The organism is Planctomyces sp. SH-PL14 (assembly GCF_001610835.1).
In the GTDB taxonomy this organism is placed as follows: Bacteria; Planctomycetota; Planctomycetia; order Planctomycetales; family Planctomycetaceae; genus Planctomyces_A.
The window spans coordinates 4,933,575-5,048,917 of sequence record NZ_CP011270.1; the positions used below are offsets into that span (position 1 = coordinate 4,933,575).

Below are 115,343 nucleotides of genomic sequence, written 5' to 3' on the forward strand. Positions count from 1 at the left end.
GGTCTCGAGGAGTGCTGGATCTCGGCCCGCACCGGCGAGGCGGAGCTGCTGCTCGTGATGCCGGAGTCGTCGCCGTCGCCGGGAGAAGCCGGCTGATCCGCCGGGCATCCGGAGGGGGCCGCCAACCTCTCGATTTGGTCAGGATTTCCTCGGAAATTCGTTGGATTTTGTCGAGTCGACCCCATTGATTGGCGGTCCCCGCGAATCCTCGCCGATGAAGTGGCTGAAACGCGGTCGCCCGGCTACCATCGACCCGGTTGCACGCGCCGATTTCTTACGGACACCCCATGCCCGACACGCTGACGATTCAAGACAACCGGACCGGCAAGACCTACGAGATTCCGATCGTCGACGGCACGATCCGCTCCACCGATCTGAAGCAGATCAAGACCGGTGCGGACGACTTCGGGCTGATGGCCTACGACCCGGCGTTCCTCAACACCGCGTCGACCCGCTCCGCCATCACCGACATCGACGGCGACAAGGGGATCCTCCGCTACCGCGGCTACCCGATCGAACAGCTCGCCGAGCACAGCACCTACCTTGAGGTTGCCTACCTCCTCCTGCACGGCGACCTCCCCAACGAGTCCCAGCTCCAGGAGTGGGAAACCTCGATCTCGCAGCACACCGTGGTGCACGAGAACGTCAAGCAGCTCATGGAGGGCTTCCGCTACGACGCACATCCCATGGGGATGTTCATCAGCACCGTCGCGGCGATGTCGACGTTCTATCCGGACGCCAAGAACGTCCGCGATCCCGAATGCCGGATGAAGCAGATCCACCGGCTGATCGCCAAGGCCCCCACGATCGCCGCCTTCTCGTACCGGCACTGCCAGGGCCGCCCGTACAACTACCCGCACAACCGCCTGGGCTACACCGCCAACTTCCTGGCGATGATGTTCAAGATGACCGACAACCCGTACGAGCCGCACCAGGTGCTCGCCCGGGCCCTCGACATCCTGTTCATCCTCCACGCCGACCACGAGCAGAACTGCAGCACGAACGCCATGCGGGCGATCGGCTCCTCGGAAGCGGACCCCTACAGCGCCCTCGCCGGCGCCGCGGCGGCCCTCTACGGCCCGCTCCACGGCGGCGCCAACGAGGCAGTCCTGAACATGCTTCAGGAGATCGGCCACGTCAAGAACGTGCCGGGCTTCATCGAAGAGGTGAAGGCGGGCAAGCGGAAGCTGATGGGCTTCGGCCACCGGATCTACAAGAACTACGACCCGCGGGCCAAGATCATCAAGCGGACGGCGGACGAAGTCTTCGCCGTCACGGGCCGCAACCCGCTTCTCGACATCGCGATCGAGCTCGAAAAGATCGCTCTCAACGAAGAGTACTTCGTCAAGCGGAAGCTCTACCCGAACGTCGACTTCTACTCCGGCCTCATCTACGAAGCGATGGGCCTCCCGATGTCGATCTTCCCGGTGCTGTTCGCCATCCCGCGTGCGGCCGGCTGGCTCGCCCAGTGGTCCGAGATGCTGCAGGACAGCGAACAGAAGATCGCCCGCCCCCGCCAGATCTACACCGGCAGCGACGTCCGCGACTACGTTCCGCTGGGCAAGCGCAAGTAGCCAGCGGCGAGGCCCCTGGGCCCGGTGGCCGTCAGCGACCCGCTGGACCGGGCGGCCGTGGAGTAGTGGGATTGAGCTATGGTTACCGTGCCGGCGGGCGCGGTGTTCGAGCGGGTGTCACTGCTGCCAGCTTTGGGCCAGCAGTGATTGGGCATCCAACTCGAACTCGGCACTGCGGGTCAAAGCACCCGCAGTGGCATCCGGCGAGCATTTCGGCCAGGACCTCGCATCGAGGTGGTCGAACTTCCGGGTAAGCAGAGCGATGATCCGGAGCTCGCCGGGATGGGCCAGGATGATTCGTGTGGCGCGCGGCTCGACAAGCATGCCCATCAAGCCGAGGTTGGAATGCACGCCTGGGCAGCACTGCCGGCGGATGAACTGATTCATGACGCCGTGTCACTGCGGCCGGCGAAGTCAGGTGCCGAACGGCTTTGTTAAGACCCACCTCCCATAATTCAGGTCCACATTGGCCGAGCCGATCCATCGTCCTTCCAGTCGAAGCACGTCGTCCGCCATGATGCGGAATTGAAACACTCCGTCAAACGGACGCTTGCTGCTACGCCACTTCCCGGTGAGAATCGGATACTTTAGCTCTCCCTCAAATGTGTACGTGATTTCGGCTGTCTGGTCGGTTGTGACGCCTTTGTAAGCGTTCCCCGAAGAGGTGATCTGGACTTTATCATTGTAAGTCTCTTCGCTGCCATCCATGTCGACGGCAGTAAACTCAGAGTCCCATACGCCATCGAGTGTGAATGCTTTATTCTTCGCCGTCTTCAAGCAGTCGACCATTCTGTTCCAGCGAGGGAGGTCCTGTCCTCGATAGTTGCTGGCGTCCAACTTGAGATTGTCGAGGTTTGTTTTCGAGCAGTCGTCAAGCTTGTCGTTCGCCAGTGTCAATGGAATTTGCCAGCGATAGTACTGGTCCAACGGCAACCAGCAGCGGACAAGATCTTCCGCGTGATGGCTGCTCATGTCAAACATCCAGTTGATGAGATGCCGCATCCAAAAGAAGCCGCCTCTGTCTATGCATCCGCCGAGTGGAAAGCCCTTGCCAGAGGAGCCGGTCCCCATCGAAACCAATGTCATGTCCTGCGGAAGTTCGCCCGCCTTGATCGCCCGCCCGACAGCCAACGTCGAAGGATTGTTGGCGGCCATTCCACCGTCGAAGAAGACTCGCTCATTGTCTTCGAATCTCATCTGATAGCCAGGAAAATATACCGGCGCTGCAGAAGAGGCTGTGCAGATATCGCGAAGCAGCAATGGCTGATGCGTTGGTTCCAAGCTGTCGAAAACTCGGGGGGTGCGTGCCTGTCCGTCAATGGCCGTAATCAACAGCCTTGTCTTCACGCTTTGCATAGTGGCATTGCCAAGCCTTGTGTTTAAAAGGCTTCTTATTCCGGAAGCGGTGTAGAGCGGGTCTCGATACTCCGAATAAGGGAACCAGTTCCATGACGAGCCAGCCCACTTCTTGAAAACATGGCTCTCGTCGGCCAAGGCATTGTCGGACTGTCCTTCATAGAGTTGCAAGAGCTCAGAGGCTCGCTTCCCGATCGCCAGTCCCGCGGCAATAATGGATCCCGTCGATGTTCCAGCAATGATGTCGAAGACATCGCAAAGTCGGCGGTCTCCGAGATCGGCTTCCAGTTGCTGTAAAAGCGCTGCTGGAATGATCCCGCGAATTCCTCCGCCGTCAATTGATAGAATGCGAAAAGACATCAGATGGCCCTCTGGGAAAGCTGACTGCCCAAACCTTCAGCTTGAAACTGTAATAGTCGAGGGGCCATCCTTCAACTCAGGTGGCGGCCGCGTCCGGTGTTAAGTGTTCTTCTCGTTTTGTTCTCACAGTCTCAGCTTGATGTTCATCCGCGGCTCCGCATGCGGCGAGGGTCTGAGGCGTTGATCTTGAGCTGACCGTTTCTCGAAGACGAAGGGTGGAGCTAAGAGCCTATCCGAGAACCCCCGCAGTCCTCCAAGCGGTGATGGCGAACTGCAGGTGGAGAAGTGCGAGATAGTTGGCGGCGGTCTTTTCCCAGCGGGTCAGCAGGCGTCGGGCGCGGTTCGTCCACGAGTGCAGCCGTTCCACCACCCACCGTCGCGCCCGGCCTCGTCGCCGCACAGGACGCGGAGGCTCGGTCCCCTTCCGAGGGATATGGACGACGTATCCTCGACGGGCCGCCGTCTGGCGGATTGTCTGCGCGTCATAGCCCTTGTCCGCGCACAGATGCTGACGACGACGTCGTCCCGGGGGACGGCGAACGGGAAGCCTTTGGAACGTCTCGACCACCAACTTCTGATCGTGCACGTTGGCGCCGGCCACGGCCACTCCCACCGGCACACCCCGGCCATCAGTCAGCACCGAGCGTTTGACCCCCAGTTTCCCGCGATCTGTGGGGTTCTTCCCCGTCTTTTTCCCCCCCGAGCGGCGCTTTGGTCATGGCCCCATCCAGACTCTGCCACTCCCAGTCGATCCCTTTCAGATCATCGTATTCCTCAAGCGCGGCCCGCCACAGTTTGCGGAACAGGCCGCGCCTGACCCACTCCTGGAAGTAGGCGTGAATGGCGCTGCCGGAGCCGAACTCCTGGGGCATTGCCTTCCATTGGCAACCCGTCCGCAGCACGTACAGGATGCCTGTCACAACACGGCGTAGAGGCAGACGTGGACGTCCCCTCGACAATTCGGTTTGTAAACCGGGAGCGCGGGCTCGATCCGTTCCCAGAGCGAATCGGAGATCTGGTGAAACTTTGACGCGTCGCTGGCAGCCACGGGCACACCTCCATGCACCTTTCGAGAGCAGACACTTCTCGAAATGCACAGAGCGGGCCAATTCACGAGACGGTTCTCGGATAGGCTCTTAGAAAGATCGCCACGGCCCCAGTCCGATCTCGCAGAGGAATGGTGGAGACTCTTGTGGTCATCAGGGGAGCGGCTTGACGCGGATCTCCTTGAAGTACCATACGCTTCCCCGGTCGTGCGCCTGGAGAGCGATGGCGCCTCCGTCTGCGGAGAAGCGCCGGCCCGCGCGGGTCGGTGGCCGTTCCACGTTGACCGGCTCCGTGTAGTCGACGACCTGTTGGCCATCGAGCTGGATCACGATCCGCTTGTCCCGGACGGTCACGTTGACCCGGAACCAGTCGGTCTCCTTAACGGGTGACTCCGCCAGGTCGACGATCGCATACAGGCTCCCGGTCTTCCGCTTCTCCTTCTCGGTGCTGTTGAGCTGAATCTCGTAGCCCTTCGCCAGATGCCGGGCCGCGTCCCGCAGCTCGTGATCGGCATGCACGAAGATCCCCCCGTTCGAGTTGGGCTCGGCCCGCACGACCGCCTGCAGCTCGAAGTTCTTGAATCGCACGAACTCGTCAGGCCCGCTCCCTACGAAGAACAGGTGCGCCGATTTCTCGCCGGCCGCCTGGATGCGGAGCGTCCCGTCGACAACCTTGAACGACTCTGGGTCGTAGTCAGCCTTCCAACCCGACAGGTCCCGGCCGTTGAACAGCTCCCGCCACTCCTCCGCGCCGGCGGGCGTCCAGGCCAGGAGGCAAAACAGAAGGATCAATCGCACGGTCGTCTCCCGCGGAAAGCGTTGTCCGATCACTGCCGTAGGCCGGCCTAAGTCCTCGAAACCCAGCATCCCATCCTCCAGCCACGATAAACAGTTTGCATCCTACGGCGAGGTCTCAAGTCGGACGGAGGTCCCATCCGGCAGGTCCTTCAGTTGCTCATGGATGTGTCCGGAGGCGCAGAGGTACTCGACTAGGGGAATCGGGCTGATGTTGTCGAGAGTATATCTTCCGCCCAGGACGGGCGGCTGTTTGAAGCCGTAACATTGGAAGGGCTGTAGATGAACCCCAGAGGCGACCAGCTTGTCGACGAGCGGAATCGACAGCCACTCGTTGGCATTGTTTCCCTTGTCGATCCGGGAGGCGAAGTCGTCCCGGCTGTCGGCGAGGCGCGTCAACGTTCCACCGGCGACTTCCAGCATGTGGACGCTGTTGTCCGGGAGAACGAGAAAGCAGTCCGCGAAGCGTGAAACGATCCACAGCGTGAACTCGCTGGGGACCAGCCAACTCCACCGACCAAATGCCGTCTGCCAGTCGAGATCATTCTGATCGAGGAGGTAGTCGGTCAGCTGCATCGAACTTCCCACTCCACACCGTCAGCCAGCGGCGGAGGCCTCTCCTACTTCGCGGGGCCGGGGACGTTCGCCGCCAGCAGGTTGAGGAACGTCTCCACTTCCGCCTGCGCCGCAAGGTTCGTTCGGACCAGGAGATTCGTGCCCAGCTGCTGAATCGTTCCTGTCCCGGGCTCATCGGCGTCCCACGGCCCGTAACAATGGGCGACGACCAGCTCCCGGATCTTCTCCTGAACCGTCGTGCTCAGGCTGGCGACGTTGTAGACCCGGAGAGTCCGCGCTTCCAGCGCCTCAAAGCGATACTGCAGCACCAGCCGCCCGTGCCGGATGTTGTAGCCCGCCTCGATTTCGTCCAGGGAAGAGAGCAGTTCATGGACCGTGGTCTCGGAGACGTCGACGGAAAACTCCGCAGTCAGGTCCCGCCCCGCTTCTTCAAAGGAGAGCCGGTCGATCACCACCGGAACCTGGAGCACCGCTTCCAGCGCCTCCGCGAACGTCGCCAGCGAAAATCGCTGGTTGCGGATCGTCACGATCCGCCAGAGGGCGTCGTCAACCTTCCTGTCTCCCGGTCCGCCGAGTCCCACGCCGCGAATTGCCGACACCCGTAGCGTCTCGCCGGCGACGATCGCCGCGGGGTTCGGTTTCGGCGGCGACTCGGACGGAGCGTTCGCCGCCGCCAGCAAGCACGCCACGCACAACGCCATCACCGCGACGCGGGACCCGGAACGCGACACGACCGTCTCCATGATTGAGGATGAGCAACCCCCTGACGATGAACATGCTAACCGTCGGCCGTCATCGTCACCAAAGAATTCCTGCCGGACTCGGTGGGGGCGGGACGAGCGGCTCCGCTCATTGGCCGGTCGGAACCGGCCCCAGCGTCAGCCATCCCGGCGCATGGCGATTCTGGTCTTCGTTCGCGAAGTGAAACACCTTGCCTCCTTTCAGGGGATTGATCACCCGCAGCGCGACATGCCGCGCCGCGGCGGCACCGCCGATCCGCGCCGACCACTTCCGCGGTGGCGCCTCCGGGAGCAGCCGGGTCAGCGACCAGTCGACCGGCTCCGAACTCACGACCGCCCCTTGCCCGTCCAGCAGCCCCAGCTCCAGCGTCCACTCCCGGTAGAACGGCGCGACCCCTCGGTTGACCACGTCCGCCGTCACCGACAGTTCGCCGCCGGTCCGCGCGATCTCTGCCCGGATGACGTGGAAGTCGTACCCCATCGCCTGCACCTGCGTTGCGGCGCGGCGGAACCGGTCAGGGCTTGGCGTCTCCTGAAACATCCCCGTGTCCATCAGCCACGTCGCGTGGGTCTGGCGGACGCATTCGGCGAAGTCCTGTGCTTCCGGGATCCCGGGCCGGGCGTCGAAGATCTTTCCCCACAGTTCCGGCCGGATCTCGCCGCCGATGGGCTGCGTCTTCCACTTCGCCACCGCGGCCGGTCCCGCCTGCCGAAGGGCCGCCAGATAGAACCAGTCGTCCTGTTTCCGTCCGGTCTCCAGCGTCGCCCAGGCAAAGGAGTCGTCGTGGTATCCGAACGGCCGGTCGGCGTTGGCCGTCTGCTCGCCGTTCCCCGGGCCGGCGGGATAGCGGAGCAGCACCGGGGTCTGCCGGAACGCTTTGGCGTAGGCGGTCAGGACCTCGTCCTGCACCTCCTTGGCGGCCCACAGATCCCCGCGCGGGTAGGTGTGCCACTCTCCCCACGTCCCGAGCAGCCCGGCGGTGATGTAGGCGATCCGCGGATCGCCGTCGTAGCGGGCTCCCAATGCCGCGATGTAGGTCCGCAGCGCGGCCCGCAGCCGGGGATCGGCGTAGTCGGGTGTGCGGACCTCGGCCGGGGGGAAAGGAGCGGTGTTGGTGTTCTGGTAGGCGTGGACCTTGAGTCCCTGTCGGACGAGGAACGGGGGGATCCCTTCCTGTTTATCCGGGTACTCGAGAAAGACTCGAAAGATGAGCTGGTTGCCGCGCGAGGCGACGTCGTCCAGCAGGCGTTCCAGCGGCTGCCAGTCAAACGTCTCCGGTCCGGTCATGAGATCGCTCAGCGGGAGGTAGCTGAACTCCATGCTGTGCGGGAATCGTCCTGGCGTCGGTCGGGCATAGGGGACAAGGCCTTTGAGGGGGTTGTCGGCCGGCGTGGAGGCGGGCGCGAGCGCTCGCGGCTCGGCGGTCGCGGGAGATGGCACGAGGGCGGCGCAGATCGCGGCAACTAACCTGCTCGACGGTCGTCCGAACTGGAAGCGGAGGTTCATCCCACGAAGGGCCGGTCCGAGCAACGTCATCGCGCAATTCTCGAATGAGCGGACGAGGGTGAGGAGAGCGCCTTCACCGGCGATCATAAGGGCGCGGGCTCAAAGGGGAACCGTGTTGACCGTCCGGAGCTCGTCGCTCATGATCGAAGATTCTTCCGGCGTCCGAGCGCTCCGGCGATCCGCTGGACGAACTGCGGCACTCCCGACGCACTCCCGACGTCATTCCGGTGGAGCGGGACCTCGAGATGCTCAGCCAGGACGTAGCCGATGTACTCCGCCTGCCGGATCGCGATCGACGAGAGCAGGACGAGCTGCCGTCCGTCGGTATGGTGGAGGCTCAGGCTGAACTGCTGCTGCCCGTTCTCCTTCGACGTCGCATCGATCTCGATCCCCTGGATCTCCAACACCGCCACCCGTCGGTTGCCCCACCACGGAACCGGGCCGTGCCGGACGTCGAGCTCGTCGCGGTCGATTCGCAGCCGCGTCTGGTTGAGGAACCCGGCGAGCGTGAAGTACGTCAGCCCAACTCCGACCGCCACATGGCAGATCGGGAACAGGACCATCAGCCAGAACTGTTCCGCCTTCGGCGGGTCTCCGACCAGGGCCATCGAATACCAGAACACCAGGAAGCCGTCCCAGGCGATGCAGAAGAACAGCAGAAAGATCAGGCCCGGAGTGAACCACCGCATCCGAAGGTTCAGTTCGCCGTCGAACCCGGGCTCATGCACGATCCCGCTGGGTCGCGACGGAGGTCCCTCTTCGAGCGCCAAAGTCCCCCCGCGGCCGACGGCGGGAACGTCCGCCAGCGGAAGGCGGAAGATGTGGTTGCACCCGGCGCACTTCCCCACGAGGGCGGCAATGTTGATGTCGTCGGCGACGACGAGCGCCGCGCAGTTCGGACAGAAGACCTGCTGCGATTCCGCCACCGCCGTTCTCCCCCTTCCTGCCGACCTGGCCGCGATCCGGCTGGCCCGCGACCGGACATCATAGCACACGGGCGCTGGCTCACGGTTCGCGGATGCAGGCGGCAAAGAGATCCGGGGAGCGCTGACGGCACACCGGCTGGTTGCCTTCGATTGCTGGAGATCGCATCATGCGGAGAAGCTGGCTCGCACCTCTGACCCAACAGGCTCTCGCAGACGCGGTATGACGGCGCACTGGATCCTCCGAGCAGCACCGGGCCTCCTGGCCCTCCTCGCCGGCGCCTTCGCCCTCCTGGCTCTTCTGTACATCCGCCGTCGCGAACTGAGCGTCCGCCGCCTCGCCTACATCGTCGGCAACGAGTCGGGCGGCGTGCAGAGCGTCAGCTTCGTCCTCACCGTGCCGCTCTTCATCTTCTTTGTCATGTTCATGGTCCAGATCGGACAGATCATGATCGGCATGATGGTGGTCCACTACGCCGCCTTCGCCGCCTCGCGGGCCGCGCAGGTCTGGATCCCCGCCAGCGTCCCCGGCACCTTTGTCGGCCTGGGGCCGAACGAGTTCCCCCAGGACATCGACGTCCGCCAGCCAATCCTCCTCGACGGCAACACGATCGCGGCCTCCTCGGACCGCAAGCGGGAGAAGATCTGGACCGCGGCCGTCCTGGCCTGCGCCCCCATCGCCCCCTCCCGCGCCTCGCGGACCGCCACGACATCCTCGTTCCCGCTCACACAGCACCTTGCCGCGCTCCAGACCTTTTACCCCCGCTTCGATCCCGCGGCGGCCACCAACGGCGCCATTCCCGCGCGGCTCGCCAACAAGCTCACCTACAGCGCCGCCAACACCCGCGTTTACCTCACGCTCCAGGACCGCTCCTCGGGGCCGCCGCAGAGCTCGGAAACCTACAACCCGTCGAGCCATCCGGACATCCCCTACCGCCCGTATGAAGCGGGATGGCAGGACCCCGCCATGCTCGTCGTGCAGCACGACTTCCGGATCCTTCCCGGCCCGGCCCGCAGGTTTGCCCAGTACGTCGTCGATCGCTACGGTCGCTACCCGATCCGCCCCAACGGAAGCGTCTACCAGATCACCTTGTCCGCCTCGACAACCCTGACCATCGAAGGGCTGAAGTCCGTCCGCCCGGTCACGGAACCTGATCCGCTTTCGGGCCAAGGAACCGCTCCCTGATGTCTGGTTTCGAAACTGTGGACTTCGGCCGCTACCACGGCCTGATCGGCTTCGTCGCGCTGCTTCTCGTGGGGCTGGCGGTCTCGAACAACCGCCGCAAGATCGACTGGCGGCCGGTCGTGTGGGGGCTTGTCCTGCAGTTCGGCTTTGCCCTCGTCACGCTCAAGACCGAGCAGGGGAAGTGGCTCTTCTCCCGCGCGGACGAACTGGCCCGGCAGCTCCTCGCCTTCGCGGACTCGGGGACGACGCTCCTGCTCGCCTCGCATGTCGACGGCCAGGTCTCGGCGACGCTCGAGAACCTCGCCTTCCGCACGCTGCCGACGGTGATCTTCTTCTCCGCTCTGACGTCGCTGCTCTACCACCTCGGGATCATGCAGCTCATCGTCAAGGTCTTCGCCTGGACGATGGTCCGCACGATGGGGACCAGCGGGGCCGAGTCCCTCAGCTGCTCGGCCGATATCTTCGTCGGCCAGACCGAAGCGCCGCTGCTGGTGAAGCCGTACCTCGCCACCATGACCCGTTCGGAGCTTGTCGCCATCATGGCCGCGGGATACGGGACGATCGCCGGCGGCGTGATGATGGTCTACATCGCGCTGCTCAAGGATGTCCCGGGGATCGCCGGCCACATGCTGACCGCCTCGGTCATGAACGCCCCGGCAGCCCTCGTCTTCGCCAAGCTGATGTACCCGGAGGACGGCGAGCCCGTGACGCGGGGAACGCTGCACGTGCCGATCGAGAAGCAGACGATCAACGTCTTCGAGGCGGTTGCCGCCGGCGCTTCGGACGGACTCAAGCTGACCGCCAACATCGCCGCCATGCTGCTCGCCTTCACGGCCCTCGTCGCCATGCTGAATGCCGGTCTGCAGCTCACCGGTTTGTCCCTGGACCAGATCCTCGGCATCCCGTTCCGCCCGCTTGCCTGGGCGATGGGGGCGACCGGCAGCGACACGACCGTGCTGGCGAACCTGCTCGGCAAGAAAACCGCCCTCAATGAGTTCCTGGCCTACCGGGACATGCAGGGTGTCGTGGGCCAGATCTCCCCGCGGACAGCGATCATCGCCAGCTATGCGCTGTGCGGGTTTGCGAACTTCGCCTCGATCGGCGTCCAGATCGGCGGCCTGAGCGCGATGTGTCCCGAGCGGCGGAAGGACGTCTCCGAGCTCTCGCTGCGGTCGATGGCCGCGGGCGCGATGGCCTCGTGTCTCAGCGGCTGCCTCGCGGGTGTTCTTGTCGGGTGAAGATCCCGATGGCCCATGTCGCGTCCTTGCCGGCACGACGCTGTTTGCTCAAACCCAACGTGCGACGGCAGCCGGGGGGCAAGGGGCCAAAGAAACAACACAGGCCCCTTGCCGCCGGAGGCGCTTCCATGAGGAACCGTGGTACGCCACGGGTGTCCGCTTTGTGATACCAGCGTTGAGAACTCAACGCTCGCCTTGGGAGCCCCGCGGGTTGGTGGGGGGGCATACGACACGGTGTCCGCGTCTGGACACGGCGCGCTTCAGACAGTTCTCGACGGCCAGGCCTCCGGCGGGCAAAGGGGCGTTGCCCCTCTGCACTCCCCACCAGGGGTGCCCCCTGGACCCCGGTCTTCAGACTTCCCTCCACCTCAGAGCGTTTCCACCTCCGAGTCCCGCCGCTGCAGCCACAACAGCCGCTTGCGGTATCGACCTGCCCACTTCGACTCCGGATCTCGCTCAAGGACCGTGTCGACATATTGCAGGGCCGCCTCATAGTCGTGACCCCGCGCCGCCTGTTCCGCCTTGTAGCCGAGCCAGATCTCAAGCCACGGCGCCCAGAAGAGCGAGACCACGACCGCGGCCGCCATCGCCAGGCCTCCCACGGCTCCCACCGCCCTGGGGACCGGCTGGCGGGCCGTGAAAGCCAGTCCCGTCGCCAGCCCCCACAGGAGACCCGCGACATGCGCAGCGTTGGCGATCGGCAGCAGGTCCAGCCACGTGACGATAAAGCACACGCCCAGCCAACCGAGCAGCATCACCAGATTGGCCCGATGGATGACGCGCCGGAATTCCGGATACCGCGCGACGCCGGCCCAGAGAAAGCCGAAGATCGCGAAGACGACACCCGAGAAGCCGATCCCCGTCGATCCGCTCGCCGCCAGTTGAATCCCCGTGGTGATCGGCGCGGAGGCGAGACAGAACAGCAGGAATTTCCACGGGCCGACGGTCCGCTCCATCGTGCTGCCGAGGGTCCAGGTGGCCATCATGTTCAGGACCACGTGCCAGAAGTCGACGTGGACAAAGGCCGCCGGCCAGAGCGCCCAGTAGGCTCCGCTCCAGATCTCGTCGGCGATGCGGACGCCATACGGCCTCAGCTGGGGGATCAGCTCGGGCTTCGAATCCCCCGAGTTGACCCACACCCAGATCCCCAGGCAGGTCAGGATGATGAGACGGGTCACCCGGACTCCGCGGTCGATCGCCGGTCGCGGGATCGGCACACGTCGGACCGTCGGAGCCGGTCCCGGAGAGGCGGAAGCCGGCGTCGTCGCAGCGACGCGGTCCAGGGCCGGCCCCGCTGACGGCGGAATCCGCACGGCCCCCTCGGGAGCCGAGGGGGCGGGGGGCACGGGAGCGGGGGTAGTCGGTTCGGGCGTTGGTTCGGAATTCATCAGTCGGAAGGCCTATCGGGCCTTCAGAGCATACTGGATTCCGGACTCAAGTTGCTCGATCGGCAGCGGAGCGGCAAGGACCCGGGCGTTTCCGTCGATCAGCCAGTAGGTCGGGACGTTCGTCACGCCGTAGTGGGCCGCCACGGGATTCCGCGTCCCGCGCTGGTTCGGCGAGGAGTGGAAAATCTGCCGCCAGGCGATGCCGTTCTTCCCCATGTACTCTTCGAGACCGAGCTCGTCGCGGTCCATGTTGATCCCGACCACCGAGAACCCCTGCTGGCCGTACTTCTTCTCCATCGCCAGGAGCTGGGGCAGGTGCTGGTTGAAGGTCCCCGAGTCCTTCGACCAGAAGACGATCAGGAGCGGCCGTCCGCGGTAGTCCGAAAGATTGAAGAACCCGCCGTCGAGCGTCGGCCCGCCGAACTCCGTCAGTGTCTGGCCGGGGAGGCGGATCCGCCGCAGGATGCCGGCGACCTCGTCGGCGAATGGTGTTTTGGGATACTTCGATTCGACCAGCTCGTAGCAGATCTTCCCTTCGGCCGGCTGGTTGAAGAACTCGCACAGGCGTCCGGCGGTCATGAGCGCGATCGCGCCGCGGTTCGTCTGCGACGGGAAGTTCTCGGCGAAGAGCCGCGCCTGCCGGGCGCAGGCGATGACGGTGTTCGGATCCTGCTTGCCCTGCTGTTCGGCCAGCGTCTGCGAGAGGAGGACGACCTTGTAGCCCGCCTCGGAGGCGGCAAAGGAGTCTGCCTTGCGGCGATGGAGCGAGACGGCGTCGCGGCTCAGGAGGTCCGCCTGTTCCTTCTCTCCGGCGAGAGCCAGCGACATCCGGGCGTCGCACAGGTAGTGGACGGCGTTGTTGAACAGGGTTTCCTTCGAGGCGTCCTTGGTGGTCGCCACGATGACCTGCATCGCCTTGTCGATGATGAGGTGGCAGCGGCGGCTGACTTCCGCGACGCTCTGCTGTTCGGTGAGCTTGCGTTCCTGGAACTGGCCGGGCTTGCCCGGGACCGGCTCCTTGACGACATCGACCGGGGCGGACTTGAGCCGCGCCATCTCGCGGAGCAGGGCCTCGGGGCTCCCGGGAGCGACCTTCAGGTCCTTCTCGTCGTCATCGGTGGCAAAGACGTCGACCCCCTCGTCGTCGCCGGGGTCGACCTTCTTCTTCTCGCCGGCGGTCAGGACGATCCCCGAGTCCGGCTTGCCGGAGTCGATCGGCTGCAGCGCCGGCGGAGCGGCCAGCTCGGTCAGCGCCGCGGTCTGAACTTCGTCAGCGCTCGACTGTCCTTCGGCGACGGTCCCCGTCGGTGTTCCGTTACCGCATCCGGAGGCGAGCGCCAGTCCCAGCAGGAGTCCGGTCGAGAGGCGACCGTTGGCAATGGAAGAGTGCTCCGGGGAAATCCGTTTCATGGCGTCGATTCCTTTCGAACGCGGCGATGCGGCCGTTTCTGCCGCCCCGTTCTAAGCGAATCCGCCAATCCGGGACAAGAGCGAATCCCGGCGGGCCCAGGGGAGCGAGAGGACGAAAGGGGACGCGGCGAGCCGGGGGTGGGGCGGGGGACGAGGGGCGGGGCTCAAAGGGTGAGCCGCCACCCCGAGCGCCTGGAGCGTCGTCACCCTCTTTGTCCCGCCCCGTTGTCCCACCCGTTCCGTTCTCAGCGTCCCGGAGGGCGGGCCGATGCGGTTCCGGCGGGCGCCAGGACCGCGGCCGAGCCGCCGGGAGCCGCCTTCTTCGCCGACTCGAAGGCGACGCTCAGGTCGCCGACTTTCCCCGCGCCATCCTTGCGGATCGTGAGCCGCACCGGTTTGACCGCGGGAACGGCGCCCATCGTCGTCGCGTCCGGCCGGAGAGTCGCGTCGAACTCCCCTTCGGCGGCTCCATCGCCTTCGCCGAACGTGGAGAGCTGAAACGTCCCATCCGACTGCACCCGGCCGATCGCCCCCGGCTGCTTCGGGTCGGGCTTCACCGGAGTCAACGTCAGCCGGCCGGTCGTGGCGGGCTTGCCGTCGATCGTGATCTGTCCCTTCGCCGGCACGACCGGCGGCCGGTCAGGGCCACTCTTGCCGCATCCCGCAAGGGCCGCGGCCAGCGCGATCAACATCCAGTGGCAGGGGAACGGCCTGACAATGCTTTTCACAATCCAACCTCGGTGCGCAGAGCCATTTTCGATCCGCTGAACGCGGACATCGATCCGCCGAAGGCGGACCGCAGACTGCAATTCCTGAGATGACCTCAGTCGACGACCGGCTTGATCTCGCCCCGTCCGCCGTTCATGGTGTGGAGGGCATTCCACACATTGGACTGCGGGGCCGGGCCGCTGTACTGATGGCCGTAGGGAATCGACTGGATCGACTCGCTCAGGAACTTGACCGAGCCGTCGGAGAACAGGAAGTGGGCGCCCCCTTCGTGGTCGCTTCCCGCGGCGTACCACTCGGAGTTCATCCCCAGGAACGACATGTAGCTGGGAGCCCAGGCGTACGGAGCGGCCCGCCACCAGAACGGCGGTTCGACCGCGGTGGTGCCGTCCGGGTTCTTGTCGACGCCGATCGCATTCATCGTCACGGGATGCGTGTGCGTGGCCAGCAGGGCGCTGCGGAAAACGCGATCACCCCCGACGCGGAGCCGTCCTCCACCCCCCTGGTCCGAGCCGGTGTAGCCGGAGGAGCACGTCTCGCCGATCATGATCGTGTTCGAGGTCCCATCCTTGATCTTGTTGATCGAGGTGAACTTGCCCAGGGTGAAGACTCCGCCGTGTTCGTCTTCGCGGGACCACCAGTCGTATCCCTGGGACGCGCCGTAGCTCGTCCAGGCGATGCCGTGCGGAAGCGAGTCGAAGCCCGGGTCGGACGGGCACATGGCGGTCTGGAGCTTGACCGCCTGGGCGGTCAGGTTGGGAGCGACCTGCTGGTTCAGCAGCGGCGCGCTCAGGTCCAGTTTGTTGTACACCGCCGCCTGGTCCAGTTGCGGCAGGATCGACACCAGCCACGAGTAGTGACGGGGCTGGGCGTTGGGACCGGGCTGATTGACCCAGATGGCGTCGGCCGGAAACGTTCCAAACGTTTCGTGGTAGCCGTGCATGGCGACCCCCAGCTGCTTCATGTTGTTCCGGCACTGAGAGGCCCGTGCGGCCTCGCGTGCCTGTTGAACGGCAGGGAGCAGGATCGCAACAAGCACCGCGATGATCGCGATGACGACCAGAAGCTCAATCAACGTAAAAGCAGGACGTGAATGACCCGAGCGCAAGCGGCGCATGCGAATACTCCTGTAGACAGGGAGACACGCGAACGGAGATATGACCGAAGAATCCGGAGAGAACCGGAGGGGGATGTGACCTGAATAGGTATCGTTGATTACATCCAAAAAAAACGAATCGTCAACAATCGATCTGAAAGATTGTTTGCTCGCTCAGCAGAAGTTGCGGCGCGGAGCGATGAGGGCGCTTTGGAAAGCGCGGCAAGGTCGGGGGAGGCAGCGGACGACGCGCCGCCCCGCTCCGGTCACGAAGGCTGCGGCCCGACGAGCTCGACGAACTCCGCTTCGGTGAGGATCTGGACCCCCAGTTCGCGGGCCTTGTCCAGCTTGCTCCCCGCCTCCTCCCCGGCGACGACGAACGTCGTCTTCTTGGAGACGCTCCCGGACGCCTTCCCCCCCAGACGGTGGATCAGCTCCTTGATCTCATCCCGCTTGAAGTGCACCAGCGTCCCGGTGACGACGATCGTCTTCCCGGAGAGCGGCAGCGCCGCCTCGTCCGCGGCTGTCTCGGCGGAACGGTCGATCGGCTGGCCGAAGTCGAGACCGACGCTGCGGAGGTCGTCGACGATCCGCCGGCCGAAGTCCGACTGGAAGAACGTCTCGAGTGACTTGGCGATCACCGGCCCGATCTCGTCGACCGTCGCAAGCTGCTCCGCCGACTGCGCGGCGATGAGGTCGAGGGAGCCGAAGTAGTCCGCCAGGGCCCGGGCGGTCGTGATCCCGATATGCCGGATGTTGAGCGCCGTCAGCAGCCGGAACAGCGGCCGCGTCTTCGAGGCCTCGATCCCTGCCAGCAGGTTGTCGACCGACTTCTCCCCCATCCGCTCGAGCTGCAGCAGGTCCTCCCGGCGGGCCGAGAGACGGTAGATGTCGCCGAAGTTGGACAGAAAGCCTTTGTCGACAAGCTGTTCGACGAGCTTGATCCCCAGCCCCTCGATGTCCATTGCCTGCCGGGAGGCGAAGAACCGGATCCCCTCCTTGAGCTGCGCGGGGCAGTTCGGGTTCTGGCAGCGGATGTAGACCCCGCCTTCGTCCCGGGCGACCGGCGCGCCGCACTCCGGGCAGCTCTCCGGAAACGGGAACTCTTTCTCCTCCCCGGTGCGGAGGTGCTCTTCGACCCGCACGACGTGCGGGATGATCTTCCCCGCCTTTTCCACGACGACCCAGTCGCCGACGCGGATTCCGAGCCGTTCGAGCTCGTCCTTATTGTGCAGGCTGGCCCGGGTCACGGTCGTCCCGGCGATCAGGACCCCCTTCAGGTTGGCCACCGGCGTGAGCGTTCCGGTCTTGCCGACCTGGATGTCGATCGAGAGGACCTGCGTCGTCGCCTCGTACTTCTCCCATTTGTAGGCGCAGACCCAGCGGGGGGCCTTCGAGGTGTTTCCGAGCCGCTCCCGCAGAGCGTAGTTGTTGACCTTGATGACGAGGCCGTCGACCTCGAAGTCGAGCCCCGGCAGTTCCTCCATCCGCTTGTGGCACAGCTCGCGGGTCGCCGCCATCCCGGTGCGGGCCTCGACCGCCGGCGTCGCCGGGATCCCGAAGATGTTGAGCCCCGCCAGGAACTCGAGGTGGGTCTGGTAGTCGACCCCTTCGGAGTAGCCCAGCCCGTGGGCCAGGAACCGGACCTTGCGGGCGGCGCAGAGCTTGGGGTCGAGGAGCTTCAGGGCCCCGGCGGTCGTATTGCGGGAGTTCGCGTAGAGCTCCACCCCCCGCCGCTCCTGGTCGGCCCGGAGATGGGCGAAGTCCGTGTTGGCGATATACGCCTCCCCGCGGACCTCCAGCACCGCCGGCGGGTGCGGTCCGGCCAGTTTCAGCGGGACCCCCCCGATCGTCCGGGCGTTGTGGGTGATGTCGTCCCCCTGCCGCCCGTCCCCCCGCGTCAACGCCTGGACCAGCCGGCCGTGCTCATAGATCAGCGAGAGCGCGACCCCGTCGATCTTGTATTCGACCGCGTACTCGACCTCCTCGGCGGTCCCCAGGACCTTGCGGACGCGGGCGTCGAACTCGTCCAGCTCCTCCTCGTCATACATATTGTCGATCGAGAGCATCGGCAGGCGATGCGGGACGGTCCGGAACCCCTCGATCGGGGCTCCCCCCACCTTGCGGGTCGGACTGTCGGGATCGTCGAACTCGGGATGGGCCGCTTCGAGCTCCTCGAGTCGCTTCAGAAGCCGGTCGAACTCCAGATCGCCGATCTCCGGCTTCGCCTCGACATAGTAAAGCCGGTTGTGACGGTTGATCTGCTCCCGCAGGTCGGAGATTTCCTGTTGTGCGGACGGGGGCATGGGCCGAAGTGCTTTCCCGGTGGGGGTTTAACCACGCAATCTCGTCGTAGGGCCGGCGGCGGAGAAACTCTCAAGAATGCCGGAAAAATGTCGATCTATGGTGGGCACTTGAGGCAGGAAGCCGCAAGGGCGAAGGAATTCATCAAAGTTGGCGTGTGGGCAGGGAGGCTGGTATGCGCGTGATCGCGGTCATGAATCAGAAGGGTGGAGTCGGCAAGACCACCTCCAGCGTCAACATCGCCGCGGGACTGGCCCGCGCTGGCCGCCGCGTCTGTCTGATCGACCTCGATCCCCAGGCCCACTCGTCGATCCATCTCGGCCTGGAAGCGACCGGGAAGGATTCCATCTACCAGATCTTCGCCGGGGCCAAGGCGTTCAACGACGTCCGGCAGATGATCTCGAGCAACCTCTGGATCGCCCCCGCCGATCTCGACCTGGCGGCGACCGAGCTGGAGCTCGTCGACGCTCCCGGCCGCGAGTTCGTCCTCCGCAAAGCTCTCGAAGAGGCCAAGGCGAGCGAGCAGTTCGATTACGTGATCCTCGACTGCCCTCCGTCGCTCGGCGTCCTGACGATCAACGCCCTGACCGCCGCCACGGAAGTCTTTATTCCGCTCCAGCCGCACTTCTTCGCCCTCCAGGGGCTGTCGAAGCTCCTCGAAACGACCGCCCTCGTCGCCCGGCGACTCAACAGGAATCTCAAGGTCAGCGGGATCCTGCTCTGCCTGTTCGAGACCGGCACCCGCCTGGCGACCGACGTCACGGACGACCTGCTGCGGTTCCTCCGCAATTCCGATCCGCAGGCCCCGTGGGCGGGAGCCAAGGTCTTCGGCACCCGGATTCGCCGGAATATCAAGCTTGCCGAAGCTCCCAGCTTTGCCCAGTCCATCTTTGAATACGCCCCCGGTTCGTCGGGAGCCCAGGACTACGGCAACCTGGTCACGGAAATGCTCTCCGCGGAGCCGGGCTTCGTGGCTCAGGCGGCCTGAGCGGATCGCCGGCTCGCGCCGTGGCTGGCCGGGCAGGAGAAGCAGGGCAGGGGAAGCCGGATGCGGATCGGGAGGGCGTCCGGTTTCCAGGACTTCAGGCAAAGTTCAGAGCCCGGCGGGTGTTCTGCAAAATTTGCCAATTCGGAAGCCGGTCCGCCGATCCGGGTGGGAGTGTTCGGCCTGACGACATACCGTTTCCGGTGACCCGCGGTCCCGGAACGGAGTCCTTGTCAGTATGTGGCGGTGTCGGTCCCGATCGTTCTCCTCGCTGCACCCAGCGTGCGCGCTCCTCGCGTGCGCGCTGGCGGCACTGTCGGGATGCGGAACGACCCAGGCCCGGATCGCCACGGACCAGATGCTCGCCTCGGACGCCGTCGATCACGCGGTGTCGCATCTCGACTTCTCCCCGCTCTCCGGGCAGAAGGTGTTCTTCGACGACAAGTTCCTGCAGCAGCCCCCGGGCGTCATCATCGGCGTCGGGGTTGTGAATCAGATCTATGTGGCGAGCGCCCTGCGGCAGCACCTGCTTGCCTCGGGGGTTCTGCTGGCGGACAAGCTGGAGAACGCCGACATCGTCATGGAGGCCCGGGTCGGGATCCTGGGGGCGGACCGCCACGACCTGACCTACGGTCTCCCGGCTTCGGCCGCCAACAACCTGGCCGCAAGCGCCGCGACGGCCGCCACGCAGGTGCCGATCGTCATCCCGGAAGTCTCCCTGGCCCGCCGGGTCGATCAGACCGCCGCCGCCAAGATCGCCTGTTACGCGTACGCCCGCGACACGCGGGAGCGGATCTGGCAGTCCGGGACCTCGCTGGCCCGCTCCACCTCTAAGGACTCCTGGCTCTTCGGCGCGGGACCGTTCCAGAAAACGACCGTGGAGAACGGCGTCCAGTTCGCGGGGACCAGCTTCTCGCCGTTCGGCAAGGGCCCGAAGAAGCAGCGGATCGACGCGAGTTTCGATCGCTCCGTGGTCTTCAAGGAGGGGCACAAGGTGAAGCCCCCCGAAGAGGCCAAGACCGCCACTCCCGCCATCCAGCAGGCCGCCGCCGAGGTGAAGGCCCCCGATCCCAAGGCCCCGGGCGACAAGCTGTCCGATTCGAAATCGGCTGATGCCAAGGGGGCGGCCTCCGGGACCGCACCCAAGGAGCTGGAAAAGGTCGCCGAAGCGCCGCAGCTCCTCCCCGCAGGCGACTCGCAGGCCCCACGGCCCTTCCCCGGTCCCCCCTCCCCGGCCGTCGCCCCGTCGGGCAGCACCCCGCCCGAGGGCCCTGCCGCCGACTCCGCTCCGAAGACCGAGGCCGGGCCCGAGACGGCGGACGATCAGCCGCGCCCCGCTCCGGCTCGCGCCGCCGCTGCGGAGGAGGCCACCGAGGCCCCCTCCCGCTTCCCCTGGGCACCCCGCTGAACCTGCCGCCGGAGCCGCGTGTCTCAGAGGAGATTGTTCGGCTGTTCACTGCCTTGCGGCCACAAGGTGGGCCTCGCGCCTCCCTTCTGTCGTCGCCCCGCCAATTTTTTGACTTCAACGCTTGTCCGCGCGGGCCGGGTGCCGATAAGATCGCCCACTCGCCTCATGACTGGGGCGAAACGCATTTAGGGCGTGTAGCTCAGTTGGTTAGAGCGCAGCTCTGATAAAGCTGAGGTCCGTGGTTCGAATCCACGCACGCCCATTTGGAGAAAGGTTTTCGGTCGTCAGTTTTCCGTTCTCGGCGCAAGCTGGGAATCGCTGGCGACTGATGGCTGAGACCGGCAACTCCTCCCAGGGGACGTAGCTCAATTGGGAGAGCACCGGCTTTGCAAGCCGGGGGTTGAGGGTTCGATCCCCTTCGTCTCCATGAACGGTTGTTGAAGCTCGCGAGAGTCCTTCCGCAAAAGTTCAAAAAAGTGGTCCCGGACGATTGACCCCAAGTTGTCGCCCGATAGACTGCTCGACCCGCCCGGCCGACACGGCCAAGTGGCTCGAAAGAGCTGGTTGGAAGTTGTTGATGCGAGTGGGTTTCGGACGATTCGGTGAAAACTGAATCGAAAGAAAAAGTGGTCGCGAGAGGTTGACTCCAAGTCGCCGATCGATAGACTGCCCGACCCGCCGGCCGACAAGGCCAAGTGACTCGCGAGAGTTGATTGGAAGTTGTTGGCGGAGATGGGTTTCGGTTGAACTGGCGAGAAACAGGTTGACCGAAAAAGTGGTTCGAAAAAAGTTTTCAGACGCTTGACGAACTGAAACGCGAACCTTAAACTTCTCGACCCGCACGAAACCAATCGTGCGAGCGACACCGGAAGGTGAAGCACCACAAGGAGTTACGCCGAGAGGCGATCTTCGGGTGGTCTGATCTTTGAAAAGTTGGTTGAAGCAAGTGTGGCATCTCAAAATGGCAACGTAAGTTGTAGTTTTGCGATCTTAGGAACTTGAACGTCTATCAGGTTTTGCGAAGCGAGTCTCGCGGAAACGCGAGATTGTATCGTGAGAGCTGTGACCTGGTTCTGTTCTGTGCTGCCGGGGTGGCTTAGCTGTCACTCGGGTTGAGCGGATTGGAACTATTTTGGTCAAGCTACTAAGGGCGCACGGGGGATGTCTTGGCGTCAGAAGGCGATGAAGGGCGTGGAAGGCTGCGAAAAGCCTGGGGGAGCCGTCAAACAGGCATTGATCCCGGGATCCCTGAATCAACGTAGACTGAATACATAGGTCTACGTGGCGAACGTGGGGAACTGAAACATCTAAGTACCCATAGGAAAAGAAAGAAAACTCGACTCCCTGAGTAGCGGCGAGCGAAACGGGATCTAGCCCAAACCAGGTGCTACGGTATCTGGGGTTGTGGGGCCAGTGTTAGGGTTACAAAACAGGTGATTAAGAGAACCGGATCGGAAAGCCGGACCAAAGTGGGTGATAGTCCCGTATCTGAAAATCAACCTGTCCCGTTATGCACTGGTACCCGAGTAAGTCTCGGCACGTGAAACCGAGACCGAATCTGCGGGGCCCATCCCGTAAGGCTAAGCACTCTCTGACGACCGATAGTGAATTTAGTAGCGCGAGCGAACGATGAAAAGAACCCCGAAAGGGGAGGGAAAGACCCTGAAACCGTGTGCCTACAAGCTGTCGGAGCTCGCAAGAGTGACGGCGTGCCTATTGAATAATGATCCGGCGAGTTATTGTCACTGGCTGGCTAAAGTCTTCAGGACTGGAGCCTAAGGGAAACCGAGTCTGAATAGGGCGTAAATGGTCAGTGGGAATAGACGCGAATCTTAGCGAACTACGCATGGGCAGGTTGAAGCGCGGGTAAGACTGCGTGGAGGACCGAACTCACTGATGTTGAAAAATCAGGGGATGACCTGTGTGGAGGATTAAAAGTATCATCAAGCTGAGGGATAGCTCGTTCTCTCCGAAATAACTTTAGGGTTAGCCTCGTGCAACTATGCCGTGGGGGTAGAGAGACTGAACTGGGTCGAGGGCTCACAAGGCTACTCGCCCTGACCAAACTCCGAATACTACGGTAACTATCACGGGAGGTAGTCTCTGAGGGAGAAGCTTCAGAGTCGAGAGGGAAACAACCCAGATCGTCTGCTAAGGCCCCAAAGTTTGACTCAGTCACAAAGGATGTCCGATTGCGGTGACAGCCGGGATGTTGGCTTAGAAGCAGCCACCATTTAAAAAGTGCGTAATAGCTTACCGGTCGAGCAGTCGTGCACCGATAATGAACGGGAGTAAGTCAGACGCCGAAGCAGCGGGATCCGCAAGGATCGGTAGGAGAGCGTTCCGTGCCAGCAAGTGAAACCGTAAGGTTTCGTATAGGGGCCCGGAAGTGTTTATGCCGGAATGAGTAACGATAAGACAAGTGAGAAGCTTGTCCGCCGCAAGCCTAAGGTTTCCTGGGGAAGGTAATTCCGCCCAGGGTCAGCCGGTACCTTAGCCGAGGCCGAAGGGCGTAGGCGATGGATAACAGGTTAATATTCCTGTGCTGACTTGTGGACCGATGGGGGGACGTTGTGTGAATGGTGAGCGGGCGGTTAGAAGTGCCCGTCGGGGTATTCAAGGCTGCGGAGTGGTAAATCCGCCGCGTCTGCCGAGAATATTTCGTGAGTCCCTGGTTGATGAAATCATCTGAAGCATAACCAAGAAAAGCCTCTAGGGTTGAAGCAAGCAACCGTACTAAAACCGACACAGGTAGGCGAGGCGAGTAGCCTAAGGCGCGCGGGAGAACGGTGGTTAAGGAACTCTGCAAATTTTCCCCGTAACTTCGGGATAAGGGGCGCCTTGCGATGTGTTAAAGCATTGCGAGGCCGCAGGAATTGGCTCTAGCGACTGTTTATCAAAAACACAGGACACTGCGAACTCGCAAGAGGATGTATAGTGTCTGACGCCTGCTCGGTGCCGGTAAGTTAAGGAAGAGGGTGAGGCGCAAGCTGAAGCCCGCAACCGAAGCTCCGGTAAACGGCGGCCCTAACTATGAGGGTCCTAAGGTAGCGAAGTTCCTTGTCGGGTAAGTTCCGACCTGCATGAATGGCGTAACGACTGGAGCACTGTCTCAACCACCGACCCGGTGAAGTTGTAGCCGTGGTGAAGATGCCACGTTCCCGCACCGTGACGGAAAGACCCCATGAACCTTTACTGCAGGCTGGTATTGGTATTAGACATGTCTTGTGTAGGATAGGTGGGAGGCTTCGAAGAGGGGGCGCTAGCTCTCTCAGAGCCGTCGTTGAAATACCACCCTGGGCCTGTTTGATATCTAACCCTGTCCCGTGAATCCGGGCAGTGGACAGTGCCAGTTGGGCAGTTTGACTGGGGCGGTCTCCTCCAAAAAGGTAACGGAGGAGCCCAAAGGTACCCTCAGCCTGGTTGGCAATCAGGCGAAGAGCGTAAAGGTAGAAGGGTGCTTGACTGCGAGACCTACAAGTCGAGCAGAGACGAAAGTCGGGCTTAGTGATCCGGCGGTTCCGAATGGAAGGGCCGTCGCTCAACGGATAAAAGGTACTCTGGGGATAACAGGCTGATCCCACCCGAGCGTCCATAGCGGCGGTGGGGTTTGGCACCTCGATGTCGGCTCATCACATCCTGGGGGTGGAGAAGCTCCCAAGGGTTCGGCTGTTCGCCGATTAAAGTGGTACGTGAGCTGGGTTCAGACCGTCGTGAGACAGGTCGGTCCCTATCTGGTGTGGGCGTACGAGACTTGAGGGAGTTTTTCTTTAGTACGAGAGGATTTGGAAGGACGGACCTATGGTGTCCCTGTTGTCCCGCTCGGGGCAGTGCAGGGTAGCCACGTCCGGTTTGGATAAGTGCTGAAAGCATCTAAGCACGAAGCCAGTCCCAAGATAAGGTCTCGATGAGTCCCCTGGAAGACGACCAGGTTGATAGGCCAGACGTGTAAGGTGGGTAACCATCTCAGCTGACTGGTACTAACGGACGATTGCTTGATCATTTTAGTTCTGGATCGTTCGCCGGCCCTGTTCGCAGGGTCGGACGCGAGAGCAGGATTAGGTCAAAACCATATCGCAAAGCGATATCACAGCGCCTGGTGGACGAATAGGTTCCACACACTTGCTTCAAACCATCTTGATACTCCGGCTGAGTCCTAACGGGCTCAGTCGGACATCTCGGTGACTTTATCTAGAGGGTCACACTCGTTCCCATTCCGAACACGACCGTTAAGCCTCTGGAGCCGATGATAGTGCCGAAAGGTGCGAAAGTAGGTTATTGCCGGGAACTTTTAAACCTCTCTTGGTTCACTCCAAGAGAGGTTTTTTTGTGCGCGCTGAGCTGACCTCCAGATCCGATTCCCGTCGGAACGTTGGATTATAGAGGGACGGGGCGCTCAGGCGGAATCGAAAGGCCGGAGTGCCGCCAGGAGATTGACGGGACGCTCTTCGGGATGCAGGGCCAGGCAACAGGAGAGCAGCTCCGGCAGTTGTTGTGCGATGGCGGGGCCGAGTTCGTCGTGCGCATTGGCGAAGGCGACGCGAAGTTCAGCACTGGAAGGCGTGGCGTGGCCCCGTCCGGCAGGAGATTGACCGGTCAGAAGGAAGTGCAGGATCGCTCCGAATCCATAGACATCGGCTGAGGGGGCGGCCGGGTGATGTGGGTCGGCCAGGAGCTCCGGTGCCAGGAATCCGGGTGTTCCCCCCGCGGTGCCTGGATGGTGAGGGCGGTCGCGCTGTTGGGCGAAGCCGAAATCGGTCAGCAGAACGTGTCCGTTTCGGGTGCGGAGGACATTGGCAGGGCTGAGATCCCCGTGGGTTATTCCCAAGGAGTGGGCCGCGGCCAGGGCCTCGGCGATCTGACGGGCAATGCTGAGTGTTTCGCGCAGCAGGTGGTTGTTGCGATTCCATTCGGCGAGCCTGGTGCCATCGATCCATTGGAGGACCAGGAACGGCGCGGCGGCGCGAGTGATTCCCCATCCGCGGACTCCGACGATGCCGGGGTGGTCGAGTCGGCGGAGGATCTCATGCTCCCGGACGAGAGCGGCGACGGCGCGGGGGTCGCTCCACTGGTCCTTCTTGAGGAATTTGACGGCGACCGTCTCTCCGTTCGTCCGGTCGAGAGCGCGGTAGACCTTCGAAAAGCTTCCCTCACCGGCCATCTGTTGGAGCAGCAGGTCGGTCTGCCGGTGTGTCGGGTTGAGATCGGGGTCAGAAATTCCCCGAACGGGTGCTCCGGGCAGGGATTCCGCCGCCCGCCGGGAGGAAATTGCGTCATCGATCCGGTGGCGGGCGCGGCGGACCGTCCGTTCGGCGCAGTTCAGTTCCGCGGCGATCTCCGCGGAGGTCAGTCCCTGAAGCGATCGAATCAGGACCTCCCGATCGGTGGGCCGCAGCGAGGCGACAAGCTGCTCGACTTCCTCCTCCAGAACGGCGGCCGCCTCGGCCGGCGCCGCGGAGGCAACCGGCTCGAGCGAGGCACCGTCCGAAATCTCACGGGCGACGCTCCGCCTCCCGGCCCAGTGCCGGCGCGACTGCTTCGCGATTTTTCGGCGGGTGATCGTGACCAGAAGGGCCCACAGATCGTCGGCGGTTTCCGTTTCGGGAAACCCTGAGTCGTCCCGCAGGCGGATGAAGAAGCTCCGGTAGGCCGAGAGCACGACGTCTTCCGCATCGATCCGGCGGGCGAGACGCCGCGAGAGGCGGCGTCGGGCCAGCTCGACCAGCTTGGAAAAGTACTGGCGAAAGAGGGCGTCGGCCGCCCCCGGGTGTCCCTGGCGGCAGGCCGCCAGGATCTCGGCGGTTGTTGCACCGCCCGGCAGCGGTCCCGCAATTCGCGGTGGAATCGGCGGAGGCAGAGGCTCGGATGGGGGCAGGGGCGGAACGGTCATGGAATTCTGGCCGAAATCGTTCCCGCCGGCGAATCCGCTGTCCGGGGTCGGGCCTGCAATGCCATCTCTCCCGGGGGCGGTCTCCTGTCGGAGGTCGCCGGAAGGTCCTGATCCGGAGGTGCGCGATGGCGATGGTCGTGACGGAGCCGTGTTTCGGCTGCAAGTATACCGATTGCGTGGTGGTCTGCCCGGCGGAGTGTTTCTACGAAGGGGCGCAGATGCTGTTCATTCATCCCGACGAATGCATCGACTGCGGGGCGTGCGTTCCGGAATGCCCGGTCGCCGCGATCTACCACGAGGGGGACGTCCCGGCCCGCTGGACGGACTACATCGCGCTGAACGGCGAGATGGCTCCCCTCTCCCCGCACATCACAACCCGGAAGCCACCGCTGATATGAATGCGGTTCCGGTCCAGCCTCTGCCGGCCACCGGAGTCGACAGGACCGGCACAGGTCCTGGGCGTCGGATTTCCCGCCTTGAATCATGGATTTGCCGCGAAGCGGAGCGGCGGTTGGATCCGACGCTCGACGGCATACTGTTTGCCTATATCCTGAGCAATGAGTGGGGAGGGCACGCAATTGTCGGGAATTTCCTCTGTATTCTCTGACAACACCTCGCATGGCTGCGAGGTTTGTGTGCATTCCTGCTGAAGAGAAGGGCACTGTGCCCGACTCTGCCTGTTTGAGGCAGCATGAGTTGACGGACCGCCAGCGGAGTAGGACGAAGTTCCGGTGGATCGGTGGAGCGCTCGACTTCGGCACCGGGCGGGGACATGGTTCCCTGTCTCCCTGAGAACATGCAGGCGCCTCGCCACATGATTTCGTTTGGAGAATTGACTGATGGCTTCCGCCGACAAGTACAAGTTGGAGTACGTGTGGCTCGACGGCTACCTGCCCGAGCCGAACCTGCGCAGCAAGACAAAGGTCGTCTCGAAGGCCCCCAAGACCGTCGCCGACCTCCCGCTGTGGGGCTTTGACGGCAGCTCGACCCAGCAGGCTGAAGGCAAGAGCTCGGACTGCGTTCTGAAGCCGGTCGCCCTCTATCCGGACTCGACCCGGAAGAACGGCTTCCTGGTCATGTGCGAAGTTCTCCTCCCGAATGGCGAACCGCATCCGTCGAACTTCCGCGCCACGGTCGAAGAGTCGGAAGACCTCTGGATCGGGTTCGAGCAGGAATATTTCTTCTGGGAAGAGGGCAAGCCCCTCGGATTCCCGACGGAAGGCTACCCGGCTCCGCAGGGTCCGTACTACACCGGCGTCGGCTACAAGAACGTCGGCTCGGTCGCCCGCCAGATCGCTGAAGAACACATCGACATTTGCCTCGACGCCGGCATCGAGCTCGAGGGGATCAACGCCGAAGTGGCGAAGGGTCAGTGGGAATTCCAGATCTTCGGCAAGGGTTCGAAGAAGGTCTGCGACGACATGTGGATGGCCCGCTACCTCCTGCTCCGCCTGACCGAAGAGTACGGCGTCGACATCAACTGGCACTGCAAGCCGCTGGGCAAGGACGTCGACTGGAACGGCTCGGGCATGCACACGAACTTCTCGACCGCGATCCTCCGGGACAAGGGCGGCAAGGAATACTTCGAGAAGCTGATGGGCGCCTTCGACAAGTTCAAGGACGAGCACATCGCCGCCTACGGTCCGGACAACCACATGCGGCTGACCGGTCTCCACGAAACGCAGTCGATCGACAAGTTCAACTACGGTGTCGCCAACCGCGGCGCTTCGATCCGGATCCCCCACAGCTTCGTCGCTGGCGACGCTTACAAGGGCTACCTCGAAGACCGCCGGCCGAACAGCCAGGCCGACCCGTACAAGATCGTCAGCCGGATCCTCAAGACGATCAAGTCGATCGCCTAGTTCCGACTGGGATCGGACCTCGATAGTCTCTCCTCGAAGCGCATCGTCCTCACTGTGGGGGCGATGCGTTTTTCTTTTGGGCCGCTGAGTCTTCTCCGGACGAGTGTTTCTGGAATCGTGGTGGCTGCTCATTCGGAAGCAGGAGGGGCACTGGCGAGGGGAAAATGGTCGAGGCCGCGGTGGGCGAGTTCCCAGCTGAGGGCATCTCCTTCCGGTAAATCGGCCGCGCCGAGCCGGCGGAGGAAGTAGAGGCACTGGGCCCGGTGGTGCATTCCGTGCGTCGCGATGTGGACGAGGCCCGCTCCGAGCGGCTTTCTCCGGGGAGGATTGTCGAGAGCGTCGACGAACTCGTCGTCCGCCCGGTCCTCGCGCTCGACCGATTCGCCCAGGGCCAGCAGCTCCGCCGCCACGCGATCGAGTCGCTCGATCAGTCCGGCGATCGAATTCGCGGCTTCTCCGGGAACGTTTTCCCGTTGAGGAGATCCGGTCATCAGATCGCACCAGCATTCCATGTTGCTGATCATGTGGACGAAGGTGCGACGGAGTGTCCGGTAGCCGAGGTCGAACTCCTGGTCCAGCGCGGCGTCCGGCAGCTTTGCCGCTCGCAGCAGCAGCTCCCGGGTTGTCCAAGCGTCGTGCCGCAGCAGGCGTTCGAGAATCGTCATGGCTCTATCGGTACAGACATTCGATGGGCTGGTCGCCTACTGTGGCAACAGGTTCGGTCAGGCCGACGGTGTGCTGTCGACGAGGACATCGCGGCAGACGCGGAGCACGTTCTCTCCAAGGATCTTTCGGATGTCGTCGTCCTTGTAGCCCCGCTGGACGAGGCCGACAGTGAAGAGGGGCCAGTTGGTCCAGGCGAGGCTGTCCTGCCGGGGCCAGTTTCCGCCGAGGGCGCCGTCGGGCCAGAGGGCGGCGAAGCGGGTGCGGCGGGCCGCGCGGCGGGGGACTTTGGCGTTTTCGGCGGCGCTGTGCTGGGAGGTGTGGGAGACGTCCGTCCCGATCGCGACGTGTTCGACACCGAAGGTTTTCGCGGCGTAGTCGATGTGGTCGAGGAGGGCGGCAATGTCGCCGGTCCGGGCCAGGAACGGGGCGATGCAGCAGATCCCGATGAGGCCGCCGGTGTCGCAGATGGCGCGGATCACCTCGTCCGGCTTGGAGCGGATGTGGCTGTTGAGGGCGCCGCAGACCGTGTGGCTCGCGACCATCGGCTTTTTCGAGGCTTTGGCGGCTTCGAGACTGGTCTTCCAGCCGGAATGCGCGACGTCGACGATCACACCGACGCGGTTCATCTCTTCGATGGCCAGTCGCCCGAGGTCGCTGAGGCCGCCGTTGGCCGGCTCCGCGCAGCCGTCGCCGAGCATGTTGCGGCGGTTGTAGGTGAGGTGCATCATCCGGATGCCGAGTTGGTAGAAGACCCGGATGTAGCCGAGCTCCTCTTCCGCCGTGACCCAGGCCTGCGGGAGTGGAACGCCGTTGCCCGTGAGATAGAGGCAGTGCCGGTCGGCCTTCTTGGCGGCGAGGATGTCGTCGGGCTGGGTGGCGCGGACGAGCGTGCCGCGGAGTTTGTCCCCCAGGTAGGTGAAACGGGCCAGCCGCTTGAGGAGCATCAGCGGGTCCTGCCCCTCCTCGCCGGCGTTCTGGAAGATGGCGGTGACGCCGCTGCAGGTCAGCGCCTCGCGGAACTCTTCGCTCTCGAGCGTGCTGAGCGCCGGCCGGATCATCCCCATCTCTTCGCGGGCGTCCTGCATCTCGGCGTCGGAGGCCTTCGCCTCGTCGAGGGCCTTGAGGGCGGCGCCGTCGACCGCGGCGCGGGGGGCGAAACCGTAGGAATCGAAGACGAGGCTCTCCCGATGCAGCGCCAGTCCCCGTTCCAGCTCGGCCGGCGTGGGCCGGAGGATGGCGAGAGCGGCGTCGCGGACGCGGGCGATTCCGGCGTGAGCCGTGGCCATCAGGGGATGCGGCCGCAGAGTGGCGGAGGGGGAGGGTGAGGGGGACGGGGCGGGTGTCGAATCCTTTTCCTGGGCCGAGGCGGTCAGGGCCAGGCTGGCGGCGGAGAGTCCGGCTGCGGTTCCGAGAAACTGACGGCGGGGAAGCGGAGTGTCGAAGGGGGGCATCGGCAGGTTGGGGAAGGAGGATCGTGGGGCGGGCAGTCTTCTCTTGCTGAGGCGTTTGGCGATTGAGGGAGGCGTGTTCGATCTCTCGGGGACCTTCGCGCCGCGTTCTCGCCGGCACGACGATGCTCCCTCAGGCCCAACGTGCGACGGCAGCCGGGGTCAAGGGGGCCTCGCCCCTTTGCCGCCGGAGGCGCTTCCATGAGGCCCCGTGGGATACAACGGACGTCCGTTTTGTGGAGCCGGCGTTGAAGACTCAACGCTTGTTCTGCAATCCCCGCGGGTTGGTGAGCGAGCATCCGACACGGTGGCCGCGTTTGGACACGCGCTCCTTCAGTGAGATCGAGACAGGCCAGGCCTCCGGCGGGCAAAGGGGCGTTGCCCCCTTGCATCCCCCACCAGGGTAGCCCCTGGACCCGGTTCTTAGGCCTTCTTGTCTTTGAGTCTTTGTGTTGAACCACGGACCGGTCGATCCGCAGAGCGCTGGCCGTCACGCCAAAATTCCCTCCACCACCTCACCATGAACATCCGTCAGACGATACTGCCGTCCCTGATAACGGAACGTCAGCCGCGTATGATCAATTCCACAACAATGCAGCATCGTCGCCTGCATGTCATGAACGTGGACCGGGTTCTCCACGATGTTCCAAGCGAAGTCATCCGTCGCACCATAAACCGTCCCCGGCTTGATCCCACCACCCGCCAGCCACCAGCTGTAAGCCTTGCCAAAGTGGTCCCGCCCCTTGGGACTCGCCGGGTCCCCCTGACCAAACGGCGTGCGGCCGAACTCGCCCCCCCAGACGACCAGCGTGTCGTCGAGGAGCCCCCGGTCCTTGAGGTCCTGGACGAGAGCGGCCGACGGAGCGTCGGTGTCCTTGCAGTTCTCTTCGAGCTGCGTGAACAGGTTGCCGTGCTGGTCCCAGCCGGCGTGCATGAGCTGGACGAACCGGACCCCGCGCTCGAGCAGCCGCCGGGCGATGAGGCAGTTGTTCGCGTAGGAACCCTTCACGAGAGCGTCCGGTCCGTAGCGCTCGATGGTCGACTTCGTCTCGCCTGAGAAGTCGACAAGGTCCGGGACGCTCGACTGCATCCGGAACGCCATCTCGTACTGGGCGATGCGGGTGTCGATCTCGGGGTCGCCATAGTCCGCCAGGTGCTGGGCGTTCATCGACGCGATGTCGTCAAGGAGCGCCCGCCGGGCCTCACCCGTCACGCCGGGCGGGTTCGCGAGATACGGGACGAGGTCACCCGAGTTGCGGAACTTGACCCCCTGGAACCGGCTCGGGAGGAAGCCGCTTCCCCAGTAGTAGTCGAAGAAGAGCTGCCCGCAGGTCTTCCCTTTGTCGCTCGACGTCATGACGACGAACGTCGGCAGGTTGTCGGTCTCGCTCCCGAGGCCGTAGGAGAGCCAGGCTCCCATGCTGGGGCGGCCGGGGACCTGGGCTCCGGTCATGAAGAACGTGACGCCGGGGGCGTGGTTGACCGCCTCGGTGTGCATGGAGCGGACGAGGCACAGGTCGTCGGCGAGGGCCCCGATGTTGGGCAGCATCTCGCTCATCCGGGTGCCGGCTTTGCCGTAGTTCTTGTGGGGCTTGATCGCGGGGACGCAGGGCCATTTGCCGTAGCCGCTCGACATCGTCGAGAGCCGGGTCGAGCCGCGGACGGTGTCGGGGATGTCTTTGCCGGCCATCTCGCGGATGACCGGTTTGTCGTCGAAGAGGTCGAGGTGCGAGGGGCCGCCTCCCTGCCAGAAGACGACGACGCGTTTGGCCTTGGGGGCGTGGTGCGGCAGGCCCGGGAGGCCGCGCGGGGTCTTGTCTCCTTCGGTGGCGGCGGAGGCGCCGGACTGCTGCATCAGGCTGGCGAGGGCGGCGACGCCGATCCCGCCGGCGGTTTGGCCGAACATCTGCCGCCGCGTGACGCGGTGGATGTTCTCGCGGAAGAGGTCGTGGGAGAAGTTCATAATGTCGAAGTTAAGTGAACTGGTGGTCGGTCTCTATCGGTTCGAGCCATGTCCTTGCCGGCACAGCGTTGTTAGCTCAAACCCAACGTGCCACGGCCACCTGGGGTCAAGGGGGCCACGCCCCCTTGCCGCCGGAGGCATTCCTGTGAGGAACCGTGGTACACAACGGACGTCCCCTTTGTGGCACCAGCTATGAGGACTCCCTCAATCCACACAGCTTGCTTTGCAATCCCCGCGGGTTGATGAGGGGGGCATACGACACGGCGTCCGCGCTTGGACACCCTCTCCTTCAGACATCTCTCGACGGTCAGCCTCCGGCGGGCAAGAGGGCGTTGCCCCCTTGCATCCCCCACCAGGGGTGACCCCCTGGACCCCGGTTCATATTGATGATGTTGGGTTGGGATTTAAAACTCTTTTTATACTTGGAGTTGGGGGGGACTAACTATTGCTAACGCTCACTCTCTCGTCATCGCTTCATCAAGGTTCAGGAGGCCGAGGCAAACCGCAGACAGAGCAGCGTGCTCGGGGGCGGGAATCGCTTCGTCCCGCGGGGCGGAGCCGACCGCCAGGAACGACTTGGCGTTTTCGGGATGAGCCTGGAAGAGCGCGAGCTGCCGCTCGTACGACTTCCGCAACGCGGCCAGGTCCCGGTCCGCAGGACGGCGTCCAAGGACCTTACGAAACGCATCGGTCAACCGGGCGTCGAGCTCTCCCGCCGACTTCCACGCGTTCTGAGCGAGAGAGCGGGCAGCCTCGACCCAGGTCGGGTCGTTGAGGGTCGTCAGCGCATGGAGCGGCGTGCTGGTGGTCGCCTGACGGACACGGCAGGTCTGGCGGTTGGAGGCATCGAACATGTTCGCCGGGCCGACCGTCCGCCGCCAGAAGGTGTAGAGACTCCGCCGGTACAGGTCCGTCCCCTTGGAAGCGGGGTACGTAAAGTCCCGCTCCTTCGTGATGGCGAGCGCTTCCCAGATGTCGTCGGGCTGATAGGGATAGACCGGCACACCGCCAATCTTCGAATCGAGCATCCCCGCCGCCCCGAGGGCCCAGTCCCGCAGAAGCAGGGAGGGCATGCGGAAGCGGCTGGCCCGGGCGAGGAGGCGGTTCTCCGCGTCGCGGCTTTGCAGGTCGGGGGTAATGCGGCTCGACTGACGATAGGTGCTGCTGGTGACGATCAGCCGGTGGATCGTCTTCATGCTCCAGCCCTTCTCGCGGAACTCGACCGAGAGCCAGTCGAGGAGCGGGCCGTGGATCGGGAACTCGCTCTGGACGCCGAAGTCCTCGGCGGTCTTCACGAGTCCGGTCCCGAAGAAGTGCTGCCACATCCGGTTGACCTGCACGCGGGCGGTCAGCGGGTGCTCCGCCGAGACGAGCCACCGCGCCAGTCCCAGCCGATCCCGCGGCGCCCCTTCCGGCAGCGGCGGCAGGAAGGCGGGCGTGTTGAAGGTCACCTTCTCCTTGGGATTGAGGTACTCGCCGCGGTCGAGGATCGAGGTCTCGCGGGGCTTGGCGTCGCTCATGACCATGACCCGCGGGATCTGGTCCGCCTTGTAATTCGCCAGGTCGTTGCGGGCCTTCTCCAGGCGTCCGAGCGCCGGGATCTGTCCCGCGATCCCCGGCCGGACTTTCTCTTCGAAGTGCTTCCGCAGGCTGGCTTCGAGGGTCTTCTTCTCCTCGTCCGACCGCTCTCCGTCGGGCTTCTTGAGGATCGCGACGATCGGCTCGGGAAGCTGCTTCCCTTCGCCCGGCTTGCCATCCACGAGGAGGCCGGTCCGCCAGCCAATGAAGGCCGCGTCCGCCCCCTGCTTGGCCTGGGGCTCGAGGTCGGCGATCTTCTTTTCGAGCTCCGCGATCCGCTGCTGGTTCTCTTCGGTCGGCAGCTCGATGAGAGGCGGGGCGACGCGGATCCGCGAGGAGAACCGCTGAGGGGTGCCGCTCTCGGGGACGCGGTTGAAGGCGTCCATGAGGCTGTAGTAGTCCCGCTGCGTGATCGGGTCGTACTTGTGGTCGTGGCACTGGGCACAGGCCATGGTGAGGCCGAGCCACGTCGTCGCCGTGGTGTCCATGCGGTCGAAGAGGATCACGAACCGCTGCTCTTCGGCGATGGCGCCCCCTTCGCCGTTGAGGAGGTGGTTGCGGTTGAAGCCGCTGGCGATCTTCTGGTCGGTCGTGGCGTCCGGCAGGAGGTCGCCGGCGAGCTGCCAGACCGTGAACTGGTCGAAGGGGAGGTCGGTGTTGAGGGCCCGGACGACCCAGTCCCGCCAGATCCATTGCCAGGTGTCGCCGTCCTGCTGGAAGCCGTTGCTGTCCGCGTAGCGGGCGGCGTCGAGCCAGGGGAGAGCCATCCGCTCGCCGTAGTGCGGGCTGTCGAGGAACCGTTCGACGAGTTTCTCGTAGGCCTTGGGGTCGGGGTCGGCGACGAAGGCGTCGACTTCCGCCGGCGTGGGAGGCAGTCCGACGAGGTCGATCGAGAGCCGGCGGATCAGGGTGGCGCGGTCCGCTTCGGGGGAGGGGGCGAGGCCTTCGGCTTCCAGCCGGGCGAGGATGAAGCGGTCGACCGAGTTGCGGACCCAGTCCGTCCGCTTGGTCTCCGGTTCGGGAGGACGCTGAGGGGGGACGAAGGCCCAGTGGGTTTCGTATTCGGCCCCTTCGGTGACCCAGCGTTCGAGCCGGGCCTTCTGCTCCGCCGAGAGGACGCGGTTGGAGTTGGGGGGCGGCATCATGACGTCGGGATCGGTGGAGCGGATCCGTTCGAGGAGGCTGCTCTTTTCGATGTCCCCGGGGGTGATGGCGCCCATGTCGATCGCGGTTTTGCGGTCGTCGAGGCGGAGGTCGGCCTGGCGTTTGTTGCTGTCCTGTCCGTGGCAGTAGAAGCAGTTCTCCGAGAGAAGGGGGCGGATGTCTCGGTTGAAGTGCAGGGGTTCGCTCGCCCGAGCGAGGTGGGGCCCGGCCAAGGCGATGGAGACGACGAGCCAGAGTGACGAACGCAATGCCAACCCCATCCCCGGCGTGGTGCCGGGTTTCCTTTTGAGACGCATCAAGGAATACGGATTTCAAAGTACGGCGAAACTGGGTCGGGGACAACCCAGCGTCCCGCTGGACCGGGGTGGCCGGGGCACGATGGGTTTGAGCTATGGGAGCCGACTCGGCGAGTTCGGTTTTTGAGCGAAGGCCAGAAAGCGTGCCCGGCGGACGGATGTTCTTTGCGCAGTTCGATGCCATTCGCCAGCTGGGTCCAGGGGACACCCTGGCGGCGTGCAGGGGCCGCCCCCTGCCCGCCGGAGGCCTGGCCGTCGGGAGTTGTCTGAAGGAGGGAGTGTCCAGGCGCGGCTCGGTGCGAGATGCCCCCTTCACCTCTGCGCAGCCTGCGGGTTCGAGTCTTGAGCAGAGGCTTCCTCGGTGGCGCGTCGCTGCGGCGTAGGACCGGGCTCGCATTTCTGCGTCGACGTCCGCGAAGGGCGTCGAAGAAATCTCTCCACTGTCAGGTTTCCTTCTTTTCCGCCGGGTGCGGGGCCGGCGGAACTTTGCGGGGTTGTTGGCTTCGAGGAGGCAGATCAGGAGGCGGTCGGAGTACCGGCGCCGGACGCCGACGATCTTTCGGCCGTAGTAGACCGGTTCGGGGAGGCCCTGGATCGCGATGGTTCGGGCTTCTTCTTCGAGGCGGAGGGCGTGCAGCTGCTTGAGCGAGGCGAGGGACTGCTGCTCGGCTGTCAGGGGGCCGGTCAGGGGCGGAGTCGGTGGGGAACGTCGTTTCGGTGGCCTGCGACGTGTTCGGGCTGTTCGGTGCGGGCGGAAAACCACCTGAGTGTCAGGTTTGGGGCGTCGCGTGCGGGGAGCTTTGGGGCGGCGGAACTTTTCGGGGTTGTTGGCTTGGAGGAGGCAGATCAGGAGCTTGTCGGAGAAGCGGCGTTGGAAGCCGACGAGCTTTCGGCCGTAGAAGACCGGCTCGGGGACGCCCTGATTCCGGGCGATGGTTCGGGCCTGCTCTTCGAGGTGCAGCGCATGCTCCTGATCGATGGCGGCGAGGGCCTGGCGGTAGGTTTCGGAGACCCGGAGGGCGTTGTAGTGGAGTTCGCGGGAGACGCCCGCTTTGACGGCGGCGATCCGGACGATGCCGTAGGTTTGGTAGGCTCCGAGGAAGGCCCGCTGCTTTGTTGTGAGGGATTTGCTCATGGCGTCGGTCCGAGGAGGGGACGCCGCTCAATCGGCGCACGCCTGTCGTGCCTGGGAAATATCGCCAGAGAACGCTCGATGATCCGTGTTCTCGGTTAACGGAGCCAGCCAGAACATTGAGGGCTCGCCAACCCGATTCGACGTTCCTCAGGCCCCTTGACGGCGGTCCCTTCGATCGCACGGGTTTTGGTGCGTTTCGCAAGGCCTCAACGCACCCGACTTAACTGTGGTTCGCTCGACGGCGATCGGAGCGATGAATCGCCTCGGGAGATCCCGCTGCCGCGAGACGGTAGACTGTCTCCCACAGCCCCGGGCCCGGGCCAACGTCGAGGCCGGACGGCTCCACCTTCGTCCGAGAACGCGATGTCCGACCACGAACACGAGCCCTTGCCCGCGCCGAGGGTCAACCTCCGCCTCCTCCTCCTGGGAGCCGTTCTGATTTCTCTCACCGCGGGCCTGGGACTCCAGCTCTGGTCCGCCTTCGACAATGCCCGCCGCCAACGGGATGAGCGGGCCGCGCGGCTCGCCGCGTTGCAACGCGGACCAGTCGCCCGGGGCTTCGCCGATGACTCGCTGATCGAGGTCGCCTCCGAAGTCCGGCTCGCCACCGCCCGGTCTGCCTTCGCCTCCGTCGCGGCGCAACGGGTCCGGAAGCAGTCCTGGAGGTTCTGGGACCAGTCCCTCCCCACCCCGGAGACGATCCGCACGCAGGCCACCGTCGCCGAGGAATACCTGCGGTTCCGCCTGCGGGAACTGGAGGCGTATCGCACCCGCACGCAAGACCAGGGACCGGCCCGCACCGCCGGCGAAGCGTTCCTTGACGCCTACCTGCGGCAGGTGGCGACCCGTCCGAACGATCCTCGCGCCCAGCCGGGGCTGCGCGACCTGGCGACAAAGGCGATCGACGCGGGGAGCCGCGATCCGATGATCCGGGTCCACCACGCGAATCTGCAATGGGAAGGGGGACGAGACCGTGAAGAGTGCCGGACTCTCATCCTGGAGGCCCTGCGGGATCTGGCCGACTCCGGCTACCCCAGGATCGTTGCCTCGTACGGGCGGCTCTATCTTCGAGACTTCATCCCCGCGGAAGACTCGGACCGCCGCGTCGCCGCCCTTCGGGACGCCCTTCCGGCGCTGGTCGCATGGCTGGAGGAAGAGGCGGCCGACCCGGCCTGGACCCGCAGCTCCATGGAGCGAGTATCCCGTCTCTATCGCTCCTGGCCGGCCGCCGACCGGCGGCTGTTCCTCCTGGCCCTGACTGAAGCCCGGGCGATCGATCCCTACATCCCCCACACACTGCTCGGCGAGGTGTTCATGGATCAGGGCTGGTCCAGCCGCGGCTGGCGGTGGGCGGCCCAGGTCCGTCCCGACCAGTGGAAGGGGTTCGAGAAATACATGCAGATGGCGACTGACCACCTCGAATACGCATGGTCCCTCCGCCCGGATCTCCCTTATGCCCCCGCGCTCATGATTCAGATCGCGATGGGAGGCCAGGGGAGCGGCGAAGGGACGCGGTTCTGGTTCCTCCAGACGATCGAGGCGCAGTACGACGACGCCTCCGCGTATGAAAGCTACCTGTTCTCGCTGACGACGAGGTGGGGCGGCCGCCCCGGATTGATCCTCGGCACCGGCCGGTTCTGTCTCGAAACGGACCGCTTTGACACGCGGATCCCCTACATGGCTCTCGAGGCGGTCGATACCCACCGGATCTACGAACTGGACAAAGGGGAGACCCTGGCCGACGCCCCCGACGCGGTGGAACTGCTGCGGAAGTTCCTGACTCACCGGAAAGCGGCGATCGCGGGGCGCGGCATGGCGGCGCTCCACGAGGCGGATGGCTCTTATCGCAGCCTGTTGCTGCGGCTGCTCGAGTCGGCCGGACTCCGGCACGAGGCGGCCCTCCTGCTGACCGAAGTGGGAGAGGACCTGAACTGGATCGACCAGCGGAAGGACAACCGTCCGGGCCGCTACCTGGCAGCCCGGCTCGTGGCCGAAGACGCGGGAGACGCCGCGGCGATCGCGGCCTTCGACGACCGGCTTCGCGGCCCTCTCCTACCCGGATTCGGTCCCGCCGACGTCGCTCTCCTGGAGACGGAGTGGACAGCGCTCCGCGGCCGCGCCCCCGCCCAGCCCGGTCCGCACGATTACTTCCGGCATGCCGAGGCGATGCTCGGCCAGTTGCGGGACTTCGCCGCGGGGAACTGGGTTGCGCTCCGCGCGGAGGCTCCCCTGTGGGGCTGGGAACCCTACGCGGACGAATGGTTCGCCGATCCCGAGGTCGGAGTGACGCTCTCGGCCCGGGCGGCGCGGGCTCCCCTGGTGTGCCTGCGGCCCCTGATCGGCCTGCAGCCGCCGCTCGAAGCCGAGGCGGTGCTCGTCATTCCCGACCCCGCGCCGTATCCCGGCGCGGTCGGCATCGGCTGGTCGCGGGAAGGGGACGCGCAGGTCTTCAGCCGTCCCCAGGGCCTCACGCTGGGGGCGGTCGAGGCCAGCCTGTCGATGCGGCATCCGGAGAAGAAGCTCGAGCGGCGCGACCGGGGGTACGTCAGTCACGTGGGCTGGCACTCCGCCAACTTGCCGCTTGAGGCGGGAGTCCCGCATCGGATCAAGTTCAAGACGTGGGGGACGGAGGTTGAGTTCCAGGTCGACGATCTCGCGCGGTCCGAGCCGCTGCCGGCGGGTCTGGAGTCGCGGGGCTGGCTCGCCTTCGGAACCGTCTCGCCACAAGATCAGCCGGAGAGCCGGGGCCGGCGAGCGGGCGCGGTGATCTTTCGCGATGTCCGGTTCCGACGGCTGGACGCCCCCCGTCCTCCCGCGGCGGGTCTCCCTCGGGAGGAGCGGCTGCAATACTGGTCGGCGAGGATGACTCGCGACCCGGCCGACTTGATCGCGGCGGTTCAGGTTGCGCGGCTGCGGGTCGAGGGGGAGGAGTTCGAGGCCGCGCTCGCCGGGACGGACGCGATCCGGCAGCAGTGGCCACGGGCCAACAAGGTCCCGGCCATTCGCGGGGCAGCCCTCAAGGGGCTCCGCCGCTATGAGGAGGCGTTGCGGGAGTTCGAGGCGGCGGGCGAGGAATGGGAGGATGATCCCGAGTCCGATGGGCACTGGGGGGAGATTCTCTCCTCCGCGCCGCAGGAGTCGCTTCGCGATCCGCAGCGCGGCCTGTCGAAGTCCGAGTTCGCTGTCCGGATCGCCCGCACGCCACACACCTGTGCCGCCTTTGCCGCGGCCCAGGCGGCGCAGGGGAACTTCGAGCAGGCGGTGGTCCTCCAGGAAGAGGCGATTCGCGGAGCCTCGGAAGGCCAGCTCGCTGAATTCCGGGAGCGGCTCACCCTTTACCAGAACAAGCAGCCGTATCGGCTCCCCGAGCCGGCCGCAGAGAAGTGACTGAGCGGACGCGGGGCGAAATGCTCCTGCCCGAGGTGAGGCGATGACGGATCTGTGCAAGCAGATGCTCGCGACCCAGTTTGCCGCCAGCTTGTGCACCTTGGCGCATGCCGTGGAGCGGTGCCCGGACGAACTCTGGAACGCGCCGGTGGCGAAGTATCCCTTCTGCCAGGTGGCGTTCCATACGCTGTTCTTTGCGGACCTTTACCTGGAGCTCAACGAGGAGGGGCTGAGCCGGCAGCCGTTTCATCAGGCGAATCCGGAGCTCTTCGGCGACTACGAACAGCTCCAGTACCGCGAGCCGCAATCGCTCTACGAACGATCGCAGATCCGGACGTATCTGGAGTTCGTGCGCGACAAGGCGAACGCGACCCTCGCCGCGGAGACGGCGCAGACCCTGGCCGCGCCTGAGCAGTTTCAGAGGCGGCTGTCGTCGCGGGCGGAGCTGTACCTCTACAACCTGCGTCACATTCAGCATCACGCCGCGCAGCTGATCCTGAGGCTGCGACTTGACTCCGATGTCGATGTGCCGTGGGTCGGCGGCGGCTCGATCCGATGGCCGGGACAACCGTCGTGATCGCCCGTGACGGCGCTGGTCGTCGGTGGCGTTTGTTCTGGTGTGTCGACTGGCCGCGCCGAAGGGCGTGACCCGGCATCCAGCCGAGGACGGGATGCCGGGTTCGACGACCTGGGCCGGTCTGTGTGACTACCCGGCCGATCCGCAGCCGGAATCGCCCATCGACTCGTCATACAGCTGGTAGATCTCGCACGTTCCCTGGCCGGCCACTTCGAGGAAACGCCGGGTGTGCTCGACGATCTCTTCCTTGCTCGCGGCCTGGAGAAGGGCGTAGCCCCCCAGGACCTCCTTGGCCTCCGCGAACGGGCCATCCGTGACGCGGAACTGGCCGCCGGCACTCCGGTGGACGCGAACCCCCGTGCTGCCGAAGCTGACGCCTTCGGTGGCGATCAGCCACCCGGCCTTCATGGCGTCTTCGATGAGCTGGCCCATTTTGGCCATTTCGGCCTCGGTGGGCGGGGTGTTGCTGTTGGGTTCGTGCGTGAAAATGCTGATGAATCGCATGTCGATCCTCCGGGGGTCAAGTTGTGCTGCCACACAACCGTCGAACAGGCTGAGCGCGGATCGACACGAGATCCCGTTTTTTTTGCAGGCGATTCCGAGCGGGTGCGCTCCAGCGGGTGCGCGGCGGACGACTCCATCGTGGCCGGTGCGACCGGCGGGCGGCAGCGCGGCGCATCCGGGGGTCATCGACCCGAGAGACCCGGAGACCGGGAGACGTTGGAGTCGTGCACTTCAGGCGGCGCGGCGCTGTGGCAGCGGGGCGGCCATCGCCCGCTCGGCGTTGAACATGTAGTCCCGCGTCTGGGGGACCGCGGACCGGTCTTTGGCGAGCTGCATCTGGAACACCATTCCGCTGCCGTGCCGGAAGACCATCTCCGCACAGGCCAGATAGAACTCGAACATCCGGCAGAACCGCTCGTCATAGATCGCTTTGATTCGCTCCCGGTTCTCCGCGAACTTGGCGGCCCAGCACCGGAGCGTTTCGGCGTAGTGCAGACGCAGGACTTCCACGTCGGTGACCCACAGCCGCTGGCGCTCGGTCGCCGGAAAGACTTCGGACAGCGACGGGGTGTAGCCGCCGGGGAAGATGTACTTCCGGATCCACGGGCCCGTCCGTCCCGGGATGGCCATCCGCCCGATGGAGTGCAGGAGCATGACGCCGTCGTCGGTCAGCAGTCCTTTGACCTTGGTGAAGAACTCGTCGTAGTGCGTCACGCCGACATGCTCGAACATTCCGACCGACACGATCCGGTCGAACTGTCCCGTCAGTTCGCGGTAGTCCCGCAGCTCGAACTTGACCCGGTGAGCCAGGCCGAGGTTGGCCGCTCGCGCGGTCGCGATCTGGTGCTGTTCGACCGAGAGCGTCACGCCGGTGACGTGGACGTCTTCCAGCTGTGCCAGGGCCAGGGCCATCCCGCCCCAGCCGCAGCCGATGTCGAGGACTTTCTGTCCGGGGCGGAGCAGGAGCTTGGCTGCGATGTGCCGCTTCTTCTGGATCTGGGCGGCTTCGATCGTGTCGGACGGATCCTGGAAGTAGGCGCAGGAGTATTGCTGGTCCGGGTCGAGGAACAGCGAGTAGAGCTCCGCCGAGAGGTCGTAGTGGTGGGCGACGTTCTGCTGGGCTTTGCCGATGGGGTTGTGCTGGGTGATGAACCGCAGGGCCTTGGAGAACCGCCGGAGCACGGACTGGAGTGGGTAGCCGTCGAGCGAGAGCTTGTTGAGGTTGAAGAGCTCCAGGAAGTCGTAGAGGGTCCCCTCTTCGAACTGGATCTCGCCGTTCATGTACCCTTCGCCGAGGGCCAGGTCCGGGTTGAAGAACAGCCGGCGGTGGAGGGCGGGGTTGGTGATGCGGAAGGCGACGCGGGGGCCCGCGGAGCCGGTAAATGTGTGCTGGCGGCCGTGGGCGTCGATGACCGTGAGAGTCCCGACTTGAACGAAGCGCTTGAGCAGATGGCCGAGCAGAAACATGGCGGAGTCCTTCCCTGGATACCGTGGTCACCTGGCAACGCTAGGGGCGATGGTCGAAGGGTGTCAATGTCAGTGTCGGAGGAGAGGCTGGAGGCTTAAGGCGGAAGGCTGAAGGAAGAGTTGGAGAAGGTGGCTGGCTGTCCGGGTCCAGGGCTGGCCCTGGCGGCGTGCAGGGGCCGCCCCCTGCCCGCCGGAGGCTGAGTGCTCGAGAACCGTTGGAAACGACGCGTATCCAAGCGCGGACAACGTGTCGTATGCCCCCGCCCCAACCCGCAGGGAGTGCAGAGCGGACGTCGTGGAGAGAAGGGAGTCCTCCCTGCTGTTTCCGTGAGGAGCCATCGACCGGATCAGCGGCGCCGCCCCGGCCGGGCTTGTGTGGTGATCGACGCTGGGCCAGCATGGGGCCTTCGACTCAGGGAGCGCTTCCATGCTGCGAATGATCGGACTCGGTCTGTGCCTGCTCGCGATCTGGCCTGCCTCGGAACAGGCGGTTTTCGCCGATGAGCTGAAGGTGTCGTCCGACTTTGAGGGGGGCTCCGTTCGAGTCGTTTCGGTCGACCCGGAGCGGCGGACGATCGCCTTTACACCCGGCGGAGACCCGAACCGCGGGTGGCCCTGCTGGTGGTTCTTCCGGATCGACGGGCTTGGTGAAGGGCAGACGGCGACGCTGGATCTCTCCGGAAGTCCGGCTCCGGCCCGGAACAACGGACGCGATACCGGGAAGCCGCTCGACTCCGGATGGGCGATGCCGGAACGGGCCTCGGTCTCGAACGATGGGGTCGCCTGGCGGCACACGGAGCCGGGCGAACGGGCCGGGGCCGTTCTGCGATACAAGGTCCTCGGTACCGGAGGCCCGCTGTGGGTCGCCTGGGGGCCGCCGTTCACACCGAAGGATACGGAACACCTTATTGCCGAGGCCCGGAAGGCGCAGCCGGATGTCGAGGAGTTTGTTCTCTGCAGGACCCGGGAGGGCCGGCCCGTGCAGGGGCTTCGCGTCGGGGCGGCGGACAAGCCGAAGGCTCCGGTCGTGTGGATCCACGCCCGCCAGCACGCCTGGGAATCGGGAGCGAGCTGGGTGGCGCGGGGACTCGTCGAATGGCTCGTGAGCGGCGATGCCGAAGCGGCGCGGCTCCGATCCAGCGTCGAGGTGGTTGTCCTCCCGATCATGGACGTCGACAACGTTGCGACCGGCAACGGAGGGAAAGAGGCGGACCCGCGGGATCACAACCGGGACTGGGCCGAGAAGCCGGTCTATCCGGAGATCGAAGCTGCCCAGGCCCGTCTCAAAGAGTTCTCGAAGGAGGGGCGTCTCGGCCTCTTCATTGACCTCCACAACCCGGCGCCGGGGGACAAGCGGCCGTTCTTCTTCGTCGCGCCTCCGTCGCTGCTCGCCCCCATCGGTCAGCTCCGGCGGGAGCGGTTCCTCGAGACCGCCGCGCGGCAGATCAAGGGGCCCCTCCCTGTTCTGGAGAAGCCGCGGATCACGGGGGCGGACTATCACCCGCTGTGGCGTCAGATCAGCGGCGTGTGGGTCAGCGAGAACGGGAACCCGGAGACCGTCGCGGTCTGCCTGGAGACATCCTGGAATACGCCGCACTCGACCACGGAGGGCTATCGAACCGTGGGCCGGCAGCTGGGGCTGACGATCGCGGAGTTTGTTCGCGTGATGCCGGAGAGGGAGTCGCGGTGAAGCAGGCAGGTCGTGAGGGAATCCCTCACGACCCGCTGGTGCGTGCGATCAGTTTGCCGGAGCGGGGGCCGCAGGCGGTGCCGCAGGGGCCGGCGCCACAGGAGCCGGGGTCGCGGGTGTCGCCGGGGCTGCGGCGGGCGGAGTCGCCATGCCGGCGGCGCCGTTCGTCGCCGGCACCGAGTTGTTGACCGGCGCCAGTCCGTAGTACGAATACGAGTGGGGACCGGTCCAGGTGGGACCGTAGCCGTACCCCGCGCAGTAGCGGCCTGTTCCGACATAGGGGGCGGCGAAGTAGCAGCCGTAGCCCTGATCCCAGCCCGGCCGGCAGCGATGGCGGGCCTCGGCGGGGTTGGCCATCGTCAGCATAAGCCCGAGGGACAACAGTCCCAACGCGAAATTGTGCTTCATCGAGATGCTCCTTGGGCGGGTGCCGCGCTGATCATCACTCTTAAGGTGATGGCCCTGGGCACACACGCGGGTTCCAATCCGTTCCGCCGGAAACTAGCAGACGCCGGGGCGGTTTGACGAGGCGCGTTGCGGCGACGCAATCGCCACGGTGTCGACGGCGCTGCGGGCTGGGTTCGCCCCTGCGGAGTCTGTCCGTGTGATGCCCCGAGCCTGAGCCGGGCTGCCCGCAGGGGCAGCCCGTGTCTCAGTCGACTTCAATCGTTGATCGAGGCGGCTCGCCGAGGCGACGCGTCGGCGGTGCCACCCGCTTCTGTCGGTCAACACGCGGGCTGTGAATGGGGAGCGGACACTCCCCGCGGCTCGACGCTTCTGGTCAAGGACCGGCCGCCCCAGAGTCTCTTCCTGACCACGGCCCGCTGAGGCGGTTGTTTCAGTCTTTCCAGAAGCCGTAGCCGATCCCGATCAGGATCCCGACCCCCACCAGGGTCACAACCGAAACCACCGAGAAACCATTCCAGGCCCCAATCGCCACCGTCAGGAAACCGGCGCGGAGGCCACACCCTACTGCTCCCACCATGACGAGCCTCTTGACTCGAAGGCTTGTGCCTTCACCACGATTGCATCGTGCAAGTCATTCGAACATCGTGTTGGTGGTATGGTGCGTCGTGTATAGGAGTTGTTCGCGCTGTTTCGGTGAATAATCGAAAAAGGTGGCTTATGCGTCAGGCCGGGGGACTGAGGACATCGGAGCCCGAGTTGAGATATCCCCGAGTCAGGTTCCAGTCGATGGGAGGGATCGAGGGACGCGGCCACACGCCGCTCTGCTGGCTTGTCGCGAGCGGTTCGTCGCATCCGGCAATCCGCTTCCGCAAACCGAACTTCTCCAGAATCGACTCGATCACCTTACGTGAAGATTGAGCTCCCATCTTGTCCTCCGTTTCTCAAGCTGCTGGGGTCCGTTTGCCCGGCACGACCGACTCCCGGTCCTCAGCGAGGCTTCCGAACGCTCGTTCCCTGTGGATAGGTCTCTATCAGATTTTTGACTTTCGAAATCATACCCGGGATCAAACTGCTGCTTTGAATCAATTCGCCAAAATGCATCGGAACTCGAAAATGCTTAACCTCGAGGCCTAGCGCCTCCAGACGCTTATAAACGGCGTTTCTAGTCAGGTTCAGTTGTTCTGCGACCCCTCCCGGCCCCTGAATGGATCGGCTTGGGCTGCGGTGAAAGTAGTTCTGCAACTGTCGAACCTGCAGCAGTGCGATCACCATGGCGTGAATGGATTCGACCGCTTCCACGTCGCCGCGATCGATCGCCATGTCCTCGAGTGCTTGAGAGTCCGTCAGCAATGTGTCCAGCCAAGGTTCCGCCGCCGCGCTGGGGGCAAACGTCGCGGGAGGTTCGGCCAAGGCTGCGTCGTCAGATTCCATGGTGCTGAGTCTGTCCGCTGCGGGAGTTCGAGTACCGGGCTCGTCATCCATCGTTCCCTCCGTCGGATGGAAGTTCTGAACTCCGCGTATTAACAGAATGTAAACATGCTGTATACGCGTTCAACGATTCTGGCCTGTGGATCTAAAAGAGCAAGCACGACATCCGGATTTCTAAGCATTCTTCACATACTTTTCTTGCGCCGTCTTCACATTCAGGGGTCTTTCTCGGATCGATAGAGATTACCTCGCGTGATATTCGCCTTTTGTCTTTGTGCGTACGTCTGAATAGGGTGTCCGCCTCCTGGAGTCGAAAATGGATCGCGGCGGAGCGGGGAGCCTCCCCTCCTGCGGGGCGTGCGCGTATGACCTGAGCGGCCGCCCTTCACAGACAAACTCTTGACGGCGCCTACAACTGTCGGCATGATGCTGCCTACGAGTGTAGGTGGCCTGCCGCACCGCGGTTGAGATGGGCCCGGCGAGACATCTTCTTGAGAATTTGAAATGAGCAGGCCGGACGATCTTCCCGCGCTCTCGGAAGCCCAGTGGGAGATCATGAACCTCGTCTGGGATCGCGGCGAGTGCTCGGTCGCGGACGTCTGGAAGGTGCTCCAGGAACGCCGCGGCGTGGCCCGGAACACCGTCCAGACTCTGATGATCCGCCTGAAAGAGAAGGGCTGGCTCTCCGCCCGGGAAGTCGATGGGGCGTTTCTCTTCACCCCGACCGTCTCGCGGGACTGCTCTCAGCAGTCGACCGTTCAGCGGCTGATCGAGACCGTCTTCAACGGTTCGGCGGAAGGGCTCGTGCTGTCGCTGCTCCACGGCGGGGCGCTCTCCACCGGGGAAGTCGAACGATTGCGGCGGCTCATCGCCTCCTCACGGAAGAAGGAATCATGACGACCTGGAATGAGTCTCTGCTGATCGCGACCGCCCAGGTGACCGGCATCACAGCGGTCGCCCTCGCGCTGGCGTGGAGCGCCCGGCGACGGATCGCCTGGGTTCACGCTCTGGGTGTTGTCGGCCTCGTCCTGGCGCTCGCCAGCCCGGTGCTGACCCTCGCCCTGCCGGCACGGACGTGGTGGCGAGTCCCTTTCCTGGCTTCGCCCCCGGTGGTCGGACCGCAGTGGGCCTCGGCGGAAGCGGGCTCGCCCGTTGGACAGCCCCCCGGACCCGTCGCCGCGGGCACACCGGCGCTCCCCGCAGCAGAGCAGCCGGCTCGTTCAACCGTCGTCGCGACTTCGGCGTCGCCAGGGCCGGCGCTGGTCCGAAGCGGTCGCGACTCGCAGCCGGGAAGCGCCGAAGCATCAGAAACGGGATGGGTCAGGAACTGGATCGCCGTTCTCTGGGGCGGTCTCTGGGTGGCCGGCTCGATGGTGGTTGCCGCGCGGAGCTTCACCCAGCATCGGCGAATCCGCGCGCTCGTGCGACAGGTGTTGGAGACGCCGCAATTGGATCGCGAGCGTTCCGATCGGCTGCGGGCGGTCTCGGAGCGGGTCCGCGGGATTGTCGGCTTGCGGACGTTTCCGGCGGTCCGGATCTCGGACCGGATTCCGATGCCGCTGGTCCTGGGACTTTGGCGACCGGTCATCGTCATTCCGCTCGACCTGCTGCGGGCCGGATGCGAAGCGAAACTGCGAGAGGTGTTGATTCATGAGGCGGCGCATGTCGCTCGCCGTGATGCCTGGGGCTGTGTTCTGCAGCGGGTGGCCGCCATCGGCTGGTGGTGGCATCCCGGGGTCGCACTCCTGAACCGCGTGGCGAACCGGTCTCGCGAAGAACTCTGCGACAACTTCGTCCTCGGCTGCAGCGATCCGGCGCACTATGCCGAGACGCTGCTGGAACTGACGGAGCGCTGTTCGCAGGCGGGCCGCCTGACTCCCGCGCTGGGGCTGCTCGAGCCGCGATGGACCCTGGAGTCGCGCATCAAGGGGTTGCTCCACCCCGGCCGAGACGTGGCGACGCGGATCCGTCGGCGAACGATGGCCGGCATCGTCCTGCTGCTTGGCATCGTCTGCGGTGTGGTTGGCGGTATCCGTGCGGTCGAGAACGGACGGCTCCCGGGCCCCGGGGCGAAGCATGACTCATCCACGGTCGCGAAGGCCGCCGCACCCGAGGCGGCCGATCCTCCGCTGCGGAAGGTCACCGTGCGGGGACGGTGTCTCGATGAAGACGAGTTTCAGCCGCTGACCGATGTGCGGGTCCTCGTCGTCGCCTGGTCTCCCAGGCTCCGTCGCCACATCGTCGCTGGTGAAACGAAGTCCGGAGCGGACGGCGCGTTCGAACTGAAGGACCTGGACATCGCCGCAGCCGCCGGAACCCATCCAACGGCGGTCGCCGCCCTTCCGGGATATGCGTCCACCCTCGTGGCGCTGAAAGGCCAGGGCGAGGGGGTGATCGAGCAGGATCTGGAGTTGTCCTCCCATCCGGGAAGCCTGTCGGGAACGGTTCGCGATGCGGAAGGGCGTCCCGTGGCGGGCGTCACCGTCTCTCTCCCCTGTTTCACGGACGACCCGCTTCCCGGGATTCGAAGTGCCGTGACCGACGACCGGGGGCGGTACGTGATCCCGGACCTGCGGCGATGGAGTTCGGAGTCCTACAGACGCACGAACTCAAAGACGGGGGTCACGATGGTCACGACGGGGTGCGTCTTCCATCTGCGGCACCCCGACTATCCCCTGACCACGGCGATGCACTCGGCCATTCCGCAGGGGGTGGATGTCACTCTCTATTCGCCCGCCGTTGTCGAAGGGCGGGTGCTGGATGAGGTGACAGGGCGACCTGCGGCCGGGGTTGCCGTCTGTGCCCAAGGTGTGGCGCGGCATGGGTGGTACGAGACCACGACGGATGCGGACGGCCGGTATCGTCTGCGGATGACCCGGGATCACTACAATCTCTGGGCCAACGCCGCTGACCGGATCGCCGTGGCGGCCAAAGCGATCAAGGCGGAGCGGGGCAGGACCGTGACGGGGGCCGATATCCGTCTCGTCGGCGGTGGGTTTGTCGTGGGGACGGTCCTGGGGGCTGACGGGAAGCCGATCTCGCCGGCGAAGGAGTCCCCTGTCCTGATCGCCCACTACGGTCCGGCCCGTCCGCGGACGGGAGCCGCCGTGACATCGACGAAGGTCGAGGCGGATGGAACGTACTCTCTGCGTGTGGCTCCCGGACGGAACTACGTTTACTTCATGAACGGGTCCGGTCGGTCTGCGGAGGTGCTGGTGGCGGACGGACACGACACGACGTTGAACTTCGATCTCCGCGAGCCGCCTTCATCCGACGGGGAGGGGCTGCTTGAGAAGGACTCCGACGAGCGTCTGGCCCAGACGATTCGGGCGGCCGCGGCGCGGGAGGATGAGGCGGATTCGAAGTGAGTGCTCCGTGCAGGATGGCAAAAGGCCGCCCTCGCCGGATGGACTCTGTTTGTTCGAACCCAACGTGCCACGGCAGCCGGGGTCAAGGGGCCAAAAAACAACACAGGCCACCTTGCCGCCGGAGGCGATTCAACGAGGAACCGTGGTAGGTGTCGGACGATCGCTTTGTGGGACCGGCGTTGAGAACTCACCGCTCGCGGCGGAATCCCCGCGGGTTGGTGAGGGGGCATCCGGCACGGTGTCCGCGCTTGGACACACCCTCCTTCAGACATCACCCGACGGTCAGGCCTCCGGCGGGCAAGGGGCCAAAAAACAACACAGGTCCCCCTTGCATCCCCTGACCAAGGTGCCCCTGGACCCGATGAGGGCCAAATGATCTTGCGTTGCGCCGCTCTACCTTCCGCCTTCAGCCTGAACCCCTTCCGCCTCCTCCACACTCCCCCTTGCATCCCCCACCAGCGTACCCCTGGCCCCGGTGGTGGGGCGACTCTGGTGCCCTGCGCTGATTACAATGCTTGGCTCATCTCTTAGCTCTGAATCTGCTGCGGGTTCGCACCGGACCGTCGTGCGCGGAGATGCGCCCCGAATCGTGGAATGCCTGACCCGCCGAACCCCTCCCCCGGATCTGCTCCCCGTCCGCCGCGCAAACGCCGCGCGCCGACCTCGGCCCCCCACCCCCCGCGCCGATCACGCAGGTACCCCCCCGTCCCTGGATCGATTTCCGCAAACTCTCGACGCTGGTCCTCGTCTTCGGCCCCGGCCTCCTCGCCAGCATCGGCATCCACCTCTTCGTCGCCGCCACCCTCGGCGTCGTGGTCTACACCATTGCCCCACCCCCGGCGCAACCCCCAGTCGAACTGGACTGGTTTCCCGCCGTCACCGAGGAGGAAGGCGCCGGCGGAGGGGCGCCGCAGACCGTCCGCATCAATTCCCTCCCGGGACCGATGGCCGATCCTGATGCCGCCACCCGGATGGCCCTCCCGGCAGCCCCGACAACTCCCGTCCCGACAGCGCCCGTGCCTGATCCCGCCGCCGAGGCGGTCGCCGCGACTCCCGTCGGCGTGAAGCCGGTCGATGTCTCGGGAGCTTTGCGAAACCGTGGTGGTGGCGGCGGCTCCGGGCGCGGAGCAGGGACCGGCGTTGGCGATGGGACCGGGACCGGCAGCGGAAACTCCGGGACGGGAGCGGGGGGCGCCGGAAAGGGAGTCGACACCCTGAAGGCCATCGAACGGTCGCTGGCGTGGGTTGTGAAACAACAGCAGAAGGACGGCCGCTGGTCGCTCACCGGGCCGTACGACGACGGCGGGACGATCCAGACCGACACCGGGGCGACCGGGCTGGCGCTCCTGGCGCTCGTCGGAGACGGCAATACGCATCAGGCCGGGCCGCACAAGGAATCGGTCCGTCGGGGGATCGACTGGCTCAAGGGAATGCAGCGGCCGACCGGCGACCTGTTCGACGTTGCCGAGCAGGGGAAGGAAGCCCACTACTATTCGCACGCGCAGGCGACGATCGCCCTGTGCGAGGTGCTGGCCCTCACGAATGACGAGGCGCTTCGGCCCACCGCCACGCGGGCGGTCGAGTTCCTGGTCCGGTCGCAGAACCCGAAGCTCGGCGGATGGAAATACCGTCCGCTTGCGGAGGACGGCATCGGCGATCTGAGCGTCACCGGATGGGCCCTGATGGCGCTCCACACGGCTCGCATGGCGCGGGTCGAAGTTCCTGCGGAAACGTATCTCGTTGCCTCGACGTTTCTCGACTCCGTGCAGCTCGCGCCCGATGACGCCTCGCGGTATCGCTATCGTCCCGATGAGCCCGCGAGCAGCGAGCAGGACATGTCGATGACCGCGGAGGGGCTGCTCTGCCGGCAGTGGCTGGGATGGCCCCGCAGCTATCCCCCGCTGCTGAAGGGGACCGAGTTCCTCATGTCGGAGCGCAACGCCCCGCTATGGGCGGAGGGACGACGAAATGTCTATGCGTGGTACTATACGTCGCAGACACTTCATAATATGGGTGGAGATCAGTGGGAGCGGTGGTTTAATTCCGTTGCTCCGCTGATCGTCAGATCGCAGATTTCTTCCGGGAAGAACGGCGGGAGCTGGAGTCCGAATCGGCCTCGCGGCGCTTTTCTGGAATGGAGCCACGGGGCGGGGCGTTTGTATTTCACGGTCATGTGCACGCTGATCCTGGAAACGCCTTACCGCCATGTTCCGATATACGGAGAGTAACTGATGGGGCAGGTCCTCATTGTCGACGACGAACCGACGATCGCCTGGGCCTTCCAGACGGCGCTGAAGGAAGAAGGGTTCTCCACGGACATCGCGTCGAGCGCGGAAGACGGCTTCAAGCGGGCCGGGCAGCGGACTCCCGACGTCATCGTCCTCGACGTCCGGCTCCCCGGGATCGACGGGCTGAAGGCGGTCGAGCACTTCAAGGAGATCGCTCCGCGGGCGCACATCGTCATCATCACCGCCTTCGGCAGCTTTGATGTCGCGGTGCGGGCGGTCGAGTCGGGTGCGTTCGATTATCTCCCGAAGCCGTTCGATCTCGATCAGGCGATCCTGGTCGTCAAGCGGGCCTTCGAGGCGTCGCGGCCGCCGGTCCGGGTGGTCGAGACGAACGACATGCCGCCGCCGGAGACGCTCATCGGCCGGTCGCACGTCATGCAGCAGGTCTTCAAGCAGATCGCGCTCGTGGCGGACAGCGACGTGCCGGTGCTGATCGTTGGCGAGAGCGGGACCGGCAAGGAACTGGTCGCCGAGGCGATCCATCGCTGCAGTCAGCGGCGGCACCGGCCGTTCGTTCCGGTCTGCGTTGCCGCTTACAACGAGACGGTCCTCGAGAGCGAACTCTTCGGTCACTCGAAGGGGGCGTTCACCGGAGCGGACCGTGACCGGACCGGGGTGCTGGACCTGGCCGAAGGGGGGACGGTTCTCCTCGATGAAGTGGGAGACATTCCGCTGCCGCAGCAGGTGAAGCTGCTGCGGGCGATTGAGCGCCGCGAAGTGACCCCGGTCGGGACCGGGATGCCGCATACCTCGGACTTCCGGGTCGTGGCGGCGACGAACCGGCCGCTGCTGGATCTCGTAACGAAAGGGGAGTTCCGCGAGGACCTGTACTTCCGGTTGCGGGTGTTTCAGATCGAGCTTCCGCCGCTGCGGGAGCGGAAGGAAGACATTCCGCTTCTGGCGGAATATTTCGTTCGCCGGATCTCGACGACGAGGGCCAAGACGCTTTCGCCCGAGGCGATTGCGGAGCTGAGTCGTCGCGAGTGGTACGGCAACGTCCGCGAGTTGCGGAATGCGGTCGAGCATGCCGCGATTGTTTCGCGGACGGACGTGATCGGGGTGGAGTCGTTGCCGCCGCCGTTGCCGCCGCATCGGGAGGCGCTGGTTCCGGTTGTGACCGATTGGCGGGACGGGTTCCGCTCGTGGTGTCGGGACCGGGCGACGGAGCTGGTGGGGCTGGAGTCGGCGGAGTTGTACGACACGTATCTGGCGGAGACGGAGCCGGTGCTGCTGGAAGAGTCTCTGGAGCAGTGTGGTGGAAACCGGGCGGCGACGGCGCGGATGCTGGGGATTCATCGTGCGACGTTGCGGGAGAAATTGAAGCGCTATCACGGGCAGGATGAAGAGTGAGAGGGTGGAGGCGGAAGGGGTTCAGGCGGAAGGCTGAAGGTAGAGTCGGACTGCCGAAACTTGCCCCGACGTTGCTGTCCGACCCGGGTCCAGGGCGGATGCCCTGGTGGCGTGCAGGGGCCACCCCCTGCCCGCCGGAGGCCTGGCCGTCGGGAGATGTCTGAAGGACGGCGTGTCCAGGCGCGGACAACGTGCCGGATGCCCCCTCACCAACTCGCGGGGATTGCAAAGCGAGCGTTGAGGATTAAGGGAGTCCTCATAGCTGATCCCACAAAGCGGACATCCGTGGTGTCCCACGGTTCCTCATGGAAGCGCCTCCGGCGGCAAGGGGGCCTGTGTTGTTTCTTTGGCCACTTGACCCCGGTTGCCGTCGCACGTTGGGTTTGAGCAAGCAGAGCCGTGCCGGCAAGTACGGTGGCTCATTGGGCCCCTTTCATCGGCACAATCGCTACGACGTGGCGAAAAGTCATCATGCGGCGTGAATTCCCCCCGCCTCGCGCCACAGGTGACCTAGGGTTGAGCTGATCGTCCGGCCCGTTCGTGCGCCCGACGACACCTTCCGCCGCGTCTGTCTGCGAGTTTTCCATGCCGACCGAATCCGAAGTCGCTACGCCGTTCGTCGACCGCCGCCGCGCCGCCCAGGCCGGCAGCCCCGGCGTCGAACGCCGCCAGTTCTCCGACTCCCGCGACAATACCCGCCCGGAAGTCGCCGAACTCGCCTCCGCCGTCGACAAGTACAAGCTCGAACACCGCCGCCGCTTCATCACCTTCGAAGAACTCTACGGAGTCATCGAGTCCCTCGGTTACCACAAGTAACCCGCCGACTCGACCGGGGATGGAGCCGCCCACCGATCTTCGCCGCAACGATGCGCCCCGCGCAGGGCCGCACGCGTTTTCCATCCGCTGGGTTCTGCCCGACGCTGGACCGGCCGTCTTCGTCGGGCGAGAATCCGCCTCCATGGCGGATCCGGTCAAATCTGTTGAGTCTGAAAAGTCCCGGGCCCCGGCTCCCTCGACGCGAGGGGTCTGGGGCCTCGTCTTTTCCACGATCTTCGGCGTCACGATGCTGACGCTGTGCCTGGGCTGCGGGATCGCTCTCTACAGCTTCCGCCCCGTCCTGGCCCACAGTCCCGAGGCGGCCGTCCGGCTCAAGGACGAAGTTCTGCATATCACCGTCCCGCAGCTCTTTGCTCCCAAGGGGACGATCGACTGGAATCTGGCTTACCTGCTGCGGATGCGGGGGGCGTACTTCGAGCATTCCAAGGCGGACGGGGAGATTGTGCTGCTGCAGGTGGACAGCCGGTTCCTGGCGAACCCGGAGTTGCGGGACCATATCCGCAAGACGCTGCTGGACAAGGGGGCGACGGGGGTTCCGCTGCGGCGGGATAGTGTGTCGTTCCAGGACTACATGATTCAGAACAAGCCGGTGCAGTTCCGGTTTGAGAAGGGGCGGAGCGCGACGAACGACAAGCCGTATTACATCGTGGACGGCGTGGTGCATGGGAAGACGGGCGAGGTGTTGATCGGGATCCGTCTGGAGGCCGATGCTTGGGACGAGTCGCAGATGATGGGGATGCTGGAATCGATTCAGTGAGGGAGTGAGGGGTTCAGGCGGAAGGCTGAAGGTAGAGGGGCCGTTGCGCGGGAGTGGGGCGCTCCGGTGCGGTCGAGGCACAGATGCGGGTAGGAAGCTTTCTGTACTCCGAAGGAGTTCCGCCCAATAGCCCAGGGGTGGCCGCGAAGCGGACTACCCTGGGTTGTCGTGAGAGAATCCTTCCGAACCCCAAGGGGTTCCGCCAACGAATCGCCCTTGACGCAACCCCTTTGGGGTAGACGACCCCACGCGCTCCACACCCAGGGTAGCCCGCATGGCGGGCACCCCTGGGCTATTGGACGTGACCCCTTTGGGGTATTGAGACGGTGGCCGCGGCATTGGGGAACGCGCCCCTGGACCTTCAGCCCTCTACCTTCCGTCTTCAGCCTTAAGCCTTCCGCCTCTCCCTACGGCTCCGCTCGCGACGGGAGGCCCTCGATCTCGATGTGGCCCGAATCGATCAACTTCCCCGCCGTGTCCCGCAGCCGCTGCAGCCGTCCGGCCAGATCCTGGGGCAGACTCTCCACGTCCAGCCCCTCCACCACCCGCATCGCGGCATGCGGCCGCTTCTGGTGCCGGAACATCAACTCCGCCGCTTCGATCCGCACCCGGTCCGCACTCCCCGGGAACCGCTCGATGAAGTGCAGATGCACCTCCAGCGCCTCCGAGACATACCCCGCCTGCTGCAACTGCGCGCTGAGGTTCACCATGTCCGACTCGAACGTCGTCCAGTCCTCGGAGAAATGCCGGGCCGCCGTCCACTCGTCAAAGGCGGCCCGCGGCTTCCCGTCGTGCAGCAGCCCCCGCAGCCGAGTCAGATGCTTCACCTTCCGCGTCAGCGGATCGATCCGCTTCTTCTTCCTCGCGGGCTTGCCGTCCCGCGTCAGCCGCCGCGTCGAGCGGACCGGCGCCGGAGCTTCCCCGTCGATTGTGAGGTGCCGGCCCTTCATGACCGAGAAGATGTCCCAGTTCTCGCAGTCGACCCACCCGCGGCGAAGGAACTGCCACGCGATCGCCGCCCCCAGGAGTGCTCCACCCAGGTGCAGGATCTCGCTCGTCACGTGGAACCGGAACGTGAACGCCAGCAGGACCTGGAGGACGATCATCCACAGCGAGAACTGCAGGATCGGGATGTCGATCAGCCCGGTCCGCATGATCCAAGTGTAGCCGACCGTGATGTCGTTCCGCGGAGCCCAGATCAGCGCCATCGCCATCAGGCCGAAGATCGCGGACGACGCGCCGAACGAGACTCCCGGCGTCACCCACATCAGGCAGAGCTGCTGCACCGCCGACTCCACGACCGCGATCGTGAAGTACGTCGCCAGGAACGGCCCCGGCCCGATCTTCCCTTCGACGACGAGACCGAACGCCCACAGGAAGAGCATGTTGAGCAGCAGGTGAACGATCCCCCCGTGGAGGAAGTTCGACGTGATCCACTGCACCGGCCGCAGCCCCGCGCCGTGCCATAGCCCGTACTGGAGATAGATCTCGTCCGGCCGTCCGAACGCGCCCCCCTGGACGAGTAGGAACACGACCACGTTGACGACGATGAGGGAGATCGTCCCCCAGGGCCGGTAGTAGATCGGAGCGTCGGTGCTGACGGGCGCAAAGAGCATCGGCCGGCCTCGACTACGGTCCCAGATCGTGATGCGAGGCCGCCGGCTGGTAGTGGGCGGTCGCGGCCATCGCGGGAGCCGGCGTGGAGGGATGGGATCGGGAATCGCGGAGCGACGCGGGGGTAACCGCGACCGGCGCCGGAGGAATCGGCAGGGGGAGCGACAGCTCCGGCCACTCGGGAGGCCGGGTCCGGGTGTCGATCCAGCTCGCCAGGACCGCCAGCACCGCCCCGAGGAGCGCCGGCTGCAACAGCACCTGGATCGGCTCGAGGAGCCACAGGCTCAGGAAGCTGAACAGGAACGCCACGATCAGGAACGTCTGCGCGTTGCGGGTCCAGGGGAACCGCCAGAACAGGAAGCCGAGCACGAGGCTCAGTCCCGCCCCTATGAGGACGATCAGCGTTCGGTTCATCGCCGTGAAAGAGAACTGCTCCACCGGTCCCGTGCCGCTGTAGGCGTAGCCGAACGTCCGCAGGTCGACCCCCTGGAAAGAGTCGACCGTCACGTACCGGGAACGGGCGTCGAGATACCGCTGCAGCGGCTGCCGAGTCCAGATCGCCCCCTGCCGCCGCCAGGAGAACTCCGGACGGAAGGCGCTGGGCGACTGGAGGAGATGGTCGTCCCGCGTCAGGTCGAGCTCGCAGATCGACTGGTTGATCCAGACGTTGGGCGGGAATTGCGGCAGCTCGACGGACCGCAGGCTCGTCATCCGGCCGCCGCGCCACTTCCCGGCCGGCGGCTGGCGGTAGATCATCCGCAATCGGCCTCCGCTGGCGGCCGGGGCCATCCCGAGCTCGATCAGGAACCGCCCCGGCAGGCTGGGGTCGGTCCGGAGGGTTCCCTCCGATTCCAGGATCGGCCGGTCGTTCCATTCGAAGATCGTCTGCTCGGCGTTGACCGGGATCGTCAGCGCGATGCGGGCCGGGGGATCGCGGAAGGCGAACTCCGAATAGGTCACCGACGCGCCGGTCCCGTCGTACGTGACGTGGTGGAAAGCGGTCTCGATCGAGTACCGCTGCGACTCCTGCCGCAGCGAGCCGGTGACGCGGAGCGGGATCTCGGCGGGGTTCTTCGAGGAGAACCAGACGGTCGACTCCGGCGCGGTGGGGATCGGTTCCCACTTGGAATCCTCGTCGACGATCGAGAGTCCTTCGCCGTCGGGGAGCATGCACCGCACGGAGGAGTAGGCCGCGTCGGGCGAGGGAAGGATTGGGACCTTCACCGTCACGGAGTGGATGGCGTCGGTCTCGACCGGGAGCGCGTACTCGAGGGCGACTTCGAACTCGCCGATCCGCGGCGTCGGAAGCCGGAACTGGATCTGGTTTCCCTGCCGCGAAGTCTCGAGGGGAGCGCCCGCCAGCCGGGCCGAGAGGGCGGCTCCTTCGGCTCCCTGCGGGATCTGGGCCGCGAGACCCGGCGGAAGCTCGACCTGGATTTTTTGCAGGCGTCCGAAGCGGACGTGGTACCGCAGTACCTGACGGACCAGGATTCCCCGTCCCGCCTGCCGCGACACGCCGATCGTCGTCCCGATGTCCACCTCCCGCTCCTTGAGCGAGACCGCCGCCTTGAAGACCCCGTCGCTCCGCGGGGCGAGCCGCCAGGTGGTCCGGGGGAGGTCGGCGAACTCGGCGGGCGCGGCGAGGAGGGCTCCGCCGTGGGGGTCCTCGGTCGCCTGCGGATCGGGGGTGACGTTCGGGAGGACGTTGTCATCTCCCGAGACCGTGATAAAGCCCGGGAGAGGCCGGCCGCCGGAGATCCGCGGCAGGGTCCAGTGGAGGTCCTTCCCCATCGGGTTCGCGCGGCGGAACCGCAGCCGGACCTCGACCTTGGAGGAGGCGGGGGTCCGGAGCCGGATCGGGAGGGCACCCGAGGCGAAGGCGGTTTCGGCTTCGGCGGGGGTCAGGTCGAGGAGGCCCGGCGAGGTGGTGTCGATCCGCCAGCCTTCGGTGCGGGCGTCGGCCCAGGCGACGGTGAGGTCGCTGAGCGCCCCGTTCTCGACTTCGATCTGGAAGATCGACTCCATCTGGATCTCGTCCTCGCGGATGAGCAGCCAGTGGGCCGGGCGGACGGAGAACCGGGGCTGGACCTTCTGGATGTCGAGGACGAGGCCGAACGGCTGTTTGACGAACTCGAAGGCGTTGACGATCGGGACCGCCGAGCGGGTGTTGGCGACGTCGACGCGGCGGATGAGCGGGCTTTCCGACATCCGGGGGATGGCGAGATGCGTCCCGAAGTCGGCGAGATGCACGCCCCCTTCCTGGACGCGGGCTTCGGCGACTTCGAGGCCGTCGACCGTGACCCGGCCGCCCGCGGTCGGGAACGGCATGTCAAACGACCATCGGAGGTCGATCCGGTCGGGAGCGGCGTCCTGGAGGACGACCCTTCGCCACCCGGGTCGGGCGGGGGCGGGCTCGTGCATCCGGACGTGGGGGCTGGCGAGTTCGAGGAGCTGGCCGGCGGTCGGCATGCGGACGAAGATCTCGCCGACCGAGGTCCGCTCCCGCTGGACGGTCTGTTCGCCGAGGAGGGTCAGGCGGTCCGCCTCGTGCCGGAGGGTCATGAGGGTGTTGACCCGGCTGATGGCGGGGACGTCGACGGCGGATTCGCTCCAGTTCACTTCGAGCCGCGTGCCGCGGACGCTCCCCTGGACCTCCGTGCGGTCGGGGTGGACGACCGTTTCGCTGATCGAGGTCTCTTTGGGGGTTCGGACCAGGATCCGTTTGCCGCGGATGGTGAGGCGGAACTGGGCGTCGAAGAACGAGGGGAGTTGGGGGAGCGAGAGGGCGACGCTGTTGGTGCCGCCGGTCCGCTTGATGGGGACCGACATTTTGAGACGCAGATGGTGGGCTCCGGCGCCGGAGAACCGCCAGTGGAGGCCGTCGTCCCCTTCGGTGGCGGGGGCGGGGCCCTCTTTGCCGGGGCCGTCGTACTTCTTTTCGAAGATCCGGCCCTGGGAGAGCCGGAGGGGGACGTCGTAGTAGGCGCTGTCTTGGCGGTTGATCTGGACGTCGATGTCGACGGTGAAGACGACAGCGTCTCCTGTCACCACACCGTCGAGCTTGAGGGCGGAAACGTGGAAGGGAGCGGGGGCTTCGGGGTCGATGGCCGCGATGAGCGGTTTGAGGACGGTGGGGAGTGGGGAGAAATCGCTGCGGCCGGTGGGGAGGCCGGATTCTGATGTGGGGCCGCCGGTTGGCGGGGTGGCCGGTGAGGCGGCGGGGGACTCGGTACGGAGGGGGTTTCCGAGGGGGGCGGGTGGGGGGGACTGCGCGAGGGCCCCGGCCGCGCAGAACAGGAGCGCGAAGGTCAGGGCGAACAGAAAACCCGGAATCCGCCGAGACATGTCCTTCTCTCGCGGTGATGAATCGAAGTGGCGGCGCTCCGTCCGCGATTTTTGATCATACGCCACATAAAGAGGCCACGGTAGGAGAAGAGTGGAAGTCGGAGGTGTGATGGGGGATTAAAAGCTGATCAGGATGGATGTTGCGTCGCTTGCGGGCCGGCGTACAGCCTACCGGGTCCAGGGGCTCGTCCCTGGGGGGGGGATGCAAGGGGGCCTGGGGGGGGAGGCGGAAGGGGTTCAGGCTGAAGGCGGAAGGTAGATCGCAGCAACCCAGGATCATTTGGCCCTGACCGGGGTCCAGGGGTCACCCCTGGTGGGGAGTGCAGAGGGGCCTGTGCTGTTTTTCTGGCCCTTTGCCCGCCGGAGGCCTGGCCGTCGGGAGATCTCTGAAGGAGTGCGTGTCCAAACGCGGACGACGTGCTGTATGCCCCCTGGCCAACCCGCGGGGATTCCAGAACGAGCGTGGAGTCCTCAACGCCGGTTCCACAAGGCGGTCGCCCGTTGTTTGCCAAGGTTCCTCGTAGAAGCGCCTCCGGCGGCAAGGGGGCGTGGCCCCCCTTGACCCCAGGCTGCCGGGGCACGTTGGGTTTGAGCTATGGGTGTCGTGCCGGCCTGGACGCGGATTACTCCGACTTCTTTTCCGTGCGCTCCGGCATCACCAGCGGACCCGGCGTCGGAACCTTCCCCGCCGACATCAACTGCTTCACCTGCTGCTGCAACTCCGCATCGCCCGGCAGCTTCCCTTCCTTCTGAGCCGCCCCATGCTTGATCACAAACGCATTCACCTTCGGCTCAATGTCCCGCTTCACCGAATCCGCCACCCGGTCAATGAACATCACCCCGTCCAGATGATCCAGCTCATGCTGCACGATCCGGGCCGGCAGGTCCGTCAACGTCAGCTGATACCCTAGGCCCTCCAGGTCATACGCCTCAATCACGACTTCGTCCGCCCGGCGAACGTCGGCATACAGCCCCGGAAGACTGAGACACCCCTCCTCGTCGATCTCGCTCCCCTTGCGGTTCGTGATCTGCGGATTGATGAAGACGAACTCGTGCTCCTTCTCGTCCTTCTCGCCCGAAAAATTGGCGACGAAGAAGCGGAACGGGAGCCCCACCTGATTGGCCGCCAGGCCGACACCGCGGGCCGCGTACATCAGCTCGAACATACCGGCGATCGTCTTCCGCAGGTCATCGTCGATCCGCTGAACTTCGACGGACTTCTGACGGAGCACGGGATGGGGATACTGAACAATCTGCATGCGTAAGCCGAGAACTTGAAACGTGCGGGATCGAGCGAAACAGGGTGATCCCCCATTCTATCGCGATCCGGCTCCGCTGGCAGCCTTGGCCGTCATCTCCGGGGGCATTCGCCGAATGATGTTCGGCGGACGAGCCAGTCCTCTCCCGGTCGCAATGCATATCCTTGCCGGCACGACGCCCATCGCTCAAACCCAACATGCGACGGCAGCCGGGGGGCAAGGGGCCGAAGAAACAACACAGGCCCCTTGCCGCCGGAGGTACTTCTGTGAGGAACCGTGGTAAGCAACGGATGTCTCCTTTGTGGGACCGGCGTTGAGGACTCCACACTCGCTCTGCGCTCGCAGCGGGTTGGTGAGGGGGCATACGGCACGGTGTCCGCGTTTGGACACGATCTCCTTCAGAGATCTCTCGACGGCCAGGCCTCCGGCGGGCAAAGGGGCGTTGCCCCTCTGCACTCCCCACCAGGGGTGACCCCCTGGACCCCGGTCAGGGCCAAATGATCCCGAGTCGCGCCGCTCTACCTTCCGCCTCCCTCACAGGCCCCTTGTCATCTCTCGATGAGCTCGACAACCAGCTCCGGCCGATGCAGCAGCATCAGCGGCACCCGGGCCCGGACCGACTCGGTCCCCGGCCCCAGCCGCAGCCGCGACAGATACGGAAGCCCCGCCAGCACTTCGGCGTCGTGGTCGGTGAAGTCGATACACTCATGGAACTCGACGATCTCCGCGTGAGGACAGGTTTCCGCCAGCAGCCCGTACTGGTCCGGCAGGTCCATGCTCTCAAACCGGATCCGCTCCACCTGCGGAAGACTCCAGTCCAGCCGCTCGGGGATCCCCGGCTCGCCCGGCTCAATCCACAGCCACTCCACGGTGCGGAGCGTCGGGCAGTCCGACATCTTCGACAGCCGCGGGGCGTTGTAGCCGATCCCCAGCTTCTCCAGGTGCGGGAGCTTCAGCAGCGTCCCCTGCACCCCGTCATACGCCCACCCGTTCAGCTTGAACTCCCGGAGCTCCGGGAATTGCGTCAACAGGGCGATCGCCTCCGCGCTCTCCGCCTTGGTGCCGTCCAGGGTCAGTGACTGGAGCTGAGGAGCGATCTTCGTCAGGTGGCGGACGGTCTTGATCGTCACGGGACAACCGGTCAGGGCGAGCTCCCGCAGTGTCGGAAACTCGCCCCACTGCAGGACCGCCGCATCGGTGACCCCCGTGCTGCCGAGCTTCAGGACCTCGATCGGAAGGGCGGAAATCCCCGCGGAGCCCTCGCCGCGGATGTGGCGGCATCGCCAGAGATCGAGGAACCGCAACCGGGGCTGCGCGAGGAGCATCGGCCACGACTTGTCGGTGACCTGGCTACCGAACATCTCCAGGTGCTCCAGCGCGGGGAGCGGTCCCAGGGCGGTCAGGGCGGCGTCGGTCACCTGCGGGTTGAAGTTGAGGTTGATGCGGCGGAGTGCCGGGAGGTTGCTGAACCGATTCAGGTCGGCGTCGAAGAAGTTCTTGCAGCTCTGCAGCCGCAGCTCTGCGATCTCGGCATGGCGGACCGGAAGGTCGCTCTCCCGGCGGACCGGCCGCTCCCGGCTTCCGTCCGTGACAATCAGCGTCCCGCCGACCTGAACGACCCACCGGGCGATTTCGTCTGGCGTCAGGGTCAGTTCGGGGGAAGGGAGGCTGTTCGTCGCGGACAGCCCGTCCGAGGAAGGCTTTTGCGCCGGGCCGCTCGAAGGAGTCGCCCACGCCAGAACGCCCACCACAATGGCCAGCACCGCGAACTCCAGTCCCAGCCGCGCCCGTGTCGACGCCAGCCAGTGGGGAGCCGGCTTTGAGGGGCGGGAGCGCCGGTCGGTCGACGCGGGATCGACGCGGGTGGGATCGGCCGGCGTCGGTTCGAGCGGGAACGTCCCCCCGGCCAGCTCCCGCAGGGCTTCGATCAACTCGGCCGCGCTTGCGAAACGGTCCTCGGGCTTCTTCTCCAGCAGCCGGCGGTGGATCCGGACCAGCTCGTCGGGGGCGTCGGGGCGAAGAGCCTGCAGGTCGGGAATCGGGCCGTCGACGTGCGCCTTCCGCTTGCCCGTGCGGGAGCGGACGGTGTCGGAGGCGTACGGGGCTTTGCCGGTCAGGAGGGCGTGGAGCGTGCAGCCGAGGCCGTACAGGTCCGTCCGGGCGTCGACGAGGCGGGGATCGTCCCACTGCTCCGGGGCCATGAAGTCGGGCGTGCCGATCTGGTCGTCCTCTTGCGTGAGCAACGGGTCGGAGGCATCGGACTCCTCCTCCATCCAGCGGGCGATCCCCAGATCGAGGAGCTTCACCGTTCCCGACGGGGTCAGCAGCAGATTGGAGGGTTTGACGTCCCGGTGAATCAGCCCGATGGCGTGCGCCGCGCCGAGCGCCGAGGCGGCCTGCCGCACGACCGCGCAGGCGGCTTCGATTGTGAGCGGCCCGCACTGCGCCAGCTGCGCGTGAATGCTGATCCCGGGCACGTACTCCATCGCCAGGAAGTGCGTCCCCTCCGCCTCACCGGCATCGAATGCCTGGACGATGTTGGGGTGCTGCAGGGCCCCGATCGCCTTCATTTCCCGCAGGAAGCGGGCGACCGCCTCCGGATGCGATCCGCGGGACGTGTGCAGGAACTTCAGGGCGACAATCTTGTTCAGCACCAAGTGTCGAGCCTGGTAGACGGTCCCCATTCCGCCCGTACCGATCGGGCCCAGGATCTCATAAGGACCGATCCGGGTCCCCGCCGGCATGGACCCGTCCGGCGGCGGATGGGGAGCCGTCGCCTCGCCCGCCCGCATCACCGTGTGACCGGAATGCGAGCCCGTCTGGCTTTCCGCTGTCTCGGACGGAGGCTGAGGTTCGGACGGGGCGGCCATGGCTTTCGTTCGAATGGCGATGCGGGGACTGCGGGATCGGGGTCGGCCGGCGACGGCCTCGGTCGAGCAGGGGCTCTCGGGAAACTTCCTTAATCAGGACGACTGAATGTTGCGTGAGTCGTGAGGGCGCTGGCTTCGTACCAACGGCGTGATTCGAAACGCGGCGTCAGCCGCGAAGGCTTTCCGCGAGGCCGCCCATTTCCGAGGCGGCGTGGGCATCGCCAATCCGGTTTGCGACGGCGATTCCCGTCGTCAGGACGGCGACCGCTTCGTCCTTCCGCTGCAGCGACGCCAGGATCTGTCCCTGCTGCAGATAGGACGCCACGTAGTCCCGATCGACCTGCAGAACCTGCCGGAGGCCGTTCAGGGCTTCTTCGGCCCGACCTTGACCCCAATCGTCCATCGCCAGTCCGTATATGAGGAACGGATCGTTGGGACTGTCTGCAAGGAGGGCCTGCAGTTTTTCGCGTCGGGTGGGAGGCATCGGTTTTTCGAACTTCTGACGGGTCGGATCGGACGACTGAAGCGAATCGGCCGGGGGGCCGCGGAATCCACGACAACGGCGGTGCGCGGGCGGCACCGCTTGACCAGCTCGACTTTGGGGGACTGGGGGAACTCTACGCCACCCCCGGTGGGGTTTGAAGGGGTTGCTGACCGCCTACCGATCATCGCAGGCGTGGAGCGGAATGGACTGCACTCCGGACGGCTGACGGAATTGGCCACCACAAGACTTTGCGCCCAGGGAACAGGTCCGCGAATGTCGAAATGCCTACTGCATGCCGGGTTGTGGTTCGCTCTCTTTGCGAATACCAGCCCGACCTGTTTCGGCGACGGCGCCATCGAGTCGGCTGCAGCCGTCTCCGCCTCCCCCAGCAAGAACCGCATTTCGCCGTTCGTGCAGCAGCTCCAGCAGATCTGCCCCTCGACCGTGAATATTCACACGGAAAAGCGGCAGAAGCTGGATGTGATGCTCAACCTCAGTCCCTCTAAGGGCTCCCGCGTCAACGGGATGGGGACGGGGATCATCCTCGACGAACGGGGCTACATCGTCACGAATCACCACGTCGTACAGGATGTGGAATCGCTTCGCGTGACGCTCTGGAACAAAGAGAGCTACGACGCCCAGGTCGTCCGTACGGACAAGCAGAACGACCTGGCGATCATCAAGATCACTCCCCGCTCTCCTCTCCCGGTCGCCCCCTTCGGGACGTCGTCCGACCTGATCCTGGGCGAAGACGTCTACGCCATCGGCAACGCCTATGGCTGGGAGCACTCCGTCACCCGCGGGATCGTCAGCGCCCTCAAGCGGGACGTGGAAGTCAACGAAGAGCAGGCGTACAAGAACCTGATCCAGACCGACGCGGCGATCAATCCCGGCAACAGCGGCGGACCGCTGCTCAATGCCGACGGGGAAATCGTCGGGATCAACGTCGCGATCCGGGCGGGAGCCCAGCGGATCGGGTTCGCGATTCCGATCGACGATGCCCGGGTGATCGTTGCCCGTCTGATGAGCGTCGAGACTCTGGAGAGCCACTTCCACGGACTGGTCACCACGGATGACAAGCGCGGCACGGAACGCAAGCTGGTGGTGAAGTCCGTTTCGCCGAACTCGCCGGCGGCCGAAGCGGGGCTGCAGGCGGGAGACGTGATCACCAAGGCGGGGATCGTGAAGGTGACGGACGGAGTCGACCTGGAGCGGGCGCTCCTGGGCAAGTCGATCGGTGAGAAGATCGAGTTGATGGTCCGCCGCGACAGTGAAACGTCCTCCAAGCAGATCTCGGTTGCCGCCCTGTCTCCTGAACGGGCGAACGCGGTCCGGGCTCAGCTGAACTCCGGCAGCACGCTGGCGAGCGGTGAAGTTCGCGTGGCTGAGAAGCCGGTGGTCGGCTCGGCTGCGAAGGACCGGTCCTGGGAAATCCTGGGGGTGACCCTGGAGAAGCTCCCGACGGGCGATTCCAGCCTGACGGGCCAGCAGTATCGGGGGGGGATGCGGGTGGCCGATGTCCGGCCGCAGAGCCCGGCTTCGCTGAACGGCATCCGCCGCGGCGACATCCTGGTGGGCCTGCATGTGTGGGAGACGATCGATCGGGACAACATCGATTTCGTGTTGAACCATCCGGACTTCCGGACGATCAATCCGCTGAAGTTTTACATTGTGCGGGGTGGCGAGACGTTGTTCGGCCACTTCAATCTGACGGCCGCCCGGTAAGGCAGCCGGTCAGCGACGAATTCACTCGGGCCGGTCCAGGCAAATCTGGATCGGCCCGATTTGTTTTTTGGGGGACCTGCGAGGGAGGCGGAAGGGGTTCAGGCGGAAGGCGGAAGGTCGAGTGGCGCGACTCAGGGTCATTTGGCCCTGATCGGGTCCAGGGGCACCCTGGTCAGGGAGTGCAGAGGGGAGAATCCCCTTTGCCCGCCGGAGGCCTGGCCGTCGAGAGATGCCTGAAGGAGTGGGTGTCCAAGCGCGGACCACGTGTCGCATGCCCCCTCACCAACCCGCGGGGATCGTGGAGCGAGCGGTGAGTCCTCAACGTGGGCTCATTAACGCTGAAGGCGTTGAACAACCTAGCCTGGGGCAACGCCCCAGGTTCGCGGTGAGTGCCGATCAAGAGCCCTGAAGGGGCGACACAAACCAGCCTCCTGTTGCGCCCCTGCAGGGCTTGGACCGGGAGCGGCGACCGTTCCTGGGGCGTTGCCCCAGGCTATGTTGTCTCACGCCGTTGGCGTGACCAGCCGACAACGACCCGTTTCTGGAGCCCTCGGGAGTCCTTCTCTGCAACACAGCGGTCGTGGCCTGCGCGGGGATCGGCATCCTCCACCGGAAGGCGGTTCCGGCCTACGAAGCCGATCCTTCCGCCAGCCTGTTTCCTCCCGCTTTCCCCCACGGTATACTCGTTTTGCAACGAACAGTGGCCGAGTTTGTGCGGTTCTGGTCCGATTTTGGCATAGCGCATCCCCGCTCCGAGGCTGTCGTATGTTTTTCCGCCGTCTTGCCGCCCTCTCTCTCTGCGCGGCCGCCATCCTCGGAGGAGCCGGGATCGCATCCGCTGAACTCACGGCGGATCACAAGAAGGAACTGACCACCCTCGCCACCGCCGTCAACAAGGCGTCGTCGATGGCGTCGAAAAAGCAGTTCGACGAAGCGGATACGCTCATCAAGGAGACCGAGGAACGGGTCGCCAAGATCGTCGAAGAGGCTGGCATCACCGCCGACGACAAGGCCCTGACCAAGATCACCTCCTCCCTCGAGAAGGCCAAGTCCGCCGTCGAGAAGCAGAAGAGCCGCGGCAAGAAGCCCGAGCCGGTCAGCTTCACCAAGGACGTCGCTCCGATCATTCAGAAGAACTGCGTCGAGTGCCACTCGACCGCCCGCTCCAGCCGCAACCTGAACCTCGAAAACTTTGCCGGCTGGCGCAAAGGAGGCCGCAGCGGCCCGATCGTCTCCGGCCCCAACCCCGCCACCAGCCTCCTGATGCGGGCCATCACGACCCCGATCGCCCAGGGCGGAATGCCCAAGGACGGCAGCCCCCTCGCCAAGGAAGACGTCGAGAAGGTGGCGATGTGGATCAGCCAGGGGGCGAACTTTGACGGCGAGGCGGAAGACGTCGCCCTCGGCAAGCTGCGGACCAAGGCCAAGGCGCTCGAGGTCGACTCGAAGATCGTCATCAACAAGCCCAAGGGGACCGAGACCGTCTCGTTCACCAAGGACATCGCTCCCTGGATGACGAACCTCTGCCTGGGCTGCCACAGCGGCAACAACCCCCGCGGCGGCCTCTCGCTGGTGACGTTTGAAGACATGATGCGCGGCGGCGAGAGCGGCGCCGTGATCCTCCCCGGCGACAAGGAAAACAGCCGCCTCTTCCGCCTGACCGGCGGGCTCGAAAACCCCCGCATGCCGCAGGGACAGGGACGCCTGACCCGGCCGAACTACGACGCCCTGGTGAAGTGGTTCGAGGAAGGGAACGTCTTCGATGGCGGCGACGCGCGGAAGCCGATCCGCGACCTCGTCCCGAGCGACGCCGAGCTGGCCGCCGCCAAGATGAACAAGCTCAGCAACTCCGAGCTGGAGGCGATGCGCCGCAGCAAAGCGGAAGAACTCCTCCGCAAGGCGATCCCCAACGACACCCGCAGCGCGGTCGATGGTGTGGAAGTCGTCGTCCTCGGCAACGTCCCGGAAGCCCGCCTGAAGCAGGTGGAAGGCTGGGCCACCGGGCACATCGGCAACCTCAAGAAGGCGTTCGTCGCCCAGAGCACGCCGGCGATCCGCGGCAAGCTGGCGGTGATCGTTCTGAAGGACAAGTTCGGCTACAACGAAGTCAGCCTCGCCGCGACGGGCCGGGAAAGCCCCAACGAAGCGACCTCCACGAGCATCGTGACGGCCAATGTCGAGGACGCCTATGTGATCGTCCAGGACGTTGGCGATGAGCCCACGGCGACTGCCCCGGGGCTCGAGGCCCATGTCATCGACATTGTCACCCAGGCATTCCTGCGGCGCAACAATCCCGACATGCCGAACTGGCTCCTCAAGGGGACCGGCCTGAAGATGGCCTCCTCGGTCGAGGCGCGGAATCCCTACTTCCGCGGGCTGCGGGGAGAAGCGGCCCTGGTCGCTCCGTCGCTCAAGCCGGACGAGCTGTTCAGCGACCGGTCCTATTCGCCCGGCACCGTCGGCCCGATGGGCTTCACGATCGTCGACTTCCTCATCGACAAGGCGGGGCTGCCGAACTTCGTCAAGTTCGTGAAGGCGACCGAGACCGGGACGACCCAGGCCCAGGCGCTTCGGGCCGCCTACGGTGGGGATCCTCCGGCGGTGGCGGCGGAGTACATCAAGTACATCCGCGCGACGGCCGGGAAATAGCAGCCCGGTGATGTGCCGGCGTGAGCCGGTTTTGCGCCTCGCGGCGCGCTACGTGAGACCCGCCGTTGTCATTCAGTCCAGACGAGCCGTCCGCGTTCTACTGCGTCGGGTGTAACGAGCGGTTTCTCGCCCCCCCGGCCAGCCGCGTCTGTCCGAGTTGCGGAGCCAACTCCAGCGTGGAGGACCATTCCCACCACCCCACGCTCCTGTGGAAGAGCGCGGAGAAGTGGGCCATCAACGGTCAGCCGACGCCGACCGCGCCCGCGGAGCCGCATCAGGTTCTCGACCTCGTCGGGCAGCAGGTCGACCACTACCGATGTGAGTCGCTGCTGGGCCGCGGCGGGATGGGATGGGTCTTCCTGGCGCGGCACGTGAAGCTCGATCGGCCGTGCGCGCTGAAGATCCTGGCGCCGGAGCTTGTGGGCCGGGACCCCGAGTACCTGGAGCGGTTCCGCCATGAAGGACAGGCGTCCGCCTCGCTGGTCCATCCGAACGTCGTCACGACTCACGCGATCGACGAGTTCAACGGCTATCACTACCTCGAGATGGAGTATGTCCCCGGCCGGTCGCTGCAGAACCTGATCAAGGAGCGGGTGCTGAGTCCCGAGCGGGCGACGGCGCTGGCGGTGTCGATTGCCGATGGGCTGGGGGCGGCGCATCGCCTGGGGATTCTGCACCGGGACCTCAAGCCGGACAACGTCCTGATGACGCTGCACGGCATTCCGAAGCTCGGGGACTTCGGGCTCGCCAAGCGGGTGGCGGTCGGGGCGGCGGATCATGGGCCGCTGGCGGGGACGCCGCACTACATGGCTCCGGAGCTGTTCAGCGGGTTGCCCGCTTCGCCGGCTTCGGATGTCTATGCCCTGGGGGTCTGTTACTTCCAGATGCTGACGCGTCAGCTTCCCTACACGGCGGGGAGTCTGAACGGGCTGATTTCCGACGTGACGAGCCAGCCGTTGCCGAATGTTCGTTCGATCCGCGGGGAGATCTCGCTGGAGATGGCGGAGTGTCTGAGTCTGCTGCTCGACAAGAGTCCGGCGAACCGTCCGCAGGACGCGATTTCGGCCAGTCATCTGCTGCAGGCGGTGTTGGGGTCGATGAAGGACATTGAGACGCTTCTGGAGGAGGCGTTCAACCACGAGGCGCGGATTGACTGGGAGTCGTTTGGCGACGGGTGCGTGGTGTCGGTGGAGTTGCCGCGGAAGCGGGCGCAGCGGGTGTATGTGGTGGGGGTGAATCCGCCGGGTGAGGATCGGCTGATTGAGATCGCGAGTCCGTGTTGTCCGGTGGATCCGAGTTATTTTGAGTCGGCGTTGCGGCTGAACTCGGAGTTTTCGCACGGGGCGATCGGGATCCGGAAGTTTGAGGGGACGGATTATTTTGTGGTACAGAACCGTTATCCGCGTCACACGATCAATTCGGATGAATTGAGGGCGAGTGTGTTTGAGGTGGCGCAGAATGCGGACGACATTGAGTTGAAGCTGACGGGCGCGGACAAGCGGTAGCTGCGGGGAGAGGCGTAAGGCTGAGGGCTTAAGTCGGAAGGTAGCGTGGCGCGACTCAGGGTCATTTGGCCCTGATCGGGTCCAGGGGCACCCTGGTCAGGGAGTGCAGAGGGGAGAATCCCCTTTGCCCGCCGGAGGCCTGGCCTGTCTCGCTCTCTCTGAAGGAGCGCGTGTCCGAACGCGGACGACGTGCCGGATGCCCCCTCACCAATCCGCGAGGACTGCGAAGCCGGCGGTGTGGTGTGAGGGCGTCCTCACGCTGGTCCGTGCACAAAGCGGACGTCACCACTTGCTCACACTAGCCCGAAGCGCCAGCGAGGGACGCCGCGTGCATTGGCGGCCTTCGAGAGCCATTTCCATACGTCCGGGGAGCGGAATCAGGGGGCTGACGCCCCCCGCTCGCTTTGTGGGTGGATTGTTCAACGCCTTCCGCGTTCGGGACACGCCCGAGTTCTTCGCCGGGTTGGCCCCACGACTTCAACCGTCCCCAATGGGCGGCTCTTTCCCGGCCCCCGGCTCCGGGGCGCCTGCCTTGTGCCCCGATGGCCCATCGAAGACATTGCCCACATCGGTCAAGTCCTTCGAGCGGCACTCATGAAATCGAATCCGGTCAAAGCGGCCCTCAAGCGAGGCGAGCCGCAGGTAGGAACGTGGCTCTCCCTGGGAACGGTCTTCTCCTCCCGGCTCATGGCCCGCGTCGGCTTCCCCTGGCTGACGATCGACATGGAACACTCCCCGATCGACTGGGACATGGCCGCCACCATGTTCGCCGTCATCGCCGAAGGGGGCTGCGTCCCCCTCTGCCGCGTCCCGTGCGGCAGCCATGACCATATTAAGAGGGCCCTCGACGCCGGCGCCTGGGGGATTGTCGTCCCCATGGTCGACACCGTCGAACAGGCCAAAGCGGCCATCGCGGCCTGCAAGTACCCGCCGGCCGGAAACCGCTCCGTCGGCGGATCGATGCACGCCCTGAACTTCGGCGCGTCCGCCGGGGAATACTTCGCCCAGGCGAATGACGAGATCTTGGTCGTCCTCCAGACGGAATCGCCCACCGGCGCCGCCAACGCCGAAGCGATCTACAGCCTCCCCGGCGTCGACGCCATCTTCGTGGGCCCCAACGACCTCGCGGCCCAGATGCGCGGTCCCGACGGCCGCGACCCCGAGCCCGCCGCCTTCGAGGCGATGCTCCAGAAAATCCTCGCCGCCGGCAAGAAAACCGGGACCCCGGTCGGACTTCACACCCAGACCGTGGCGGAAGTCGAAAAGCGGATCGCCGAAGGCTGGCAGTTCATCGCCGTCGGCAGCGAACTGCGGATGATGGTCACGCAGGCCCAGCGGTTCGTCTCGGAACTCAAGATCAAGGGAAGCTCCGACCTCGCCCGATACTGACAGTCTTCGGATGAAGCTGTCGCGGGGAGCGCAAAACGCCGCTCCTCCGGCTCCAGTCTCCAGACCCTAGTCCCTCGTCCCCCGCCGACCTCCCATGAGCCAAGTCATCAGCACCTCCGGTCCGACGCTGGTCATCGACGACATGACCGTCCTGATCTTCGGGGCCTCGGGCGACCTGACCGCCCGCAAGCTGATCCCGGCTCTCTTCCGCCTGCATCACGACGGGTTCCTGTCGGAGAAGTCGGCCGTCATCGGCGTCGCTCGCCGGGAGAAGTCGCACGAGACCTTCCGCGACGAGATGCGGAAGGCGGTCACGGAGTTCGGCCGCGGCAAGAAGGTAACGGACGAGAGCTGGCCGAAGTTCGCCAACCAGCTGTTCTACGTCCAGCACGACATCAACGACAACGCGGATGCCGAGAACCTCCGCCTGCAGGTCGAGAAGATCGAGCAGGGCCTCGGACTCAGCGGACGCCGTCTGGCCTACCTCGCCACCGCGCCGGAACTGTTCCTGCCGTCGGTCGAGTCGCTGCACGCGGCCAAGATGGTCCCGCCGGCGGAAGAGCGGGACAAGCTGCGGGTCGTCGTCGAGAAGCCGTTCGGCCAGGACCTGGAGTCGTCCCTGGAGCTGAACAAGGCCCTCCGCCGGATCCTGCACGAGTCGCAGATCTACCGCATCGACCACTACCTGGGCAAAGAGACGGTCCAGAACATCCTCCTGTTCCGGTTCGGCAACGCGATCTTCGAGCCGCTCTTCAACCGCAACCACATCGACCACATCGAGATCACGACTGCCGAGTCGCAGGGGATCGAAGGGGGCCGCGGCGGCTACTACGACCAGTCGGGCGGGGCCCTGCGGGACGTTCTCCAGAACCACGTTCTCCAGCTCCTGTGCCTCATTGCCATGGAGCCGCCTGCCCTCTTCGAGGCGGAGTACATCCGGAACGAGAAGCTGAAGGTCCTCCAGGCCCTCGCCCCCGGCCGCAGCGGACCGGTCTCGGAATGGGCGGTCGCCGGGCAGTACGCCGCCGCCGCCATCAACGGCAAGCGGGTCAAGGCCTACCTCGACGAAGACCGCATCGCGCCCGATTCCCGCCGCGAGACCTTCGTGGCGGTCGAGGCCCGGATCGACAACTGGCGGTGGGCGGGTGTCCCGTTCTACATGCGGACCGGAAAGCGGATGCCGGCCCGCGTGACCGAGATCGCGGTCACGTTCAAGCTCCCGCCGCTGAATCTCTTTACGACGATCGAGTGCGACGGCAACCTGTGCGGCCTCGCGGAGACGCGGCCGAACACGCTTCTGTTCCGGATCCAGCCCAAGGAGTCGATCCGCGTCTCGTTCAGCGCCAAGCGGCCCGGCATGCAGTACCAGGTCCAGCCGGTCGACATGGAGTTCGACTACTCGAACTTCGAGATCGACCTGCCGGAAGCGTACGAGCGGCTGCTCCTCGACGCGATGCGGGGGGACTCGACCCTCTTCACCCGCAGCGACGAGCTCGAAGCGGCGTGGAAGTTCTGCGAGCCGATGCTTCAGGCCTGGAGCTCGCCGGACCACCATCCGGAGCTCTACCCGGCCGGCACCTGGGGCCCCCGCTCCGCGCACGAGCTGCTCCAGCGGACCGGCCGCAAGTGGCGGAACCCCGGCGGCACGCAGGTCGAAGGGGCCAAGGCGGCGGCGCTCGGCGAAGGGTAGGACGGCGGGCGGAGAGGACAGCGGCCGGAAAACCGTGATCGCCCTGCGGAATTCCGCCAGCATTCCGGGAGCGCGTCCGTATGGTGGAGGAGAGAACTCTCCTCCCGCGGCCGGGACGACGGATGTTGAACTGCTGGTGGCCTCTTCTCGCTGTGGCGATCGTGGCCGGGGGTTTTCCCGCGGAGGCGGACGAGCGGTCTTTGCCCGTGGATCATCGCGGCAAACGGGCGGCTGAGAGCGTCCCGGCGGCACGCTGCATCGGCCTCGCGATCGGTCCCGGGACGACCGTCATTGACGGTCCGCTCACCGCCGAGGGACTGCCGGACTACGCCGCCCATCTGAACGCCGCGCTCTCGCGAGGCATATCACCGGAAGAGAACTTCTGGGGGGCGATGTGGGGCGTCTTCGGGCAGGACCCCCGGCTCCCCGCGTCGGAGCTGGCGGCGTATGAGCAGTGGCTCAAGGTCTCCATTCCGGTTCAGGGAGCGTTCGTCCCCGCCTCGTTCAACCCGTCGGATTTTCGGCGCGTCACTCAGGCACCCTGGACCGCCGACAACTTCCCGAAGATCGCCGCCTCGATCGAACGGAACGAGGAGGCTCTCGACCTGGTCGAGCAGGCGGCACGTCGGCCGCTGGCCTTCGCTCCGCTCGACTCCGCGGCCGAGGGACCGCTTCCGCCCTCCTTTGCCCGCCTCACCCATCTGGAGCGGATCGTGCCGATCGTGCGTCTGCTGACGGCCCGGGCCATGCTGCGGCTGGAGGGAGGGGATGCGGACGGGGCGTGGCGGGACCTGATGACGTGCTACCGGATCGCGCGGCACGTGGAGAGCGGATGGCGGCGGGATGACCTCTGGACCGCGTGGTGGATCCGGGACCTGGCGGCGGAAGGGGTGGTCCAGTGGATCGCGCACGTCGACCAGCCCCTCGTCGAGCTGGCGTGGCGGTTCGGCGAGTTGAGGCCGCTGCTGCATACCCGCTCCGCCGCGGAGGTCCTGGGCAACGAGCGGCTCTGCTTTGCGGATCTGATCCTGGGGTCGGCGACGGGGAGGGTGCCGATGACGACGCTGGTCGGACTGGGCTGGGTCGACGGCCGACCTCGTCGTGAGCCGGACGCGTCCCCCTTCGGCCAGATCAAGGCGGAACTCTCGTACTTCGAGAACACGGTCCTGACCGCGGAGGCGCTCCGCTTCCACGGGAAGAGCGTCAATGCGGCGCTCGACGAAGGGGGACGGAACTACGCCGAGCTGAAGGAGGCGCTGAGTCTGAGGGCGCATGCGGAACGGCGGGAGAGGCTGAAGACGCTGATGGAGCGCCTGGAGCAGGAAAGCGAGCGGCTGGCCGAGCCCGGTGCCTTCTGGGCGGAAGCTCTGTTCAGCTCTTCGGACAACGTCGCGAGGCTGACGGCCCGCCGGCTCCTCGGCCGGCTGATCCGCAACGTCCCGTCGCTGGAGATCGTGCAGACCCGTTCGGAAACCCAGTCCAGGCTGCTCCTGGTCGCGATGGCGATCAAGGAGTCGCTGGCGGCGGGGGGACCGCTTCCAGCCGACTGGGAGAGCGTGGCGATGGAGCCGGCGGCGCGGATCGATCCGTTCACCGGCGAGCCCTTTCGGATGCAGACGACGCCGCGGGGGGTGACGATCTCGAGTCTGGGCCCGAATGGGAAAGAGGACTTCGACCCCTACCAGCCCCAGGCGAACATCGACGACATCCGCATGGTGCTGTGGCGGAAGTGACCTTGCCGGGCCGGGGAAGCGGCAGGGGTTTCGGCCGACCCGATGGACGCAGAATCCGGTGTGAGTCGGCGGAATTCCTCCCACGGATGGGGGAAAGTCCTCGTACGTTGAGCAGGGTCACACGCTCCTGGCCGGGATGACGGATGCCGAACTGCTGGTGGTTCTTCGTCGTTGTGGCGATCGCAGTCGGGGCGGGCGCGGCGGGCGAGCGTCGTTCGGCGGCGCGGCGTATCGGGCTGACGATCGGTCCGGAGACGACGATCATCGACGGGCCGCTCACGGCCGACGGGCTGCCAGACTACGTCACGTATCTGAACTCCAAGCTCTCCCGCGGCATCGAGCCGGAGGACAACTTCTGGGCTCAGATGTGGATCGTCTTCGGCCGGACCCGCGAACTCACGCCGGAGAGGGCCGCTTGCCATGAGAAGTGGCTGGGGATCCGGATTCCGGGCGAAGGGACGCTCAAGTGGGGCCTCTTTTTCGAGCAGTCCAATGTCGTCGCTCAGGACCAGGCCGCCCGCGCTCCCTGGACGCGTGACCAGTTTCCCCAGATCGCAGCGTGGATCGACTCCAATGCGGACGCCCTCGACAAGGTGGCGCGGGCCGCCGAGCGGTCACGGGCGTTCACCCCCTTGTGCGCGTCTGCCGACGACGGCTTCCCTCTGGCCGGCCTTTCAATTCCCCATGTGCAGCCAACCTTTGAGGTCGGCCGCCTCCTGGCGGCGCGGGCGATGCTTCGGCTCGGAGAGGGGGATGTCGAGGGCGCCTGGAGAGACGTGCTGACGTGCCATCGAATTGCTCGGCACATGGACGGAGGATGGACGGCTTTCGACCTCACGTTGGCTAACGCGGTCCGAAGTCGGACCGCCGAGGCGCTCGTCCGCTGCATCGCCCAGTCGGATGGTCCGCCGGCGGAGCTGGAGTGGCGATTGGAGGAGTTAAAGCCGCTGCTGCGGGTTCGTCCGCTGGCCGAGGTGGTCGATTCGGAGGCATTCATCTTCGTCGACACCATCCTCGCGATCGCCAGCGGTGCGGCGTCTCCGGAGACGCTTTCCGAGTTCGGCCTGCTGAGGCCCCGATCTCGCTCCGGCTCCTCCGAGGCGTCTTCGCCGCAGGAGCACTTTCGGGACGTGCTCTTTCAATTGGAGGACCGCTTCCTCAACACGCAACTGCTGACCTTCCGGTCTCACTGCGAGACGTCGCTGCGAGAGGGGATCGCGACGTATGCGGAGGTGAAGGAGGCTCTCTCCCGGCCGGAGCATCTGGAACGGCAGAAGCGTCTCATCGCGATCCAGGGGCGTTTCGAGGAGGAGCGGCAGCGCCTGGAGTCGCCGGGCGCCCTTCTGACCGAGTTCTTCGAATCATCGTCCGAGCGGCTCTCGCGCCTCTCGGCCCACATTATCCTGGATGGGAGACTTCCCTCTATGGCGTCGTGCGAGGTCCAGCAGACCCGTGGAGAAGCCCGATCCCGAGTCTTGCTGGCGGCGATGAAAATCAAGATGTCTCTGGCCGGCGGCGCGGCGGTTCCGGCCCGCTGGTCGGATCTGGCCTTGGATCCGACCGAACTTACGGATCCCTTTGACGGCGAGCCGCTCCGTCTGCGGCGCGAGACAAGTGCCGTCGTGATCTACAGCGTCGGACCCAATGGCAATGACGATGATGGGCGGACGGAGGCAGACTCCCCGCGGGGGGATGACATTCGAGCCATCCTCCGCTTGCGGTAGTCTGGGGCGATGCCCCGGGAACGGTCAGAGGAGCCGTCGACGATCGGGCGGCGCCGCCGGAAAAGGGATCGCCGCATCGACGTTCGGCAAGGCCCGCAGTCAGCTCATCCCGAGGAAGCCGGGGCTACTTCCGCGCATCGGTCTCGCTGAGCTGGAAGCGGGTGCTGACGACCGAGTGCTTCTCCGGGCCGGGGGCGTACTTGATATAGGTCGTCGCCACGATTGTTCCGTCCGGCAGGAGCTCGAGGCCCGGGTAGCCGCAGTCTCCCACGTTCTTCGCGTGGCTGTGGAGGAGCTTCACGCGGTACTGGCCGGGCTTCGACTGCTTGATGTCGTCGTAGGTGCCGACCCAAGCGACGAAGTGTCCCCGCGTCGGGCTATTGAGGGCCTGGTCGCGGAAGGCGACGACGAAGCGGCCGTCCTTCGTGAAGACTCCGATGTGCCGATCGCCCGTGAGGCCCCAGGGGGTGTCGGTCGGCTTGGACCAGGTTTCCCCTTCGTCGCGGCTGTAGATGACGAGGCTGCGGCCCTTGTGGGTGTTCTCCCGCAGGAGGGCGCAGAGCTCGCTGCCATCGGGCGAGCGGAAGACGAACGGCTCGCAGGGGTTCTTGCCTTCGACGGCGGCGACGACTTTGGGTTCGGACCAGGTGAAGCCGCCGTCGGCGGTGATGGTCTGGAGGACTTCGAGGGGGACCTTATCCTGGCCGCCGGGGCCCTTGTGATAGAGGCCGAGGTAGCGGCCGTCCTTGAGGCGGACGATGCTGCTGAAGGTCATGACGTTGGGGAAGCCGAGCGGCGGCATCTCTTTCCAGGTGGCGCCGTCGTCCTCGCTCATGATGCTGGGCATGCCGGGGCCGCCGCGTTTGCCGAGGTGGGCGGAGAAGACCCACAGGCGGGCTTTGTCCTGGGGGTCGACGATGCGGTAGATGCTGGGGCAGTTCTGGTGGGTCGAGAAGCCCTTGGGAAGCTGGTCGTCGAGGCGGGACCAGGTGAGGCCGCCGTCCTGGCTCTTAGCCATGGGGCCGGCGGCGCCGCCGTGGTTGATACACCAGACGCAGTAGATCGTCTTGCCGTCCGGCATCCGGAGGGTGGTGGGGTGACCCTGGTAGGTGGACTCGGTTCCGGCGGCGATGACGACCTGACGCTGGGTGTCCTGCGAGAGGTCGATGACGGGGAGGTCGGGCTTTTCTTCGGCTCGGGCCGTGGTGCAGAGGAGGGCGAGGGAGAGCAGGAGGTATCGGAGCATGATCATCTCGAGCGGGGATGATGTTGGCGGGGAGAAGTCCCGTTGTCCCGCTCTGAAGCGTGGGTGTCAAGCAGCCGGCCCGTCAAACACCGTCCTCGCCGGCACGACTGTGCTCGCTCAAACCCAATGTGCGACGGCAGCCGGGGTCAAGGGGGCACCCCTTGCCGCCGGAGGCACTCCTGTGAGGAACCGTGGTAAGTAGCGGACGTCCGCTTTGTGGAACCGGCGTTGCGGACTCGACGCTCGCTCTCGAATCCGTGCGGGTTGGTGAAGGGGCATCCGGCGCGGTGTCCGCGTTTGGACACGCGCTCCTTCAGAGAGATCGAGACAGGCCAGGCCTCCGGCGGGCAAAGGGGCGTTGCCCCTCTGCACTCCCCACCAGGGGTGCCCCCTGGACCCCGGTGAGGTCAGGCGGCTTCTGCAGTGTCGGTCACCGGTGGAATTGGGATCGGATCCGCCGGCACCGGCGGCAACTCCACCGGCGCCATCAACGGCGGCGGACTCGCCTCCATCGCCGTCAAACCACCAATCGCATAATTCCAACTGCTGATCGACAGATTGTAATCCACCAGCGCTATGTGCTCCTCGCGAAGTGCATTCGCCAACAACGTCCTCGCCCGCAACAACCGATCGAGATCCAACTGCCCCGTCGCATGCAGCTTCGTAAACGTCTCCATCTGCGTCCGCGCCGCCTTCGCCCGCTCCCGCTGACGCTCCAGCACCTCCCACGTCGCCTGAATGTTGTCGTGCGACTCACGCACCTGCTGGCGGACCATCGCCTCCGCCTCCTCCCGGGCATGCACCTGCCGACTTACCGCCAGCTGCGCCTGCTCCACCGCTGCCTTCTCTGCCCGGAAACCGAACACATGCCGATACCGCACCCCCACGGTCCAGTTACCGAAGTCATTCCCGACAATGCGATTCGCCGACTCCAGGAAGTCCGCATCGAGACCGGTAATCGAATACCCCGCATACGCCTTCAGGTCCGGACGCAACGTGTCCCGCTGCCGACCCACCTCCAGCTGCGCCGTCTGGATATCAAGCTGCCGCGCCTGAAGCTCCGGACGGGAAAAGTTCGCCGTCGCCAACCCCTCGTCCAGATCGGGAAGTCGCTGCTCCAGCACCGGCTGCTCCGTCAGCTCCAGCGTCCGCCGGTCATTGGCCGGAATCCCCAGCAGTCCGAAGAGCTGGTTCTTGGCCGCGTACAACTTCTGCCGTGACTTCTCGAGATCCGCCTTGAGCGTCTCCAGGTTCTCCGTCGCCTGGGCCACCTCGACGACGCCGACTTCGCCGATCTCGAACCGCTTCCGTTCCCGGTTCAGCGTCGTCTCCGCCTGATCGACCAGCCCCTGGTTCGTCTGGATCTGGCTGCTGGCGAGCCATGTCGACCAGTAGGCCCGCTGGACTTCGTAGAGCGTCCGGTTCAGCTCGACCTGGAACTCCCAGTTCGCCTGCTGCTCGCTCACCTTGGCGATCCGGACCCCCGCCAGGTTGACGTTCCGGTCCTTGCCGCGGAGCAGCGGCTGCTCGACCGTCAGGTTGATCGCACTGGTGTAGGCCGGGTTGTAGATCAGGAACTGCCCGCCGGGGGCCGTCTGGTTGAACGTCGTTCCGAGGCCGACGCGGGCGGTCGTCCCTGTTTCAAACCGCTTCTCGACCTGGACGACGTTCGGAGCGCCGACCGCGGGGCCGATCGTCGTGGAGTTGTACTGGCTCAGGCCGCCGCCAACGACCTGCAGCGCGGAGGCAACCTGCTGGCTCCCTTCGACCCACTGCAGTCCGGCGGTCAGGACGGGATCGAACGTGGCGTACTCGATGTCGGCCCGCTTTCCCTTCTCGCCCGGGACGAACGCCAGGACGCGCATGCGGGGGTTGCTTTGGGTCGCGGCCGTGATGGCGTCCATCAGGCCGAGCGTCAGCGTGCCGCCGGTGTCGCGAACTACCGGAAGCGTGTGGCCATCAAGAGCCGGGACGATTTCTTCTTCACCGCCGACAGTATGGGAGGTCTGCTGGATGGCTCCCGGTGTCTTGAAGCGGGGTTTGCCGTCGTCGAGGTCCCACCGGGTTCGAGCCGTGGGGGCGGCGGGAGCGGAGGGGGCTTCGGGCTGTTCCAGGTGGGCGAATTTGCGGGAGTCCCGCCATTCCCGGACCTTGGTGACTTCCGGGCTGACGTCGACGGATTTGCAGCCGACCAGCAGCACGCCCGCGGAACAGAACGCCAGCCAGCAACGGTGGTTGCTGCGGACGATCGGTCGTGAGGCGGGGTGGAACAACGTGGTCCGAACGCGGGGGCCGGATTCTGGGGGGCCCGGAGCGGGCCCTCTGCCGGCGACCCGGAACGGACTCCGCGCGGCAGGACGACCGGGGCCTCCGGCGTCGCGCGGACGTTCCTGAATCTTGAGCGGAAAGTCTATTGGAGGTCGGGAATGGGGCGGATTCCCGGTTTTGTGTTGCAGAATCTGCCGCTGGAGGGGACGGGATGGCTTGTGACCGCGTCCTTGCCGGCACGGCGATGTCACGTCAAACCCAATGTGCGACGGCAGCCGGGGTCAAGGGGGTCACCCCTTGCCGCCGGAGGCGCTTCCATGAGGAACCGTGGGACACAACGGATGTCCCCTTTGTACTCCCCGCGGGTTGGTGAGGGGGCATCCGGCACGTTGTCCGCGCTTGGACACATGCTCCTTCAGACAGTTCCCGACGAGACAAGCCTCCGGCGGGCAAGGGGGTGTGACCCCCTTGCATCCCCCACCAGGGTGCCCCTGGACCCGGTGAGGTAACCCGCTTTGCCTTTTTCCTTATTCTTCCCCGTCGTCCTCGTCCTCTTCTTCCTTCTCGCCGGCGGCGTCCACAGCGCCCGGATTGGCGAGCCGATTCTTCAGGACCTTCTCGCGGATCTCCGCCAGCAGCTTGGGGTTCTCTTCCAGGAACACACGCGCCTTGTCCCGGCCCTGGCCGATCTTGGTCTCCCCATAAGCGAACCAGGAGCCCATCTTCTGAATGATCTTGTCGACGACCGCCATGTCGAGGACGTCCGCCTCCAGGCTGATCCCGCGGCTGCCCAGCATGTCGAACTCTGCCACCCGGAACGGCGGGGCGACCTTGTTCTTGACGACCTTCCCCTTCATCCGGATCCCCACCGACTCTTCCCCCTGAGTCAGGGTCGAAATCCGGCGGACATCCACGCGGCAGGAGGCCGCAAACTTGAGGGCCCGGCCGCCGGGAGTCGTCTCCGGGCTGCCGAACATGACGCCGATCTTCTCGCGGATCTGGTTGATGAAGATCACGCAGGTCCTGGCCTTGGCGATGATCCCGGTCAGCTTCCGCATCGCCTGGCTCATCATGCGGGCCTGCCGGCCGACGTGGCTGTCCCCGATCTCGCCGTCGAGTTCCGCCTTCGGCACCAGGGCCGCCACCGAGTCGACCACGATGACGTCGACGGCGTTCGACTTGATCAGCATTTCGGCGATCTGGAGGGCTTCTTCGCCGTGGCTCGGCTGGCTCACCAGGAGCTCTTCCAGGTTCACCCCCAGCCGCTTGGCCCAGGCCGGGTCGAGGGCGTGTTCGGCGTCGATGAAGGCGGCAATCCCCCCCGCCTTCTGGGCATTGGCGACCGCGTGCAGGGCGAGGGTCGTCTTACCGCTCGATTCCGGACCGAAAAGCTCGATGATCCGGCCGCGCGGAAACCCCATTCCGCCGAGGGCCAGATCGAGCGAGAGGGCTCCCGTCGAAATCCCGTCGATCGGCTTCCCGCCGGGATCCGCCAGCCGCATGATCGACCCGTCACCAAACTCCTTGGTGATCAGACTCAGCGTGTTCTCGAGCAGTTTGGCGTGGGCGGACTGAGAGGAGGACGCCGCCGCTTTGGCCGGTTTCGCCTTGGGAGCCATCGTAAAATCCTTTGTCGGTGGTCACTTCGCTTTGATAGGTGGACAATAGTATCGTTGTGCTTCCGGGCCAGCAACAGCCGAATCGCCCGGCCGGTTCACTTTCCGAAGTCGCCGTCACGGGGCCGGGGAATGTGCCGACTGGCGAAACTTCAGCGGCGAGGCGGGGGGCTTTCCTCCGTCCTCGACCTTCCGCCTTAAGTCTTTGGTCTTCCGCCTACTTCTTCAGCCCGACCGGTTTGCCGTCGAGCTTCCACTCCGGCTTGAGCGGCACGCCGAGGTGTGTCAGCGCGGTGGCGACGATGTCGACCTGGCCGGTCGGGTCGGTCGATTCCCCACGGGCAGCGTCCGGTCCGCTGACGATCAGGAACGTCTGCGTGATCTCCTCGAACTCGTGCCCGCCGCCATGGTTCAGCCCCCGGCCGCCGTGGTCGGTTCCGACGATCACGAGCCAGTCCTCGTCGGCGAAGGTCTTGCGGGACTGGATCGCCGCCACCGCCTCGCCGACGTGTCCGTCCATCCGTTCGATCGCCGCGATGTACTCGGGGACGCTGGGGTGGAAGCCGTGCTTGTGGCCGGTTTCGTCGACCTGACCCAGGTACAGAACGACCGCCGTCGGGTCTTCCTTGCGGAGGTATTCGACGCACGCCTGAGTCGATTCGACGTCCGCTTCGACCCAGTCCCCCTTGTCGTCGAGGAGAAAGTCCCGGGAGACATCCGCTCCGGCGACGATCCGCTGGTGGATCGGGTCCCAGCTGCTGAAGTTGGCGGTCCTGGCTTCCGGACGGGCCTCTTTGAGGCGAACGAAGAAGCAGGGGAACTCGTCGTAGTGCGATCCCTGGAACTTGTTGTCCATCACGCCGTGCTTGTCCGGCCAGACGCCGGTGTAGATGTTCGACCAGCCGGGGCCGCTCACGGTGTCGGGCTTGGTCTTGCGGCCGGCATCGAGGATCCGGGTCCCGCGGAAGAGGGTGCCGTTCTCGACCAGGCGGTCGAGGTTGGGGGTCTTGGCCTTTTCGACGGCGTCGAGGCGGGTGCCGTCGGTGCCGATGATCAGGACCTTCCGGCGGGGGGCGGCTCCTTCGGCCTCCGGTGTCAGGGCGAGGAGCGGCCAGGCGAGGACGAGCAGCAGCGGGGCGAGCGATCGACGCATGGGGTTGGCACCAGGGGAACGGGGCACTGGGTCTGGGCAAGGGGAGCGGGACCGTCGCCATTGGAGCGGCGGTGCGATGGGGCAGCAGAACAGCCGGTGGGAAGACAATCAAGCGGGGCGGCGACTGGCTTCCAGGCTGCGATTCCGGGGGGCAGGGAGGGGCTGTGGTTTGGCGCGGATTTCGCTGTGACGACTGCTGGCCCGTTTTGGCAGCGGGAAGAGAGCGCTCTCATGAAAGACCATGTCGAAGACCACTCCGGATCCGCTTGTCACAGGGCGAATGGTCATCACAAGTCGTGGTTCGGCCGTGTTGCGCAGCGGACGGCGGTGTATGCCGGGCGTCCGGCGGCGTTTCTTGCGGCGGTGCTGACGATTGTGGCTTGGATCGCGTCGGGGCCGCTGTTTGGATTCAGCGATACGTGGCAGCTGGTGATCAACACCGGGACGACGATCGTCACGTTCCTGATGGTGTTCCTGATTCAGAACAGTCAGAACCGGGAGACGGTGGCGTTGCACCTGAAGATGGATGAGATCCTGCGGGTGACCAAGACGGCTCAGAACCGGTTCATGGATCTGGAGGATCTGGACGATGCGGAGTTGGAGGAGATCCGCGAGCACTACCGGCACTTGGCGGAGAAGGCCCGGACGCTGCGGGAGGAGAAGCGAGCGGCCAAGCATCCGTCGTAGCTCGAACACCGTTCTTGCCGGCGCAGTGCTGATAGCTCAAACCCAACGTGCGACGGCAGCCGGGGTCAAGGGGGCGACCCCTTGCCGCCGGAGGCGCTTCCATGAGGAACCGTGGTAAGTGACGGGCGACCGCTTTGTGGGATCAGCTATGAGGACTCACCGCCGAACACAATCCCCGCCGGTTGGTGCGGAGGCATCCGGCACGTCGTCCGCGGTTGGGCACTCGCTCCTTCAGAAAGATCGAGACGAGACGGGCCTCCGGCGGGCAAAGGGGATTCTCCCCTCTGCACTCCCTGACCAGGGTGCCCCTGGACCCGGATAGGGACAAGTGATTCTGCGTTGCGCCGCTCTACCTTCCGCCTTCAGCCTGAACCCCTTCCGCCTCCCCCACCAGGGTCCCCCTGGACCCGGTTGAAATCAGCCGCGCTTTCTCAGGAAGTAGTCCAGGCTGAAGCGGCCGCCCCCCGCCAGCATGAACAGCACGAAGACAAACAGGTAAAGCATCGCCATCTCCCGCGATCGGGCCCCCGGCGCGGCAAAGAACGGATCGTTCTTGTGGGCCACAAACGCGGCGACACACATCGTTCCGGCAAGCGCCGTCGCAGCCGGCCGGGTCACGATTCCAATCGCCAGGAAGATCGCGCCAAAGAACTCGACAATCCCCGCCGTCGCCGACATCACCCCCGGCATCGGCAGCCCCAGATCCTGCAGGTACCCGGTCATCCCCGAAAGGTTCTTGAACTTCCCCAGACCGTGCGCCACCGCCATATAGCTGCCGAACCCGACACGGACGATGAGGAGCCCGATGTCGGTCACCAGCGTCCCCCCGCCACCCCCGACCGCCAGACTCCGAAGAACACTTCCTGCGCTCATAATTGGCTCCCTAACTTAAGATTGCATATCAGCCGGATAGGCTACTGTTCGGGTAGGAGTTCACCAACCGGACTTCGCTGAGCACCCCGTTCCGTCATCCGGCATTCAGGTGGGTCGCCACTCGTTCGGGATCGCAAATTACAACGGTCGGCTGCGAGACGATTTCGCTGGTGAACGTGTTGCCGCGATACCAACCGGCGGGTACGCTGACGGGTCCCTTCTTTTCGTTCGCTCTTCCCAGTTTCGTCTGGATTGGAAATCTTCCATGTCGCGTACCCGTCTGCGCCCCGGGTTCACCCTGATCGAACTGCTGGTCGTCATTGCCATTATCGCCGTTCTGGTGGCCATCCTGCTGCCCGCCGTGCAGCAGGCCCGCGAAGCGGCCCGCCGGAGCCAGTGCGGGAACAATCTCAAGCAGCTCGGGATCGCGGTTAACAGCTACTACGAAACCCATTCCCGTTTTCCCCCCTACGGCGTGCGCGGCGGAGGAGGAAATCAGGACCAGGATCGTTGCTGGAGCTGGGCCTCCATGATCCTGCCCCAGCTCGATCAGGGAGCGCTTTTTAACAAGCTGCAGGTTGGGCAGACGAATCTGATTCCCGCCACGATGTCGAACGTCAACGACTACTCGACGGCCACGGAGGGGACGCCGGAAAAGCTGCTGCAGACGCGTCTGGCCGTTTACCTGTGTCCCAGCGCCAACGGGGATCCGGTCAACAAGTATCAGAAGAACGCCGGCACCATGATGTACGGCTTCAACAACCAGATCACGCAGACGCAAACGTCGAACATTTTTCCCTCCCTCAGGTTGTCCGATGTCGTCGACGGAGCCTCGAACACATTGCTCATCGGGGAGAAGGCGCTGATGTCCCAACCCTTCCCGTCCATCGGCGCCGCGTGGGGAGTGGGACGGTACTGCGGAGCGAGGCTCGGGATCGTTGCGGCTCAGTGCCCGATGAACACCCCTTTTGACGGAACGCATGACGCGGCGACGAACTGCTTCATCGAGCTCGATCCCGCAGGGCTCGTCAGCCGGGCTTCGCTCTCCAGCCCGCATCCGGGCGGTGCGCACATGCTCCTCTGCGATGGCGCGGTCCGGTTCGTCAGCGAAGACATCGACGCGAATCCGTTGACTGGCAGTACTAATGGTCCCGGTGGCGACTACACCTACCAGAACCTCTTCAATCTCAACGACAAGAACTCGCTGGACCCGTTCTGATCTCGCTTCATTCGAAACCCCAGGGGCTGACCTGCAGAGCAGATGAAGAGATCTCTTCCCTGAGCATTTGCCTGTTAGTCGTGTTCCCTCGGATCACGTATATCTAGTACCGGGACATCGGCTCCCCTCCTTTCGCTCGCAGGACGGCTGTCTGTGTTTTCTTTCCGAGTTCCATTGCTCGCTCTCTCGGCGTGCGCCCTCCTGACAGGGTGCGGAGGGGGCGATCGTCCATCGCTGGTCACTGTGACGGGCAAGGTGCTGATTGACGGCAAGCCGCTGGAAGGGGCGAGCGTCTTCCTGAAGCGGATTGACGCATCCGATTCGAAACACCGCCGCCCCTCGCGGGCGATCACGAATGCACAAGGGGAGTTCTCGCCCAAAACCTACGGTGACGCCGAAGGTTTGCCGGTCGGAAAGTACAAGGTTGGGGTTGTAAAGACGGAGTACGCCGAGAAGCTCCCCGAGAACTTCAACGCCGAGAACCCGGCTACCACTCCGGTCAAAATGCGGTGGCTCGTTCCCAAGCCGTACAACGATCCCGAGACCTCCGGTCTGACGGTCGAGATCACCTCGTCGGGAATGACTCCTCCCGCGATCCAGCTCGATACGGGCGGTGCGGCACCGATTGTGGAATCGACCGCCGCCAAGCGTGCCGCCAACGAACCCTGATTGCCTGACCCGTCCTGTTTCCTTCACCTCCTTTTTGATTCGCCGGTTGCGCGCTGCCCGCCGGCAAGTTCAGTTACCACCGACCCCCGCCAGGTGTCCCAATGTCTCGTCCGTTTGCCAAACGCGGCTTCACGCTGATTGAGCTGCTCGTCGTCATCGCCATCATCGCCGTGCTGGTCGCCATCCTGCTGCCCGCCGTGCAGCAGGCCCGGGAGGCGGCCCGCGCCTCGAACTGCCGGAACAACATGAAGCAGTTCGGCATAGCGATGCACGCCTACGCTGAGACCCACAGTGTGCTCCCCATGAGCGCGATGGGCCTCAACAACTCGGCGACGAACCCGGTGAACAACCTGTCGTTCCACGTCATGCTGCTCCCCTACATGGATCAGGCGACGCTCTACAACCAGTTCAACTTCAGCGCCCACTACGACACCGCCCCGAACCTGGCCCTCAAGGACAAATCCGCTCCCTACTTCAACTGCCCGAGTGCCAAGACGGTGGACTTCGTCGAGTCAGGAACGACTCGGGCCACGGTCCACTACTACGGCGTCGCGGGATCCAAGGGCAACAAGCCCGCTCCGTTGACCGGCACGTTCACCGTCGGCGGGAACACCGCGACGGACCATGGCGGGCTGTCGACGCACGGTCTGCTGACTCGCAACAAGTGCTTCCGTCTCGCCGATGCGACCGACGGCTTGACGAATACGCTGCTCATGGGCGAGATCTCCGCTGAGAACATCTCCGGCTGGAACTCGTCCTATCGTGCCTGGACGCAGGGCTGCAGCAACGCCAACGGCGATGCCGCCCACTACGCCAGCAAGAACGTGAGCAAGTTCATCGCCAAGACTTCCGGTTACAATGGAGGAACCGCGGCCAGGCTGTTCAACGACGTCTCGTTCAGCAGCATGCACACCGCCGGGGCTCACTTCTGCCTGGGCGACGGGTCCGTGCGGTTCATGGCGGACACGATCGACTTCAACGTCCTGCTGTTGGCAGCCTCGAAGGACGACGGCGTCAACATCCCGCTGGACTAGTCTGACGGGCTCACCGCGCCGGGCGGACTCTGGTCCCGTCCGGCGCGTCGCTTCGAATCTCGCGCCTCTTTCTCTTCGGGTCGGCAATCTCATGTCTTTCAATCGCACCGGACTCGCGATGCTTTTGCTGCTGGTCACGGCCGTGGGCTGCGGCGGGGCGACCTCGGAGCGGACCAACGTCAAGGGCAAGGTCACGATCGGCGGCAAGCCGGTGGTTTACGGCACGATCGACTTCTCGCCGGATTCCAGCAAGGGGCACAAGGGACCGGCCGGTACCGCAGAGATCGTCGACGGTGCTTACGACACCGCGGCGAGCGGGGGCGGGATCTTTCCGGGACCGCACATCGTCGTCGTGACGGGATTCGACGCGCGACCCTCTTCGAACACCAACGAGACGGTTGCCTCCACGGTCAAGCCTCTGTTCACCGGCTACCGGGTGGCGACCGACATTTCGTCGGGGACCTATGACCTCGATGTCAGTGGAGACGCGGCTGGGAAGGACTTCAGTCAACCGTCCGGCGGCCAGACGCGGCGCGGTAATGATCCCTGACCTGACCGGGTCGGGGTGTGTCGATCGGAGGAGCGGGCGCGAGGGTTGCGTGGTCCTGCCCGATTCCAGTGTTGTCACAGCAGGCTGCTGCTTCGTCCGGGCCTCGGGTACAATGCCAGCGAACTCGACTGCGGTGGCAAGCTTCTTCCCCCATGACCGTTTCTGAACGAGACGCTTCCTGGCCTTTCGAGCATCCGCTCGCCGCGGAGAATGCCGAGCTTCGGCAGCAGCTCGCGGACGTGACCGAGCGGCTGGAGGAGGCCGAGGAGGCGCTCCGCAGCCAGAGGGATGACGGGGTCGATGCGTTCGTCGTCGGAGGTCAGGCGGACTCGCGGGTCTTCACGCTTCCGGCGGCCGACAGCTATTACCTGCAGCTCGCCCAGGAGGTCGCCAATGCCGGCACCTGGGACTGGGACCTGGCCACCTCCCGGCTCACGATCTCCGAGGGGATGAGGGACCTGCTGCGGGTCGCCTATGACCATCCGGTCGATCTGGCGGCGCTCCGCGAAGCGGTCCATCCGGACGACCGGGCGCGCGTCGAGCGGCATGCGGAGGACTTTCTTCGCGACCGCCGGGGGGACCACTACGACGAGTTCCGCATCCGCCGCAGCGACGGCGCCGTCCGGTGGGTCGCCTGCAAGGCGCGGCGGCTGATGGCGCTCGATCCCGGGTCGGACCGGATCATCGGGATCAACATCGACATCACCGAGGCCCGGGCCCTGCAGGACGCCCTGCGGGAGACGGACCGCAAGAAGGACGAGTTCCTGGCGATGCTGGGGCATGAGCTCCGCAACCCGCTCTCGCCGCTGACCACCGCGGCCGAGCTGCTCCGGATGGAGGCGGACAATCCCGCCGGCGTCCGGGAGCTGGCCGAGATGGTGGCCCGGCAGACGGAGCAGCTCGGGCGGCTGATCGACGATCTCCTGGACGTCTCGCGTGTGACGCGGGGGCTGTTTCAGCTCAAGCGGGAGACGATCGATCTTCGCGAAGTCCTGCAGGCGGCCATCGACACGAGCCGCGCGGCGATCGAAGGGAACCGCCACGCGTTCACCACGCGGATTTCGGCGGATCCGGTTCTCGTTTCAGGGGACCGGATCCGGCTGACGCAGGTGGTGGGGAACCTGCTCATCAACGCGGCCAAGTACACGCCCGCCGGCGGGGCGATCGCTCTCGAGCTGACCGTGGAGGAGCGGCAGGCGGTCGTCCGCATCCGGGACAACGGGGTGGGGATTCCGCCGGAGATGCTGCAGAAGATCTTTGGCCTGTTCATGCAGGTCGACAGTTCCAACACGCGGTCCCAGGGGGGGCTGGGGGTGGGGCTGGCGCTGGTCCGGACCCTGGTCGAGCTGCACGATGGGCGGGCGCTGGCGGAGAGTCCGGGGGTCGGGCACGGGAGCGTGTTCACCATCCGGCTGCCGGTGGCGGAGGCTCCGGGGTCGTCCGCCGTCGTTCCCCGCGCGCCGCGCAATCTTCCTTCGCGGCGGATCCTGGTCGTCGACGACAACGAGTCTGCCGCGTATCTGCTGGGCCGTCTCCTTGGCAAGCTGGGGCAGGAGGTCCGGACGGCGAACTCAGCGGAGGCGGCGCTTGAGGCGCTCGACCAGTTCGCGCCGGAGATCGTGATCTCCGACATCGCGATGCCGGGCGTTTCCGGTTACGACCTGGCCCGCCGGATCCGGAACCTGAAGCTGCCGCAGCAGCCAGTTTTGTGTGCTCTGACCGGTTATGGTCAGCCGAACGATCGCGAGGCGGCGATGTCGGCTGGTTTTGACCAGCATTTGACGAAGCCGGCGGGGCTACCGGCGCTGAGGGCGCTGCTGCAGTCGATCGACCTGGAAGAAGAGGGCTCGGCTGGATGACGTGCTTGCCGGCACGGCTATGCCAGCTCAAACCCGACGTGCGACGGCGGCCTGGGGTCAAGGGGGCCACGCCCCCTTGCCGCCGGAGGCATTTTCGTTGCGGAACCGTGGGACACAGCGGACGTCCCCTTTGTGGTACCAGCGTTGAGGACTCCTTCAATCCTCACCGCTGGCTTTGCAATCCCCGCGAGTTGATGTGGGGGGCATCCGGCACGTTGTCCGCGTTTGGACACGCACTCCTTCAGACATCTCCCGACGGCCAGGCCTCCGGCGGGCAAGAGGGCGTTGCCCCCTTGCATCCCCCACCAGGGTGCCCCTGGACCCGGCTCTTGGGCCCACGCGTCGGAGTCAGGATTATCCCAGATCGATCCGCCGACCCGTCCGGGCGGACTCATAAATCGCCAGGATCAGCTCCACACTCTTCCGCCCCTCACGGCCATCAACAGCAGGCTGGCCGCCCGTCTTGATTGCCGTGAGAAAATTCTCGAACTGCAGCTGGTGGCCGCGGAACGAGATCGCCTTGGGGTCCGCAGCACCCCCCGTGTTGCCGGTCTTGCGGGCGAAGTGCTCGCGGATCGAGGCGTCATCAGGCTGCGCGTCGGCGAACTCCCACATCAGAATGTCGTCCTGCTCGACGATCGCCGAACCCTGCGTCCCGTGGATCTCGGTCTTCTTGAGGAGGCCCGGCCACGCGCTCGTCGTCGCCTCCAGGGTCCCGAGAGCGCCGCTCTTGAACTTCACGATCGCGGTCCCGACGTCCTCGACTTCGATCCGGTCGTGGGCGAGAGTCGAGGTGAGGCCGCAGACCTGGGCGACATCCCCCATGAACCACAGCAGGAGGTCCACGTTGTGGATTGCCTGGTTCATGTAGGCCCCGCCGCCGTCGAGGGCCCACGTTCCGCGCCAGCCGCCGCCGTCGTAGTACTGCTGGGTCCGCCACCACTTCACGTAGGTGTCGCCGAGGGTCAGCTTGCCGAAGCGGCCGGAGACGATGGCGGACTTGAGGGCCAGGTTCGCCTCGCTGAACCGCGAGGGGAGGATGCAGCCGAGCTTCACTCCCGCTTTCTCAGCCGCCTGGATGACGCGGTCGCAGCGTTCGAGGGTGATCTCGAGCGGCTTCTCGATGAGGATGTGCTTGCCGGCCTGGATGGCGGCAAGGGCCGGTTCGAGGTGGGCACCGCTCGGGGTGCAGATCGTGATGACCTGGATCTGCGGGTCGGCGAGGAGGTCATCGAGGGAGGTGTAGGCTTTGCAGCCGGTCTCTTCGGCGAACTTCTCCGCGCGGGCGGCGGTCTGGTTGAAGCAGCCGACGAGTTTGGCGTTCGGAATCGCTTCGATCGCCTTCGCGTGGAAGTGGGCGATCATGCCGGTGCCGATGATTCCGAAGCCGTACGTCATGGTGGAGGGGAAAGGTTGGAGGTGGAGGAAGTGGTCCGGGCGGCATTGTAACGAACAATGGCCGCGGCGGGCGTGTGGGGCGGGGCAGGGGCGCGCGTCAGGCGGGCGGCTGGCTTGCGAGGGAGGCCGTTGCGCAGCCGGCGGCGATGCGGTACTCGTCGACGACTTTGCCTCCGATGAGGTGTTGCTGGATGATCTGTTCCAGGACCTCGGGGGTGCAGGAGTGGTACCAGACTCCTTCGGGGTAGACGACCGCGATGGGGCCCTGGACGCAGAGCTGGAGGCAGTTGGCTTTGGAGCGGAAGATGCCGCCGTCGCCGGTGAGGTTGAGTTCTTTGAGGCGGGCTTTGAGGTAGTCCCAGGCGACGAGGCCGGACTCCTTGTCGACGCATTTGGGTTTGGTCTGGTCCGCGCAGAGGAAGATGTGTCGGACGATGCGATCGGCGCCGGTCTTGGCGACTTGTTTTTGAAGTTCCTCGTTCATGCCCGGAGTTTAGCGAACACCGTCCATGCCGGCGCGACTCGATAGCTCAAACCCAACGTGCGACGGCGGCCTGGGGTCAAGGGGGCCACGCCCCCTTGCCGCCGGAGGCACTTCCATGAGGAACCGTGGTAAGCGACGGATGTCCGCTTTGTGGTACCAGCTATGAGGACTCCCTCACATCACACCGCTCGCTTTGCAATTCCCGCGGGTTGACTTGGGGGGCATCCGGCACGTTGTCCGCGTTTGGACACGCTCTCCTTCAGATATCTCTCGACGGCCAGGCCTCCGGCGGGCAAAGGGGATTCTCCCCTCTGCACTCCCTGACCAGGGTGCCCCTGGACCCGGTTAGGTCGCACCCGCAGCCTGCGTCCTCTCCGCCACAAAGTCGCGGATCGTCTCGTGAATGAACCGCAACTTCTCCACCGCCGACGGCGACAACACGAACGGATAACCATCCATCAACCCCAACCCGCGATTGAGATTGTTGATCACGTACGTCAGCGGAAACCAATCCGCAATCAACCGGTCAAACGACGCCTCATGATCCTCCGGAAGCCGCACCGACAACCGCGGCGCATCCTTCACCTTCGGCCGCAGCTTGAGGCCCGCATATCCCGCCGTCTCCACGACATCCCGGATATGGAGATAATGCGCCCACGACTCCGCCCAGTCCTCCCACGGGTGAGCACTCGCGTACGCACTCACAAACTGCGTCTGCCAGTCCGCACGCGGCGCGGCGTAATACGCCTGCAGGGCCGCGTCGTAGTCATTCCGCTCGTCACCAAACAGCTGCCGGAACTCCTCGATCCGCGGCGTATCCCGAATCAGCCGGTCCCAGTAAAAGTGGCCGCTCTCATGCCGGAAGTGCCCCAGCACCGTCCGGTACGGCTCCCGCAGCAGGTTCCGCCGCCGCTCCCGCTCCGCGTCGTCCGCTTCGGCAATGTTGATGACGATCCGCCCGTCCGCGTGCCCCGTCAGCACCGGCGGTCCCCCTGGCACCGGATCGGCCAGAAAGTCGAAGGCCAGCCTCCCGGACGCAGCCCCTTCGTCCATTCCGTCAAACGGCAGTCCCAGTGCCAGGAACGAATGCAGCAGCCGCCGCTTCGCCCCCTCCAGCCGGAACCAGGCGGTCACGTTCTCCGGAACACTGAGGTTCGGAATGACCGTCGTCAGGCGACAGGCGCGGCAGAGACCATTCCCGTCTTCGACCGCGACCGCCCAGTTGCAGACGTTGTTGAGCCGATAGTTGTCGCAGAGGTTCCAGCGACCCTCGGCGTCGACCGGCCCGGCCGCTGTCCCCAGAGCGACAAAGTCGAACGCCCTCATCTCAAGGTCGTCCGGCACGAAAACCAGACTGTGCTGGCACGCCGTGCACTGTGAGTTCTCAAAGAAGACCAGCTGACCGCAGTGGTCGCACCAGAACACCTTCATCGCCCAGCCCAGCCATTCCGTAAGAGCTTTCGATTGTCCGTCGAGTTGAGTTCGCCAGCAGCCTTCAGGAACGCTGGCAGTCTTCCGGCGCGTGGTCGCACTGAATGACGTTCGCTTCCAGTTCCGTGCAGACCTTGTCGACCAGAACTTTGAGTTCCGCCGCGGAGTCCTTCAGCCCACCCAGGTTCTTCGCCCGCCCGGCGGTCTCCACCTGCTGGGCCGCGGTCTGAAGCGAGGAGGCGTCGAAGTGCGAGGCCAGCCCCTTCAGCGAATGGGCCGCCCATTCGACTTCGGCCGCATTCCCGGAGGTGATGGCGGCATCAGTCTTTTCGACGAGCATCGGCGCGTCTTCGAGGAAGAACCGCGCCATGTCCTGCAGGAGCTCCCAGTCGTTGCCGAGTCGATCGAGCGCGGGACGGAGGTGAATGATGTTTCGAGAGCTGTCCATCCTGGCATTTTCTTCCGTGGCGCGAGCGTGTTCCATCGCGGTTGTCGCACCGGCGGAGAAATCCTCCCTCCGCGGCAACATCTCTCCGGCTCCTGCGACGCGATGATTGAGGCTTCCTTCCGGCAGGTCAAGGTGCGGGTGATCCGAGTCCATGTTCTGGAGCGAATCATCCAGGCGGTCTTCCTCCAGATACGGAGTACGGCTTCCGGCGCTACGGCCGCGAAGGTGTCGTGGAGAAATTGGCGTGTTCATGATCTTTCATCCTGCCGACAGCCTGGGTGTCTGGTTGAGTTCCGGAATCCAGTTCCATTTCCAAAGCACCATGCCGGTTCCTGCCCCGGGAACGCTCAAACGCCCGAGCGCATCACGCAACGGGTGCGTGGCAATTCGGGCGTGAGAGCGGCCTCGATGGCGAGGCCTGCTATGGCAGCGTCCGACGTCCAGCGACGAGCGACACAAGGAACAGCACCAGGAAGACGACGAACAGCACTTGAGCCATCCACGCCGCCGTCCCCGCCACGCCCCCGAATCCCAGGACCGCAGCCACCAGAGCGATAATCAAAAACATCACTGCCCAGTTCAACATGATTCATCTCCACTCTCAGCCCCGCCAGTGTGCCACTTCCCGCGGAACAGTCCGCTTCAGGAGAGGCTGAGGCTCAGGGGTGCCAGACACCCCAAGCACGGAGCGTGCCGAAAACATCGCTGGTCGTAAGTCGCGACTGCGAAGCGAGCTGCGACAACGGTGCGGGAGCAGGGCGGAGCCGAATGTGAATTCGGAACGGATTCCGTGGTCGGCGATCGATCACGGCTGCGTCGAGGCGCATTGGCCGACCGCGTTGCCTAAGGGGTCGTGAGCCGTGATGGCCCCTGATAAGGGGGCCTGTGCGTGCCGCCGGGGAGGAATGGTCTGGCGGCGGATGAGCCTGGCACGGGTTCCCGATCCGTTTCTCCGGCAAACGGATCGGGGCCGGTCCGCGGTTTGCCAATCGTCGATTCGGAGCCTGCCGGAGCCATCAGACAGATCGAGTCGTGCTTTCGTTGGAGAAAGCGATGTTTGTGGTCAGCCGCGATGTCCTCGAGTCCTTGATCATCGATGATCAGATCGAGGTCACTGTGCTCGCGATTCATGGCGGCCGGGTCCAGATCGGGATCACGGCCCCGCCATCCGTCCGCATCTTTCGATCGGAACTCGAAGCCCAGACTGCGCTTTCGGCTCGGAAGGGACCTTCGGTTGCGTCCGCGGTCGATGGCGAACGGGTGCCGTTTCCTACAGTGGGAATGGAACTGGAAGTGAATCCGCTGACGGGAAGCACCTGGGTCAAGCCGAGCGCGACCTGAGGCTTTGGCAGCACTGAGTGCCGAATTCGGGCCCCTTGGCGACTCGCGGTTTGAGACGCATTGGAACGCGGCAGTGCAGCGGGCAGAACCAGCGTGCAGGCGGAAGCTCTCACTAAATGGGCGTTGTGAGCGCGGTCTACCGCCTTAACGGCGTCGCTGAGGCGACGCTCTCATGAGGAACCGCTTCAGCCCACCTGAGCGGCGGCGTGCCCGTTCCGCTGCATCGTCGCCAGCTCGATGATCCGGTGCTCGCTGAACTCCGGGCGTGAGAGTTCGCCGGTCATTCGCCCCTCCGCCAGCACCAGGATCCGGTCGCAGAGCGTCAGCAGCTCCGGAAGCTCGCTGGAGGTGACGATGATCGCCATTCCTTCCCGGCAGAGCTTGTCGATCGTCCGGTAGAGTTCCGCCTTGGCCCCCACGTCGACGCCGCGTGTCGGGTCGTCCAGGAGCAGGACGCTCGGGTTCGTCCGCAGCCAGCGGGCGATGATGCATTTCTGCTGGTTCCCGCCGCTCAGCCCGGTAATCGCCGCTTCCGTGCCTGCCGTCTTGACTCCCAGGCGATCAATCGAGTCCCGGGAGAGGGCCTGTTCGCGGCGGCCGGAGACGAATCCCCCCACGACCGCTTCATTCAATTTGCAGATCGTGATGTTTTCCCGGACGGTCATCCGGGAGAAGAGTCCCAGCCGTTTGCGGTCCTCGGTCACCATGGCGATTCCGGCCTTCTTGGCATCGGAGGGGTGGCCGAAGGAAACCGGTTTCCCCCGCAGGCGGATTTCCCCCTGCGGCGCCTGGGGGCTGGCACCGAACAGGCACTCCAGGAGTTCTGTGCGGCCCGCTCCCATCAGGCCGGCGATCCCGACGACTTCCCCTTCCCGGAGCGTGAAGTTGACGTTTTCGAGCCGCCAGCGGCGGGAGTGTCCGGGCCAGGGGAGCGAGAGGTTTTTGACTTCGAGGACGACGTTGGCGGGTTGCCGTCCGGCGGAGAGGTCGAGGTTATCGATTTCCCGGCCGACCATGAGGCGGCAGATGTCATTGGGGGTGACGGCGGTGCGGTCCACGGTTTTGACCAGCTTGCCGTCGCGGATGATGGTGATGCGTTCCGAGAGGCGGAACACCTCTTCCATCTTGTGGGAGATGTAGAGGATGGTGACGCCGTTCTGGCGGAGCTTGGCGATGACGCGGAAGAGGCGTTCGACTTCCGACTCGGTCAGGGCGCTGGTCGGCTCGTCCATGATGACGACTTCGGCCTTCATGGAGAGGGCCTTGGCGATCTCGACCAGCTGCTGGTCGCCGACGCGCAACTCTGAGACGCGCTGGCGGGGGTTGATCTCGCACTCGAGCTGGTCGAAGAGGGTCTGGGCCTCGCGTTCCATGGCCCGGTCGTCGAGGAGGCCGAAGGTGCCGCGTTTTTCGCGGCCGAGGAAGATGTTGGCGGCGGCGGTGAGTTGTTCGACGAGGTTGAGTTCCTGGTGGATGATGCTGATGCCGGCGGCTTCGGCGTCGCGTGTGCCGGTGAAGCGGGCGGGTTGTCCGTGGAGGAGGATTTCGCCCTCGTAGTCGGTGATGACTCCCGAGAGGATTTTCATCAGGGTGCTTTTGCCCGCGCCGTTTTCGCCGCAGATGGCGTGGAACTCTCCGGGTCGGACATCGAAGGAGACACCTCCGAGCGCGACGACGCCGGGGTACTTTTTGACGATGTTTCGGACTTCGATGCGCGGTTGCATGCGGAGACCTTCGGAAGTGAGGCGCAGCTTCAGAAGACGAGATGGGGTTGCCAGCCTACCAGTGTCGTGGGCGAGGCGGAAGGGGTTCAGGCGGAAGGCCAAAGGTCGAGTGGCGCAACTCAAGATCATTTGCCCCTGACCGGGTCCAGGGGCACCCTGGTGGGGGATGCAAGGGGGCAACGCCCTCTTGCCCGCCGGAGGCCTGGCCGTCGGACCCTGTCTGAAGGAGTGAGTGTCCAAACGCGGACGACGAGCCGGATGCCCCCTCACCAACCCGCGGTGATTTCAGGGCGAGCGGTGAGTCCTCAACGCCGTTTGCCCAAAGGGGACGTCCGTTGTGTCCCACGGTTCCTCAAGGAAAATGCCTCCGGCGGCAAGGGGGTGAGACCCCCTTGACCCCAGGCTGCCGTAGCACGTTGGGTTTGAGCTATGGGAGTCGTGCCGGCAAGGTCGCGGCATTACTCGACCAGGAACACTTCCTTCGCCGCCGGCAGATACTGCAACGGCTCAATCCGGCAATCGAGCACATCCAGGATCCGCAAACTCCCCACACAAAACGCCGAACGGTACGTCCCCACCCCCGCCAGAATCGCGTTCCCCCACTTGGCATACACGTTCCCGGAGAAGTCCGACCCCAACAGCAGATCGATGTTGAGAATCAGAATCGGCCGCCGATCCTGCCGCCGCTGATAGATCATCATCCCGTGAAACGGACTGCTCGGTGAGTTCAAGGGCGAATACTTGCTCCCCAGCAGACCCACGTTCAGCACCGCACTCGGCAACAGCGTCAGAACGTTCGGACCCACCGGAGCGGTCTCGCCATCGCCCGAGTCCGGACTGCCACTGTTGGCGGCATACCCGGCCGAGTTCGTGAAGTAGAACATCACCCCCTCCGCCTTCACGGTTCCCACCAGGACCGACAGCCCGATCTGCGTCACCGGGTTCTTCCCGCGGATGATGTAGACCCCCGGCTGAAAGACCACGTTCCCCGCCACGACCTGGATCCAGTCATACACCCCCGGCTGCAGCACCGTCGGCGGCTGGAGCAGCGGCAGGTTCAGGACCGTGACCCCGCCGTAATAGGTGTTCTTCACGTTGACCGGATCGGCCGACGTCGTCGGGACCGGCAGGTTCCGGTACGGATCGAGGACCGGCCTCCGGTTCGCCCGCAGCGGCGAAGGATCGCCCGTGACGAGCGGACCGTAAGCCATCGGATGATCGACCCCTCCCACCACGTAGACGTCGGTTGCCTTGATCCGCGTCAGCGGCAGAAGCGGCGTGCACGAACAGGCGTGCCGCAGCAGATCCTGCACGCCGCACCGATCGCCGTTCTCGTCAAAGCCGCCCCACCTGTTGTTGACGATGATCGCCCCGTTGACCCGCGCCGCCCCAAGGCCGAGCACCTCCAGCCCCCCCAGCAGCGGAGTGATCGACGGCAGGCCGAGCGGCAGGACTCCCAGGTTCACCTGCGGCGGCTGCGGATCGAGGATCATGATCGCCGCCGGGCCGGTCGCGTTCTCGAGGCCCGCAACCGAGCGGCTCTTGTAAGCGAGCGTCCGGGACATCCCGGCCGCCTGGGCAAAGCGGGACGCGCGGGTCCGGGCGGCGGTGACTTCCACGTATCCGGTCTGGCCCGCATAGCGTCCCGTCGTCGGCGGGGAGTGGACGGTGACGGTGGCGTCGCCGAGGCCGTTGATCGAGTGGACGTAATCGGCGGCGGTCTGTGTCGGATTGCCCGTCCCGAGCAGCGTGTCCAGGGCCGCGGCGGTCGCGGCGGCATCGGTCGCGTGCTGCCCGCTCCGGGCGTCGAGCATCAGCATCCCGCCGTCGAGAATGATCGCCGCGACGCCGAACATCCCCGGCAGGAGCAGCGCCATCAGGACGAGGATCTTCCCATCCCGCGAGGAAACCGAGCCAGGACGTCCGGATCGAGCGGAGAGGTGCGGTGTCATGAGAAGGGACCGGGGGCTGAGAACGGACAACGGAGAACGAGCAACTTCCTCAATGCACAATCCGCATCGTCGAGGAGGCGTGAAGCGGCCACGGAGCGGAGCCGAAGACGAACGGGACGCTGTTCTGCTGCCGGTAGCTCACCTCGACCCGTACCCGCTGTCCAATGGCGTTCCCCCCGTCAGGCCACGTCAGGCGGACCTGGACCTGGCCGGGGGGCATCGTGATGAGCAGGGGGCGGATCGCCTGACTGATGACGTGGCTGCCGGCGGCGGTCCCCGACCAGGCCGTCGGACCGAGCCGGGTGGCCGCGGGACTCTTCTTGCCGCGGACGATCGCCGTACGGGCCGCGCGACACGCGGACTCGGAGAGGGCGTTGGACCGCGCGGAGGCGACGGCGACGTCGAACAGGGCGAACAGGACGACAAGGAACGTCGTGAGGACGACGGCGGCTTCGACGGCGGCGACACCGTGGCGGCGCGAGTGCGGCGATCGAGGACGGACAGGACGCATGACACGATCTTCCCGAGGAGAGACTACTGGTACTGCCGCGTGGCGACCGCGTGCTGGAGCGCGATCGTTGCCGGGATCCCCGGCCAGCGGACCAGCGTGTGAAAGCTCATGGCGGCCGAGACCCGGACCCGGACCGTCCCCGACGCCTCCGTGGTGGTCTGGATCGCGACGCCGAATCCGGCCGGCGTGTAGCCGGGGATCGTGGCCCCCTCTTCGTGAGCGGCGGTCCGGATCGCGGCTTCCCACGCGGTCCGGGTGTCGTCGACGAACCGGTGTGTCGCCCCGTATTCCGCCCCGACGCGGGCCGCGTTGGCCAGGATGATCTTCCCCCGAAGGACCCGTGCGTAATCGAGGCACGCAAAGGCAATCGTCAGCAGCACCGGCAGGACGATCGCCATCTCGACGGCCGTCGCGCCGCGGCGGGCTGGGCGGGGATGTGGAATGCGTCGGGACATGGGAGTGGAGGAGAAGGTGTCAGATGCTGGAGACGAGTATCGAATCGTTGTTGGGTGACAGGGATGGTTGGCAGGCCCAACGGGCCGGTCACTCTTCCAGCCAGGGCCAGCGGCCCTGGTCAGGTTCCGTGTCGAGTTCGTGCACGGCCCAACGGGCCAACCAGTCGGCTTCAACGGCTTGTCGGTCATCGGATGGGAACGGCCGACCCTTCGGGCCTTCTCCTGTTGTTTCGTTGTCCCATTCCAGGGCCGATGGCCCTGGCTGGGAGAACGGTTGGCCCTTTGGGCCGGCAGCCGCCCCTGACGCTTCGCCCGCGGCGGTGAGTCTGCGCCTTCAATTTGCTACTCCTCCGCGTCCCGACTCTCTTCCGCCCGGGCCTTCCCGAACTCCTCCGTGATCTGGATCGCCGCGGGGCCGGCCAGGATCACAAAGACGCAGGGGAACAGGCACAGGAGCGTCGGGAGCAGGATCTTCACGGCCGCCTTCTGGGCGGACTCTTCGGCGTCGCTCTCGCGGCGGTCGCGGAGCGTGTCCGAATGGACCCGCAGGGCGCTGACGAGCTTGGTCCCCAGCCGCCGCGATTGCTGGCAGACGAGGGCCAGCGACCGGATCGCGTCGAGGTTCGTCCGTTCGGCCAGCGTCAGCAGCGCCCGGTCGGCGGTCGAGCCGAGCTCGATCTCCTGCCGGACTCGGCCGAGTTCATAGGAGAGGAGCGGGTGGGCGGGTTCGAGCTCTTTCGAGACCCGCTGGATCGCGGCGTCGAAGATCATTCCCCCCTGCAGGCAGGTGACCGTGAGGTCGAGGAAGTCCGGGAGCGACCGCTTGAGCACGCGCTGCCGAGCCCGGGTCCGCCGGCGGAGCCAGAGTCGGGGGAGCAGGTACCCTCCGCAGGCCGCCATGACCGCGGCGAGAAGGGAGTCCGTCGAGGAGAATCCGCGAGATCCCGCGCCGATTCCGGCCGCAGTAGCCAGGACGACCGTCGCCACGATCTGCATCAGAAGAAAGACGACCGAGGCCGAGGGAGACTCGTAGCCGGCCCGGATCAGGTCCTGGTGAAAGCGGGTTCGCTGCTCCGCCTTGCGGGGGAGCAGGTAGCTCGTGATCTGGGCCAGGAACGCCCACCCGGCCGACTGCTCCCGGTGGAGCTGCTTCACGATCGTCCGGTCCATCGCCGGATTCCCGGTGACGCCGTCGATTCGGGCGTCGACACGGGAATCCGACGATGACACCAGCCGGCTCAGCGCCAGGACCATACCGGTCACGCTGAAGAAGACGAGAGCGAGCGAGAGTGAGAGGGAAAGGTCCATGGGGAGTTGGGGCAGGTTGTCCGTTATGAGTTGTCAGTGATCAGTTCAGAGAGGAGTCAGAGCGATGCTCCGCCCTCTGGCTGAAAACGGAGGACTGACAACTGAAAAACCCAGAACGTCTCAGTACTCAATCTGAATGGTTCGTCGGATCCACGCGGTGCCCAGGAGCTGCAGTCCGATGAGCGACAGCAGGACCCAGGGGCGATCGAGGAGGACCTGGATGTAGTCCCGCTGGGAGAGCCACAGCCAGATGAAGGCGGCGATCGGCAGGACCGTCAGGACGAGGGCCTGCATGCGGCCTTCACCCGTCAGGGCCTGAACGCGGTTCGACAGCTTGATCCGCTTCCGCGTCAGGTCGGAGATGCTGCTGAGGACCTCCACGGGGCTGCCGCCACACTGCCGCTGAACCAGCAGGGCGACGACCAGCAGGTGCAGCTCCGGCACCGGCACCCGGCGGGCCAGGTCCCGCAGCGTCGTGTCCTGGGGAAGGCCGAGGTTCTGCTGCTCGCAGCAGAGAGCAAACTCTTTGGAGATGGGTGCCGGGCATTCGGCCCCGACCATCTGCAGCGCGGCGGGGACCGACTGACCTGCCGCCACGGCGCGGCTCATGACGTCGAGGACTTCCGGGAGCTGCTCGGAGAACTTGTCGGTCCGCCGCTTCCGCTGAATCAGCACGACGATCCAGGGGATCGACAGCGCGACGACTCCCGTCGCCGCGGCCGCCAGGAAGCTCGACGAAGGAATGTACCCCGCGAGCGTCCCCAGGATCCCCGCGGCGGCGGAGAAGTCGGCCGTCTGTTCGATCGTGATCGGCAGCCCCGACTGCTCGACCGCCTGCTTCCAGCGGCCGATGAGTCCGTCGCTCCCCTCCTGCGAGGCGGCCCAGTCCCGGAACAGCGAGGACTTTCCGGCGGCGCCGGGGGTCTTGGACTGGATCGCGTCGCGGATCCGGTGCCGGATCCGCCGGTCATGCCCCAGGAACGCCTCGGCCACAAACCGGCCAAGGGCGATCACGGACATCATTCCACAGAGAATGATCGCGGTGGTGTTCATGCTTTCCCTCGCGGGGCAGGAGCGGGGCCGTCAGCGGAAGGCCGGGAGGAGACGGAGAGCGCCCGCCGCTCGAAGAGCGAGTCCTCGAGCGGATACCCCGCGGTCTCCAGCGCCGACAGACACCGCGGGCGGTTCCCGGTGGCCCAGAACTGCCCGTCGCTCCGGCGGTCGGCGGTCAGGCCGGTCTGCTCGTACAGGAACAGGTCCTGGACCTGAATGGTGTTCTCATCGAACCCGGTCACTTCCGAGATCGCCCGCACCTTCCGCTGCCCCCCGGGCAGCCGGACGCAGTGGATCACGATGTGGACCGCGGAGCCGATCAGCTCGCGGATGAACCAGGCGGGAAGGTCGTACCCCGCCATTCCGACGAGCATCTCCAGCCGCCGCACGGCGTGCCGGGTGCTGTTGGCGTGGATCGTCGTCAGGCTGCCGTCGTGCCCGGTCGTCATCGCCTGAAGCATGTCGAACGCCTCTTCGCCGCGGCACTCGCCGATGATGATCCGGTCGGGCCGCATCCGCAGGGCGTTGCGGACGAGATCGCGGGCCGAGACCGCCCCTTCCCCTTCGACGTTCGACGGACGGGTCTCCATCCGGGCGACGTGCGGCTGCTGGAGCTGGAGTTCGGCGGCGTCTTCGATCGTCGCGATCCGCTCGTCGGGCGAGATGAAGGCGGAGAGCATATTGAGCATCGTCGACTTCCCCGCCCCGGTTCCGCCGGCGACAACAACATTGAGCCGCGCCCGGACGCAGACGGCGAGGAACTCCATCATCTCCCGCGTGAGCGACTGATGAGAGAGAGCGTCCGCGGCCGAGAGCCGCTTCGATCCGAAACGGCGGATCGAGACCAGGGCTCCGTCGAGGGCCAGCGGCCGGATGATGGCGTTGACGCGGCTGCCGTCGGCGAGCCGGGCATCGACCATCGGGCTCGCTTCATCGAGCCGGCGGCCGACCCGGCTGGCGATCCGCTGGACGATCTCGACGAGATGCTGCTCGTCGTGGAACGTGACGTTGGAATGCTCCAGCCGCCCGCGGCGCTCGACGTAAACGGTGCTCGGCCCGTTGATGAGGATGTCGGAGATCGTCGGGTCGCGGAGGAGCGGCTCGATCGGGCCAAGGCCCAGTGCCTCGTCGATGATTTCGTTGATGAGCCGTTCCCGCTCGACTTCGCTCAGGAGGTCGGCCCGGAACCGGCACAGGTCTTCGATCCCCCGCCGCAGCTCGCGGCGGAGCTCGCAGTCCTCGAGCGCGGTGGCACAGGAGAGGTCCATGGCACTCACGAGGTGCTTGTGGATCTCCTGCTTGAGCCGCTGGAACCGGTTCTCCCGCGACTCCCGCTTTCCGGAGGCGTCCGAGGAGGAGGCGGTCGAGGAGTCGGATGAGAACATGAAGTGAGAGGGGTCCGTGGAGGGACGGGATGTCCCGGGTTGTGCGAGGAGTTTTCAGTGATCAGTCGTCAGTGATCGCTGACGACTGATCACTCATTCCCAGTACGGTCGCGGGCCGGCAGAAGGGACGAGGCCTTGTCACAGGTTCGATCGCGGCGGACATTCCGCCTTCCCGCCAGAATGACGCACGGCCGTCCGCGTCGTTCCCGTCATTCCCTGCTGCCGACCCGCTTCCGAGACGAGTGATCCTTGTTGTGGTCACGGCCGAAGCCGTGCCCTCTCGAACCGCCCGCGGTCCCGGCGGTTCGATTCCAGGTCGCGGCCGGCACCGCGCCCTGCCGGGAGAACTCCGTCCTCCCGTTGTTCCTGTCTGGCTCTCTTGATTGGCTCGAAGAAGCGGAGTGGGCAGGGGAACACGGCATCCCCACGAGCCGGACGCGCCGGCAGGGCAGACACACTGGCCATGCCGATTGGCACACGCGTCCTTCCCTCTGCCCACTCACCCTTCTCACGACTCGGGTGTCCGGTGTCAGAAGACCATCCCCGCGATCCGGGGAAAGAACTTCAGTCGCGACCACAGGTGCCGCGATTCGGCGACCGCCTCGGCCGGTTCGGCCTGGGGGTCGACCATGTTTCCAAAGACTCCCTGGGCGAGCTGCCGGATCTCCCGGGTCAGTTCCGCCTGCGGATTTTCGTCGACCACCGGTACCCCGCAGTTCACGGAGAGGTTGGCCGTCAGCGGCTCGTCCGGGAGCCAGACTTCCACGGGCCGGCCGAGGAGCGTCGCAACCTTGGCCCGCGGGAGCTCGCCCGCCTGGGAGCAGCGGTTCGCGACGAGGACCACGCGGTCGAGATCGATCTGGCGGCGGTCCCAGTCGTCGAGGAGTCGCCGCGTGTTGCACAGCGAGGCGAACTCGAGTCGGAACGGGACGAGGATCTTTTCGCAGGAGCGAAGCAGCGACGCCCGGCCGGCGAGCTGCGTCCCCAGGTCGATCACCGTCCAGGGGAAGAGCCGGCGGCAGAACTGCACGATCCGGTCGAGGGCGGACCCGGTGATGGCCAGGTAGTCTTCTTCGGTCGCGGGAGCGGCGATCATCCGGATGCCGGAGTCGTGGGGCGTGAGCGACTGGGTCAGCATTTCCTGATCGAGCATCTCCTCGTGGCGGACCAGTTCCGCCAGCGTGTGCCGCGGGGCGAGGTTGAGGAGGGCCGAGAGGTCGCCGAACTGCGAGGCGAGGTCGATCAGTCCGCAGGATTCGTGTCGGCGGGCGACGAGGATCGACAGGCTCGCCGCCAGGAGGCTCGCCCCGCTGCCGCCGGACGCCGCGGCGACGGCCAGGGCCGCTCCGGTTCCGCCGGCGGTCATCTGGCCCGCGAGGCGTTCGAGGGAGGCGGAGAGCTGTTTGTTCGTGTCGGCGTCTTCGTCGAGGAAGTCGTCCGCGCCGGCGTGGAGGAGGTCGAGAATCCGGCGGGCGTCGGTGGCGACGCCGACCGCCACCAGCCGGCCCGGACAAGAGGGACGCAGTTTCTGGACGATCCGGACCCCGCGGGCCTCGTCCGTCGGCAGGACGACGAGGAGCAGGTCCGGTTTGCGGGGGAGGGCCGCAATGGCGAGGTCCCCCCCTTCGAGCGGGACGACGTGCGTGATCGGGCAGTCGTGTCCGCGGGCTGCCAGCGCTTTCCGGAGCTTGCTGGCGGTGACGGGATTTTCAGTGGCAATCACGGAATTCATTTCCGTCGCCCCCAGGCAAAGTGAATACGGCCAGTTCCGGAGCGAGACGGCCCCCACCCGGTTGCCCACCCCCGGCAGGTGTGAGCGTCGTCACGATGAGAGGATCGTGACAACTCAACTTTAATCGCGCCGTTTCCGCATGCTGCCGGAATGCAACGGAATGCGACTTTCTCGCACCGGGCCGGCCCGGACCGGACCGGTCGGCGAGACGGCGTGTCTCGGCCCGTCGATCGATCGAGCGAGAGAGTTCCAGGGCCAGAGGGACCGACCGAGGAGCGTCCCGATCAGCTTATCGCGAGACATCGATCACGAAGTCGTCGGGCTGCGGGTAGGCCGTGGGATTCGGCCGTCCCCGTTCATCCAAACGGTTCGGTCCCCAGCTCCAGATCCGGACGCGGTCCCGGGACTCGACCTCGAACGTCAGAGGCCCGTCGGCGTAAGGATCGTGGAGAACCTCCGCCAGGAATTCGGGCGTGAGTTCCTGGAGTGTTCGCGGGAGCCGGCCGTGAGTCTGAGCGCAGGCTGCCGCGGCGAACCCGGCTCGCGACAGGTTGTGCCGCGTTCGAGCCCGGTCGTCGGTCTCCCGCAGAACGTCAGCGACCGGCCGGTACAGGTTGGCGACGTGATTCCCCAAGCGCTCGGCCGCCTCGCGGGGATCGCGCTCGATGCTCGCCGGAAGATCCCGGATCATCCTTCCCGAGCTGGCCACCGCCTCTTTCGTCTCGACTCGCATCCGCTGAAACTCCGCGGTCCGCTGCGCTGTGCTCTCAATCCTCATCGCGGCGGAGAACCGCGCGGTTCGGTCCCGGGCGACCTGGAGAACTCGGTCCCAGTCCAGGCGCTGCAGATCCTTCACCGGCCGGTCCTCATACGTGGAGTACAGAGGCGACGCCGCGTTCTCGATTCGGACCACTCCGTGACGGCGGAAACGATCGATCTCTTCGGGCAGGGTCCATTCTCGTTCATACTCGTCGCAGTCGATGAGCGACCGCGAAAAGGAGAACTGTTCGAGCTTGGTGCCGTAGTCCTCCGCCAGTTCGCCGACGCGCCCCGACTTCAACAGGGCCGCTTCGACTTGATGAACGGCCGTGGTCCGCCGAAGCGCCACGAGAAACTGGGTGGACGAGAAGGCTTCCCGGGCCAGGAGCCGGCTGAGCTGTCGCACCGCCAGCAGGTCTCGCAGTGCCGGTCGAACTTCGCCGCGAGACGCACGCAGAACGGCGCGACACTCCAGGGCCCGGCCGGCGTCCGATAAAGGCCCGAGAAGGTCGAGCCGCTTGTGGAACCGCCAGTCGCCTCCCTCGGGGACCAGATCAGAGTCCGGGACGATCGGCAGATAGAAGCGGGGCCACTCCACAATCTGGATGAGCTGATCGAGGACCGGTTCGTTGAGAGCGATGTAACGGGCCAGCTCCGGAAACTGCCCCTGGCGGCCGATGTTCTCGAGAGCGTTCCGCGTCTCGTCCCGGAGTGCCGCGACTCGCTTCTGCTGCGACTCCTCATCGGTTTCCAGTGCAGCCGCGTAGTCCTCGTCATTCAGGAATGCGGACCGCCGGGCGGGGAAGGTTTTGACCCCGAGCATCCGGAGTTCGTCCGGACCGAAGGCGGGGGAGACGCCAAGCAGGCGTGCCAGCGGAACGGCGGCGTTGTGCTGGGGAGCGAGCCCTTTCGTCAACGCGGCGTTGAGGTCTCGATATCGCTGCGGCAGCGTCGCCGGGATCTCCGGTTCAGAAAGGACGATTCCCTCCAGCAGGTCGGCGGGGCGGTTCTCCGCCCGGAGGAGGGCCGGGGCGGTTCCCAGCAGAAGCAGTCCGCCCAGGGCGATCAACAACGATGGCATCCGCCTCGGCCGCATGAGACACCGCATTCCTTTCATCAGGCTCGCCAGAATCGCAGTTTACGTCCGCAGCAGTTGAAACATGAAGACGCTGGCCGGCACGACTCGATAGCTCAAACCCAACGTGCGACGGCAGGCTGGGGTCAAGGGGTTTCGACCCCTTGCCGCCGGAGGCACTTCCATGAGGAACCGTGGTGAGCAACGGACGGCCCTTTGTGGGACCGGCGTTGAGAACTCCATCGCTCGCGCTGGACTCCCCGCGGATTGATGTGGGGGCATACGCCACGTTGTCCGGGTTTGGACACGCCCTCCTTCAGACATCTCTCGACGGCCAGGCCTCCGGCGGGCATGAGAGCCATAAAAACAACACAGGCCCCTCTGCCCTCCCCACCAGGGGTGCCCCCCTGGACCCCGGATCTGCCATTGGTTGCGCTCTTGGCGCCTCCCCGATAAACTGCCGCCCACTCCTCCTTGAACAGCGGACGACATGAGCGACCCGGTCAACACAATCCTCAACGCCGACTGCATCGCCGGGATGAACGCCCTCCAGCCCGGAAGCGTTGACCTCGTCTTCGCCGACCCCCCCTTCAACATCGGCTACGACTACGACGTCTACAACGACTCCCTCGACTGCGACAAGTACATCCACTGGTGCCGCGACTGGATGCAGGCGGTCCACCGGGCCCTCGCCGACAACGGCACCTTCTGGCTCGCCATCGGCGATGAGTACGCCGCCGAACTCAAGATCGAGGCCAAGAAGCTCGGCTTCCACTGCCGGAGCTGGGTCATCTGGTACTACACGTTCGGCGTCAACTGCGCCCGCAAGTTCACCCGCTCGCACGCACACCTCTTCCACTTCGTAAAAGACCCGGCCAACTTCGTCTTCCGATCCGACGAACTGGAGAACCGCGTCCCCTCCGCCCGACAGCTCGTCTACGCCGACGCCCGCGCCAACCCCCGCGGCCGACTCCCCGACGACACCTGGATCCTCCCTCCGGCCAACGCCGCGGAGGTCCGCACGGGGACCGAAGAGCTTCCGCCGCAGCCGGCTCCGGCCGACGCCAACGATGACACCCCGCAGACCTGGACCCTTCGCCCGCAGGACCTCGCCGAGCGGTTCCAACCCAACGAGAACACCTGGTACTTCCCACGGGTGGCGGGGACGTTCAAGGAACGCGCCGGCTTCCACGGCTGCCAGATGCCGGAGCAGCTTCTGGCCCGGATCATCCGGGTCTGCTCGGAACCGGATGCCCTGGTGATGGACCCCTTCTCGGGGAGCGCCACGACCGCGGCCGTCGCCAAGAAGCTCGGCCGCCGCTACCTCGCCTTCGACCTCTCGGAACAGTACGTCGACCTGGGCCTCCGACGACTGGCGGGGATCACCTCCGGCGACCGGATGGACGGCGCGGAAGAGCCGCTGATGAGCGCTCCCAAAACGTCGGAAGGAAAGCCGCGCCGAACCGCGGAGAAGAAGCGTCCCGGCCGCAAGAAGGCGTCGGTCCCTGCTGTCGAAGAGACATAGAGCCCACGGCTCACAACTCTCCGTTCCGCCGCAGGTTGTCGACGAGTTGCCTGCACATCTGCTGCCGTTCGTACGCCTCCGAGAGAGCCTCTGCGCCCGGCATGTCGTGCCACGCAAAGAAGGCGTCCATGAGCCGCTGGCCGATGCTGTCGGAGACGAGCCACTCCAGAACGTGCGGCGGGTGACCATGCCGGAACCCGTGTCTTGATCGGGGGCTCAGGAAGTCCTGCCCTTCGTCCTCGACAAGTCGAGCCAGATGAAAGGCGGGAGTCGGCCCTCGCGACAAGTCCGCCAGATCCGCTTCCCATTGGTGAAGGAGCGGAGTCAGGGTGCCGCGCACCGACGAGAGATCACGGAGCCATCTCGATATCGGCCACGCCCAGGAGCCTTCGTCTGGACGCAGAAGGAGCACGCTCCACAGGGCATTGAAATAAGAGTCCACGGCGGAGCGTTCATCCGCCAGCCACGATGTCCAGCTCGCGTAGTCGAGCTTTCCGAAGATGAAGAACGGATCGAGCTCGCCGAACGGATCCGACCGGGCAGGCGTTCCAATGATGTCGAGCATCCTGGGGAGGAAGTGCTTGAAATCACGAAGCGTTCCCCATGTGGTCATCGCCTTCATTTGATAGGTCTTGAAGGCCTCCGGAGGCAGCTGATCGAGAGGGGCCGCACCCAACGGGCGCTCATCGCAAACTCCCGGGAAGCGTGGATCGGCATCCATCGGACCGACGAGGCGGTACCGTCGGAACACGGCGTACAACTCCTCAATCGATCGAAGCAACTCGCGTTCGCGTGACGACAGTTCCTCGTGTGACATCGGCGGGCCCGTGCGTTCCGAGGTTCAGGGAGGACAAGGCCTTGGCATTTGTACTGGATTGCGGGATCTGGACATCGGTCGACTCCGTCCGGTTCGCTGATCCACTGCGAGTCTCGCAGGGCGTCGTCGACGCCCCAATTGGGGCACGGTCTGGTCAAGCCATGCCCTTCCGCAGAGCGTTTCGGGGAGGGGCCTGCGACGTCACGCTACGGAACGAAGGTCCAGACTGTCTCTCCGGTGAGCGCGTCGGCCAGTTCGATCCGATTGGACTGGCACCACGCGACGAACCGGCCGTCGGGTGAGAAGCGAATCGCATCCGGTTCGCTGAAGAGTCGGTCCGTGCTCCAGATCACGTCTCCGCTGGCGGCATCCCGCAGAGCCATCGTCTGGATGCGTCCGTTCCGGGCGGGGCGGCTGGTGATGACGCGATTGCCGTCGGGCGAGACGGCCAGCGTGCGGAGCATTTCGGAGCTGGGAGGGTCGATCAATTGGATTGTGCCCCCGTCCTGTAGAACCAGCGTCCAGAGTGCTCCGGCCGCACGGGTCTTCTTTCCCACCTGTTCGGAGATTGCGCCGGCGATATAGAGCCGCTGGTCGTCGTGCGTGAATCCGGTTGCGGCTCCGAACGGGCTTCCTTTCCGATCGCCAGTCGGAAGCGAGGCTGTCCCGATGCTCTCGAAGGTCTCCGGCTCGATCAGTTCGACCGTGTTGCCGGCGCAGAACGCCAGCTGCTGGCCATCGCGAGAGATCGAAAGGGCCTCGATGCTTCGGTCCCGTTCCAGAACACGAAGCCGCCGGCCGCCGGCTGTCCGCCAGGAGATGAGATGTCCTTTGGGGGGCTTCTGAAACTGAAACCTGGTGGACGCGCTCATCAGGAACTGGCCGTCCGGCGTGAACGCCAGCGCCCGCGGTTCGCCCATCTCCCGTGTCAGCTCCTGCCGAACGCGGACGGCGCCGAACCGCCAGAGCTGGATCCGTCCGGAGTCGAAGCCGACCGCGAGTACGTTCGGTTCCGTAGGTGAGAACGCGATCACGCGGCTGATCCGCTCGTCCGGCCCCACCTTGAACGGCCAGCGCCACTCCGGCTCGGCATCCGCGTCGGGCTTCGGGGATTCGCCCGCCGTCTCCAGTTCGGGAACACGGCGGCCGGTCCGCAGGTCGAAGATCCGGACCCGGTCGCCGCACGTCGCGAGGTGGCGGCCGTCCGCCGAGAAGCTCAGCCCCAGGCAGATCGGCTGTTCACGCGGCGGCTGCGCAGCGGCATACGCGGCGAAGACCAGCACGGCCCACACCACGCCCCACGATCGCCACCACGTCCGCCGACGGCCCATGACGCTCCTCAGCCAGGACAGCTCTCAACGCCGGAGAACATTGTTCCCGCGAACGGCTCCACCTGCGAGCGATCGGACCTCTGCCGCCAATTGGTGTGTGCTGCGAGAGTCGGTGGAAAACTCGCAGGGGGACGATCAAGGGAGCCGCGTTGCTTGCGGTGAAGACCCTGGGAGGGCGAGGCTCCGGCCGAGCCGCGGCGGTGGAGAAGGTTCCCGTTCGCCCCTTCGCCCGATGGGAGCAGTGGCGGTCCTCCGGGAGAGGGGCGGGAGGGCGAGATGATAGGTGGGGACGCGTTTGCGAACCTTCGCGGCTCAGCAGGAGCTTCGCCCTCCCGGAAGGGGCGTTGCCCTGTCGGTCCCTCCGATAGGCACACCGCCCAGTGAAACCGGCGGCCTTTATTTGGAGCGATCGAGGTCGCGCGCCCTCGCGGGGATCTCCAGCGACTTGAGATCGAACACCGCGTCATCGACCTTCTGATTGGGAGCGAAGGTGGTGTAGGTGACCGAGGTCCGGGTCTCGCCTTCGCCGCCGAAGCGCTCCGTGAGATGCAGCTCCTTCACGAACCAGACCGACTCCGCCTGGCCCCAGACAACCTGCTTCTCCACCAGCGGGGTCGTCGACGGATCGACCAAGGTCTGGTGCGACGTCACCCGATATCCGGTGCGGGGGTCGATCTCGAAAACGCCGTGACTCTTCTTTGAATTTTTGACACGGTATCGTCCTTCGAGCCGCCCATTCTTGCCATCGGCGAAGGCGATCGGATCGCCGTCGAGATTGGTGATCAGCCGGTCGACGTTCAGAACGTCCTGCCACAGGTGGGCGGGATGCCGGAAAGGGAATTCGGCGAAGGCGATCGCATCGTCCAGCGAGCCATAGTTTTCGATCTGGCAGCTGGTCGGGTGAATCCGCGGCGAGAACGTCACGACTGTGCCCGAGTCAGCGTCCCCCAGGATGACGCGGCGCTCCCCTTTGAGGTCGCCTTCCTGCCCCGCTTCGTCCTCCTTGCCCAGTATCACAACGCGAACCCGATGCCGGGTGAGGTGGAGATCGAGGCGGCAGCGGCCTTCCTTCCAGAACAGTTCGAATGTCCCCTCGGACTGGACGACCTCCTTCTCGTCTGCCCGCGCTTTGCGGCGAACGAGGAGAATTCCTTTGCCGTATGCAGACCGCATGTCGCGGGCATCCGCAATGGCCGCCTCGCGGGCCTTCTCGAGGATCTCCGCTTCGGAGGGCTCGGCGCCGCTCGCCGTCCACGGAAGGGACATCGCCACCAGAACCAGACCCGCCAGCCATTTCACGTGCATCGCAGACTCCCAAGGTCGGAAAGTGGTCGCCGCCGTCGCGTGTCGATACGAAAAGAGCCTTGGACGTTTCCGTCCAAGGCTCCCCTGGCCTCGAATTCCGATCCTCTCAGGCAACTCTTATTCCGCTTTGAAGCGGTAGATGCCGTGGCCGTCCGGTGCGACCCCCATGAAGTACATGTCCCCCTGCTCGTCTTCGCCAAAGGACATGATCGGCAGGCCGTTCGACGGGATGCTGTAGTTCCCCTTCACCGCCTTCTTCTCCTCGTCGTAGTCGAGGGCCCAGACTTTGCCGGTGACGTAGTCGGCGTAGACGTACTTGCCGGCGAGTTCCTTGATCCGGCTGCCGCGGTAGACGTTGCCGCCGGTGATCGACTTGCCGACCTGGTGGTCGTACTCCCAGATCGGATCGAGCAGCTTGGCGTCCGCCGGCGGGGTCTTGGCGCCGAAGGGGTGCAGGCCTTCGCGGAAGTTCCAGCCGTAGTTACCGCCCTTTTCGACGAGGTCGATCTCTTCCCACAGGTTCTGGCCGACGTCCGAGCACCAGAGCGTGCCGGTCTTGGAGTCGAAGGCGATCCGCCACGGATTGCGGAAGCCGTAGGCGTAGATCTCCGGAGCGGCGTCCTTGTTCCCGACGAACGGGTTGTCCTTCGGGATGGCGTACGCCTTGCCGGCGTCCTTGTGGTCGACATCGATGCGGAGGATCTTGCCGAGCTGCTTGCTGAGGTTCTGGCCGTTGCCGAACGGGTCGTTCCCCGCGCCGCCGTCGCCGAGGGCGATGTAGAGCATTCCGTCCGGACCGAAGGCGATCGTTCCTCCCTTGTGGTTCCAGAACGGCTGCGGGAAGCGGATCAGTTCCTCTTCCGAGGCAGGGTCCGCCTTGTTGGGGTCATCCTTGGAGACCTTGAACCGCGAGACGACGGTGGTGTGCTCGGCGTCCTTGGTGCTGTAGTAGATGAAGAACTCGCCGTTCGTCTTGAACTTGGGATGGAACGCCATCCCGAGGAGGCCCTCCTCGTTCATGTTGTCGGCGTACTGGACCTTCTTGCGGAGGTCGAGGAAGACGTGGCTGTCGGTCGCCGCCTGATCGTTCTTGAAGGCGAAGACCTGGCCCCACTGCTCGCCCGCGAAGAGGCGGTTGGTGCCGTCGCCGGAGTGCATGAGGAAGATGGTGCGGAACGGCCGGATCTGGCCGCTCTCGGTCTCCGGCTCCCAGCCCGCCCACTTGAGGTTGGGGAACGCCTTCTCGGAGACGAGCGGGAGCTTGCCGTCGACCGGGTCCTTGGCGATGCCGTTGTCCGGGAGTTCGCGGATCTTGATGTTGCGGTAGGCGACGACGTCGTTGTGGTCCTGGAGGCAGAGGTGCCCCTTGGTGTTCTTGCCGAACTTTTCCATCTTGGCGAACTTGCTCTTCGCCACGCGGTCGTCCCAGTCCTTGTTCCCCTTGGTGAACGTGACGTAGCGGACGCCGTTCATGTTGATTTCGCTGCCGGCCGGAGTGATGCGGATCTGCATCTGGTTCCATTCGCCGGCGGGGCGGGTGGCGTCGGGCTGGGTCTTTTCCATGAAGCCGGGCTTGGGCTCATAGAGCTGGTAGAGCCAGCCGGCCTTCTGGGGGTCGTGCCCTTTGACGTTGTCCTGGACCTGGATTTCGGGTCCGGAGTGCCATGGGGCTCCGCCGTCTTCGGAGACGTGGAACATGATGCCGCTGTTGCCGGCTTCGGTGATCTTGTATTCGATGGAGAGTTCGAAGCTGCCGTATTCGTCCTTGGTGACGATGTCTCCGGCCCCTTTGTCGGCGCGGACGAGGGTGCCGTCCTGGACCTTCCAGCCTTCGGAGATGTTGTCCTTCTTGTAGTTCCGCCAGCCGTCGGTGGTTTTGCCGTCGAAGAGGAGTTTCCAGCCGCCGCGCTTTTCGGATTCGGTGAGTTCGTTTTCGCCGGCGAAGAGGGGGAGGGTGGAGGTGCCGAAGAGGGTGGCGATGGCGGCAGCGGACCACCAGCGGGACACGGACATGAAGGAATCTCCGATCAGAGTGAGTTGGCGATCAGGGCTGGGCATCGTACGCGGGGGTTCCGTCGATCGAAAGCGACCGGGTCAAAGCCTGACCGGGGTCCAGGGGGTCACCCTTGGTGGGAGATGCAAGGGGCGCCTGTGAGGGAGGCGGAAGGGGTTCAGGCTGAAGGCGGAAGGTAGAGCGGCGCAACGCAAAATCACTTGTCCCTATCCGGGTCCAGGGGCACCCTGGTCAGGGAGTGCAGAGGGGCCTGTGTTGTTTTTTCGGCCCTTTGCCCGCCGGAGGCCGTCTCGTCGAACACCATCGGATACCTTGTGTGTCCAAACGCGGACGACGTGTGGGATGCCCCCTCACCAACCCGCGGGGATTCCAGGGCGAGCGTGGAGTCCTCAACGCCGGTTCCACAAAGGGACGTCCGTTGTTGACCACGGTTCCTCATGGAAGCGCCTCCGGCGGCAAGGGGGCCCGTGTTGTGTCTTTGGCCCCTTGACCCCAGGCTGTCGTGGCACGTTGGGTTTGCATGAAGAACACTGCGCCGACCAGGACGTCGTCCGCGAATTGCGACTGCCCCACCCTCGCCTTAGACTCCAGATCTCCCGCGACCATCCCACCCGCCCGGAGCCCCCCGCGTGTCTCAAGACCAGCCTGCCGCTTCCCCTCCTGCTCCTCCCCCGCCGATCAAGATGACCACGATGCACTGGCTCGTGTGCATCATCGCCTCCATCGGCTTCGCGTTCGACATCTACGAACTCCTGATGCTCCCGCTGATCGTCAAGCCGGCGATCGCGGCCCTCCATCCGAACACCGGCACCCCGGCCGACTGGCTCCCCGGCGGCGTTCAATACGTCCAGTGGGCCCGCACCCTGTTCTTCGTTCCCGCGATCGCCGGGGGCGTCTTCGGCCTCCTCGGCGGTTACCTCACCGACCGCCTCGGCCGCCGCTTCGTCCTCACCTGGAGCATCCTGCTCTACGCCTTCGGGGCGTGCGCCGCCGGACTCTCGACCGACCTCTACCAGCTCCTCTTCTTCCGCTGCCTCGTCTTCATCGGCGTCTGCGTCGAGTTCGTCGCGGCGGTGGCGTGGCTGGCCGAACTCTTCCCGAACCCGGAGCAGCGTGAGAAGGTCCTCGGCTACACCCAGGCGTTCTCCTCGGCCGGCGGCGTCATGGTGGCGGTCGCGGCGAATCTCGCGGCGACCTACGCCACGGTCTTCCCGGCGATCCGCGGCGGACACGAGGCCTGGCGGTACACGCTGATCTCCGGCCTGATCCCGGCGATCCCCCTGATCCTGATTCGCCCGTTTCTGCCTGAGTCCCCGGCGTGGCAGAAGAAGCGGGAGACCGGAACGCTCAAGCGACCGAGCTTTGCCGAGCTCTTCAGCCCGGCCCTCCGCAAGACGACGATCGTCACGACCCTCTGCTTCGCCACGACCTTTGGCCTGGCGTTCGGCGCCAT

General features: G+C 65.4%; 84 protein-coding genes, 2 tRNA genes, 2 rRNA genes and 2 pseudogenes (2 of these 90 cut by a window edge). 38 read left to right on the forward strand and 52 right to left on the reverse strand.

Annotated features, from left to right (window positions below; genetic code table 11):
- Positions 1-96, forward strand: the 3' end of a protein-coding gene (locus tag VT03_RS18800; RefSeq protein ID WP_075094406.1) for a type I phosphomannose isomerase catalytic subunit. 945 nt of this gene lie to the left of the window's left edge; 96 of the gene's 1,041 nt are visible here — the last part of the coding sequence; its start codon lies beyond the left edge, outside the window; it ends in the stop codon at positions 94-96.
- Positions 97-287: 191 nt separating this feature from the next.
- Entirely contained in the window at positions 288-1,574 is a 1,287-nt protein-coding gene (locus VT03_RS18805) for a citrate synthase (RefSeq protein ID WP_075094407.1), read from the forward strand.
- Positions 1,575-1,691: 117 nt separating this feature from the next.
- Here VT03_RS18805 and VT03_RS33635 read toward each other — a convergent pair whose 3' ends face one another.
- The 8 genes and pseudogenes from VT03_RS33635 to VT03_RS18845 form a co-directional block, all read right to left on the reverse strand.
- Positions 1,692-1,961: a hypothetical protein gene (locus tag VT03_RS33635; RefSeq protein WP_075094408.1), complete on the reverse strand. Its 270-nt coding sequence runs from the start codon at positions 1,959-1,961 to the stop codon at positions 1,692-1,694.
- A gap of 27 nt (positions 1,962-1,988) precedes the next feature.
- Positions 1,989-3,290, reverse strand: a complete 1,302-nt coding sequence (locus tag VT03_RS18815) for a patatin-like phospholipase family protein (protein ID WP_075094409.1) — start codon at positions 3,288-3,290, stop codon at positions 1,989-1,991.
- A 229-nt stretch (positions 3,291-3,519) separates the two neighbouring features.
- Positions 3,520-4,338 (reverse strand): annotated as a pseudogene (locus VT03_RS18820) (IS5 family transposase).
- Between the two features lie 151 nt (positions 4,339-4,489).
- A complete protein-coding gene (locus VT03_RS18825) occupies positions 4,490-5,134 on the reverse strand; it encodes a DUF1080 domain-containing protein (RefSeq protein WP_075097188.1) in 645 nt (214 codons plus the stop codon).
- A gap of 102 nt (positions 5,135-5,236) precedes the next feature.
- Complete coding sequence (locus VT03_RS18830; RefSeq protein ID WP_075094410.1) at positions 5,237-5,707, reverse strand: T6SS immunity protein Tdi1 domain-containing protein; 471 nt, start codon at positions 5,705-5,707, stop codon at positions 5,237-5,239.
- 44 nt (positions 5,708-5,751) lie between these two features.
- Positions 5,752-6,438 (reverse strand): hypothetical protein, encoded by a 687-nt coding sequence (locus tag VT03_RS18835; RefSeq protein WP_156514604.1) that lies wholly within the window; start codon positions 6,436-6,438, stop codon positions 5,752-5,754.
- A 118-nt stretch (positions 6,439-6,556) separates the two neighbouring features.
- Positions 6,557-7,984, reverse strand: coding sequence for a DUF4832 domain-containing protein (locus VT03_RS18840; RefSeq protein ID WP_156514605.1), 1,428 nt, complete (start codon positions 7,982-7,984; stop codon positions 6,557-6,559).
- Positions 7,985-8,091: 107 nt separating this feature from the next.
- Positions 8,092-8,880: a hypothetical protein gene (locus VT03_RS18845; protein ID WP_075094412.1), complete on the reverse strand. Its 789-nt coding sequence runs from the start codon at positions 8,878-8,880 to the stop codon at positions 8,092-8,094.
- Positions 8,881-9,100: 220 nt separating this feature from the next.
- Between VT03_RS18845 and VT03_RS18850 the strand changes: the two genes are divergently transcribed.
- Together VT03_RS18850 and VT03_RS18855 are read left to right on the forward strand one after the other, a co-directional pair.
- Positions 9,101-10,063, forward strand: coding sequence for a TadE family protein (locus VT03_RS18850; protein WP_075094413.1), 963 nt, complete (start codon positions 9,101-9,103; stop codon positions 10,061-10,063).
- A complete protein-coding gene (locus VT03_RS18855) occupies positions 10,063-11,301 on the forward strand; it encodes a NupC/NupG family nucleoside CNT transporter (protein WP_075094414.1) in 1,239 nt (412 codons plus the stop codon). Before VT03_RS18850 ends, VT03_RS18855 begins: the two co-directional genes overlap by 1 nt.
- 368 nt (positions 11,302-11,669) lie before the next feature.
- On the opposite strand, the gene VT03_RS18860 is transcribed toward VT03_RS18855, so the two are convergent.
- From VT03_RS18860 to ligA, 5 genes are all read right to left on the reverse strand, one after another.
- Positions 11,670-12,689, reverse strand: coding sequence for a rhomboid family intramembrane serine protease (locus VT03_RS18860; RefSeq protein ID WP_082846346.1), 1,020 nt, complete (start codon positions 12,687-12,689; stop codon positions 11,670-11,672).
- A gap of 12 nt (positions 12,690-12,701) precedes the next feature.
- Positions 12,702-14,099 (reverse strand): TlpA family protein disulfide reductase, encoded by a 1,398-nt coding sequence (locus VT03_RS18865; RefSeq protein ID WP_075094416.1) that lies wholly within the window; start codon positions 14,097-14,099, stop codon positions 12,702-12,704.
- Positions 14,100-14,344: 245 nt separating this feature from the next.
- The gene (locus VT03_RS18870; RefSeq protein WP_156514606.1) at positions 14,345-14,827 is read right to left on the reverse strand and encodes a hypothetical protein; all 483 of its coding nucleotides are present in this window, start codon (positions 14,825-14,827) and stop codon (positions 14,345-14,347) included.
- Positions 14,828-14,922: 95 nt separating this feature from the next.
- The gene (locus VT03_RS18875) at positions 14,923-15,942 is read right to left on the reverse strand and encodes a DUF1559 domain-containing protein (protein WP_075094418.1); all 1,020 of its coding nucleotides are present in this window, start codon (positions 15,940-15,942) and stop codon (positions 14,923-14,925) included.
- Positions 15,943-16,187: 245 nt separating this feature from the next.
- Positions 16,188-18,227 carry an NAD-dependent DNA ligase LigA gene (gene ligA, locus VT03_RS18880; protein ID WP_075094419.1) on the reverse strand — a complete coding sequence of 680 codons (2,040 nt, stop codon included), beginning with the start codon at positions 18,225-18,227 and terminating at the stop codon, positions 16,188-16,190.
- A 173-nt stretch (positions 18,228-18,400) separates the two neighbouring features.
- On the opposite strand from ligA, the gene VT03_RS18885 reads away from it, so the two are divergent.
- The 6 genes from VT03_RS18885 (at position 18,401) to rrf (ending at position 24,905) form a co-directional block, all read left to right on the forward strand.
- Positions 18,401-19,213: a ParA family protein gene (locus VT03_RS18885; protein WP_075094420.1), complete on the forward strand. Its 813-nt coding sequence runs from the start codon at positions 18,401-18,403 to the stop codon at positions 19,211-19,213.
- A 235-nt stretch (positions 19,214-19,448) separates the two neighbouring features.
- On the forward strand, positions 19,449-20,618 hold the full coding sequence (locus tag VT03_RS18890) for a DUF6655 family protein (protein ID WP_075094421.1): 1,170 nt from the start codon (positions 19,449-19,451) through the stop codon (positions 20,616-20,618).
- A gap of 188 nt (positions 20,619-20,806) precedes the next feature.
- A tRNA-Ile gene (locus VT03_RS18895) sits at positions 20,807-20,880 on the forward strand.
- Positions 20,881-20,972: 92 nt separating this feature from the next.
- Positions 20,973-21,045: transfer RNA gene (locus VT03_RS18900), tRNA-Ala, on the forward strand.
- Positions 21,046-21,752: 707 nt separating this feature from the next.
- Positions 21,753-24,621 (forward strand): 23S ribosomal RNA (locus VT03_RS18905).
- A gap of 174 nt (positions 24,622-24,795) precedes the next feature.
- Positions 24,796-24,905 (forward strand): 5S ribosomal RNA (gene rrf / locus VT03_RS18910).
- 109 nt (positions 24,906-25,014) lie between these two features.
- Here rrf and VT03_RS18915 read toward each other — a convergent pair.
- A complete protein-coding gene (locus VT03_RS18915; protein WP_075094422.1) occupies positions 25,015-26,508 on the reverse strand; it encodes a sigma-70 family RNA polymerase sigma factor in 1,494 nt (497 codons plus the stop codon).
- 125 nt (positions 26,509-26,633) lie between these two features.
- Here VT03_RS18915 and VT03_RS18920 point away from each other — a divergent pair, with 125 nt between their 5' ends.
- On the forward strand, positions 26,634-26,906 hold the full coding sequence (locus VT03_RS18920; protein ID WP_075094423.1) for a ferredoxin family protein: 273 nt from the start codon (positions 26,634-26,636) through the stop codon (positions 26,904-26,906).
- Positions 26,907-27,347: 441 nt separating this feature from the next.
- Entirely contained in the window at positions 27,348-28,370 is a 1,023-nt protein-coding gene (locus VT03_RS18925; protein ID WP_075094424.1) for a glutamine synthetase beta-grasp domain-containing protein, read from the forward strand.
- Between the two features lie 128 nt (positions 28,371-28,498).
- Here the strand turns inward: VT03_RS18925 and VT03_RS18930 are convergent, their stop codons facing one another.
- From VT03_RS18930 to VT03_RS18945, 4 genes are all read right to left on the reverse strand, one after another.
- Positions 28,499-29,035: a DinB family protein gene (locus VT03_RS18930; protein WP_075094425.1), complete on the reverse strand. Its 537-nt coding sequence runs from the start codon at positions 29,033-29,035 to the stop codon at positions 28,499-28,501.
- Between the two features lie 57 nt (positions 29,036-29,092).
- Positions 29,093-30,487, reverse strand: a complete 1,395-nt coding sequence (locus VT03_RS18935) for a dipeptidase (protein ID WP_075094426.1) — start codon at positions 30,485-30,487, stop codon at positions 29,093-29,095.
- A 487-nt stretch (positions 30,488-30,974) separates the two neighbouring features.
- Positions 30,975-32,447 (reverse strand): DUF1501 domain-containing protein, encoded by a 1,473-nt coding sequence (locus VT03_RS18940; RefSeq protein WP_075094427.1) that lies wholly within the window; start codon positions 32,445-32,447, stop codon positions 30,975-30,977.
- A gap of 455 nt (positions 32,448-32,902) precedes the next feature.
- Positions 32,903-35,437, reverse strand: a complete 2,535-nt coding sequence (locus VT03_RS18945) for a PSD1 and planctomycete cytochrome C domain-containing protein (protein ID WP_231870475.1) — start codon at positions 35,435-35,437, stop codon at positions 32,903-32,905.
- A gap of 919 nt (positions 35,438-36,356) precedes the next feature.
- On the opposite strand from VT03_RS18945, the gene VT03_RS33640 reads away from it, so the two are divergent.
- The 3 genes from VT03_RS33640 to VT03_RS18965 all read left to right on the forward strand — a co-directional run bounded on the left by VT03_RS33640 (position 36,357) and on the right by VT03_RS18965 (position 40,584).
- The gene (locus tag VT03_RS33640; RefSeq protein ID WP_156514607.1) at positions 36,357-36,719 is read left to right on the forward strand and encodes a hypothetical protein; all 363 of its coding nucleotides are present in this window, start codon (positions 36,357-36,359) and stop codon (positions 36,717-36,719) included.
- A gap of 264 nt (positions 36,720-36,983) precedes the next feature.
- On the forward strand, positions 36,984-40,007 hold the full coding sequence (locus tag VT03_RS18960; RefSeq protein ID WP_075094431.1) for a hypothetical protein: 3,024 nt from the start codon (positions 36,984-36,986) through the stop codon (positions 40,005-40,007).
- Between the two features lie 43 nt (positions 40,008-40,050).
- Entirely contained in the window at positions 40,051-40,584 is a 534-nt protein-coding gene (locus VT03_RS18965) for a DinB family protein (protein ID WP_075094432.1), read from the forward strand.
- 129 nt (positions 40,585-40,713) lie between these two features.
- Here VT03_RS18965 and VT03_RS18970 read toward each other — a convergent pair whose 3' ends face one another.
- Both VT03_RS18970 and VT03_RS18975 read right to left on the reverse strand, forming a co-directional pair.
- Complete coding sequence (locus VT03_RS18970) at positions 40,714-41,088, reverse strand: YciI family protein (RefSeq protein ID WP_075094433.1); 375 nt, start codon at positions 41,086-41,088, stop codon at positions 40,714-40,716.
- Between the two features lie 231 nt (positions 41,089-41,319).
- A complete protein-coding gene (locus VT03_RS18975) occupies positions 41,320-42,555 on the reverse strand; it encodes an SAM-dependent methyltransferase (protein WP_075094434.1) in 1,236 nt (411 codons plus the stop codon).
- Between the two features lie 427 nt (positions 42,556-42,982).
- On the opposite strand from VT03_RS18975, the gene VT03_RS18985 reads away from it, so the two are divergent.
- Positions 42,983-44,245 (forward strand): M14 family zinc carboxypeptidase, encoded by a 1,263-nt coding sequence (locus VT03_RS18985; protein WP_075094436.1) that lies wholly within the window; start codon positions 42,983-42,985, stop codon positions 44,243-44,245.
- 48 nt (positions 44,246-44,293) lie between these two features.
- Here the strand turns inward: VT03_RS18985 and VT03_RS33645 are convergent, their stop codons facing one another.
- From VT03_RS33645 to VT03_RS19000, 4 genes are all read right to left on the reverse strand, one after another.
- Positions 44,294-44,653: a hypothetical protein gene (locus tag VT03_RS33645; RefSeq protein WP_156514608.1), complete on the reverse strand. Its 360-nt coding sequence runs from the start codon at positions 44,651-44,653 to the stop codon at positions 44,294-44,296.
- A 430-nt stretch (positions 44,654-45,083) separates the two neighbouring features.
- Positions 45,084-45,230 carry a hypothetical protein gene (locus tag VT03_RS33650; RefSeq protein ID WP_156514609.1) on the reverse strand — a complete coding sequence of 49 codons (147 nt, stop codon included), beginning with the start codon at positions 45,228-45,230 and terminating at the stop codon, positions 45,084-45,086.
- Between the two features lie 145 nt (positions 45,231-45,375).
- Positions 45,376-45,579: a hypothetical protein gene (locus VT03_RS18995; RefSeq protein ID WP_156514610.1), complete on the reverse strand. Its 204-nt coding sequence runs from the start codon at positions 45,577-45,579 to the stop codon at positions 45,376-45,378.
- 61 nt (positions 45,580-45,640) lie between these two features.
- Positions 45,641-46,084 (reverse strand): hypothetical protein, encoded by a 444-nt coding sequence (locus VT03_RS19000; RefSeq protein ID WP_156514611.1) that lies wholly within the window; start codon positions 46,082-46,084, stop codon positions 45,641-45,643.
- A gap of 501 nt (positions 46,085-46,585) precedes the next feature.
- On the opposite strand from VT03_RS19000, the gene VT03_RS19005 reads away from it, so the two are divergent.
- The 6 genes from VT03_RS19005 to VT03_RS19030 all read left to right on the forward strand — a co-directional run bounded on the left by VT03_RS19005 (position 46,586) and on the right by VT03_RS19030 (position 54,681).
- The gene (locus VT03_RS19005; RefSeq protein ID WP_075094439.1) at positions 46,586-46,978 is read left to right on the forward strand and encodes a BlaI/MecI/CopY family transcriptional regulator; all 393 of its coding nucleotides are present in this window, start codon (positions 46,586-46,588) and stop codon (positions 46,976-46,978) included.
- Positions 46,975-49,449 carry a M56 family metallopeptidase gene (locus VT03_RS19010; RefSeq protein WP_075094440.1) on the forward strand — a complete coding sequence of 825 codons (2,475 nt, stop codon included), beginning with the start codon at positions 46,975-46,977 and terminating at the stop codon, positions 49,447-49,449. The genes VT03_RS19005 and VT03_RS19010 overlap by 4 nt, the downstream gene beginning before the upstream one ends.
- Positions 49,450-50,465: 1,016 nt before the next feature.
- Positions 50,466-51,677: a prenyltransferase/squalene oxidase repeat-containing protein gene (locus tag VT03_RS19015; RefSeq protein WP_156514612.1), complete on the forward strand. Its 1,212-nt coding sequence runs from the start codon at positions 50,466-50,468 to the stop codon at positions 51,675-51,677.
- Positions 51,678-51,680: 3 nt separating this feature from the next.
- Complete coding sequence (locus VT03_RS19020) at positions 51,681-53,087, forward strand: sigma-54-dependent transcriptional regulator (RefSeq protein WP_075094442.1); 1,407 nt, start codon at positions 51,681-51,683, stop codon at positions 53,085-53,087.
- A gap of 585 nt (positions 53,088-53,672) precedes the next feature.
- A complete protein-coding gene (locus VT03_RS19025) occupies positions 53,673-53,903 on the forward strand; it encodes a hypothetical protein (RefSeq protein ID WP_075094443.1) in 231 nt (76 codons plus the stop codon).
- Positions 53,904-54,045: 142 nt separating this feature from the next.
- On the forward strand, positions 54,046-54,681 hold the full coding sequence (locus tag VT03_RS19030; protein WP_156514613.1) for a hypothetical protein: 636 nt from the start codon (positions 54,046-54,048) through the stop codon (positions 54,679-54,681).
- 407 nt (positions 54,682-55,088) lie between these two features.
- Here the strand turns inward: VT03_RS19030 and VT03_RS19035 are convergent, their stop codons facing one another.
- The 5 genes from VT03_RS19035 to VT03_RS19055 all read right to left on the reverse strand — a co-directional run bounded on the left by VT03_RS19035 (position 55,089) and on the right by VT03_RS19055 (position 64,253).
- Positions 55,089-56,297 carry a rhomboid family intramembrane serine protease gene (locus tag VT03_RS19035; RefSeq protein ID WP_075094445.1) on the reverse strand — a complete coding sequence of 403 codons (1,209 nt, stop codon included), beginning with the start codon at positions 56,295-56,297 and terminating at the stop codon, positions 55,089-55,091.
- Between the two features lie 13 nt (positions 56,298-56,310).
- Positions 56,311-59,640, reverse strand: a complete 3,330-nt coding sequence (locus VT03_RS19040) for a hypothetical protein (RefSeq protein WP_075094446.1) — start codon at positions 59,638-59,640, stop codon at positions 56,311-56,313.
- A gap of 623 nt (positions 59,641-60,263) precedes the next feature.
- Positions 60,264-60,899, reverse strand: a complete 636-nt coding sequence (def, locus tag VT03_RS19045; protein WP_075094447.1) for a peptide deformylase — start codon at positions 60,897-60,899, stop codon at positions 60,264-60,266.
- A gap of 548 nt (positions 60,900-61,447) precedes the next feature.
- Positions 61,448-63,643 (reverse strand): protein kinase domain-containing protein, encoded by a 2,196-nt coding sequence (locus tag VT03_RS19050; RefSeq protein WP_197489002.1) that lies wholly within the window; start codon positions 63,641-63,643, stop codon positions 61,448-61,450.
- Between the two features lie 292 nt (positions 63,644-63,935).
- Positions 63,936-64,253, reverse strand: coding sequence for a tetratricopeptide repeat protein (locus tag VT03_RS19055; protein WP_075094449.1), 318 nt, complete (start codon positions 64,251-64,253; stop codon positions 63,936-63,938).
- A 273-nt stretch (positions 64,254-64,526) separates the two neighbouring features.
- On the opposite strand from VT03_RS19055, the gene VT03_RS19060 reads away from it, so the two are divergent.
- The 7 genes from VT03_RS19060 to VT03_RS19090 all read left to right on the forward strand — a co-directional run bounded on the left by VT03_RS19060 (position 64,527) and on the right by VT03_RS19090 (position 76,668).
- Entirely contained in the window at positions 64,527-65,978 is a 1,452-nt protein-coding gene (locus tag VT03_RS19060) for a trypsin-like peptidase domain-containing protein (protein ID WP_075094450.1), read from the forward strand.
- 765 nt (positions 65,979-66,743) lie between these two features.
- Positions 66,744-68,627, forward strand: a complete 1,884-nt coding sequence (locus tag VT03_RS19065; protein WP_075094451.1) for a c-type cytochrome domain-containing protein — start codon at positions 66,744-66,746, stop codon at positions 68,625-68,627.
- A 65-nt stretch (positions 68,628-68,692) separates the two neighbouring features.
- Positions 68,693-70,132, forward strand: coding sequence for a serine/threonine protein kinase (locus VT03_RS19070; RefSeq protein WP_156514614.1), 1,440 nt, complete (start codon positions 68,693-68,695; stop codon positions 70,130-70,132).
- Positions 70,133-70,726: 594 nt separating this feature from the next.
- Positions 70,727-71,521 (forward strand): HpcH/HpaI aldolase family protein, encoded by a 795-nt coding sequence (locus VT03_RS19075; RefSeq protein ID WP_075094453.1) that lies wholly within the window; start codon positions 70,727-70,729, stop codon positions 71,519-71,521.
- A 94-nt stretch (positions 71,522-71,615) separates the two neighbouring features.
- Positions 71,616-73,211, forward strand: a complete 1,596-nt coding sequence (gene zwf, locus VT03_RS19080; protein ID WP_075094454.1) for a glucose-6-phosphate dehydrogenase — start codon at positions 71,616-71,618, stop codon at positions 73,209-73,211.
- Between the two features lie 122 nt (positions 73,212-73,333).
- Positions 73,334-74,944, forward strand: coding sequence for a hypothetical protein (locus VT03_RS19085; RefSeq protein WP_075094455.1), 1,611 nt, complete (start codon positions 73,334-73,336; stop codon positions 74,942-74,944).
- A gap of 143 nt (positions 74,945-75,087) precedes the next feature.
- Entirely contained in the window at positions 75,088-76,668 is a 1,581-nt protein-coding gene (locus VT03_RS19090) for a hypothetical protein (protein ID WP_075094456.1), read from the forward strand.
- Positions 76,669-76,792: 124 nt separating this feature from the next.
- On the opposite strand, the gene VT03_RS19095 is transcribed toward VT03_RS19090, so the two are convergent.
- The 4 genes from VT03_RS19095 to VT03_RS19110 all read right to left on the reverse strand — a co-directional run bounded on the left by VT03_RS19095 (position 76,793) and on the right by VT03_RS19110 (position 82,951).
- Positions 76,793-77,914, reverse strand: a complete 1,122-nt coding sequence (locus VT03_RS19095) for a sialidase family protein (protein WP_231870476.1) — start codon at positions 77,912-77,914, stop codon at positions 76,793-76,795.
- A 407-nt stretch (positions 77,915-78,321) separates the two neighbouring features.
- Positions 78,322-80,187, reverse strand: a complete 1,866-nt coding sequence (locus VT03_RS19100) for a TolC family protein (RefSeq protein ID WP_075094458.1) — start codon at positions 80,185-80,187, stop codon at positions 78,322-78,324.
- A 522-nt stretch (positions 80,188-80,709) separates the two neighbouring features.
- Complete coding sequence (gene recA / locus VT03_RS19105) at positions 80,710-81,801, reverse strand: recombinase RecA (protein WP_075094459.1); 1,092 nt, start codon at positions 81,799-81,801, stop codon at positions 80,710-80,712.
- Between the two features lie 214 nt (positions 81,802-82,015).
- The gene (locus VT03_RS19110) at positions 82,016-82,951 is read right to left on the reverse strand and encodes an alkaline phosphatase family protein (RefSeq protein WP_075094460.1); all 936 of its coding nucleotides are present in this window, start codon (positions 82,949-82,951) and stop codon (positions 82,016-82,018) included.
- A gap of 231 nt (positions 82,952-83,182) precedes the next feature.
- On the opposite strand from VT03_RS19110, the gene VT03_RS19115 reads away from it, so the two are divergent.
- Positions 83,183-83,638, forward strand: coding sequence for a low affinity iron permease family protein (locus VT03_RS19115; protein ID WP_075094461.1), 456 nt, complete (start codon positions 83,183-83,185; stop codon positions 83,636-83,638).
- A 417-nt stretch (positions 83,639-84,055) separates the two neighbouring features.
- Here the strand turns inward: VT03_RS19115 and VT03_RS19120 are convergent, their stop codons facing one another.
- Positions 84,056-84,511, reverse strand: coding sequence for a DoxX family protein (locus tag VT03_RS19120; protein ID WP_075094462.1), 456 nt, complete (start codon positions 84,509-84,511; stop codon positions 84,056-84,058).
- A gap of 265 nt (positions 84,512-84,776) precedes the next feature.
- Here VT03_RS19120 and VT03_RS19125 point away from each other — a divergent pair, with 265 nt between their 5' ends.
- The 5 genes from VT03_RS19125 to VT03_RS19145 all read left to right on the forward strand — a co-directional run bounded on the left by VT03_RS19125 (position 84,777) and on the right by VT03_RS19145 (position 89,842).
- On the forward strand, positions 84,777-85,730 hold the full coding sequence (locus VT03_RS19125) for a DUF1559 domain-containing protein (RefSeq protein WP_075094463.1): 954 nt from the start codon (positions 84,777-84,779) through the stop codon (positions 85,728-85,730).
- Between the two features lie 174 nt (positions 85,731-85,904).
- Positions 85,905-86,399, forward strand: coding sequence for a carboxypeptidase-like regulatory domain-containing protein (locus tag VT03_RS19130; protein ID WP_156514615.1), 495 nt, complete (start codon positions 85,905-85,907; stop codon positions 86,397-86,399).
- A 101-nt stretch (positions 86,400-86,500) separates the two neighbouring features.
- Entirely contained in the window at positions 86,501-87,433 is a 933-nt protein-coding gene (locus VT03_RS19135) for a DUF1559 domain-containing protein (RefSeq protein WP_075094465.1), read from the forward strand.
- Between the two features lie 91 nt (positions 87,434-87,524).
- Positions 87,525-87,983 (forward strand): hypothetical protein, encoded by a 459-nt coding sequence (locus VT03_RS19140; protein WP_075094466.1) that lies wholly within the window; start codon positions 87,525-87,527, stop codon positions 87,981-87,983.
- A gap of 152 nt (positions 87,984-88,135) precedes the next feature.
- On the forward strand, positions 88,136-89,842 hold the full coding sequence (locus VT03_RS19145) for a hybrid sensor histidine kinase/response regulator (RefSeq protein ID WP_075094467.1): 1,707 nt from the start codon (positions 88,136-88,138) through the stop codon (positions 89,840-89,842).
- A gap of 354 nt (positions 89,843-90,196) precedes the next feature.
- Here VT03_RS19145 and VT03_RS19150 read toward each other — a convergent pair whose 3' ends face one another.
- The 5 genes from VT03_RS19150 to VT03_RS19170 form a co-directional block, all read right to left on the reverse strand.
- On the reverse strand, positions 90,197-91,240 hold the full coding sequence (locus tag VT03_RS19150; RefSeq protein WP_075094468.1) for a Gfo/Idh/MocA family protein: 1,044 nt from the start codon (positions 91,238-91,240) through the stop codon (positions 90,197-90,199).
- Between the two features lie 97 nt (positions 91,241-91,337).
- Positions 91,338-91,724 carry a (2Fe-2S) ferredoxin domain-containing protein gene (locus tag VT03_RS19155; RefSeq protein WP_075094469.1) on the reverse strand — a complete coding sequence of 129 codons (387 nt, stop codon included), beginning with the start codon at positions 91,722-91,724 and terminating at the stop codon, positions 91,338-91,340.
- A 345-nt stretch (positions 91,725-92,069) separates the two neighbouring features.
- The gene (locus VT03_RS19160; protein ID WP_075094470.1) at positions 92,070-93,155 is read right to left on the reverse strand and encodes a putative zinc-binding metallopeptidase; all 1,086 of its coding nucleotides are present in this window, start codon (positions 93,153-93,155) and stop codon (positions 92,070-92,072) included.
- A 64-nt stretch (positions 93,156-93,219) separates the two neighbouring features.
- Positions 93,220-93,603: an Hpt domain-containing protein gene (locus tag VT03_RS34270; RefSeq protein WP_197489003.1), complete on the reverse strand. Its 384-nt coding sequence runs from the start codon at positions 93,601-93,603 to the stop codon at positions 93,220-93,222.
- A gap of 421 nt (positions 93,604-94,024) precedes the next feature.
- On the reverse strand, positions 94,025-94,189 hold the full coding sequence (locus VT03_RS19170) for a DUF1328 domain-containing protein (protein ID WP_075094472.1): 165 nt from the start codon (positions 94,187-94,189) through the stop codon (positions 94,025-94,027).
- Between the two features lie 467 nt (positions 94,190-94,656).
- Here VT03_RS19170 and VT03_RS19175 point away from each other — a divergent pair, with 467 nt between their 5' ends.
- Positions 94,657-94,944, forward strand: a complete 288-nt coding sequence (locus tag VT03_RS19175) for a carbon storage regulator (RefSeq protein WP_075094473.1) — start codon at positions 94,657-94,659, stop codon at positions 94,942-94,944.
- 185 nt (positions 94,945-95,129) lie between these two features.
- Here VT03_RS19175 and VT03_RS19180 read toward each other — a convergent pair whose 3' ends face one another.
- The 9 genes from VT03_RS19180 to VT03_RS19220 form a co-directional block, all read right to left on the reverse strand.
- On the reverse strand, positions 95,130-96,668 hold the full coding sequence (locus VT03_RS19180; protein WP_197489004.1) for a sugar ABC transporter ATP-binding protein: 1,539 nt from the start codon (positions 96,666-96,668) through the stop codon (positions 95,130-95,132).
- A 458-nt stretch (positions 96,669-97,126) separates the two neighbouring features.
- Complete coding sequence (locus VT03_RS19185; RefSeq protein ID WP_156514616.1) at positions 97,127-98,620, reverse strand: pilus assembly protein TadG-related protein; 1,494 nt, start codon at positions 98,618-98,620, stop codon at positions 97,127-97,129.
- 49 nt (positions 98,621-98,669) lie between these two features.
- Positions 98,670-99,131, reverse strand: a complete 462-nt coding sequence (locus VT03_RS19190; protein ID WP_075094475.1) for a TadE/TadG family type IV pilus assembly protein — start codon at positions 99,129-99,131, stop codon at positions 98,670-98,672.
- A 23-nt stretch (positions 99,132-99,154) separates the two neighbouring features.
- A complete protein-coding gene (locus VT03_RS32815) occupies positions 99,155-99,586 on the reverse strand; it encodes a TadE/TadG family type IV pilus assembly protein (RefSeq protein WP_197489005.1) in 432 nt (143 codons plus the stop codon).
- Between the two features lie 342 nt (positions 99,587-99,928).
- On the reverse strand, positions 99,929-100,894 hold the full coding sequence (locus VT03_RS19200; RefSeq protein ID WP_075094477.1) for a type II secretion system F family protein: 966 nt from the start codon (positions 100,892-100,894) through the stop codon (positions 99,929-99,931).
- A gap of 120 nt (positions 100,895-101,014) precedes the next feature.
- The gene (locus VT03_RS19205) at positions 101,015-101,947 is read right to left on the reverse strand and encodes a type II secretion system F family protein (protein WP_075094478.1); all 933 of its coding nucleotides are present in this window, start codon (positions 101,945-101,947) and stop codon (positions 101,015-101,017) included.
- Positions 101,944-103,332, reverse strand: a complete 1,389-nt coding sequence (locus tag VT03_RS19210) for a CpaF family protein (protein ID WP_075094479.1) — start codon at positions 103,330-103,332, stop codon at positions 101,944-101,946. The genes VT03_RS19205 and VT03_RS19210 overlap by 4 nt, the downstream gene beginning before the upstream one ends.
- 529 nt (positions 103,333-103,861) lie before the next feature.
- Complete coding sequence (locus VT03_RS19215; RefSeq protein WP_156514617.1) at positions 103,862-105,055, reverse strand: CpaE family protein; 1,194 nt, start codon at positions 105,053-105,055, stop codon at positions 103,862-103,864.
- A 298-nt stretch (positions 105,056-105,353) separates the two neighbouring features.
- A complete protein-coding gene (locus VT03_RS19220) occupies positions 105,354-106,904 on the reverse strand; it encodes a hypothetical protein (RefSeq protein WP_075094481.1) in 1,551 nt (516 codons plus the stop codon).
- 532 nt (positions 106,905-107,436) lie between these two features.
- On the opposite strand from VT03_RS19220, the pseudogene VT03_RS19225 reads away from it, so the two are divergent.
- Positions 107,437-108,372, forward strand: a pseudogene (locus VT03_RS19225) (DNA-methyltransferase); the annotation flags it as partial.
- Positions 108,373-108,433: 61 nt separating this feature from the next.
- Here VT03_RS19225 and VT03_RS19230 read toward each other — a convergent pair.
- From VT03_RS19230 to VT03_RS19245, 4 genes are all read right to left on the reverse strand, one after another.
- On the reverse strand, positions 108,434-109,099 hold the full coding sequence (locus tag VT03_RS19230) for a hypothetical protein (protein WP_156514618.1): 666 nt from the start codon (positions 109,097-109,099) through the stop codon (positions 108,434-108,436).
- A gap of 347 nt (positions 109,100-109,446) precedes the next feature.
- Positions 109,447-110,571, reverse strand: coding sequence for a WD40 repeat domain-containing protein (locus VT03_RS19235; protein WP_156514619.1), 1,125 nt, complete (start codon positions 110,569-110,571; stop codon positions 109,447-109,449).
- Positions 110,572-110,967: 396 nt separating this feature from the next.
- On the reverse strand, positions 110,968-111,876 hold the full coding sequence (locus VT03_RS19240; protein WP_075094485.1) for a LolA family protein: 909 nt from the start codon (positions 111,874-111,876) through the stop codon (positions 110,968-110,970).
- Positions 111,877-111,993: 117 nt separating this feature from the next.
- Complete coding sequence (locus VT03_RS19245) at positions 111,994-113,889, reverse strand: family 16 glycoside hydrolase (RefSeq protein ID WP_075094486.1); 1,896 nt, start codon at positions 113,887-113,889, stop codon at positions 111,994-111,996.
- Between the two features lie 684 nt (positions 113,890-114,573).
- Between VT03_RS19245 and VT03_RS19250 the strand changes: the two genes are divergently transcribed.
- Positions 114,574-115,343 carry the 5' portion of an MFS transporter gene (locus VT03_RS19250; protein WP_075094487.1) on the forward strand. It continues 643 nt past the right edge of the window, so the window shows 770 of its 1,413 coding nt (coding positions 1-770); the start codon lies at positions 114,574-114,576; its stop codon lies beyond the right edge, outside the window.

Excerpts from the sequence above, each read along its gene's own strand:
- VT03_RS18885 (WP_075094420.1), top strand. The coding sequence starts at position 18,401 with ATGCGCGTGATCGCGGTCATGAATCAGAAGGGTGGAGTCGGCAAGACC.
- VT03_RS18855 (WP_075094414.1), top strand. The coding sequence starts at position 10,063 with ATGTCTGGTTTCGAAACTGTGGACTTCGGCCGCTACCACGGCCTGATC.
- VT03_RS18970 (WP_075094433.1), bottom strand. The coding sequence starts at position 41,088 with ATGCGATTCATCAGCATTTTCACGCACGAACCCAACAGCAACACCCCG.
- VT03_RS33645 (WP_156514608.1), bottom strand. The coding sequence starts at position 44,653 with ATGAAGCACAATTTCGCGTTGGGACTGTTGTCCCTCGGGCTTATGCTG.
- VT03_RS19060 (WP_075094450.1), top strand. The coding sequence starts at position 64,527 with ATGTCGAAATGCCTACTGCATGCCGGGTTGTGGTTCGCTCTCTTTGCG.
- VT03_RS19055 (WP_075094449.1), bottom strand. The coding sequence starts at position 64,253 with ATGCCTCCCACCCGACGCGAAAAACTGCAGGCCCTCCTTGCAGACAGT.
- VT03_RS19030 (WP_156514613.1), top strand. The coding sequence starts at position 54,046 with ATGGCGGATCCGGTCAAATCTGTTGAGTCTGAAAAGTCCCGGGCCCCG.
- VT03_RS19090 (WP_075094456.1), top strand. The coding sequence starts at position 75,088 with ATGCCGAACTGCTGGTGGTTCTTCGTCGTTGTGGCGATCGCAGTCGGG.
- VT03_RS18815 (WP_075094409.1), bottom strand. The coding sequence starts at position 3,290 with ATGTCTTTTCGCATTCTATCAATTGACGGCGGAGGAATTCGCGGGATC.
- VT03_RS19050 (WP_197489002.1), bottom strand. The coding sequence starts at position 63,643 with ATGCCGGCGGGGACCCGGATCGGTCCTTATGAGATCCTGGGCCCGATC.
- VT03_RS19025 (WP_075094443.1), top strand. The coding sequence starts at position 53,673 with ATGCCGACCGAATCCGAAGTCGCTACGCCGTTCGTCGACCGCCGCCGC.
- VT03_RS34270 (WP_197489003.1), bottom strand. The coding sequence starts at position 93,603 with ATGGACAGCTCTCGAAACATCATTCACCTCCGTCCCGCGCTCGATCGA.
- VT03_RS19135 (WP_075094465.1), top strand. The coding sequence starts at position 86,501 with ATGTCTCGTCCGTTTGCCAAACGCGGCTTCACGCTGATTGAGCTGCTC.
- VT03_RS18875 (WP_075094418.1), bottom strand. The coding sequence starts at position 15,942 with ATGCGCCGCTTGCGCTCGGGTCATTCACGTCCTGCTTTTACGTTGATT.
- VT03_RS19150 (WP_075094468.1), bottom strand. The coding sequence starts at position 91,240 with ATGACGTACGGCTTCGGAATCATCGGCACCGGCATGATCGCCCACTTC.
- recA (WP_075094459.1), bottom strand. The coding sequence starts at position 81,801 with ATGGCTCCCAAGGCGAAACCGGCCAAAGCGGCGGCGTCCTCCTCTCAG.
- VT03_RS19065 (WP_075094451.1), top strand. The coding sequence starts at position 66,744 with ATGTTTTTCCGCCGTCTTGCCGCCCTCTCTCTCTGCGCGGCCGCCATC.
- VT03_RS18935 (WP_075094426.1), bottom strand. The coding sequence starts at position 30,487 with ATGCCCCCCTTCGACACTCCGCTTCCCCGCCGTCAGTTTCTCGGAACC.
- VT03_RS18965 (WP_075094432.1), top strand. The coding sequence starts at position 40,051 with ATGACGGATCTGTGCAAGCAGATGCTCGCGACCCAGTTTGCCGCCAGC.
- VT03_RS19115 (WP_075094461.1), top strand. The coding sequence starts at position 83,183 with ATGAAAGACCATGTCGAAGACCACTCCGGATCCGCTTGTCACAGGGCG.
- VT03_RS32815 (WP_197489005.1), bottom strand. The coding sequence starts at position 99,586 with ATGTCCCGACGCATTCCACATCCCCGCCCAGCCCGCCGCGGCGCGACG.
- VT03_RS19035 (WP_075094445.1), bottom strand. The coding sequence starts at position 56,297 with ATGCTCTTTGCGCCCGTCAGCACCGACGCTCCGATCTACTACCGGCCC.
- VT03_RS19085 (WP_075094455.1), top strand. The coding sequence starts at position 73,334 with ATGTTGAACTGCTGGTGGCCTCTTCTCGCTGTGGCGATCGTGGCCGGG.
- zwf (WP_075094454.1), top strand. The coding sequence starts at position 71,616 with ATGAGCCAAGTCATCAGCACCTCCGGTCCGACGCTGGTCATCGACGAC.
- VT03_RS18995 (WP_156514610.1), bottom strand. The coding sequence starts at position 45,579 with ATGGGAGCTCAATCTTCACGTAAGGTGATCGAGTCGATTCTGGAGAAG.
- VT03_RS18840 (WP_156514605.1), bottom strand. The coding sequence starts at position 7,984 with ATGACGTTGCTCGGACCGGCCCTTCGTGGGATGAACCTCCGCTTCCAG.
- VT03_RS18890 (WP_075094421.1), top strand. The coding sequence starts at position 19,449 with ATGTGGCGGTGTCGGTCCCGATCGTTCTCCTCGCTGCACCCAGCGTGC.
- VT03_RS18830 (WP_075094410.1), bottom strand. The coding sequence starts at position 5,707 with ATGCAGCTGACCGACTACCTCCTCGATCAGAATGATCTCGACTGGCAG.
- VT03_RS19120 (WP_075094462.1), bottom strand. The coding sequence starts at position 84,511 with ATGAGCGCAGGAAGTGTTCTTCGGAGTCTGGCGGTCGGGGGTGGCGGG.
- VT03_RS19160 (WP_075094470.1), bottom strand. The coding sequence starts at position 93,155 with ATGAAGGTGTTCTGGTGCGACCACTGCGGTCAGCTGGTCTTCTTTGAG.
- VT03_RS19075 (WP_075094453.1), top strand. The coding sequence starts at position 70,727 with ATGAAATCGAATCCGGTCAAAGCGGCCCTCAAGCGAGGCGAGCCGCAG.
- VT03_RS19095 (WP_231870476.1), bottom strand. The coding sequence starts at position 77,914 with ATGCTCCGATACCTCCTGCTCTCCCTCGCCCTCCTCTGCACCACGGCC.
- VT03_RS19005 (WP_075094439.1), top strand. The coding sequence starts at position 46,586 with ATGAGCAGGCCGGACGATCTTCCCGCGCTCTCGGAAGCCCAGTGGGAG.
- VT03_RS18865 (WP_075094416.1), bottom strand. The coding sequence starts at position 14,099 with ATGAAACGGATTTCCCCGGAGCACTCTTCCATTGCCAACGGTCGCCTC.
- VT03_RS19155 (WP_075094469.1), bottom strand. The coding sequence starts at position 91,724 with ATGAACGAGGAACTTCAAAAACAAGTCGCCAAGACCGGCGCCGATCGC.
- VT03_RS18930 (WP_075094425.1), bottom strand. The coding sequence starts at position 29,035 with ATGACGATTCTCGAACGCCTGCTGCGGCACGACGCTTGGACAACCCGG.
- VT03_RS18960 (WP_075094431.1), top strand. The coding sequence starts at position 36,984 with ATGTCCGACCACGAACACGAGCCCTTGCCCGCGCCGAGGGTCAACCTC.
- VT03_RS18860 (WP_082846346.1), bottom strand. The coding sequence starts at position 12,689 with ATGAATTCCGAACCAACGCCCGAACCGACTACCCCCGCTCCCGTGCCC.
- VT03_RS19180 (WP_197489004.1), bottom strand. The coding sequence starts at position 96,668 with ATGCAACCGCGCATCGAAGTCCGAAACATCGTCAAAAAGTACCCCGGC.
- VT03_RS19205 (WP_075094478.1), bottom strand. The coding sequence starts at position 101,947 with ATGAACACCACCGCGATCATTCTCTGTGGAATGATGTCCGTGATCGCC.
- VT03_RS18940 (WP_075094427.1), bottom strand. The coding sequence starts at position 32,447 with ATGAACTTCTCCCACGACCTCTTCCGCGAGAACATCCACCGCGTCACG.
- VT03_RS19185 (WP_156514616.1), bottom strand. The coding sequence starts at position 98,620 with ATGACACCGCACCTCTCCGCTCGATCCGGACGTCCTGGCTCGGTTTCC.
- VT03_RS19245 (WP_075094486.1), bottom strand. The coding sequence starts at position 113,889 with ATGTCCGTGTCCCGCTGGTGGTCCGCTGCCGCCATCGCCACCCTCTTC.
- def (WP_075094447.1), bottom strand. The coding sequence starts at position 60,899 with ATGCAGATTGTTCAGTATCCCCATCCCGTGCTCCGTCAGAAGTCCGTC.
- VT03_RS19200 (WP_075094477.1), bottom strand. The coding sequence starts at position 100,894 with ATGGACCTTTCCCTCTCACTCTCGCTCGCTCTCGTCTTCTTCAGCGTG.
- VT03_RS33650 (WP_156514609.1), bottom strand. The coding sequence starts at position 45,230 with ATGGTGGGAGCAGTAGGGTGTGGCCTCCGCGCCGGTTTCCTGACGGTG.
- VT03_RS19210 (WP_075094479.1), bottom strand. The coding sequence starts at position 103,332 with ATGTTCTCATCCGACTCCTCGACCGCCTCCTCCTCGGACGCCTCCGGA.
- VT03_RS19240 (WP_075094485.1), bottom strand. The coding sequence starts at position 111,876 with ATGCACGTGAAATGGCTGGCGGGTCTGGTTCTGGTGGCGATGTCCCTT.
- VT03_RS19140 (WP_075094466.1), top strand. The coding sequence starts at position 87,525 with ATGTCTTTCAATCGCACCGGACTCGCGATGCTTTTGCTGCTGGTCACG.
- VT03_RS18920 (WP_075094423.1), top strand. The coding sequence starts at position 26,634 with ATGGCGATGGTCGTGACGGAGCCGTGTTTCGGCTGCAAGTATACCGAT.
- VT03_RS18985 (WP_075094436.1), top strand. The coding sequence starts at position 42,983 with ATGCTGCGAATGATCGGACTCGGTCTGTGCCTGCTCGCGATCTGGCCT.
- VT03_RS19170 (WP_075094472.1), bottom strand. The coding sequence starts at position 94,189 with ATGTTGAACTGGGCAGTGATGTTTTTGATTATCGCTCTGGTGGCTGCG.
- VT03_RS18915 (WP_075094422.1), bottom strand. The coding sequence starts at position 26,508 with ATGACCGTTCCGCCCCTGCCCCCATCCGAGCCTCTGCCTCCGCCGATT.
- VT03_RS19145 (WP_075094467.1), top strand. The coding sequence starts at position 88,136 with ATGACCGTTTCTGAACGAGACGCTTCCTGGCCTTTCGAGCATCCGCTC.
- VT03_RS18850 (WP_075094413.1), top strand. The coding sequence starts at position 9,101 with ATGACGGCGCACTGGATCCTCCGAGCAGCACCGGGCCTCCTGGCCCTC.
- VT03_RS18805 (WP_075094407.1), top strand. The coding sequence starts at position 288 with ATGCCCGACACGCTGACGATTCAAGACAACCGGACCGGCAAGACCTAC.
- VT03_RS18925 (WP_075094424.1), top strand. The coding sequence starts at position 27,348 with ATGGCTTCCGCCGACAAGTACAAGTTGGAGTACGTGTGGCTCGACGGC.
- VT03_RS19000 (WP_156514611.1), bottom strand. The coding sequence starts at position 46,084 with ATGGAATCTGACGACGCAGCCTTGGCCGAACCTCCCGCGACGTTTGCC.
- VT03_RS33635 (WP_075094408.1), bottom strand. The coding sequence starts at position 1,961 with ATGAATCAGTTCATCCGCCGGCAGTGCTGCCCAGGCGTGCATTCCAAC.
- VT03_RS19235 (WP_156514619.1), bottom strand. The coding sequence starts at position 110,571 with ATGGGCCGTCGGCGGACGTGGTGGCGATCGTGGGGCGTGGTGTGGGCC.
- VT03_RS19220 (WP_075094481.1), bottom strand. The coding sequence starts at position 106,904 with ATGCCATCGTTGTTGATCGCCCTGGGCGGACTGCTTCTGCTGGGAACC.
- VT03_RS19175 (WP_075094473.1), top strand. The coding sequence starts at position 94,657 with ATGTTTGTGGTCAGCCGCGATGTCCTCGAGTCCTTGATCATCGATGAT.
- VT03_RS19190 (WP_075094475.1), bottom strand. The coding sequence starts at position 99,131 with ATGCGTCCTGTCCGTCCTCGATCGCCGCACTCGCGCCGCCACGGTGTC.
- ligA (WP_075094419.1), bottom strand. The coding sequence starts at position 18,227 with ATGCCCCCGTCCGCACAACAGGAAATCTCCGACCTGCGGGAGCAGATC.
- VT03_RS19020 (WP_075094442.1), top strand. The coding sequence starts at position 51,681 with ATGGGGCAGGTCCTCATTGTCGACGACGAACCGACGATCGCCTGGGCC.
- VT03_RS19110 (WP_075094460.1), bottom strand. The coding sequence starts at position 82,951 with ATGCGTCGATCGCTCGCCCCGCTGCTGCTCGTCCTCGCCTGGCCGCTC.
- VT03_RS19040 (WP_075094446.1), bottom strand. The coding sequence starts at position 59,640 with ATGTCTCGGCGGATTCCGGGTTTTCTGTTCGCCCTGACCTTCGCGCTC.
- VT03_RS18975 (WP_075094434.1), bottom strand. The coding sequence starts at position 42,555 with ATGTTTCTGCTCGGCCATCTGCTCAAGCGCTTCGTTCAAGTCGGGACT.
- VT03_RS19125 (WP_075094463.1), top strand. The coding sequence starts at position 84,777 with ATGTCGCGTACCCGTCTGCGCCCCGGGTTCACCCTGATCGAACTGCTG.
- VT03_RS19010 (WP_075094440.1), top strand. The coding sequence starts at position 46,975 with ATGACGACCTGGAATGAGTCTCTGCTGATCGCGACCGCCCAGGTGACC.